Consider the following 113,294-nt stretch of genomic DNA (forward strand, 5'->3'; position numbering starts at 1 on the left):
AAACAGATGTTCCTGGACCTGAAAGAGCTGGGATATGAGGGGTCGTATGACCGCGTAGCTGCCTTCGGAAGGCAGTGGAAAGTGGGTCAGATGGCGAGGGTCAATTCTGCGAGCAAATCAACAGCCTTCGTTCCCACCCCCACTTGATTTCCCAATAACAGAGGACGAGGATGGAAATACCCTTTCTTGCTGGGGCGACCTCTGCTGGGATTGGACAACAATACACGGCTGCAAATTTCGAACACACTTCAACCGGGCGATCTACGGCTCAAGCGGAGGGGTACGTACTCATCCGATCGGAAAGGAAAATGAGTGGGATCTTCGGTTACTCGTAACGGTATTGATTTACGGCCCTAACGGCTACACCAGTATGAGCACGCTGAAAAATGACTTCGGTATATTACGTCGCCTGGTCGTGTTATGTGAAAAGAACACAATTCGCGTTCGAGATTTATCTCGGTTTCCTTTGATCATAAACACCATTCCCACAATTGCCGCCACAGAACTTCAAAGAGAACGCCTCATACTTATTCTAGACAGATTGCTCCAATCCAAAGACCAGCTCGGATTTCACATCCTCGACGGCAGAGGAATCGCCAAACTTGCAGAACTCTTCGCAACTAGCAATTCCAAATCGGAAGATGAAGACAGTGAGCAAGTTGCATACATTCCTCCTCGCATTTATCTGTACACCTTAAATCGTCAACGAGAGTGCATTGACGACTTTCTCGCTAATAAAGGCAAGATCGCAAAGTGCTTCCAATTCTGCCTAGATTCATACATACATAACTACGGCACACTCAAGGATGCAATAGAAAAGCCCAAACGAATTCCCCTGCCATTCTCTTATCCGGGGCAAAGATATTACGAAAGAGCATTACGCACTGGAACATATCAAGGCTCTTTCCGAGAAACTGCACGGAAGTTCGAGATTGAAGAGTTGCTCGAAAAATGGATTTCATCTGATTCTGAGCAAGAGACTCTTACAGTCAATATGTTCAGTAGCTATCTGAGTTTGATAAATTCAGTCTGCTTACCGTACCTTGGAGCCTTCACATTTCAGCGAAAAGAAGAAATAGGCTCCTTGAGAGCTGATTGCCTCATTTGGGAGCAAGACCCTATTGTTGGACCGATCCCACTTATCTGCGGAGAAACCACAAAAACCGATCCAGATAGCGATGCACGCTGGCCGACAAGCCCGCATGTCGTAGTAGCTGTAGAGGCCGCTAAAGCCGTAGCGCACATGCGATTGACATGCGTTTTAGATAAAGCATCAAAATCAGCAAAATCCTACCTAAGCAATCCACATCTGTTCTTCCATCCCACCGAGCCTTGGTCTGCATCCAGGAATAAAGGGAAAATATCTGAAGCCCGGAACACAGTCGAGCCCTATGCTGATGTTGTGAATCAGTATAAAAAATTGTTCGATAGAGAAGTTCTGAGGATCACTGAAGCCGATCTCACTCTCGCAAAAATGTTCACCCCAAACTTACACAAAAAAGGGGCTTTTGCGATCGGCAAGATCTGGCCCCTTAGTTACCATCAGCTTCGACGCACAGGCGGCATCAACATGTTTGCAAGTGGCCTTGTTTCCGATACGTCTGTTCAAGTGATCCTCAAGCATCTCACCATCTTTCAGACCAGATACTACGGCAAGCATTTTTCAAGTGCGCGTATCAATCAATCACGTCAGCAAATGGTGGTCTCAGCTGCGTACCTAGTACTTGCGAAACAAATTCAGGCCTCGGTTGAGGCGCGTTATATTTCCGCATCTGGGGCGGAGACTGAGCAAGACAAGGACGTTCATCTCATTTACAAGAATGACTATAAAAAGCTCGAGGCAGCTGCTCGAAAAGGCGAAGTCGCATTCCGATCTACGACGCTTGGCGGTTGCACCAAGAGATCAGAGTGCGACTATGGTGGGATTGAGTCAATAGCTCGCTGTGTCGGCGGCGATGGAAAAAAGCCATGCGAGTCCGCAAAGTTAGATCAAGCAAAAAGGGCATTTGTAATACCGCTACTTGCTAGCTTTGAAGACCAGGTAAAAGAAGTGGCGCCCGACACCAAGCGTCATAAGGCGCTCCAAATGGAAATCAACGGACTGAGGACATATCTTGAACTCACCGCAATTTGATCACCTGTTTCAGCCTGATCCGGAAGATGGTCCGGCAGCACAGATGTACCTCGAAGCCTTTAGGAGACTTGTGCTTAAAACCCCACTAAATGTGGAGGTTGGAACGCTTGTTTCTCAGAACAACGTTGCAAAAGAGGCCGGGAAAGATCCATCTGCATTGAAATTGTCCAGGTTTCCTAGCGTTATCAAGAAGATCCAAACTTACCTGGAGCTCACAAACGAACTCGATTCAAAGAAGCGAATTCGTAACGCTAAAGTGAAGAAAGGGAAGTTGACGGCAATTGCAAAAATTGCAACTTTGGAGGCGCAGGCAATTGAAACTCAGTCAAAATTATTGAGTGTCGAACGGCGTTTAATCGAAGTCCTACAAGAGAACGCCGAACTACAAGCAAAACTTGACGAGCTATTGCCACCGCCAGCACCATTCCGTTCGCTTTAAAAAACTCCCCATGGACATCCCTCTATTTTTCGAGAGGATTTTGGGAGCAGGACTATGGACATTAGCTAAATGCGCCTTTATCCACTAAAATCAAGCGTTTTAACCGATGTCCATGGCCGGTTACTCGCGGGTGTCTTCTTAACGTCTAACTAATATCTGGCGGGCGGACAGGCTTTCCAGAAAACCGGAAAAGACGACGAAATCCAGGAAGCACAACAAAGCCGCGAATCACGCGGCTTTGTTATTTCTGGATGGTGAGAGAAGTCACACGAACGGGCAGCGCAGCACCTTCCATAAATGAGGTAATTGCCGCCTTATTGGGGTAATGACTACAAAAAATACCCCCATATGCGGTAGCATTACCCCATTATTTCGTACACGGATGCTGCTCAATGCAATCACTCTCGCCAGACTACCTCGCCGGGCTGCGCTTCTCCGATCGCAGAGCGGTTGCGGCGACCCACTGGCGGATGTAGCAAGCGGCTTGTTGCTACATCCCGCTGCGGAGCAAATGGTCGATGAAACTGTCGTTATCCAAGGCCATCCGATCCGGTTTGCTACTGTGGACCTTGCCGCAAAACCTGCCGAGATTCGAGCACAGCTGTTGAAGTACATTGACTTTCCTCTGTGACTCTCTTGACGTCGAATTCTCCAATATATCAACCGTGCTGGTCGCAGTAACAACCTAGCGATAGGTTCTCTGTTCGGTCTTGTGGTTGTGGCTGAGGTCGACGTAGCGTGCCACGCGCAGTTATCGCCTACAGTCACGGCGTCCTTAGCGAGTTCTCGCCGCGGACATCAACCGCAGTAGCCTTGGTGCCCGGTTCTACAACGTGCTGTCAGGTTTCGTGTCAAGTGAGATGGCAGGCTTCCGGCCTTCGACGTAGATGCCATCGCGAAATTTTCGCATCGACAAGCGTGTATGCTTTCTTGCTACAGCGAGGAAGAGCCAAAGTGAGATTGCATATGATGAAAGGACTTCCTTTGGTAGTTTAGAAAGGGCCATCTCTCTTTTTATGGTTACCCCCTCCCCACCCCCAGATAACTCTCCACAATCCGCCCATCCGCCCCCAGCACCGCCGCTGCCCCTTCGCAGGCAATCTCCCCCATCTCCAGCACATAGCCATAATCAGCCACCTGCAAGGCCGCCCGCGCATTCTGTTCCACCAGCAAGGTCGCCACGCCGGTACTGCGCAGTTGGCTGATGATGGCAAGAATCTCGCGCGTCACCAATGGTGCCAGGCCCAGGCTGGGCTCATCCAGCATCAACACCTGCGGCTTGGCCATCAATGCACGGCCTACCGCGAGCATCTGGCGTTCTCCGCCGGAGAGCGTGCCGGCGGCCTGCCTGCGACGTTCCTTCAGGCGCGGGAACAGGGCGTACACGAAATCCTGCTGATCCAGATAGCCCGCTTCACCATGGCGACGACGCTTGTAGGCTCCCAGCAGCAGGTTGTCTTCCACCGTCATGCTGGCAAACAGTTCGCGCTTTTCCGGCACCAGCGAGAGGCCGCGTGCGACGCGCTCTTCGATCTCCATCCGTCCCACATCCTCGCCCTGGAAGACGATCCTGCCACTGGCCGTGGCGCCCGTGGGCAGCGCGCCCATCATGGCGTTGAGCAGAGTGGACTTGCCGGCGCCGTTGGGGCCGATGACGGTGACGATCTGGCCGGCCCGCAGGGACAGCGTGGCATTGGTCAGCGCGGCGACCTTGCCGTAGCGGGCCGAGAGGCCACTGACCTCCAGCAGGACCGGGGCAACGGCAGTGCGTACTTCGGCCTGCTCCTGCAGCGGCAGACTCATGGTGGCGGCGGTCATCATTGGGCTCCTCCGAGATAGGCTTCCAGCACGGCCGGGTGGACCTGTATCTGTACCGGCGTACCCTCGGCGATCTTGGTGCCGAATTCCATGACCACGATGTGGTCGGTCAATTGCATGACGAAGTCCATGTCATGCTCCACCAGCAACACCGCCATGCCTTCACCACGCAGCTTGTCCAGCAGGGCCGCCAGGGCTTGCTTCTCCTTCAGGCGCAGACCGGCGGCGGGTTCGTCCAGCAAGAGCAGCGCGGGGTCGCAGCAGAGTGCACGGGCGATTTCGAGGATGCGCTGCTGGCCCAGCGCCAAGCTGCCGGCAGGCCGGTCCAGCAGGTCGCCCAGGCCGACACGTTGCAGCTGGTGGCGGGCTTCCTGCAGGATGCGTGCTTCCTCGGACGCATTGGCGCGCACCAGGCTGGCAAGGATGCCGCGCTGGGGGGCATGTTCACCACGACGGAAGGCCCCCATGGCAGCGTTCTCCAGCACGCTCATGCCCGGCACCAGGCGCACATGCTGGAAGGTGCGGGCGATGCCGCGGCTGCAGATTTCCCGTGACGACAATCCGGCCAATGATTGGCCACGGTATTCAAGCTTGCCGCTGGTGATCGACAACACGCCGGTCACGAGGTTGAAGGTGGTCGACTTGCCGGCGCCGTTCGGTCCGATCAGGCCGACGATCTCGCCGGCCTTGACCGCGAAGCTGACATCGTTGACCGCCACCAGTCCACCGAACTGCTTGCGGGCGGATTCGACCTGCAGGATGATCTCGCCCCGCTGTGGCTTGGGCAACTGCGCCAGCGGTGCGCCACCGGTCGGCAATCTGCGCGCCCGGCGCTGGCCGAAGCGCGCCTGCAGGCGCGGCCACAGGCCTTCGTTGGCGAACTGCAGGAAGATCACCAGGGCAATGCCGAAGACGATGGCTTCGAAGTTGCCGCCGCTCCCCAAGATGCCAGGCAGCCACTCCTGCAGGAAGTTGCTCAACACCGCCAGCAATCCCGCGCCCAGCAAAGCGCCCCAGACATGGCCGGCACCGCCTACCACCACCATCAAGAGGTAGTCGATGCCGTATTTCAGTCCGAAGGGCGTGGGATTGACCGCCTGTTGCAGATGCGCGTAGAGCCAGCCAGAGATGCCGGCCAGCACGGCGGCATAGACGAAGATGACGATCTTCAGCCGGGCGGTATCCACGCCCATGGCCTCGGGCATGACGTAGCCATATTTGAGCGCCCGCACCGCGCGACCGGCGCGCGAGTCGAGGAAGTTGACGACCGAACCCAGCGCCAGGATCACCACGCCCCAGATCAACAGGTACATCGAGCCACCGTTGCCGAATTCGAAGCTGCCGATGCTGATCGCAGGAATGCCATTGATGCCGTCATGCTTGCCCAGCATCTCCAGATTGCCGAACAGGTAGTACAGCGACAGCCCCCAGGCAATCGTGGACAAGGGAAGATAGTGACCGGAAATGCGCATGGTCAGCGCGCCGATCACCAGTGCCGAGCAGGCAGTCAGGCCGATGCCGGCCAGGAGGCCGACCCAGGGCGAGAGGCCGAATTGCGTGGTGAGATAGGCGGTGGTGTAGGCGCCGATCCCGACGAAGGCGGCCTGCCCGAACGAGATCAGGCCGGCCACGCCGGTCAGCAAGACCAGCCCCAGGGCGACGATGGCGTACAGGCCGACATAGGACAGCAGGGTAACCCAGAACGGCGGCAGGCCCAGCTGCGGCAGGGCCAGCACGATGGCGAAGAACAGCACCGGCCAGGCGGCGCGATGGGTCATGAAGGATGGCATGGATGGCATGGATGGCATGGTGGAGACCTCAGGCTTCTTCGTCGATGTGGTGACTGGTCAGCGACCGCCATAGCAGGATGGGCAGGATGACCGTGAAGACGATCAATTCCTTGAACGAGCTGGCCCAGAACGAGGAAAAGCTCTCCACCAGGCCCACCGAGACCGCACCCAGTGCCGCCAGCGGATAGCTGGCCAGTCCGCCGAAGATGGCGCCGACGAAGCCTTTCAGGGCGATGATGAAACCCGATTCGTAATTGACGATGGTGAAGGGCGCAATCAGGATGCCGCACAGCGCACCGATGCCGGCCGCCATCGCAAAGGACAGCTTGCCGGCCTGGTTGATACCCACGCCCACCAGCCTGGCGCCGAGCCGGTTGACGGCGGTGGCACGCAAGGCCTTGCCGGTGAGCGTACGTTCGAAGAAGAGATAGATCACCGCGATCAGCGCCGCCACCGTCACCAGCACGATCACGCTCTGCCCCGACACGGGACTCTCGCCCAGGTTGAACTGCAGATCGGTGAAGGGCCGGGTGTTGCTGCCTTCCGGCCCGAACATCAACAGCCCCAGCCCGACCATGGCCAGGTGTACACCCAGCGACACGATCAGCAGCACCAGCACGCTGGAATGCGCCAGCGGCTGGTAGGCCACGCGATAGATCATCGGCCCCATCGGCACGACGATGAGCAATGCCAGTACGATCTGCAGCGGCATGGCCAGTGTCTGTAGGGCGACGTAACGGGTGATCCCGACCACCAGCAGCGGCACCAGTACGTGCGTGGCCAGCATCCACGGCCAGCGTCGCCGCAGGCGGGCGCGCGACTGCGGCAGACGCAACGCGCTGCCGGCCTCCACCACCAGCGTCACGCAGCCCAGCGCCAGCAATAGCACGGCGCTGCCGGGAGCCTGGCCGTTCTGGATCGCCGCCAGTGTCAAGGCGCCGAAGGCGACGAATTCGCCCTGCGGCAGGAAGATCACCCGCGTCACCGAAAACACCAGCACCAGCGCCAGCGACAACAGCGCATAGATGGCGCCGGTGGTGATGCCGTCCTGCACCAGCACGGTCAATATGCTTGCATCCATTTGTCTCCTCCTGTTCTACCCGGCCGTCGCAGTTCACGCTGCGGCTGGCCGGGCAGGTCTCCGGCCCCGTCGAGCCGTTTATATTTTTTATATCTTTTATGCAATCACCGATTGCGACGGTGATCGGGGCTGACCGACTATGCGGCCACCCGTCGCTTGGCCACCAGGGTCAGGATGTCATAGGACGCGACCAGCTCGTCATCCTGATTGCTGACCTCCACATCCCAGGCCACCACACCCTGGCCCTGGCCATTGACGTCCTTCTTGTTACGGTCGATCTTGCGCTTGCAGGTCAGGCGGGCGCGCAGGGTACCATGTATGCACAGATGGTAGACACCGGCCTGACCCAGGTTCGCAAAGCCGAGGAGATGTCGCCGGAAGAACTGGCGTTCCAGGCGCGCATCGATGCGGGCATCAAGATCGAGCCCAAGGATTGGATGCCGGAGGCGTATCGCAAGACCCTGGTACGCCAGATCTCGCAGCACGCGCATTCGGAAATCGTCGGCCAGCTGCCCGAGGGCAACTGGGTCACGCGTGCGCCCACGCTGCAACGCAAGGCCATCCTGCTGGCCAAGATCCAGGATGAGGCCGGCCACGGCCTGTACCTGTACAGCGCCGCCGAGACCCTGGGCGTGTCCCGCGAAGACCTGCTGGCCGAGTTGCACGCCGGCCGTGCCAAGTATTCCAGCATCTTCAACTACCCCGCCCTGAACTGGGCCGACATGGGCGCCATCGGCTGGCTGGTGGATGGCTCGGCCATCATCAACCAGATTCCGCTGTGTCGCTGTTCCTTCGGTCCCTATTCGCGGGCCATGGTGCGGGTGTGCAAGGAAGAATCCTTCCACGCCCGCCAGGGCTACGACATCATGTTGGCGCTGTGCCGTGGCACCCCCGAGCAGAAGCAGATGGCGCAGGACGCGCTGAACCGCTGGTGGTGGCCGGCACTGATGATGTTCGGCCCGTCGGACGCGACATCGGTACACAGCGCGCAATCGATGCAGTGGCGCATCAAGCTGTTCTCCAATGATGAACTGCGCCAGCGCATGGTCGACCAGACCATTCCGCAGATCGAGTACCTGGGCCTGACCGTGCCTGATCCTGACCTGAAGTGGAACGAAGAACGTGGTCGCTATGACTTCGGCCAGGTCGACTGGAACGAATTCCACAACGTCGTGCGCGGCAACGGCCCCTGCAACCGCGAGCGCCTGTCCACCCGCAAGCAGGCCTACGAGGACGGCGCATGGTTCCGCGATGCCCTGGTGGCGCACGCCGACAAGCAGGCCACCCGCAAGGCGGCCTGAAGCGACCGTCTCTTCCAGCAATTAGCTGCAATCGCCAACGTTTCATTTCACAACAATGCCAGTGGCCGCCACCTGTGCGGCCCGCCAACAAGGAAATCGATCATGAGCAAGGAATGGCCTCTCTGGGAAGTCTTCATCCGCAGCCAGCACGGTCTGGCGCATAAACACGTCGGCAGCCTGCATGCCCCCGATGGCGAGATGGCCATCAACAATGCCCGCGACGTCTACACCCGCCGCAACGAGGGCGTGGGCATCTGGGTGGTGCGGGCCGCCGATATCGTCTCGTCCAGCCCGGGCGACAAGGCGCCGCTGTTCGAGCCGTCCAACAGCAAGGTCTATCGTCACCCGACCTTCTTCCCCATGCCGGCCGAACTGAAGAACCTGTGAAGCGGAGCCCGACATGACAAGCAAAACCGATTACGTGCGACGCCTGGGGGACAACGTCCTGGTGCTCTCGCAACGCCTGTCCGAATGGTGCGGCAAGGGGCCGGCGCTGGAAGAGGACATGGCCCTGATCAACGTCTCGCTGGACCTGATCGGCCAGGCCCGCCTGTGGCTGGGCTATGCCGGCGAGCTGGAAGGCCAGGGGCGTAGCGAGGACCAGTTGGCCTTCCTGCGCGACGCCCACCAGTTCCACAACCTGCTGCTGGTGGAACTGCCCAATGGCAGCTATGCCGATACGCTGGCGCGCCAGTTCCTGTTCGATGTCTGGCACTACTTCCTGCTGCAGGGCCTGTGCCAGTCCGACGATGCCCGCATCGTCGAGATTGCCCAGAAGTGCTTGAAGGAAGTGACCTATCACGTGCGCCGCAGTACCGACCTGGTGATCCGCCTGGGCGACGGTACCGAAGAAAGTCACCGCCGCATGCAGGCCGCCATCGATGCCCTGTGGATGTACACCGGCGAACTGTTCACGCCCGATGCGCTGGACACGGCCATGCACCAACAGGGCCTGGCGCCTGCGCTGACCGAACTGCAGCAGAAATGGCAACAGCATGTCACCGAGGTGTTGCTGGCGGCCACCCTGACCATCCCGGCGGCCGGGCTGTGGATGCAGAGCGGCGGCAAACAGGGCCGGCATACCGAACACCTGGGCTACCTGCTGGCGGAGATGCAGTTCCTGCAGCGCAGCTATCCCGGGGCGGCGTGGTGAGCGTGAGCCCGGCAACCCCGACCAAGCTGTTGTCCGCCCAGGCGGACAGCGAACTGGCGGCGCTGCAGGCGCGCATCTGGAACTGGCTGGACGAGATCGCCGACCCCGAGATTCCGGCGATCTCGGTGGTTGACCTGGGCATCGTGCGCGCTGTGGAGTTGCAGCACGACCCGGCGCAGCAGATGCACTGCACGGTGGTGATCACGCCGACCTACTCCGGCTGCCCGGCCAGCTTCGTCGAAGTGTTCTGCAAGCTGGGGCTCATTCCCGATACCGGCGGCACCTATTTCCTGCCGCGCCTGGTCGGCACCGCCCGCGCCATGGGCATGGCGCTGCTGGGCCAGAGGATCAGCGCCGAGCAGGCCGAACAATGGGGCCTGATCTGGCAATGCGTGGACGATGCGGAGCTGATGGTGCAGGCCCGCGCCATGGCCCGGCAATTTGCCAGCGCGGCGACCCTGGGCCTGGCCGCGACCAAGGCCACCCTGTACCGTAGCCCGGCGCATACGCTGGAGCAGCAACTGGACCTGGAGCGCGACACCATGCGCACACTCGGCCACACCCGCATCGCCGCGTCGCTGCGTCAACCGGAACGCCTGGTCGGCATGCATTTCTTCAACCCGGTGCAGCAGATGGAGCTGGTGGAGATCATCCGCGGCCTGTCCAGCGACGCCGCCGTGGCGCAGTGCGTGTATGACACTGCCATCGCCTGGGGCAAGGTACCGGTCTTTGCCAGTTCCACCCCGGGGTTCATCGTCAATCGTCTGGCGCGCCCGTATTACGCGGAAGCCTTGCGGGTCCTCAACGAGCGGGGTCCGCAACCGGCCACGATCGACGCCGTGATGCGCGAAGCTGGCGGATTTCGCATGGGGCCGTTCGAGTTGATGGATCTGATCGGCCACGACGTCAACTTCTCGGTCACCCAATCGGTGTTCCAGGCCTACTTCAACGATCCACGTTTCACACCCTCGCTGATCCAGCAGGAACTGGTGCATGCCGGTCACCTGGGTCGCAAGAGCGGGCGTGGCTTCTATCAATACAGCGCGGAGGAAGTGCCGCTACCGATCGAGGACGAACAGCCCTGCGACACGCCGACGGTGGCACTGCAGATCTTCGGTACCCATCCGCTGGTGGAAGTGATCCGGGCGCGCTACAAGAAGGGTCGCGTCGAATACCATCCGCCGCGTGCCGACCACCTGCTCATGAAAGCCGGTCCCGGGCGCCTCTATGTCACCGAAGGGCGGACCGCCACCCAGCAATCCTACGACTACGACATGCCCGACGTGGTGCTGGTGGACCTGGCGCTGAACTATGCCACCACCAGCCGGCTGATGGTGACCAAGGCCGACCAGTGCCACCCACGCGCCTATGAGGCCGTAGCCGGGGTGTTGCAGGCCTGCGGCTTCACGCTCTCGCCGATGGCCGATATTCCCGCAATGATCGTCATGCGCACCGTGTGCATGCTGATCAATGAAGCCGCCGATGCCGTCAACCAGGGCGTGTGCAGCGCCGCCGACGCCGACATGGCCATGAAGAAGGGCGTGAACTATCCGCGTGGCCCGCTGGCCTGGGCCAATGCGATCGGCGTGGATACCGTGGCCAAGGTATTGCGCCAACTCAGTGCCACCTATGGCGAGGACCGTTATCGCGTGTCGCCGCTGCTGCAACGCCTGCAAGCCTCGAAAAGGAAATTCCATGAGTGAGACCGCCTTCTCCACGTCGGCCCCGGCAACCGGACCGGACCCGCAAACCCTGGCCGAGGCTACGGTCCAGGCCATGTACCCACGCGACAACGCCTCCCAGGCGCTGGGCATGAAGATCCTGGACATCGCTCCGGGGCGGGCGCGCATGAGCATGCTGGTGCGCAGTGACATGCTCAACGGCCACGCCACCTGCCATGGCGGCTTCATCTTTGCGCTGGCCGACAGCTGCTTTGCGTTCGCCTGCAACAGCCGTAATCTCAATACGGTAGCGTCGGGGTGCAGCATCGACTACCTGGCACCGGCCCTGCGCAACGACGTGCTGACCGCTGACGCGCAGGAACGCTCGCTGGCGGGGCGCACCGGTGTCTACGACATCACCGTGAGCAACCAGGACGGCAAGTTGATCGCGCTGTTCCGGGGCAAGTCCTATCGCATCAAGGGGGAGGTGATCTCGGGCCTGTATCCCGCGCCCTGACCCCGTACGACCGCACACCACCAGAACCAGAACACCCCGAACAACGACAACCAGACTGGAGACGAGCATGACCACCCGCATTCCCCAACCCGGCGAGCTGGACGCCATCGAGACGGCCAGCCGCGACGAGCTGCAGGCACTGCAACTGCAACGCCTGAAATGGTCGCTCCGACATGCCTACGACAACGTGCCGCATTATCGCCACGCCTTCGACCAGGCCGGCGTGCATCCGGATGAGCTGAAGAACCTGTCCGATCTGGCCCGTTTCCCCTTCACCAGCAAGCAGGACTTGCGCGACCACTATCCCTTCGGCCTGTTCGCCGTGCCGCGCGAGCAGGTGGTGCGGGTGCATGCTTCCAGCGGCACCACTGGCAAGCCCACGGTGGTCGGCTATACGCGCAACGACATCGAGACCTGGGCCACGGTGGTGGCGCGCTCGATCCGGGCGGCCGGCGGGCGGCGCGGCGACATCGTGCAGATTTCCTATGGCTATGGCCTGTTCACGGGCGGCCTGGGCGCTCACTACGGCGCGGAAAAGCTGGGCTGTACCGTCATTCCCATGTCGGGCGGACAGACCGAGAAACAGGTGCAACTGATCCGCGACTTCCAGCCCAGCATCATCATGGTCACGCCCTCCTACATGCTCAATGTGATCGAGGAATTCCAGCGCCAGGGCCTGGACCCGACGACCAGCTCGCTGCGGGTCGGCATCTTCGGCGCCGAACCCTGGACCGATGCCATGCGCGCGGAAATCCAGCAGCGCGCCGGCATCGATGCGGTGGATATCTATGGCCTGTCGGAAGTGATGGGGCCGGGCGTGGCCAGTGAATGCATCGAGAGCAAGGATGGTCCGGTGATCTGGGAAGACCACTTCTATCCGGAAATCATCGATCCCGATACCGGCGAAGTGCTGCCCGATGGCGAGGAGGGCGAACTGGTCTTCTCCTCCCTGTCGAAGGAGGCGCTGCCCATGATCCGCTATCGCACCCGCGACCTGACGCGCCTGCTGCCGCCGACCTCGCGCTCAATGCGCCGCATCGACAAGATCACCGGACGCTCGGATGACATGCTCATCATCCGCGGGGTGAACGTGTTCCCGACCCAGATCGAGGAACTGATCCTGAAGCTGCCACAACTGGCGCCGCAATACCAGTTGCAGATCGAGCGCCACGGCCACATGGACAGCATGTGCGTCTTCGCCGAACTGCGCGAGGATGCCTCCATCGAACATGTAGAGGCACTGGAGAAGGAACTGCAGCACAGCATCAAGACCTATGTGGGCATTTCCACCAAGGTCACCGTGGTGCCGGCGGGGATGATCGAACGCTCCTCGGTGGGCAAGGCCAGGCGCGTGATCGATAACCGCAGGAAGAGCGAGGGCACGCCCGCTTTGGGGGCGGCCGCTTCTTTCCCGGCCGTCCCGGCCTGAGGGCCGCTGCATCACCACACAATAAACAATAACCGAGGAGATACATGGACGCATTCATCTGTGACGCCATCCGCACGCCCTTCGGCCGCTACGGTGGCGCGCTGGGCGCGGTGCGCGCCGACGACCTGGCAGCCGCACCGATACGCAGCCTGATGGCGCGCAATCCCGGCGTGGACTGGAGCCGGGTCGACGACATCCTCTACGGCTGCGCCAACCAGGCCGGCGAGGACAACCGCAACGTGGCGCGCATGGCCGGCTTGCTGGCGGGCCTGCCGCTGGAGGTGCCAGGCACTACCATCAACCGCCTGTGCGGTTCCAGCCTGGATGCGGTGGGCATGGCGGCGCGCGCCATCCGCTGCGGCGAGGTGCAGTTGATGATCGCCGGTGGCGTGGAGAGCATGACGCGTGCGCCCTTCGTGATGGGCAAGGCCGACAGCGCCTTTTCGCGTAGCACGACGGTCTTCGACACCACCATCGGCTGGCGCTTCGTCAATCCGCTGATGCAGGCGCTGCACGGCATCGACTCCATGCCGGAGACCGCCGAGAACGTGGCCGTGGAATTCGGTATCGCCCGCGCCGATCAGGATGCCTTCGCCCTGCGCAGCCAGCAACGCTGGGCAGCGGCGCAGGCGACCGGCTTCTTCGCGGACGAGATCGCGCCGCTGGCGATCCCGCAGAAGAAAGGCGATCCGATCTTGGTGGCCACCGACGAACATCCGCGCCCCGATACCACGCTGGCGACGCTGTCCCGGCTCAAGGGCGTGGTGCGGCCCGATGGCACGGTCACGGCCGGCAATGCATCGGGCGTCAATGACGGTGCCTGCGCGCTGTTGCTGGCCTCGGCCAAGGCAGCCGACCAGTACCGTCTCAGGCCACGCGCCCGCGTGCTGGGCATGGCCAGCGCCGGGGTGGCGCCACGGATCATGGGCTTCGGCCCGGCACCGGCCGTACGCAAGGTACTGGCGCAGGTGGGCCTGACGCTGGCGCAGATGGACGTGATCGAACTCAACGAAGCCTTTGCCGCGCAGGGGCTGGCGGTGATGCGCGCGCTCGGCCTGCCGGACGACGCCGCCCACGTCAATCCGAATGGCGGCGCCATCGCCATCGGCCATCCGCTGGGTGCTTCCGGGGCGCGTCTGGTGACCACGGCCATCAACCAGCTGGAACGCAGCGGCGGCCGCTATGCGCTGTGCACCATGTGCATCGGCGTGGGGCAAGGGATCGCGCTGGTGATCGAGCGGGTGACGTGATGGCGCCGCAGCCGGAGCACGAAGACCTCCTGGTGGCGCGACATGGGCCGCACGTGCTGCATCTGCGCCTGAACCGGCCGGCGCTGCGCAACGCCCTGCGCAACCAGAGCCTGGGGGAAATTGCCGGCGAGCTGACGCGGGCCGAGAGCGACGACAGCGTGCGGGCGGTGGTCATCAGCGGCAACGAACAGGCCTTCGCTGCCGGCGCCGATCTCAACGAGATGATCCAGAAGGACGCCATCGCCACCCAGCTCGATGTACGCGCCCAGTACTGGCGCACCATCGCCCGCTTCCCCAAGCCGCTGCTGGCGGCCGTAAACGGCTATGCGCTGGGGGCCGGCTGCGAACTGCTGATGCATGCCGATATCGCCATCGCCGGTCGCGGCGCCCGCATCGGCCAGCCGGAAATCAATGTCGGTACCCTGCCCGGCGCCGGCGGCACGCAGCGTCTGATCCGCACGGTGGGCAAACCGCTGGCGATGAAGATGGTGCTGTCGGGGGAATTCATCACTGCCGATCAAGCCCTGCGTGCCGGGCTGGTGGCCGAGGTGGTGGATGATACCGATACCCTGGGGCGTACCCTGGCGCTGGCCACCACCATTGCGCAGAAATCGCCGCTGGCGGTGCGCCTGGCCAAGGAGGCCATGCTGCAGTCCTTCGAACTGGGGCTGGAGGCTGGCCTGCTGTTCGAGCGCAAGTCCTTTTCCCTGATGGCCGCCAGTGCCGATCGCCAGGAAGGCATCGCCGCCTTCCAGCAGAAACGCGCAGCGGTGTTCAGCGGCCGCTGATTGCTTGCGCCTGGCAGGTCGCCAGCCCTGCTGCCTGGATGTTTGCAGGCTGGCAACAGGGCTGGCGTGGCGGCAACACTTCACGAGATTGCCATCCGGATCAGGTAAAATGCCCGGCCACGGCAGGCCCTGGCTGCGCACTTGTTGTACTTGTACTTGTACCCGCACGCGCGCCACCCGTCCCGCCCCCGATACCAACCCGCCGGCTCCGCGCCGGCTCTTCGCCAGTGCAGCACCATGAGCAAGCAAGCCCCCAGCGCCCCCGGCCGCAACAAGCGTCGTGGCAAACCCGTCACCGCTGCCACTGCAGCCGGCGCAGCCAATGCCACCGGCCATGCCGACACTGCGCCGCAGGCGCATGAGATCCGTCCCGGCCAATCCATCGAACTGCTCAAGGAACTGCACATCCTGACCCGCGACGGCAAGCTGAACCAGGATAGCCGCCGCAAGCTCAAGCAGGTCTATCACCTCTACCAGTTCATCGAACCGCTGCTGCAGGAAGTGCTGGCCGACCATCCGGACGTGAGTCTGGTGGACCATGGCGCGGGCAAGTCCTACCTCGGCTTCATTCTCTACGACCTGTTCTTCAAGGCGCTGGCGGGTGCGCCGCGCATCTATGGCATCGAGACCCGCGAGGAACTGGTGCGCAAGTCCGAGGAACTGGCAGTGCGCCTGGGTTTTGGCGGCATGTCCTTCCTCAACCTGTCGGTGGCCGATTCGATCAGCTCGCCCGACCTGCCGGAACGCATCGATGTGGTGACCGCCCTGCATGCCTGCGACACCGCCACCGATGACGCCATCCATTTCGCGCTGGCCAAAGAGGCCAGCTTCATCGTCCTGGTGCCGTGCTGCCAGGCCGAGGTGGCCTCGGTCCTGAACCGCAACAAGGGCAAGTCGCTGGCCAATTCGCTGACGGAAATCTGGCGCCATCCGCTGCATACCCGCGAATTCGGCAGCCAGGTCACCAATGTGCTGCGCTGCCTGCAACTGGAAGCGCATGGCTACAAGGTCAGCGTGACCGAACTGGTGGGCTGGGAACATTCGATGAAGAATGAATTGATCGTCGCCCAATACCGCGACCTGCCGCGCCGCCGTCCGGCCGATCGCCTGCAGGAGGTGTTGCGCACGCTGGGCCTGGAAGAGATGGGGACGCGCTTCTTCGCACCGCAGGCGGCCTGAGCGGGCGGCCAGGACAGGAACGGTTCTTGCTGGTAAAAAAATCAGGCGCGGCGGCATCAAGCCGACGCCGATGCTGTCGATATATTGCATGGTAGCAAGGCCGGTCGCCACCAGCGAAACCGGCCGCTGGGAGGCCGGGCGACCGGTCAGGGCAAGGGGCCGGCCGGTGCCGGAAAATGCAGATGAGCACATGAGATCGACCATCGCTATGGAATCGCTGATTGCCGACAACGAACAACTGCGGGCCGAACTGCAGGACCTGCTGCAGCAGGCACACATCAACCAGTCCATCATCGAGCGCCATCAGGCGTTCGACCTCAAGCTGATCGGCGCCAGCGAATTCCGCGAACTGATCGAGGTCATGCTGACGGTCATGCCGGGGGTGTTCAGCCTGGAGACGGTGACCCTGTCGCTGATCGATGGCGACTATGCGATCCAGCGCATCCTGCGCGACCTGCAGATCGGCGTGAACGAATTCCCCAAGCTGCTGTTCCTGACGCGTCCGCTGGCCTTCATCGACGACCAGCATGCCCTGCCCGAGGACAAGCCGCGCCTGGGCGAATACGTGGCGGCGCTGCATGGACCGCTGTTCCCGCACTACCAGCCGGTCAGCGTGGCGGTGCTGCCGCTGGTGCGCCAGCACCGGCTGCTGGGCTATCTGTCGCTGGGCAGTGCCTATGGCGAGCGCTTCACGCGCTCGCTGGCCACCGATTTCATCGAACGGCTGGCCACCATCGCGGCGGTCTGTCTGGAAAACGTCATCAACAATGAACGCCTCAAGCATATCGGCCTGACCGATCCGCTGACCGGGGTGAACAATCGCCGCTACATCGAACAGCGCATGCAGGAAGAAGTGGCGCGCAGCCAGCGCGACCGCTCGGCCCTGTCCTGCCTGTTCATCGACATCGACCACTTCAAGCGGGTCAACGACCAGTTCGGTCACCAGAGCGGCGACGATGTGCTGCGCGAGGTCGCGGCACGGATCAAGAAGGAACTGCGCCTGTCGGACGCGCTGGGGCGTTTCGGCGGTGAGGAATTCGTGGTCTTGCTCACGCATGCCACGCGAGATGACGCGACCCGCATCGCCGAGCGCATCCGTGCCGGTATCTGCAGCCGGGGAATCATGATCGAGGGCTCGCGGGACCCGCTGAGGATCAGCGCCTCCATCGGCGCGGCATCGCTGTCGCCGCCGGACCGCAGCCGGCCGGCGGGCGAGGTCAAGCAGGCCATGCTCAAGGCGGCCGACCAGGCGCTGTACCAGGCCAAGGAAGCCGGCCGCAACCGCGTAATGCTGGCGCCGTCGGACTGATCAGGCCGGCTGCACGGCGGGCCGCCGGTCACGCACGATCCAGGGCGCGGCCAGAATAAGGATGCCGCCCACCACGTCCTGCGCACGCAGGCCGGCCGCGCCCAGCAACCAGGCCGAAGCGCTGGCCACCAGGATCTCGGCCAGCATGATCACGGCCGTGATGTTGGCCGGCAGGCGTGCCACCCCATATTGCAGACACAGGTTCGAGACCAGGAACAGCGCTGCCCACAGCCCCACCACCGGCCATGCCGCCACCGGCACGTGCAGCGGCCAGGCGATCGTGCCGGCCAGGGACAACCCCACACCCAGCAGACCAGCCAATACACCGCTGCCGGCCAGCATGGCGACGGCGCGGGCAGCATCGGAAAATCCCTGCAGGCGGCGCAACAAGACGTTGGTGATGGCAAACAGCAGGCCGGAGAGCACGGCCATCCAGTCCGGCAGGCTCTGCGGCAGCGGCAGCCCCAGGCGCGGCTGATAGAGCACGATGAAGGCGCCGCCCAGGCCCAGCGCGACCCGGGCCAGGGAGCGCGGGGTGATGGCTTCGTGCAGGAACAGGCGCGCCAGGATCACGGTCCAGATCGGCATCAGGTAGAACAGCAGGATCACCCGCACCACGTCGCCATAGGCCACCGCGACGTTGAAGGAACAGTTGGTCAGGCCCGTGGCCAGGCCGACGCACCATAGCGTCGGGTGACGCCACAGCTGCGGCAGCGCGCGCCAGCGCAGCAGCACCAGCAGCAGTGCGCAGGCGCTGAAGATGGCGGCCGTGGTCCACACCGGATGCAGGCCCATGCCCTCCAGCGCGCGCGTGCCGGTCCAGGACAGACCCCAGATGGTGGAATTGAGCAGCAGCGCGGCGACGGCGGATTTTTGCAGTGAGTGCATGTTGTACGGGGAGCAAGCCGGATGGATGAATCTGAGGCTGGCGCGAGTCTGGCATTTTCTGCGCCGTAGCCAATCTACGTATGCCGATAGCCAGTATTAAGCCTGGCTTATGGGTGCTTTGCATGCGCATTCACAAAACCAAAATGCCGTTCAGCGCGACACTGAACGGCATCTCGGCAAGGATGGCGGAGAAAGACTCAGGAAGCCTTGGCCCCGGCCTGCAGGCGCTCGTACTTTTCCATCAACTGCTCGCGGCTTTCGCGCCAGGCCGGGTTGAAGGGGATGCAGGCCACCGGGCAGACCTGCTGGCACTGCGGCTCCTCGAAGTGACCGACGCACTCGGTACACTTGTCCGGATCGATCTCGTAGATCTGCGGCCCCATGTAGATGGCCTCGTTGGGGCATTCCGGTTCGCAGACGTCGCAGTTGATGCAATCGTCGGTAATCATCAGTGCCATTGCCGCACCTCGCTTGCTTGAAACATCATTGCCCTACCTTTACCTCTTGTGGATCGCCTGGCCTTATTGCTTGGCGATCTTTTCCTTGAGCCATTTCTCGACCGAGGGAAAGACGAACTTGGAGACGTCGCCGCCCAGCTGCGCAATCTCGCGCACGATGGTGCCGGAGATGAACTGGTACTGGTCGGAGGGCGTCAGGAACAGCGTCTCGACGTCCGGCAGCAGATAGCGGTTCATGCCCGCCATCTGGAATTCATACTCGAAGTCAGACACCGCGCGCAGGCCGCGCACGATGACGCGGGCATTGTTCTGGCGCACGAAATCCTTGAGCAGGCCGGAGAAACTCTCCACCTGGACATTGGGATAGTGGCCCAGCACTTCATTGGCGATCGACAGGCGCTCTTCGAGCGAAAAGAAGGGTTTCTTGTTTTTGCTGTCGGCTACGCCCACGACCAGCTTGTCGAACAATCCGGAAGCGCGGCGGACCAGGTCCTCATGCCCACGCGTCAACGGATCGAATGTCCCTGGATATACAGCTGTGACCATGGTGTCTCCTCACCGGCTATTCAATCAGAAGGCGCATTATGCCTCAATTCGGGCACTGCTTTTGCGTTGCAATAAATGATAGAACACCATGCCGGCCTTGTCGGCGCGGACCACTTCCCAGTCTTGCATCCACGCCGGGGCGTCATCACCGTCGAGCGGGAATTCGGCCTCGGCATAGACCAGGCCGGAGGGGGTGAGCAAAGTCATGCAGGCGGGCAATACTTTTTCCAGCCAGCCCTGGTGATACGGGGGATCGATGAACACCAGGCTGTAGCCACCGGGCTCGCGCTGGGCCGCATTCTGGGCCGCCGCCAGGGCGTCGCCGCGCACGATGGCGATGGCATCGGCATTGAGCTTGTCGCGATTGGCTTCCAGCTGGCGTACCGCCGGGCTGCTGTTTTCCACCATCACCACGCGACGCGCGCCACGGCTGGCGGCCTCGAAGCCGAGGGCGCCGGAACCGGCGAACAGGTCCAGGCAGGCCACCTGGGCCCAGTCACCATCGATCAGGTGGGCGATCCAGTTGAAGACGGTTTCGCGCACACGATCCGGCGTGGGGCGCAGCCCTTCGGCGTCCAGCACCGGGAGCGGGGTGCGCTTCCACTGGCCGCCGATGATGCGCACCTGATGCGGACCACGATTGACGGGCTTGCGCGGCTTGCCCGGCGCGGCGGACTTGGGGGTACTGCTCTTGCTCATGACTTTCCTTGCAGCTTATTGAGCCTCTATCAGGACTCTATTGGGCGTCGTCACCGACGATGACCGTGGACAACTGCGCCGGCAGCACATGGCGGCCGAAGGCGGCGCGCACGTCCTGCACGCTGACGGCACGGATGCGTTCGATCCAGTGATCCAGGTAATCCAGCGGCAGGCCATAGAAGCCGATCACGGAGAGGTTTTCCAGCAGCTTGGCATTGCTGTCGATGCGCAGCGCGAAACCGCCGGCCAGGTTGTCCTTGGCGGCCTTGATCTCGGCGGCGGTCGGGCCGTCCCGGAGGAATTTGTCGAGCGTGGCGCGGGTCACGCGCAGTGCTTCGGCAGTCTGCTCCTTCTTGGTCTGCAGGCCGATCTGGAACGGGCCGGGCTGGGCCAGTGGCGAGAAGCCGCTGTAGACGCTGTAGCTCAGGCCGCGCTTTTCACGCACCTCGTCGGTCAGGCGCGAGACGAAACCGCCACCACCCAGCACATAGTTGCCCACCGTCAGCGCGAAGAAATCATTGTCGCCACGCTGCAGGGCCGGGGCACCAATGAGGATGTGGGACTGCGAGGCCGGGTGGGCGATACGCGTTTCGCCCCCCTTGGGGGTGGGCACCGGCGGCAGGCCCGGCAGGGGCGCCCCCTGCGGCAACTGGCGGGTGAGCGCGCTGGCAATGGTCCGGGCCTGGGCTTCGGTGATATCGCCGATCAGGGCAATGACGGCGCGGTTGGCCACGTAATGGGTGCGGTGGAAGGCCACCAGGTCGTCACGGGTGATGGCCTGCAGGCTGGCTTCGCCGGCATCGATGGCGTAGGGATGCGTGCCATAGGCCGCTTGCATGAAGGCTTTTTCGGCGATGGCCTCAGGCTTGGTCAGTTCTTCCTTGATATTGGCAATGGCCAGGGCCCTGTCGCGATCCAGGCCGGCCTGCGGGAAGCTGGGGTGGGCCAGCATGCGCGCCAGCAAACCCAGTGCGACGTCGCGCTGCGCCGGGGCCGACAGGGTGCGCAGGCTCACGCCGGCGCGGTCCTGGCCGGCACCGCCCTGCTGCTGGGCGGCGACATCGGCAAAGCCGTCGAGGATTTGCGCTTCGGACAGCGCGGCATTGGCTCCCTCAGCACCCTGCCCGGCGTCCACGCCGCGCGTCAGGCTGGCCACGGTCAGTTCGGCCAGGCCGGCCTTGGTGGCGGGATCACGGCGCTGGCCGGCGTCGAATTGCACGCTCACGTCCAGCATGGGGATGGAATGATTGGCCACGAACAGCACACGGGCACCGTCGGGCTGGGTCCAGGACTGGATGGCCAGGGCCGCCGAGGCGGGTGCGCTGGTCAGCAGGCTCAGCGGAAGGAAGAGAAAAGCTAAGTATTTTTTCATGGAAACCTGGAATCGAAACCTGCGGATCATCCGCGTTGTTCATCGTGCTCATCGGGTTGATGGCCCCTGGCGCCGGCCAGCCATTGCAGGATCGGCTGCCATTGCTCCAGATCGCGCTGCACGCGGGAGGGTGCGATATCCCACAGCGTCAGACCGTGGGCGGCCAGCTGGACGTAGTTCTGGGTGTCGCGCAGATAGCCCAGCACCGGCAGTTTCAGGCCCTCGATGAAGCGCTGCAGCTGCTCGGCCGAGCGGGTGCGGGCATCGACCCGCATGCCGACGATGCCGACCTCGATCTCGCCCTCGCGCACCGCCTTTTCACTGGCCAGCCGGCGCAGGAAGTCCTGGGTGGCGAGGATATCGAAGATCGAGGGCTGCAGCGGCACCAGCACCTTGTCGGCCAGCTTGAGGGCGTCGTTGAGGCGCCAGCCATGCAGCCCGGCCGGGGTATCGAGCACCACGTGGCTGGTTCCCTTGGGGGGCTTGGCGACGTAGTCTTCATTGACTTCCCAGGTGGCGATCGGGCGGGCCTGCTCCGGGCGGATGGCGAGCCAGGCGCGCGAGGACTGCTGGCGGTCGATATCCCCCAGCAGGACACCATGGCCCTGGCTGGCGAAATAACCGGCCAGGTTGGTGGCCAGGGTGGTCTTGCCTACGCCCCCTTTGGGGTTGGCGACGACGATGACGGGCATGTTTTCCTCCGGAAAGGACAGGGAAGACTCTCGGCAACCGCGAACGGTACGCGCTTCAGTGCAACAGACCCGCCGGTGGCGGCGCGGGCTTCTTGCCATCCAGCGGCAGCGGCACCAGCGTGGCCACGGTCAGGGTGTCATCCGTGAAGTATTTGCGGGCCACTTCCTGCACCTGGGCGGCGGTGACGCTGTTGAGGCGATCGATGATGCGGTCGATGTTCTTCTGGCCCAGTCCGACGGTTTCCATCATGCCGATCTCCATTGCCTGGCCGAAGACGGAGTCGCGCTTGTAGACCTGGGAGGCGATCAGCTGGGTCTTCACGCGCTGCAGTTCCTGTTCGGAGACGCCCTCGCTGGCGATGCGGGTGACTTCGGCACGCAGCAGGGTTTCCAGTTGTTCGGTGGTGACACCATTGGCCGGGCTGCCTTCCAGCGTGAACAGCACCGGGCCGCGCGCCACACCGCTGTAGCTGGCGCCGACGGCGGTGGCCTGGTTGCTGGTGCGCACCAGTTGCGCGGTGAGGCGGGCGTTGTCATAACCATCCAGCACTGCCGAGAGTACGTCCAGGGCGTAGGCTTCCTGGTCCTGCTCCACCTGGCGCAGGGCCGGCACCTTCCAGGCCATTACCACATAGGGATTCTCGGCCGGCGCCTTGACGGTGACGCGGCGCATGCCGATCTGCTGGGGTTCGTTCTGCGGCCTGCCGCATGGCAGGGCGTGGGAAGGAATCTTGCCGAAATACTTCTTGGCCAGGGCCAGCACGCGCTGGGCATCGACGTCGCCAGCCACCACCAGGGTGGCATTGTTGGGCGCATACCATTGGCGATACCAGCCGGCGATGTCCTGTACCGTCATGTGCTGCAGGTCGTCCATCCAGCCGACCACCGGGTGGTGGTAGGGGTGGGCGGTCCAGGCGGCCGCGTTGAGGGCTTCATTCAAGAGGCCCATGGGCTGATCATCGGTGCGCCAGCGGCGCTCTTCCATGATGACGCGGATCTCCTTGGCGAATTCGTTGGCATCGAATTGCAGGTTGGCCATGCGGTCGGCTTCCAGAGCCATGACCTTTTCCAGGTGGCTCTTCTCGATCTGCTGGAAGTAGGCCGTATAGTCATTGGCGGTGAAGGCATTCTCCTGCCCGCCCAGTTCGGCCACCAGGCGGCTGAACTCCCCCACCTTGTGGTTGCGGGTGCCCTTGAACATCATGTGTTCCAGCGCGTGGGAGACACCGGTGGTGCCATTGAACTCGTCGACCGCACCGACCTTGTACCAGACCATCTGCACCGCCGTGGGCGCGCGCCGGTCTTCCTTGACCACCACCTTCATGCCATTGCCGAGCACGAACTCGCGCGCCGGTTCGGCCTGTGCCGGGGTCACGCCGCCGGCCACCAGGCTGAAGAGGGCAGTGGCGAGTCGGGCTCTGATCTTCAAATTCATGGGCTGTGCTCTGATAAAATGCAGGATTCATTGACCCTGGCGGCCATGCGCGGGTCTTGTGGAAGGGCAATTGTAACCTGTCCACTGCGGTTGTCAGGACAGCCATGCGCGCCTCCCCTCCCGCCTTCCCGCCCCGGCCGCAGCCCGAATCCAGCCTATCGCCATCCGATGTTCAGTTTCTTCAAGAGAAAACCCAAACCGGAAGCGCAGCCCGCGCTGCCGCCCCAGCCCGAAGCGGCGCCACAGCCTGCTCCCGCACCTGCAGCCCCCGCCTCGACCGCTCCCGCCTCACCTGCAGCACCCATTGCACCCGCGCCGGCCGTGTCCCTGCCCGCAGATGCGCCTGTAGATGCGCCTGCCGCTGTACCTACGCCGCAACCTCTTCCCGAAGCGGTCGCGCCCATCGAGGATGCGGTCGAAGAAGAAGCCGAGATCGTCGCCGCACCCGAGCCGGAGCCGGAGGCCAAGCGTTCCTGGCTGTCGCGCCTGAAGGCGGGACTGTCCAAGACATCCAGCAACCTCACCACCCTGTTCGTGGGGGCGCGCATCGATGACGATCTTTATGAAGAACTGGAGTCGGCACTGCTGGTGTCGGACGCCGGCGTCGAAGCGACCCAGTGGCTGCTGGACGAACTGAAGAAAAAGGTCAAGGCCGAGCGCCTGACCGAAGCCGCCCAGGTGCGCACCGCCCTGCGTACGCTGCTGATCGACCTGCTGCAGCCGCTGCAGCGGCCGCTGGTGCTGGGTCGCGACAAGCCACTGGTGATGATGATCGCCGGCGTCAACGGTGCCGGCAAGACCACCACCATCGGCAAGCTGGCCTTACACCTGCAGGCGCACGGACAGTCGGTGCTGCTGGCCGCCGGCGACACCTTCCGTGCGGCTGCCCGCGAACAGCTGGCGGTCTGGGGCGAGCGCAACAATGTGCAGGTGATCGCGCAGGAATCCGGTGACCCGGCCGCGGTGGCCTATGACTCGGTGCATTCGGCGCAGGCGCGCGGCACGCATGTGGTGATGGTCGATACCGCCGGCCGCCTGCCTACGCAATTGCACCTGATGGATGAACTCAAGAAGATCAAGCGGGTCATTGCCAAGGCGATGAGCTCGGCGCCGCACGAAGTGCTGCTGGTCATCGACGGCAACACCGGCCAGAATGCCCTGGCCCAGGTCAAGGCCTTCGATGATGCGCTGGGGCTGACCGGCCTGGTGGTGACCAAGCTGGACGGCACCGCCAAGGGCGGCATCCTGGCCGCCATCGCCAAGACCCGCCCGGTGCCGCTGTATTTCATCGGCGTGGGCGAAAAGATCGAAGACCTGCAGCCGTTCAACGCCACCGAATTCGTCGATGCCCTCCTGAGCTGAACTGATGATTGAATTTACCCGGGTTTCCAAGCAATACGCGCGCGAGGTCTACGCCCTGCGCGACATCACGCTGTCGGTAAAGAAGGGCGAATTGATCTTCCTGGCCGGCCCGTCGGGCGCCGGCAAATCGACGCTGCTGAAGATGATCGCCGCCATCGAGCGGCCCACGGCGGGCAAGCTGAGCGTCAACGGTACCGACATCGGTGGCATCAAGGCTTCCGGCCTGCCCTACCTGCGCCGCAACCTGGGGCTGATCTTCCAGCAACAGAAACTTCTGCTGGACCGCAACCTGCTGGCCAACGTGATGCTGCCGCTGATTGTCACCGGTTCCTCCCGCCCGGACGCCGAAAAGCGTGCCCGCGCCGCGCTGGACAAGGTGGACCTGCTGGCCAAGGCCATGTGCGAGCCACTGGAACTGTCCGGTGGCGAGCAGCAGCGGGTGGCCATTGCACGGGCCATCGTCAACCGTCCGCAGATCATCCTGGCCGACGAACCGACGGCCAACCTGGACCGCGCCAATGCCAACAAGGTGCTGGCGGCCCTGAAATCCTTCCATGGCGTGGGCGTGACCTGCCTGATTTCCACCCACGACGAACAATTCCTGACCGGGGCGGACCGCATCGTCTACCTGGACCGCGGCCGCATCGTCGATGGCTGGCACAACGGCGTGGCCAATCCGGTGGAGGTATCGCCATGAACTGGTTGAGACAGCATCTCGCCGCCATCGCTGACGCCTTGCGCCACCTGCTGCGCTCGCCGGGCAACTTCCTGCTCAACGTGCTGGTGGTCTCGATTGCGCTGGCGCTGCCCTTTGCCGGGCTGTCGGCGCTGGAAAACGTGCGCCCGATCTCGGACCAGATGTCGGTGGAGCCGGAAATCAGCATCTTCATGAAGCCCGATGCCAGTCGCGACGCCGCACTGGCGGTGGGCAAGACCATCAACCAGGTATTAAAGGACAGCAACACCAACGGCAAAGTCGAGTTCATCCCGCGCGAAAAGGCCTTCGATGCCCTGAAAAGCAAGACCGGCCTGGCCGAGGTGCTCAATACCCTGGGCAGCAATCCGCTGCCGGACAGCTTCGTGGTGCGCCTGCCCGGATTCGAGAACGCCATGAATGCAGGCCGGGTCGATGACATCGCACAGCAGTTGAAGAAGCAGGCGGGCGTGGATACGGTGCAGATCGACTCGGAATGGGTCAAGCGGCTGGCGGCACTGCTGCGCATTCTGCGGCTGGTGTTGTTGTTCCTGGGCATCACGCTGGGTGCGGTGGTGGTGGCGGTGGTATTCAACACGATCCGTCTGCAGGTGATGACGCAGCGCGACGAGATCGAGGTGTCGCGCCTGTTCGGGGCAACCAATTCCTTCATCTACCGGCCCTTCTATTACACTGGCGCACTGCTGGGCGGATGCGCCGGACTGGTGGCGCTGGGGCTGGTGGTGGCGGCACAGCAACCGCTCAATGCGGCCATCCTCGATTTTGCGCACCTGTATGCGTCGGAATTCCAGCTGGCGCTGCCCAGCCCCATGGCCATCGCCCTGCTGCTGGCGGTGAGCGCCTTGCTGGGCTTGTTCGGGGCGATGCTGTCGGTGCACCGGCAACTGGCCCGCAAGACTTGAGCCTGTTCCTGGCGCATCCAGATCGAAGCCCGCAGCAGCGGGCTTCGGCTTTTCTGGCGGCGGAAACGTCGGTGGAACTCCTCGCCCTGCAATAATTCCAATCCCTGTACGTCTTCCTGAGGGTGGTCGCCGCGTTGCCGGCAAGGCGGTGCTGTTGTCTGTGCTCCCTTTTCTGCCCTGGCTTCTGCCTCTTTCCCGCCCCATTGCGCGCTGCAAGAATTGTTACAAGTTTCTGGCCTGCTTTTGACCCGCATCGCAACTTTTGTCGCCCAAAGGCGACTAAGATGAAGGGGAAATAATGCAATGAGGTACTGACCAGCAATAGTTGCCAGCTATTACCGCTTCCCAATCATGCTATTAGCACTCTAGGGTGACGAGTGCTAGAATACCTTATCGAATTGCTCCAGTTTTATGTGGGCATCGCAACAAATCGACAAGATACGCATCCGCTGCGTGTCTGCCACGCCGGCTAACCGGCGTCGGCTTCCAAGCTTACCGCTTCATACTGTTTCCGCTAGGAACAAGGAGAATCCATGAAAACTGCGTCTGCACAAACTGCACTCATGCCTGCCGAGTCCAATGCACTCGCGCTGGGTTTTTCCGGCAGCCTGGGCAATATCGACGCGTATATCTCGGCAGTGAACCGCCTGCCCATGCTGACCCACGAGGAAGAGATCAAGCTGGCCCGCGACCTGCGCGAGAAGAATGACCTGGGTGCGGCCCAGAAGATGGTGTTGTCGCACCTGCGCCTGGTCGTCTCGATCGCCCGTGGTTACCTGGGCTATGGCCTGCCGCACGCGGACTTGATCCAGGAAGGCAACATCGGCCTGATGAAAGCCGTCAAGCGTTTCGACCCGGCGCAGAACGTGCGCCTGGTGTCCTACGCCATGCACTGGATCAAGGCCGAGATCCACGAGTACATCCTGAAGAACTGGCGCCTGGTCAAGGTCGCTACCACCAAGGCCCAGCGCAAGCTGTTCTTCAACCTGCGCAGCCACAAGGAAGGCCTGGACGCGATGACGCCGGCCCAGGTCGAGGCCCTGGCCAAGACCCTGGACGTCAAGCGCGAGGAAGTGATCGAGATGGAAACCCGTCTGTCCGGTCGCGACATCGCCCTGGAATCGCCCACCGATGATGATGATGACAAGTTCGCGCCGATCGCCTACCTGTCCTCGGACAATTCGGAGCCGACCCGCGTGATCGAGGCCAAGCAATACGACCGCCTGCAATCGGAAGGCCTGGAAGCCGCACTGTCCAAGCTGGATGACCGCTCGCGCCGCATCGTCGAGGCCCGCTGGCTGGCCAATGACGATGGTTCGGGTGCCACTCTGCATGAACTGGCGGATGAATTCGGCGTGTCGGCCGAGCGTATTCGCCAGATCGAAGCCGTCGCATTGAAGAAGATGAAGACGGCCCTGCAGGCCTTTTCCTGAGCATCGGGTCCATCCGGTTCACCCAGCAGCAATAAGAAAGGCGCCCTCGGGCGCCTTTCTCTTTTTCCAGACCTTGTTCTCCGCTCTGGCTCAGCTCAGCAGCAGCTTGATGTCGTGCGTCAAGGTTTGCGGGCCCTGGCCGTGCTTGACGAACAGGCGGATATGGCCCTCGGTGTCGAACACATAGCTACCGGCCGTATGGTCCATGGTATAGCTGCCCGGCTGCTTGCCCGGCACCTTCTGATAGAACACCTTGAATTCCTTGGCGACCTTCTCGGTCTGCGGCAGGTCGCCATACAGGCCCAGGAAACGCTTATCGAAGGCCGGTACGTACTGCGACAGCACCTCTTGCGTATCGCGCTCCGGATCGACGGTGACGAAGAGGACCTGCACCTTGTCCGCATCCGGCCCCAGTTCCTTCATGACATCGGCCATCTCGATCATGGTGGTCGGGCAGACGTCCGGGCATTGGGTATAGCCGAAGAACATGACCACCACCTTGCCCTTGAAATCGGCCAGGGTGCGCTGCTTGCCGGTGTGGTCGGTCAGTGCGAAGTCCTTGGCGTAGTCCAGGCCGGTGACATCGGTGTTGTTGAACTTCAGCTCAGGCTTGGACTGGCCGCAGGCTGCCAGCAGCGTCGCGCAACCGGCCAGCAGCAGCGCCGAGAAAAATCTTTTCATGGATTCAGAAACCGCGGAACAGGAAATAGTGATCTACCAGCAGCACCGCGAACAGGATGGACAGGTAGACGATGGAATAGGCAAAGGCCTTGCGTGCGATCAGATCGGTGTAGTGGCGGTAGATCTGCCAGGAATGCCAGAAGAAAATTGCGCCCAGCACGATGGCCGTGCCCAGGTAGATCAGCCCGCTCATGCCGATGGCAAAGGGCAGCATGCTCACCGCCAGCAGGGCGATGGTGTACATCAGGATATGGAACTTGGTCACGTCCATGCCATGCGTGATGGGCAGCATCGGCAAGCCGGACTTGGCGTAGTCGTCACGGCGGTACATGGCCAGCGCCCAGAAGTGCGGAGGGGTCCAGATGAAGATGATCATCACCAGCACCCAGGCCTGCATCGGGACGTCGTTGGCGATTGCAGCCCAGCCCAGCGCCGGTGGCATGGCACCGGCCAGGCCGCCGATCACGATGTTCTGCGGCGTGGCGGGCTTCAAGATGATGGTGTAGATGATGGCGTAGCCGACGAAGGTAGCAAAGGTCAGCCACATGGTCAGCGGATTGACCAGGTTGTACAGCACCCACATGCCCATGCCGCCGATGACACCGGAGAACATGAGGGTCTGCACCACCGTGATCTCGCCGCGCGCCATCGGACGACGCGCGGTGCGGGCCATGCGCGAATCGATCTCGCGCTCGACCAGGCAATTGATGGCGAAGGCGGCGCCAGCCAGCAGCCAGATGCCTACCGTACCGAAGATGACCTTGTGCCAATCCGGCAGGTCGGGGGTGGACAGGAACATGCCGATCACGGCACAGAACACGGCCAGCTGCGTCACGCGCGGCTTGGTCAGTGCCCAGTACTGGGCGATGCGGTTGGGTTGGGCGGTCAGTGTGGTCATGGCGTGACGGGTCGGGCGGATGCTGGTGGAGCAGCGGCGGCCAGGCCGGAGGGTGCGTAACGGACCTTGTAGTTTAACATGACCATGAGGATGACCAGCAGCGCCGCACCGCCGTTATGGACCACGGCAATGGCCAGCGGCCAGTTCAGATAGATGGTTGCCAGACCGGTACAGAGCTGCAAACCCAGTACGATCAGCATCCAGCGGGCGGTCTTGCGCAAGCCCTCGTCACGCAGGGCGCGGTGTGCCAGCCATACAACATACAAGATCACGACAAAGGCAAAACTGCGGTGTACCCAGTGGATCGCGGTCAGCGCTTCAACCGGCAGGTAGTCGCCGGCCGAGGTCATGCCCAGGTGGCGCCACAGGGTGAAGCCGTGCTCGAAGTCCATCTGCGGCACCAGCTGGCCATTGCAAAGCGGGAAATCGGAACAGGCCAGCGCGGCATAGTTGGTGCTGACCCAGCCACCCAGCGCGATCTGCAGGATCAGCAAGGCAGCGCCGACGGTAGCCGGCCCGATCAGCGCCCGCCCCGCCACCGATACCGGCACATGGTTCTCCTGCCGTGCCCCCAGCCAGGCCAGCATGGCCAGCAACGTCAGCCCCAGCAAAAGATGGATGGTGACGATGATGGGTTGCAGCTTCATCGTCACGGTCCAGGCACCGAAGGCCCCCTGCAGGCAGACGAAGCCCAGCAGGGCCGTGGGGAACCAGGGGCGGAATTGCAGCTCGGTCCGGCCCGACCTGATCCAGCGCCACCACGCCGCCACCATCAGCACGATGATCAGGAAGCCCACCGCCATGGCGAAATAGCGGTGTGTCATCTCGATCCAGGCCTTGGCCCAGGTCACCGGGCCAAAGGGCATGGCTTCCTGGGCGGCGTTGATATGTTCATGCGCCAGCAGCGGATTGGCATGGCTGTAGCAGCCCGGCCAGTCGGGGCAACCGAGGCCGGAATCGGTCAGCCGCGTGAAGGCGCCGAACATGATCAGATCGAAGGTGAAGAACAGCGTCACCCACACCAGCTTGCGGTATTTGTTGGCCACGCCCTGTGCGCGCGAGACCAGCGCGAGGGGGATCAGGGCGACCACGAGCCCGGTCAGGCCCAGTTGTATCAGCGTCGTTGCATTCATCTTGATTCAAACTTGCGTCAGCATGCGTGCCAGCCTGGGCATCACCCGATGGCGGAAGCGCGCAGCAGCTTGGAAATGTCCTTCTTCATCTTGCCGGGATCGGGGTCCTTGGGGAAGCGCATCATCAGATTGCCCAGCGGGTCGATCAGGTAGATGTGGTCTTCGACAGAGGTACCGGCATCGACCGGCAACCAGGACTGCAATTTGCCGGCGTCAACCCGAAGGATATCGGTTCCGTCGTATTCGCGCAGAAGCAGGGTCTGGATCGCTGCGCGATCGGTCACCAGCCAGACGCGTTCGACGCGCTCCATCTCCTTGCCCTGCATCAGCCGCAGCTGGCGCATGGTCAGCAGTTTCTGCTGGCAGGGCGCGCCGCATTCGCCGCGATCCACCTGCAGCATCACCCACTTGCCCTTGTAATCCTCCAGCCTGGCGGGGCTGCCATCGATGGCGCTGCTGCCCAGGTCGGGAATCGGATACTGGCGCGGGTCGATCAAGGCGCCATAGTTGTTGCGGCTCTGCGGCTTGATCACGTAGTAGGTGAAATAGGAGGCGATCAACGGCGCAGCGCATACCGCCACGATGGCCAGCATCTTCCAGCGGCCGACGCGACGACGGCGCGCATCATCGGAGGCCACCGGCTTGGCAGGGACTTCAGGCTTTGTCATGACGACCACGTTTGTATCCTGTCACGATGAAAAAAAGAATGGCCATGGCGGCCAGTGCATACCACTGGACCGCATAGCCGCGATGACGGTCAATGCCCAGCGAAGGCGCGGGCCAGTCGCGCACCAGCGTGTCGCCACCCTGCCCGCCCTGCTCTATCACCAGCGACGAAAGCGCCATGCCGCTGGCCTGCGCCAGTGCGGGGATGTCGAGATTCTGCAGGATGGCCTGCGGCCGGGGCGCATCGGCCTGGCCCAGCTGCAGCACGTGGCCGGCGTCATGGCGCAGCACGCCCTCCACTTCCGTCACACCCACTGGTGGTGCCACCTGCGGTACCCGCGTGCGATCGGCGGCATCACGCGGCGCCCAGCCGCGCGCCACGACCACGGCCTGCGGGCTGCCTTCCGGCTTGAATAGCGTGAGCACGTGAAAGCCAACGGCGCCATTGTAGGGACGATTTTCCAGATAGAGCGTCCACTGCCGGATGAACTCGCCACGCAGCTTGATATGGCGGAATTCCATGTCGTTGGCGACCGGGTCCGCGGGCAGGGCCAGCAATGGCGTTTCGCTCGCACGCGCCTGCATGCGCTGCTGCAGGGCGGCTTTCTCCGCCGCCCGCTGACTCTGCCACTGGCCCAGCGCGATACCGGCGGCGGCCACCACCAGCGTGGCGCAGAAGGGGATGAGGCGGAAGCGGAATCTGGTCGGCATCGATGAAGTTTGGCCTTACAATGGCCTCAGAAACGGGATGCAAAACTAGAACTCATTTCATAAATAGGCGCGAGTGCGAGCGAGTCCCGTTTGGGATGAAGTGCAAGGCGCGAATTTGGGTCAAGACTGGGCGTCTTGACCCAAATTCGTAACGCAGCAATTCGCCCAAACGGGCCGCTCCCTCCGGGTTCTGCCCAGAAAGGGCGCTGGCCGCGTTGCGCTCCTTGCGTGTGGCACCACCACACGACGCGTCGCGCGCCTTGCCAGCGCCCTTTCTGGGCAGAACGCATCTCGCGACTATTTGTGAAATGAGTTCTAAGTAAACCAACGCAGCATACCGCAAGCCAGCGGACCGAGACAGGAATTCTACCGCCATGAAAATCATCGTCGCCATCGCCTTCATCCTGATCCTGGCCAGCCTGGCCTCGGCGCTGATCTTCCTCATGCGCGACAAGGGCAAGAGCAATCGCACGGTACGGGCGCTGACCTTGCGTGTGGGTTTTTCGGTGGCGCTGTTCCTGTTCATCCTGCTGAGCTACAAGCTGGGCTGGATACAGCCGACCGGCATCCGCTGAAACTTTCCCTCACATGAAAAGGCCGCACCGAAGTGCGGCCCATGTCTACCTGGACGGCCTGTGCTGCCTGCACTACCTGGAATACGCCAGGCCTACAGCCAGTACACCACCACGTACAGACCCAGCCATACCACGTCCACGAAGTGCCAGTACCAGGCCGCACCCTCGAAGGCGAAATGATGCGTCGGTGTGAAGTGACCGCGCAGCAGGCGATACAGCACCACCGAGAGCATGATCGCGCCCATGGTTACGTGGAAGCCGTGGAAACCGGTCAGCATGAAGAAGGTGGAACCGTAGATGCCGGAGGTCAGCTTCAGGTTCAGTTCGTGATAGGCGTGGATGTATTCATAGGCCTGGAAGCCCATGAATACCGCGCCCAGCAGGATGGTGAGGAACAGCCACACCGCCGTCTGCGTACGATGACCGGCGCGCAGCGCATGGTGCGAAATGGTCAGCGTCACGCCGGAGGTCAGCAGCAGCAAGGTATTGATGGTGGGAATGGGGAACGGTCCCATGGCGGTGAAATTCTCCACCGTGCCCGCAGGGCCAACATTACCCCACTGGCCGGCGAAGTCAGGCCAGATCAGCTTGTGGTCGAGGTCGGCCAGCCAGGGCATGGTGATGCTGCGGGCATAGAACAGTGCCCCGAAGAAGGCGGCGAAGAACATCACCTCCGAGAAGATGAACCAGCTCATGCTCCAGCGATAGGAGAGATCGATGCGCTCGCTGTAGAGACCGGATTCGGATTCGCCGATGGCCTCGCCGAACCAGTAGTACAGCACCACCAACACCATCAGGATGCCGAGGATGTTGACATAGGGCGCCCACGACACCCCGTTGACCCAGGCCGAGGCCCCGATCATGGTGATGAGCATGGAAATGCCGGCCATCAGCGGCCAGCGCGACGGGCCTGGAACGAAATAATGGGGCGCCTTGGCTTGCTGAGAACTCATGTTCTTCTCCCGGTACGAAATCCGATTGCGGTTGTCTGGTCCCGTTGTGCATTCATCCACGGTGAATGCCCTTGCGATCCAGGTTCACTTTTTCCTAATGCTCAAATCCTTCACTGCGCCGGCCGACCCGTCCACTGCTTCAATCTCACCCACCGGCCGCACTGGCCACCACCAGCTTGACGATGGTCACCAGGATAGCGATGAAGATGGCCGCGCCGAGGATGCCGGCGATGATCACGTGCACCGGATTGAGCCTGGCGGCATCCGATTCGTAATCCTTGCGCTTGCGCACGCCGAAGAAGGACCAGAACACCGCCTTCATCGTCGCACCGAACGAAGCCTTGCGTTGTGCAGCCTGTTTCAGCTCGTCGTTCAAACCATCTCCTCGCAGGACCGTCCCTGCTTCAGCCTGCTGTCTTGTCCTTGCCGTTGATCTCGAAGAAGGTATAGGACAGCGTGATCGTGGTCACCTCCTTGGGCAGCTTCGGATCGATGTAAAACACGACCGGCATCTGCTTGGCCTGGTTGGGGCCCAGCGTCTGCTGGGTGAAGCAGAAGCACTCCACCTTCTTGAAGAACGCCGCCGACTGCTGCGGCGCATAGCTGGGGATGGCCTGGGCGTCGACATTGCGCGCCTGGGTATTGACCACCTCGTAGGTGACCTGGGTCATCTCGCCCGGATGCACCTGCATGCTGCTCACCGTCGGACGAAAACGCCACGGCCCCTGGGCATTGCCATCGAACTCCACCGTGATCGTGCGCGTCTTGTCGATCTGCGTATTGGCCGGCGCCTCTACCGTCACGTCTTTTGGGGTGAGGAAATTCACACCGGTCACTTCGCAGATCTTGCGATAGACCGGGATCAGCGCGTAGCCGAAACCGAACATCAGTACCGCCACCACAAGCAGCTTCCTGAACATCGTGCGGTTCAGGCCACGCTCTTCGGCTTGTTGCTCCTGATCCGATGAGCGGGTCATTTGGCGAACCAGATGCGGTTGATGAAAATCCCCACGAAGAAGGCCAGCGCCACCAGCCCCAGCAGCAGGCCGGTGCGCAGGTTGTTGGGCTTCTTGCGTTCGCTCATGGCGGCTCCGTTAGCGTAGGTTGTCTTGTCCACAGGCGCTTACTTCACCACCGGCGGTTCTTCAAAGGTGTGGAAGGGCGCCGGGCTGGGCACGGTCCACTCCAGACCTTCAGCACCATCCCAGGGCTTGGCTTCGGCCTTCTGGCCACCCTTGATGGACGGGATCACCACGCAGAACAGGAAGTACACCTGCGACAGGCCGAAACCGAAGGCGCCGATGGAGGCGACCATGTTGAAGTCGGTAAACTGCGCCGGGTAGTCGGCATAGCGACGCGGCATGCCGGCCAGGCCCAGGAAGTGCATCGGGAAGAAGGTGACGTTGAAGGTGATCAGCGAGGCCCAGAAGTGGAACTTGCCGCGCCATTCGTTGTACATGTAGCCGGTCCACTTCGGCCCCCAGTAGTAGTAGCCGGCGAAGAGCGCAAACAGGGAACCGGCCACCAGCACGTAATGGAAGTGGGCCACCACGTAGTAGGTATCCTGCATCTGGATGTCGATGGGCGTAACCGCCAGGATCAGGCCGGTGAAGCCCCCCATGGTGAAGACGAAGATGAAGCCCACCGAGAACAGCATCGGCGTCTCGAAGGTCATGGAGCCGCGCCACATGGTGGCGATCCAGTTGAAGATCTTCACGCCGGTGGGCACGGCGATCAACATGGTGGCGTACATGAAGAACAGCTGCGCCGTCACCGGCATGCCGGTGGTGAACATGTGGTGCGCCCAGACGATGAAGGACAGGATCGCAATCGAGGCGGTGGCGTACACCATCGAGGCGTAACCGAACAGCGGCTTGCGGGCGAAGGCCGGGATGATCTGCGAGACGATGCCGAAAGCCGGCAGGATCATGATGTAGACCTCCGGGTGGCCGAAGAACCAGAAGATGTGCTGGTACATCACCGGGTCACCGCCGCCGGCGGCATTGAAGAAGGAGGTGCCGAAGTGACGGTCGGTCAGCGTCATGGTGATGGCACCGGCCAGCACCGGCATGACGGCGATGAGCAGGTAGGCGGTGATCAGCCAGGTCCAGCAGAACATGGGCATCTTCATCAGCGTCATGCCGGGCGCGCGCATGTTGAGGATGGTGACGATGATGTTGATGGAGCCCATGATGGAAGAGGCGCCCATGATGTGCATGGCGAAGATGCCCATGTCCATGCCCGGTCCCATCTGGGTCGACAGCGGCGCATAGAGCGTCCAGCCGGCGGCGGTGGCGCCGCCCGGCGCCAGGAAGGAGCCGGCCAGCAGCAGCGCGGCCGGTGGCAGCAGCCAGAAGGAGAAGTTGTTCATCCGCGCAAAGGCCATGTCGGAGGCGCCGATCTGCAGCGGAATCATCCAGTTGGCGAAGCCCACGAAGGCCGGCATGATCGCGCCGAACACCATCACCAGGCCGTGCATGGTGGTCAACTGGTTGAAGAATTCCGGACGGAAGAATTGCAGGCCGGGATGGAACAGCTCGGCCCGGATCAACAGCGCCAGCACCCCGCCCGAGAGCAGCATGGTGAACGAGAACCACAGGTAGAGCGTGCCGATATCCTTGTGGTTGGTGGCAAAGAGCCAGCGACGCCAGCCGTGGGGGTGATCGTGCGAATGATCGTGGTGATCGTCGTGAGCATGCCCATGCCCGTGATCGTGGGAATGGTCGGGGGCGTGGTCGACAGTGGTAGTCATGTCCGGTTCTCCAAACGATTACTTGCGGGCGGCCAGCACTTCGGCCGGCTGCACGATGTTTTCCGCGGCCTTGTTGGACCAGGCGTTGCGCGTGTAGGTGATGACGGCAGCAATCTCGGTGTCATTGAGCGAGCCCTTCCAGGGCGGCATGGCGTTCTTGCCGTTGAGCACCAGGTGAATCTGGTCAGCCCTGGGGCCATTGACCACCGGGCTGCCATCGAGCGCCGGAAAAGCCCCCGGCAAGCCCTTGCCGTTGGCCTGGTGGCAGGTCACGCAGTTGGCGGCATAGACCTTTTCGCCACGCTGCTTCAATTCGTCCACGGTCCAGGTCTTGGTGGGGTCATCGGCCTTGGCAGCCATTTCCTTCTTCTTTTCGTCGACCCATTTCTTGTAGTCGTCATCGCTGACCACGTTGACCACGATGGGCATGAAGGCGTGGTCCTTGCCGCACAGTTCCACGCATTGGCCGCGATAGGTGCCGATCTTCTCGGCGCGGAACCAGGTATCGCGCACGAAGCCGGGGATGGCATCCTGCTTCACGCCGAAGGCGGGGATGGTCCAGGAGTGGATCACGTCGTTGGCAGTGGTGACGATGCGTACCTTCTTGTTGACCGGCACCACCACGGGGTTGTCGACCTCGATGAGGTAGTTGTCGTTCTTCTTCAGCGAGGGATCGGTGATCTGCTCGCGCGGCGTGGCCAGGTTGGAGAGGAAGGAAATGCCTTCCCCTTCGCCCTTGAGGTAGTCGTAGCCCCACTTCCATTGCATGCCGGTGACCTTGATGGTGAGGTCGGCGTTGGAGGTGTCCTTCATGGCGACCACCGTCTTGGTGGCCGGCAGGGCCATGCCGATCACGATCAGGAATGGCACCACGGTCCAGGCGATTTCCACGGTCGTGCTTTCGTGGAAGGTGGAGGCCTTGTGGCCGACCGACTTGCGGTGCTTGATGATGGAATAGAACATCACCCCGAACACTGCCACGAAGATCACCAGGCAGATGATCAGCATCAGGATGTGCAGGTCGTAGATCTGCTCGGCGATCTTGGTCACCGGCGGCTGGAAGTTCATCTGCAGCACGGCCGGTCCCCCCGGACTGTCCACCACTGCCCAGGCCGGCAAGCCGGCCGCCAGCAGCGAGGCACCGAGGGTCAGGGATTGAAGGCGCTTCGCAAGTTTCATGGATTTCCTCAAAAGCCCAAAATTATAAGAATGAGAGTGCAGCCGTCCCGCCGGCCCTGGCGGAGAGTGCGCACTCCAGTTCCTGCGCGAATTCGTATCGCTTCCACTCGCTCATGAACCGTCCCACTTCCACGCGCTGCCCCCGGCTCTCCAGGGCCACCAGTGCCTGGCGTCCTGCTGGAAAAGCGATGCGCATGCCATGCAACTGCAATTTGCTGCGATGCCGGCAACTGCCCTGGATCAGTTCGACCACCAGGTCCTCATCGGCCAGCATCACCACTTCGCGATCCGTGGCATGGCGGGCGTAGACCAGCATGGCCGCGCCCACCGCCAATAATTCAATGACTGAAAAAACCAGGATGGTCCAGGCGCCGTGGAGCGTGAAGCCCAGCGCGACCGTGAGTGAAACCGTACAAAGGATTGCGAAGACCCACGCCAGCTGACGTGGCGCAATCGAACAATTGCGCTTCAATATCCATTCCCGCGTCTCCATAGCACCTCGCCAGCATGATTGGCGGTCGAGCGTGTCTCTGTTTCGATCCGCAGCAGGAAGTCTCACTGGATGGCGAGGCCGGCAGTCAGCAGCTGACCCGACCTGACCGATATAGGCGCTATCCGTGGCTATCCGTTTTGCGGTCTTTATTTATTCTTGCTATTCGTTCGTGCTGGAATTTCTTTGTGTGAATTTTTTTACCCATTTGAGTATAAGGGCTAACCTCGCCATGGATCAAGCACGCACCGCCGCATTGACAACAGCAGCCTTCGCCGCCGCGCCGGCGCGCCAGGACGCCGCGCTCTGAGCGGCCACGGGCCTGGCTTTGCGCGAAACGGGAAGATCTACTGGCGTCAGACCGGGCATCACGATACAGCGATCAGGTGGCTGGCCGGATAGTGCGTAATGACTAAGCGCTATATGAAGCGGCGACTATCTGAAGCGGCGACTATCCGCCGGGGCAACTATCGTGACGGGCGTTCGAAACGAATGATGCTCTCGCCAGCCGCAGTGGTCTTGGGCACCGGGCGGAAGGCGTGGCCATAGACGATCTCGAAGGTCAGCGGGATCTTGCCGTCGGGCTTGCGCATGGCCTCGAAGGTAGCCAGCAGGCGCTGGTACTGGTGGCGGCTCACCATGCTGCGACGCCGCGATTCCAGCGGATTGCCCCCCCAGGCGCGCACGTCTTCCAGCAGGCGCTGGGGTGTTTCATAGGTCACGGTGATGGTCTCCATGTCCATGACGGGCGTGGAGAAGCCGGCATTGACCAGCATGTCGCCGAAGTCGTGCATGTCGACGAAGGGCAAGGTGTGCGGTGCAAGATCGATGCTCTCGAAGGCACTGCGAACCTCGCGCAAGGTGTCGGGACCGAAGCAGGAAAACATCAGCAGCCCCTCCACCCGCAGTACACGGCGCCACTCGGCGAACACCCGGTCGGGCTGGGGGTGCCAGTGCAGGGCCAGGTTGGACCAGACCAGGTCCAGCGCATTGGCGGCCAGCGGCAGGCGGGCGAAATCGGCGCAGGCCAGTACCGGACCGTTGGCACCGGCGCCCGGGCCGGCCCCCAGCCATTTGTTGATGGAACCGAACAGCCGGTCCATGGCCGTCTGCGCGCCACGCTGGTGCTCGGCGGCCCTGGCCAGCATGCCATAGGCACCATCCAGGCCGATCACGCTGGCCTCCGGATAACGCTTTTGCAACACCGGCAGGTCGGCACCTTCGCCACAACCGGCGTCGAGCACTTCGCGGGGTTCTATCTTCACCAGGGCCAGGCGCTCCTGCATGCGCGCCGACACTTCGCGACGCAGGAAATCGGATTCGGCCACCCGTTGCGGCTGGCCGAAACGGCGACGCACCAGAGGCAGATCGATGGGAGCGCTCAGCTTGGCGCTGGCAGTAGGCGGCGGCAGGGACATCGGGAATGAGCGTAGGGAAACAGGTGGGCAGCAGATCCGGGAGGGCTGATGCGATAATGCGCGTAGTTTAGTCGAAATCCATTTTTCCCGGGCGCCGCACGCATGGATCTCAAACCCCCAACTTCCCCTGCCAAACCGGCTCAGGCCAAGCCCGCCGGCGCGTATCGCGCCGTCGGCGGCAAGCCGTCCAAACCGGCCCAGCCAGCCGGCCCCGGCTGGCTGCAGCGCCTGCTGGCGCACATGCCGCAGTTGCTGCCCTCGTCCTGCGCGCTGTGTGGTGCGGCCGGGCGCGAGACGCTGTGCGCGCCCTGTCACAAACGCTTCTATACCCGCCAGCACCGGCGCTGCATCCAGTGCGCCATGCCCATGCCGGTGACTGGCAAGGAACTGCGTTGCGGCGCCTGTCTCAAGGATCGCCCGGCCTTCGATGCCACCATCGTCGCTACCGATTACTTTGCGCCGTCCGACCAACTGGCGCTGGCCCTGAAATTCGGCGGCGACCTGCGCCTGGCGCCCTTGCTGGCCCGCCTGATCTTCGACGCCTCGCGCCGCAACCCGGTGCCCGGCAGCGATGTGCAGCTGGCCATGCCCGCCCTGCTGGCACCGGTGCCGCTGGGACTGGCACGGCTGCAGGAGCGCGGCTTCAACCAGGCGCTGGAGATCGCCAAACCGCTTTCCCGGATGCTGGACATTCCCCTCAATGGCCGCCTGCTGGAGCGCAAGAAGGAGACCCAGGCGCAATCGGCCTTGCCGGTGGGCGCGCGCGCCCGCAACGTGCGCTCGGCCTTCGCCCTGCCCTTCGCGGCGATGGACCAGGTACGCGGCCTGCATGTGGGCATCGTCGACGATGTCATGACCACCGGCGCCACCTTGAATGAAGTGGCGATCGTGCTCAAGCGGCACGGCGCCCGCCGCGTGACCAACCTGGTCTTTGCGCGCACCCTGCCGACCTGAGCAGGGGTCGGCAGTTCTTGTTTCTTATTCCTTATTCCTTATTCCATTTTTCCCGCAGGAGAGTTTTTTGTTCCACGTCGTCCTGGTCGAGCCGGAGATCCCTCCCAATACCGGCAACATCATCCGCCTGTGCGCCAATACCGGCGCACAACTGCATCTGGTCGAGCCGCTCGGCTTTCCGCTGGATGACGCCAAGATGCGGCGCGCCGGGCTGGACTATCACGAATACGCCAACATGCAGGTGCACCCCGACTGGGAGAGCTTCCTGGCGCACCGGCGTGCAGACCCGCAGTTCGACGAGGCCCGCATGTTCGCCATGACCACCCATGGATCGACGCCTTTCGCCGGGCTGGCCTTCCGTCCTGGCGATACCTTCGTCTTCGGCTCCGAAACGCGTGGACTGGCACCCGAGCGGCGCGAATCCTTCCCCACGGCGCAACGCATCCGCCTGCCGATGCGGCCGGGCAATCGCAGCATCAACCTGTCCAATACCGTGGCGGTGGTGGTGTACGAGGCCTGGCGGCAGAACGGCTATGACGGCGGTAGCTGATTGCCGCTCGCGCTCATGAAAAACGGCTCCCAGGGGAGCCGTTCTCGTTTGCAGCGTCAACGACCGGGGATCACCCCAGCAGCAGGGCATCGTCGGACAGTTTCTCCCCGCGCGTCTGCTCGAACATCTTCAGCAGGTCCGGCACGTCCAGCCCGGCGCGTTCCGGCCCGGAGACGTCCAGCACCACGCGGCCCTGGTGCAGCATCACGGTGCGGTCGCCGTAGTCCAGCGCCTGGCGCATGCTGTGGGTCACCATCATGGTGGTCAGCTTGCTCTCGGCGACGATCTTGGCGGTCAGCTCCAGCACGAAGGCGGCGGTCTTGGGGTCCAGCGCGGCGGTATGCTCGTCCAGCAACAGGATGCGCGACGGTTGCAGCGAGGCCATCAGCAGGCTCACCGCCTGGCGCTGGCCACCGGAAAGCAGGCCGATGCGGTCGCTCAGGCGATTCTCCAGACCCAGGTTGAGGATGGCGAGCTTTTCGCGGAACAGCTCGCGCATCTTGCCGCGAATGGCGAAGTTGAAGCCGCGACGACGGCCACGGGCCATGGCCAGGGCCATGTTTTCCTCGATGGTCAGCGCTTCACAGGTACCGGCCATCGGGTCCTGGAAGACGCGCGCCACCAGGCCGGCACGGTCCCATGCCTGCTTGCGGGTGACATCGGTGCTGTCGATCTCGATCTTGCCGGTATCGACCAGCAGGTCACCGGAGATGGCATTGAGGAAAGTCGACTTGCCGGCACCGTTGGAGCCGATCACGGCCACGAACTGGCCGGTCGGGATTTCCAGCGAGAGGCCACGCAGGGCCGGGTTCTCGATGGGGGTACCGGGATTGAAGGTGATCTTGAGATCGGTGGCTTTCAACATCTCAGGCTCCCTTTCTCAGCAGTTTGAGCTTGCGCTTGCCCATGGGCAGCACCAGCGCCAGCATCACCAGCACGGCCGTCACCAGGTTCAGGTCCTGCGCCTGCAGGCCGATGAAGTCGCTGTTGAGTGCCAGGGCGATGAAGAAGCGATACAGGATGGCACCCAGGATCACCGCCAGGGTGGTCCACACCAGGCGACGTGCCGGCAGGATGTTCTCGCCGATGATCACGGCTGCCAGGCCGATGACGATGGTGCCGATGCCCATGGAGATGTCGGAGCCGCCCTGGGTCTGGGCGAACAGTGCGCCGGCCAGGGCCACCAGGGCGTTGGCCAGCGCCATGCCGGCCAGCGTGGCGCGGCCGGTGGCGATACCCTGGGCGCGTGCCATGCGGGCGTTGGCGCCGGTGGCACGCATGGCCAGGCCGATCTCGGAGGAGAAGAACCAGTCCAGCATCAGTTTGGCGATGGCCACCACCACCAGCAGGATCAGGGGACGGGCGACGTAGTCGGGGATCGCCTCCGGCTGCAGGATGGTGAAGATGGTCGGCTCGGAAATGAGCGGAACGTTGGGCTTGCCCATCACGCGCAGGTTGATCGAGTACAGCGCGATCATCATCAGGATGCTGGCCAGCAGGTCCATGATCTTCAGGCGCACGTTCAGCCAGGCGGTGGTGAAGCCAGCCAGGGCGCCGGCCAGCAGCGCCACGAAGGTGGCCAGGAAGGGGTTGAAGCCGGCCGCGATCATGGTGGCCGCCACGGCACCGCCCAGCGGGAAGGAGCCATCGACGGTAAGGTCAGGGAAAACCAGAATGCGGAAGGAAATCAGCACTCCGAGGGCCACCAGGCTGAAGATCAGGCCGATCTCCAGGGCGCCCAAGAGGGTATACAGCGACATAAAAGGACTTTCTTAAAAAACACATTCGGCACGGCGCGATACGCCATGCCGAATGTCTTCTGCGTTACGCCGGCCGCGGCAAGGGTGATGCAGCCGCCGGCGGTGCATGTCCGGACCGTCAGGACAGGCTTAGTTGAGTACCTTGGTGGCCGACTTCAGGAACTCCGGCGACAGGGTCACGCCCTGCTTTTGCGCCGCCGAGGTATTGACGTACAGCTCCAGGTTCTTGACGGGCGAAGAGGCGATATCGCCGGCCTTCTCGCCCTTCAGGATACGTGCCACCACCTTGCCGGTCTGGCGGCCCATATCGTAGAAGTTCACACCCAGCGCCGCCACGGCGCCGCGCTTGACGCTGCCGGTATCGGAGGCGATCAGCGGGATCTTGGCATCGTTGCAGACCTTGGCCAGCGACTCGAAGACCGAGACCACGTTGTTGTCGGTGGTGGTGTACATCACGTCGATCTTGCCGATCAGGCTCTTGGCGGCCGGGGCCACGTCCACCGAGCGCGGTGCAGCGGCTTCCACCAGGGTGAAGCCGGCTTTCTGCAGCTCGCCCTTGAGGTTGTTCAGGGCCGACACGGAATTGGCTTCGCCCGGATTGTAAACCACTCCGACGCGCTTGGCCTCGGGCACCACGCGCTTGATCACCTCGACCTGCTTGACCGGGTCCAGCATGTGCGACAGGCCGGTCACGTTGGTACCGGAGGGCTTCCAGTCCTTGACCAGCTGGGCGGCCATGGGGTCCGCAATGGCCGAATAGACGATGGGGATGTTCTTGGTGGCGGCCACCATCGGTTGTGCCGACGGGGTGCCGATGGCGACGATCACGTCGGGGTTGTCACCGACGAACTTCTTGGCGATCTGGCCAGCGGTGCCGGCATTGGCCTGGGCACTCTGGAAATCCCACTTCAGGTTCTTGCCGGGCTCGAAGCCTTCGGCGATCAGTTCGTCCTTGGTGCCGTCGCGCACGGCGTCCAGCGCCGGGTGTTCGACGAAGGAAGTGATGGCCACCACCTTCTCGGCAGCCAGGGCCGACGCACATACGGCGCTCAGCGCCAGCGCACCGGCGATGGCGCGCAGGGATTGGGACAGGGCAAACATGTTCATCTCCTCATGATGGTGGTCGGTGCCTCGGCATGATTGTGGCCGGGCATCCTGTTCGTTTTGGTCGCAGGCAGCAGGGCGCCTGATGTGCCGATCCCGCCTTGCAGCGGGATCGACAGGTTCACTTTTATTGCTTGATGACGGTCTTGGCCGAATTCACCAGTTCCGGCGCCAGGGTCACACCCTGCTTCTGCGCGGCGGCGGTGTTGACGAACAGCTCCAGCTTGCTGCTGGTGGCCGAGGCGATGTCGCCCGGCTTTTCACCCTTGAGAATGCGGCCGACCACCTTGCCGGTCTGACGACCCAGGTCATAGTAGTTCACGCCCAGGGCAGCGATGGCGCCGCGCTTGACGCTGTCGGTGTCGGAAGCCACCAGCGGGATCTTGGCGTCGTTGCCGACCTTGACCAGCGCTTCATAGGCCGAGACCACGTTGTTGTCGGTGTTGGTATAGATCACGTCGACCTTGCCGATCAGGCTCTTGGCGGCCGAACCGACGTCCACCGAACGCGGTGCAGCGGCTTCCACCAGGGTCATGTTGGACTTGGCCAGCAGCTCCTTGAGGGCCTTGACCACCACGGCGGAGTTGGCTTCGCCCGGGTTGTAGACCATGCCCACGCGCTTGGCATTGGGCACTACGCGCTTGATCAGGTCGATCTGCTTGTCCAGTTCCAGCAGGTCGGACACGCCCGTGACGTTGGTGCCGGAAGCCTTCCAGTCCTTGACCAGCTGAGCCGCGACCGGATCGGTCACGCCGGAATAGACCACCGGGATGCTCTTGGTGGCGGCCACCAGGGCCTGGGCCGACGGGGTGGCGATGGCGACGATGACGTCCGGCTTGTCGCCGACGAACTTGCGGGCGATCTGGGCGGCGGTGCCGGTGTTGCCCTGGGCGCTCTGGTATTCCCATTTCAGGTTCTTGCCGGCTTCGAAGCCTTCTTCCTTCAACTCGTCCTTCACGCCGTCACGCACGGCATCCAGGGCCGGGTGTTCGACGATGGCGGTCACCGCGACCGACTTGTCGGCAGCCATGGCCGGAGCTGCACAGACGGCAGCCAGGGACAGGGCAGCGACCATTGCGCGCAGTGTCAGCTTGTTGTTGTAGGACATGCAGTCTCCCTAAAAAATGTGGATGGATTACCCGAAAACCCGAAAAGACGGTAAGTCTAGCCTAGCGGATGTGAACAATCAATTTGCAACGGGGCATATCACGCCTGCCCGGAGACCGCCGATGGCCCCGCCCGGCGCAGGGTCCGGCCGGCCCGCGCCGCCCACTCGCATTAGATACCGCATAGCCAGAGCACGGCCCGCAACGCGCCGGGACGACCGGCCAACGGTTGCTATAATCCCTGCCCATGTCTTCGCGCCCTTCCCCATTGCCTGCACCCGCTGTGTCGCGCCGCCCCTGGCTAGGCGCATGGGCCTGCCTGTCGCTGGTGCTGGCCATGGTTGCCGCTCCCTGGTGGCAGCAGGTGATGGCGCGCACCGCCCGCGCAGCGCCGGCCATGGCCATCTGCAGCGTGGGCGGCAACACCGGCAACGGGCCGGCCCACCTGGCTGCCAACCATTGCCCGCTGTGCTGCGGCAGCCAGCATGCGGCGACCACGCCGAGCACCGCTTTCCGCGCTGGCGCCCTGCCGGGCATCAGTTACCCGCTGACACGATTCACGTCCACCGGACGTTCGGCCAGCCCGACAGCGATCAGGCCGCAAGCGCGTGCGCCTCCTGCGGCCTGACCGGTTCCCGCTCTGTCACGCTTACCCGGGCGGACCATGCCATCCACCGACGAGGCAGGCCCGTCCGATCAGGATTCAAAAATACTTAAAGGACTCAACAATATGAAGCATTTCTTCCAACGCTGCGCCGGCCTGGCCCTCACCGCTGCCCTGCTGGCCGCCGCTCCGCTGTCGCAGGCCCACAGCTTCAAGCTGGGCCAGCTGGAAATCGGCCATCCCTATGCACGCGCCACGGTACCCGGCCAGCCGGCCGCCGGCGCCTACCTCAGCATCGAGAACAAGGGCAGCGCTGCAGACCGCCTGGTGGGCGTTTCCTCGCCGGCCTCCAAGAGTGGTGAAATCCATACCATGGCCATGGAAGGCAATCTGATGAAGATGCGCGAAGTCGATGGCGGACTGGAAATCAAACCCGGCCAGAAGATCGCCATGCAGCCGGGCAATGGCTACCACATCATGCTGATGGGCCTGTCCAAGCCGCTCCAGGCGGGCGAGAAAATCCCGCTCACCCTGAGCTTCGAGAAGGCGGGCAAGATCGAGGTCATCGTCAATGTCGAGGATCCTGCGGCGGCCGGCGCCAAGGATGACATGAAGGACATGAAGGGTCACATGCACCATTGAGGCAGCCCGGCCCAGCGGGCCATCGTCTGAAACGACAAGGCCGGCAGCGAGCGATGCTCCTGCCGGCCTTGTCGTTTGCGGTCTTCAGTGGCGTATTCAGCCGGCCAGCTTGCGCACCTTGGCCAGCAGCTTGCTGGTGGAACGGTCATGTTCGAAGGCGATCGCCAGCACCTGACCGCCATAGGCTGCCACCGCCTGGCCCTCGGGGATGGCATGCATGTCGTAGTCGCCGCCCTTGACGTAGATATCCGGACGGGCTTCCTGCACCGCTTCGAGCGCCGTGTCTTCATCGAAAGGCACCACCAGGGCCACCGATTCCAGCGCCGCCAGCACCGCCATGCGGTCTTCGCAGCTATTGATGGGACGGTCATCCCCCTTGCCCAGGCGCTTGACCGAGGCATCGGTATTGGCCGCCACCACCAGCGAAGCGCCCTGGGCACGGGCCTGGGCCAGGTAGGTCACATGGCCGCGATGCAGGATGTCGAACACGCCATTGGTCATCACGACCGGCTTGGGCAGTCGGGCCACACGTGCTTTGAGTTCGTCGCGGGTGCAGAGTTTGGATTCGAAGTCGGCCATCGTGGGGGGCTAGGTTGGGCTGTGGAGTTAATCGGAGCGCGAGGCTCGCGTCCCATGAAAAAAGCCGCAACCTCGGTTGCGGCTTGCAATTGTACCGCCTGTGCGTACTGCCTGTGCTACCGCCGCACTCAGGCTGCGGCGGCGCCCGCCGGCAGGATGCGCTGGGTCACTTCCTTGCGGTAGCGGTTCAGCTCCTGGACATTGCTGAAGGTACGTTCGAACAGCAGCGACATGTTGTGCAGGATGCGGTCCACGACCTTCTTTTCCCATTCGCCGTCGAACTTGATCTGGTTGTCCAGCCAGCGTTCCAGCCATTCCGGATCGGGCAGGCGGCTCTGCACGGTATCGTTGGGGAACAGCGCCTGGTTCACGTGCAGGTTGGTCGGGTGCAGCGGCTTCTCGGTGCGACGGGCCGATGCCATCAAGACACCGATCTTGGCGAAGGCCGCACGGGCCTTGTCGCCCACTTCGTTCAGGGCCTTCTTCATGTAGCGCAGATAGGCGCCACCGTGGCGGGCTTCATCCTGGCTGATGATCTTGTAGATCTGCTTGATGACCGGCTCGGTGTGCCAGTCGGCGGCGCAACGGTACCAGTGGTTCAGGCGGATCTCGCCGCAGAAGTGCAGCATCAGGGTTTCCAGCGGCGGGGCCGGATCGAACTCGAAGCGCACGTTGTGCAGTTCCTCTTCGGTTGGACACATATCCGGACGGAAGCGGCGCAGGTATTCCATCAACACCAGCGAGTGCTTCTGTTCCTCGAAGAACCATACCGACATGAATGCCGAAAAATCGCTGTCACCGCGGTTGTCGCGCAGGAACATCTCGGTCGCCGGCAGTGCCGACCATTCCGTGATGGCATTCATGCGGATGGTCTGCGCCTGTTCGTCGGTGAGCAAGGAAGCGTCGAACTTGTCCCAGGGAATATCCTTATCCATATTCCAACGGACCTGCTCTAGCGATTTGAACAATTCTGGGTACAGCATCTGAGTATGGGCCTATATGCGTTAAGTGTTTGATTTTAACAAGATTTTCCCTAACCATACTAAAACGCTCAGGTTTCAGCAATATGACAGCTGGTCGGACGCGTCTGCGCCCGGGACCAGGCTTTGCCATGGTGAGGATCAGGGGGAGGTTGGCTTGCGGGAGGCTGGCTTCTTGTTTTGCCGGGATTGTACAACAGCCGTCCGGGCCGGGGCGCTCGTATTTGCCGCGGTCTTCGGGGCTTTCTTGACCGCTGGCTTCTTCGGCGCCGGCTTGACCGCCTTGCCGGCCTTGGGAGCGCCGGCCGGCTTGGCTTTGGAGGCGGTCTTGGACTTTGGTGACACTGTCTTATTTTCGCTACGCTTGGCCGGCCTGGGCGCCTTGGCGGGCTTCAACAACGGCGCCTGGTCGGCCTGGGCGCCGGCCATCACATTGCCGACGGCATGCTTGAATTGCTCCTGCAACACATTCCACCAGGCGTTGGGATTGGCGATGGCGGACTGGAAATCGGGTGCGGGCGGGATGGAGGGGGCTCCCTCCTGCTCAGGCGCTGCCGCTTCGGGCTGGCTGTCTTGCCCGGCTGCAAGCTCGGGCTCCACTTCTTCCGGGGCCTCCTCGGGCTCCGGCTCGGCGTCAGCAGCAGCGGCACCAGGCCACAGGGGGAAGCCGAAGGGGAACGGCGGTGGCGTGGCCGCCTGCTCATCGGCATCGCTGCCTTCGGCGGCTTCCGGCGTCCCGCGCGAAGCCATGATGGCACTCATGGCCTGCAGCGTCGACAAGGTGGCGCTCTGCACTTCCAGAGTCTGGATGGTGGCCTTGAGCATGTTCAGGTTCAGCTCCAGCCAGGAGGCGACGGTCTTGAGGTCCGAGATCTTCTTGTTGATGTCTTCGACCGACAGCGAGGGCGTGGCCATGGACGGTGCGCCCATGCTGCCCCACATCTTCTTCATGAATTCGATGGTATCGCCTACCGAGCCGGCGCCCGGCATCTTGTCGTGGTTCAGCATTGGTCGCTCCTGTTGTCGTGTTCTAGTCGTCAGCGTGGCGGGCGCTGCATCCGGCATGTGCTCGGCAGTGCAGTCTGCTCGGCCGGGATGAAGCGCTCGGTGCGGAATCCATAGCCGCTACCCTCATTGTCGAAGCGGATGCCGCCGCTGTCGGCGCGCTGCATCTGCATCAGGTACAGCGGCTGGATCAGCTGGTGATCCTCGGCCCGCATCGTGGCCTGATGGAAAGCGTTCTGATAATGCGCGCCTTCCAGGGCATATGCAACCGCCTTGGGATCGGTGCTCCTGGCCTTTTCGATGGCCTTGACCAGCATCTCGATCATGACCTGCATGCGCAGGTAGAGGTAGTCATCCTTGGGCTGGGGATAGCGTTTGCGGAATTCCTGATAGTAGGCATCGCTGGGCGAGCCGGGGTTCCCGCCCGCATTGGGGTGCCACTCCGCCACCGCCCGCACCACGCCCACGCCGGCCTCGCCAATGGCGGCCGGCGCGCCCAGGCTGTTGGCATAGAAGGTATAGAACTTGGCCTTGAAGCCGGCATCGCGGGCGGCCTTCACCAGCAGGGTGAGGTCATTGCCCCAGTTGCCGGTGATGACGGCATCCGCTCCGGCGCTGCGCATCTTGGCGATGTAGGGGGCGAAATCCTTGATCTTGCCGATGGGGTGCAGTTCATCGCCGACGATGGCGATGTCGGGCCGCTTGGCGGCCAATTGCTCACGGGCAGCCTTGGCGACCTGGCGGCCGAAACTGTAGTCCTGGCCGATCAGGTAGACCTTGCGGGTCGCGGGGTCGGCTTTGATGGCCTCGGTCAGGGCCTGCATGCGCATGTCGGCGCTGGCATCGAAGCGGAAGTGCCAGAAGCTGCACTTCTCATTGGTCAGCGTCGGGTCCACCGCCGAATAGTTCAGGAACAGCACACGGCGATCCGGTTCGCGCTGGTTGTGCTTGTTGACCGCGTCGATCAGGGCCGCTGCCACCGCCGAGCTGTTGCCCTCGATCAGGAAGGGGATGCGCTCGTCGGTCAACTGGCGCAGCTGCACCAGCGAGTCTTCCACGCCGAGCTTGTTGTCGAAGGTGGAAAGCTGCAGCAGGTGCTTGCCATCGGGCAGGCTGACGCCACCGCGTGCATTCACGCGCTCGATGGCATAGCTGATGTTGCGCACCACGGCCTCGCCGGCATTGGCGAAGGGGCCGGAAAGACCATCGACCATGCCGATCCGTACCGGTGGCAAGGCCGGCGCAGCCTGTACTGCAGGTGTTGCCAATGACAGTGATAGCGAGGCTGCGGCCAGCGCCGCGAGGGAGAACAGACGGAAGGACAAGGACAGGTTCATCATTCGAAAGAGACGGCGTCAACGGAGCAAAGGCGCAAACGCGCATTGTACGATGTTTGAATAGCCGCTCCCTTGATCTCCGCCCGCACGACGCTGCCGGCATGATCCGATAAACTGGCGCACATGAGCGAAGTTCCCCCCCCACCCCGGCGCTGGCCGCGCCTGCTGCTGTTGATCGCACTGAGCCTGGCACTGCACGCCCTGCTGGTAGACTGGGGGCGGCGCCAGATCATCCTGCCGGGCGCCGCGCAGGAGCAGGCCATGACCGTGGAACTGCGCCCCCTGCCGCCCCCCGAACAAGCGGTGGCGCTGCCGGTTCCCAAACCGGCGCAACCGCGGGTCGCCAAGCCGGCCAGCCATCAAGCCGCCCCGGTGCGCCGCAGCGAACCTTCCATCGAACCGCCTGATGAACCGATACGGGAGACCGTCGAGCCCATCTATACACCCGCCCCGGAGGCGCCGCATTCGACGCCTGCCACCGCGACGGCCACGGCATCGGCCGATGGCACTGGCAAGACCTCGGATGGCAACGGCCAGGGAACGGCGGGCGCCAGCGTCGCGGGCGGGCAAGCCCAAAGCGATGCGGCCGGCAAGTCCTACCAGACCAGTGCACCACCGAGCGTACTGCTGCGCTACGACGCCACCGGCACCAAGGATGGACGGGCCAGCTACGGGCGCGGCAGCATCGCCTGGCGCAATGACAGCCCGCACTACAGCGTGGAGGGCAAGGCCAAGGTCCTAGTGTTCACCGTACTCAACTTCACCAGCCAGGGCGACCTGGATGGAAATGGCCTGTCGCCGGAGCTCTACACCGAACAGACCGGCTTCAAGTCGGCCACCAACACCCACTTCAACCGCGAGCGCAATGTGGTCAGCTTTTCCGCCTCGACCACCACCTATCCACGGCGCGGCGGCGAACAGGATCGCGCCAGCGTAATCTGGCAACTGGCCGCCATCGGTCGTGGCGCCCCCGACCAGTTCCGGGCGGGTGCGGTGATCGACCTGTTCGTGGCGGGCGTACGCGATGGCGAGGTCTGGCGCATGCAGATCCAGGGTGAGGAAGACATCGCGCTACCCATCGGACAACTGCACGCCTGGCACGTGGTCCGCATGCCCAGACCCGGCTCCTATGACGACCGCGTCGATATCTGGCTGGCGCCCCAGCACGAATGGTATCCGGTGCGGGTGCGCTATACCGAGCCGCCTTCCCGGGGAGGGGATTTCATCGACCTGTCGCTCTCGGGCATGGAACCGCTGCCGCAATAAGGCCTGCCGCATTCGCGAAGTCCTGTCAAAATCCGAAACAATTGCGCACAATTGCGTTCCCGGGATGGCCGAACCGTCGGCAACGAGCGCAGTCGTATGAATTCCTGCCGGTCCGAAAGCCATCCGCCGTCTGCCATCCCGATGGCCCGAACCCATCCATAGAGATCCCTACCAAGAGCTCGCCATGAACCGTTTTCCCTTCCGTCTATTATCACTGCCATCACTGTCATCACGATTTTCCGCCCTGACCCTGGCCGGCCTGCTGGCCAGCGCCCCGCTGCTGGCCGCCGACGGCCCGCACCCGGTCGAAAAGCGCCCGTTCAATCTGCCGCCTTCGGCCGAGCTGCACTACGCCATCCAGGCCAAGCAGAGCGGACTCGACCTCAAGGGCGAGGGCCTGGTGAAGTGGACCCAGAGCAAGACCGCCTACAGCGTCACGACCGAGACCCGGGCGATGCTGCTGGGCAAGATCCTGGAAACCAGCAGCGAGGGCGCCATCGATGCCTACGGCCTGGCGCCGGCCCGTTTCGTGGAAAAGCGCCTGCGCCGCGACCCCACCACCACCACCTTCAACCGTGAGCAGAACAAGATCACCTTCACCGAATCCGGCGAGAGTTTCCCGCTGCAGGGCGGCGAACAGGATCGCACCGGCATCACCTGGCAGTTCGTCGCCATCGCGCGCGCCAATGCCGCGAAGATGAAGCCGGGTTCGGAATGGAAGTTCTTCGTGGCCGGTCCGCGTGACGCCGAACAGTGGACCTTCAAGGTGGTCGGCCGCGAAAAGATCAAGACGGCCCAGGGTGAAACCGAAGCATTGCACCTGTTCCGCAACCCGCCGCCGGACGACCAGGCCCAGAAGCTCGATATCTGGCTGGCACCCAAGATGGAGTGGTATCCGGTGCGCCTGAAGTTCACCGATCCCAATGGCGACTATATCGAGCAGGTGCTGGATTCGGTCAGCAAAACCAACTAAGCTGGCTCATCACGCAAGACGCGGGGCCTGGCCGGCAGGGATGCCGCCAGGCCCCGTGCCCATCGCTCCATCCGTTCATCCTCCCATCCAGCAGTGAGCCAGAAAACCATGTCCGACACCTCCTCCATCGCCCCGACCCTGAACACCCAGAGCGCCCTGGTGCTCTTCTCCGGCGGTCAGGATTCCACCACCTGCCTGGCCTGGGCGCTGTCGCGCTACCAGCGTGTGGAAACCATCGGCTTCGACTATGGCCAGCGCCACGCCATCGAACTGGAAGTGCGACCGACCCTGCTGGAGAAGATGAAGGGATTTTCCCCCGACTGGCAGGCGCGGCTGGGCGAGGATCACATGATCGACCTGTCGCTGATCGGCAAGATTTCCGACACCGCCCTCACCCGCGACGTCGAAATCACCATGCAGGACAATGGCCTGCCCAATACCTTCGTGCCCGGCCGCAACCTGCTGTTCATGACGGTGGCCGCCACCCTGGCCTATCGGCGCGGACTCAACGTGCTGGTGGGCGGCATGTGCGAAACCGATTTCTCCGGCTATCCCGATTGCCGCGACGACACCATGAAGGCCCTGCAGGTTGCGCTCAACCTGGGTATGGCCACCCAACTGAAGGTCGAGACGCCGCTGATGTGGATCGACAAGGCCGAGACCTGGGCGCTGGCCGAATCGCTCGGTGGCACCGCGCTGGTCGACCTGATCCGCACCGACACCCACACCTGTTACCTGGGTGAACGCGGCCAGTTGCATGCGTGGGGCCATGGCTGCGGCACCTGCCCGGCGTGCCAGTTGCGGGCACGCGGCTACCAGCAATATGCCCAGCACGCGGCAAGCAAAAAGATCAGCTGATCAGGCACAATAGGCTCACTCCAAAAAGAACGAGCCCCATGCCCAGCCCACGTACCTCCCAGCGCCTGGCCCGCGGCGCTGCTGCCCTGCTGATCCTGCTGGCCGGCGCCGAAATCGGACGTCGCGTCGCCGACCTGCCCAGCCTGCCGGCGCTGGTCGACCTGCAGTTCGACCTGACCCCGCGCAGCCAGAGCTACAAGGTCTTCGACGCCAACCCCATCGCCCGCTCCAGCCATCCGCGAGCGCTGCCCGTGGCGCTGCGTCCGCTGGAGACCAACGTGCCATGGAAAAAGAATGGCCAGCTCAGCATTGCCGACTTCCTCAAGACCACCGCCACCCACGCCTTCGTGGTAGTGCAGGACGGCAGCGTGGTCTATGAACGCTACATCGACGGTTTCGACGCCAATTCCCGCTTCACGTCCTTCTCGGTGGCCAAGTCCTTTGTCTCGGCGCTGACTGGCGTGGCCTTGATGCAAGGCAAGATCAAGTCGCTGGACGAGCCCATCGACCACTACCTCAAGAGCGATGAACTGGCACCCGCCTACGCCGGCATTACCATCGGCCAGTTGCTGGACATGCGTTCCGGCATCGACGTCGACGAGCGCTATGCCGGTTCCCTGACCTCACCGGTGGTGCGCATGTTCGTCAGCACTGACCTGCACAGCTTCCTGGCCCGGCGCCATGGCTTGCGCTTTGCACCCGGCGAGCGGTTCGAATATCGCAGCGTCGATACCCTGGTGCTGTCGCGGGTGCTGGCGCACGCGACCGGGATGCGCCTGTCCGACTTCGCGCAGCAAGCCTTGTGGGAACCGCTGGGCATGGAGCAGGATGCCAGCTGGAGCGTGGACAGCCGCAAGCACGGCGTGGAAAAGGCCTTCTGCTGCCTCAACACCACTGCACGCGAGTTCGCCCGGCTGGGTCTGCTCTATCTGGACCAGGGACGTATCGGCGAGCACCAGGTGATCAGCCCCGCATGGGCGGCCGAACCGCGCCGTCCCGACAATCGCAGCGACATCCTCGAATACCGGGATGGCTGGTGGATTCCGCCCGGCAACGCACAGGACCAGGACTTCTCGGCCATCGGCGTATTCGGACAGTACATCTACGTCAATCCGGCGACGCGCACCGTCATCGTCAAGCTGAGCGACTACGGTGCCGAACAGGACGAAGTATTGACCACGCTGGCCATGCGCAGAATCAGCCATTACCTGGTGGGCCGGGACTGAGCCATCCGCTGCGGGCACCAACAAAAAACCGCCGGTCACGCTCTCGCGACCGGCGGTTTGCATTGAATCAGCAGAAAATCTAAACGATATACATCATTATCCGACCAATTCTTCCACGCAGGCTCAGAACAACTCGTTCTTCATCTGCGTCTTGGCCTTTTCTTCTTCAGGCGTCAGGCCACTGCGGTCACCCATGCCCAGGTCGCGCACCATGGCGCTGGGCGGAAACTCGGCGTAGTAATACTCGCCGCCCGATTCGATCACGCCGTCCGGGACCTTGCGATCCACGTTGGGCACATCCTTGAGCGCCTTGGACATGTAGCTGATCCACACCGGCAGGGCCAGGCCGCCGCCGGTTTCGCGGTCGCCCAGGCTCTTGGGCTGGTCGTAGCCGATCCAGGCAATCGCGGTCAAGCCGGGCTGGTAACCGGCGAACCAGGCATCCATGGAGTCGTTGGTGGTACCGGTCTTGCCGGCCAGGTCGGTACGCTTCAACGACAGCGCCTTGACCGCAGTGCCATGGCGCACCACGTCGCGCAGCATGCTGTCCATGATGAACGCATTGCGGGCATCGATGACACGGTTGGATTCATCCTCGGCCGTAGCCGGCTTGCCCTGCGAGAGCACCTCGCCATTGCTGTCGGTGACCTTGGTGATCAGATAGGGATTGATCTTGTAGCCGCCGTTGGCGAACACCGAATACGCCCCCACCATCTGCAGCGGGGTGACGTTGCCCGCACCCAGCGCCAGCGTCAGGTAGGGCGGATTCTTGTCGGCGTCGAAGCCGAAGCGGGTGATGTATTCCTGCGCATACTTCACACCCACGCGTTCCAGGATGCGGATCGAGACCAGGTTGATCGACTTCTGCAGCGCGCGGCGCATCGAGATCGGGCCCTCGAACTTGCCCCCGTAGTTCTTCGGCTGCCACACCTGGCCACCGGTCTGGGTGAAGGTCAGCGGCGCATCATTGATGATGGTGGCCGGCGACAGCCCCTTTTCCAGCGAGGACGAATAGATGAAGGGCTTGAACGACGAACCCGGCTGGCGCCAGGCCTGCGTAACGTGGTTGAACTTGTTGCGGTTGAAGTCGAAGCCGCCCACCAAAGAGCGGATCGCACCATCCTGCGAGTTCACCGAGACGAAGGCCGATTCCACTTCCGGCATCTGGGTGATGATCCAGGCCTTGCCATCCTGGAAGACGCGGATGATGGCGCCGCGCCGGATCTTCTTCTGCGGCGGCGCCTTGTCCGACAGCAGATTGGCGCCGAAGCCCAGGCCGGCGCCGGAAATGCTGATCTCTTCACCGGTGGAGAGCATGGCCGTGATTTCCTTGGGCTTGGCCTCCAGCACCACGGCGGCGACCATGTCATCGCTGTCGGGGTGATCGGCCAGCTCCACTTCCACGGCATCTTCCACGGCTTCCTTGGTGGCGTTGTCCGGCAGGTCCATATAGCCTTCCGGGCCGCGATAGCCATGCCGGCGCTCGTAGTCGATGATGCCGCGACGCAGGGCGATGTAGGCTGCATCCTGGTCGGTCTTGGTGATGGTGGTGAAGACGTTCAGGCCGCGGATGTAGGTCTCGTCCTTGTATTGCGCGTAGACCAGCTGACGCGCCATTTCGGCCACGTATTCGGCGTGCATGCCGAAGGCCGAGCTGTCGCCCTTGACCCGCAGTTCCTCGTCCTTGGCTTCCTGGTATTGCGCATCGGTGATGTAACCCAGCTGGCGCATGCGCAGCAGGATGTACTGCTGGCGCGCATGGGCGCGCTTGGGATTGACCACCGGGTTGTAGGCCGAGGGCGCCTTGGGCAGGCCGGCCAGCATCGCGGCTTCGGCGATGCTGATGTCCTTCAGTTGCTTGCCGAAATAGATCTGGGCGGCCGAGGCGAAGCCATAGGCGCGCTGGCCCAGATAGATCTGGTTCATGTACACCTCGAGGATCTGGTCCTTGGTGAGGTTGTTCTCGATCTTCCAGGCCAGCGGGATTTCATAGAAGAACTTGCGCGTGGCCTTCTGCAGGAAGGTCGGCTCGTTGCTGGTCAGGAAGAAATTGCGCGCCACCTGCTGGGTGATGGTGGAAGCACCGCCGCCACCGCCGGAGAGGTTGGAGAAGGTGGCCCGGGCAATGCCCTGGTAATCGACGCCGCCGTGCTCGTAGAAGCGGTCATCCTCGATGGCCAGCACGGCCTTCTTCATGATGTCCGGGATGTCCTTGAAGTGCACCAGGTTGCGGCGTTCCTCGCCAAATTCGCCGATCAGCACGCCATCGGCCGAGAAGATGCGCAGCGGGATCTTGGGACGGTAATCGGTCAGCGTATCGAGGTCGGGCAGCTTGGGATAGGTCAGCGCGACGATGAAGGTCACGCCCAGCGCCACCATCACGACCAGACCCAGTACCGTGCCAAACAGGCCCAGGAGGATGCGCAGCGACCAGTGCATGCGCTTGCGCGGGGCCTTTTCTGCGGGTTTATCCGCCGCCGATGCCGGTTGGTGTTGATCGCCGCCGTTGGAAGATGAAGACATTCGAGATAAACGTTAAAGCAGGCCGGAGCCGGATTGGAAGAAACAAGCCCGCATTATAGCGGCTCGCCCGGAAGGGCCGCGCGGCCAGGTGTTGCAAATAGACCAAAGCGCAGGAGCACGGTTCCGGTCAGGATGGACGGAAGTGAAGTAATTGACATCATTTGCTGCAAATTGAGGGGCATTCCTCAATTTTTCGCTATTCCCCCGCCTCTCGGCCGGCCAGACAATTCCCCCTTTCCCCTTGCGAGAGAACCGCGGCATGGCCAGCTCCATCTTTCCTTCCCGCCGGGTGTCGGCACGCCTGTGCGCCGGCCTGGACATCGGTCCCGACCGGGTCCAGCTGGCCCTGCTGCGCCGCTGCGGCCAACGCCCGCAATTGCTGCGACTGGATCAGCGCCGGTCGGCCCGGCCCTTGTGCCGCGACGGACAGGTGGTCGACTTCGATGCACTGGTGCTGATCTGCCGCTCGCTGCTGGACAATCCGGCCTGCCAGGGCGCCATGCTGGCGCTGGCCCTGCCGGCGGCCACCCTGACCGGCCGTCGCCTGGTCCTGCCGGCCGCGTCCAGCGAGGTCCAGCGCCTGGCACAGGTGCGCGCCGAAATGGCCGCCCATGGCGCGTCGGACGAGGCGCAGGTACTGGACTACCGGGTACTCGGTCCGCAACCGGCTTCACCGGCCGACGTCCAGGTGCTGGCACTGGCCGCCTCCACGCTGGCCATCGAAGACCGGCTGGCACTGGCCGAGGCACTGAGCCGGCCCCTGGCGACGCTGGCACCGGAGGACCTGTGCCTGGCGGCCTGGTTGCGCGATGAGCGCCGCGCCGACCAGACTGCGATCCTGCGGCTGGATCGCGGTGGCAACTGGCTGCTGCATGGCACCGCGCCCACCCACTGTCTGTCGCCGCAGGCTGCCGCGCGCGGACCGCTGCCCCTGCTGGCCAGCGTGGCGCCGCTCCTCACCCCCCTGCCGCGCAGATTGCTGCTCAGCGGCGACGCCCCCAACCTCAACGTCACCGCACGCGCCTTCATCAAATATGCCGGCATCGATGCGCAGCTCGCGCCGATCCCCTCGCCGCTGATGCTGTCCTCGGCGATCGCCGCGCAAATCCCGGTCGACTACCAGTTGGCTCTGGCCCTGGCGTGGGAGGGCATGGCATGAAGCCGAGCTTCGATTTCTCGCGCACTCCGCAGCAGCGCCGACGCCAGCGCGAACGGGACTTCTATCGCTGGCTGGGAGCGGCGGCGCTGCTGGGCTGTCTGATCGCCGCGGTACCCGGCCTGCGGGTGTGGTGGCACACCTCATCGCTACACCAGGCCAATGCCCTGCTGACCCAGGAGTTGCAAACGCTGGCAGCCCAGGTGCAACAGACCAGTGCCCTGCGCGCCCGCATCGATGCGCTGAACAAACAGATCAGCGCGCAAGAGCAACTGGCCCGACGGCGCCAGCAGGCCATCCTGCTGCTGCGGGGCGCGGCCCAGGCTGGCAACCCGCAGACCCGTCTGCAGCGCGTCGTGCTGCAGGCCGAACGGGCCGAACTACGCGGCCATGCGACCACTGCGCAGGCGGTGCAGGACTACGCCACCGCCCTCTCCGGCGCCGGCCTGGACGGCGCCACCCTCAATGATCTGCACGCCGAAGAGGGTGGCTACGCCTTCAGCGTGGTCATCCCCTTGGCGCCGTCCGCCGCGAGCGCCATCAAGGAGCCAAAATGAAACCCGCAAGCCTGCGTACCCATCCGGCCCACTGGCCCCTGCCGGCGCGGCTGGCCCTCTACCTGCTGACTACGCTGCTGTGCGCGGCCAGCGGACTGCTGCTGGCGGTCGGGGAACTGGACGAATCGCGCCAGTCCGCCCAGCGGCAACAGCAGGACCTGCGCGTGCAGTTCCAATCCGCCCTGAACCAGGCGGTACAGCGGGATGGCCTGCGGTCGCGCCAGAGCGCACTGGAAATGCAACTGGTCGCGCAACAGGTTCAGCTGTGGCGCCCCGACCAGCAGCAACCCGAACTGTTGCACGCCAAGCTGGCGCGTCGCGCCGACGAGCATGGGCTGGTGCTGACCTCCTTCCAGCCCCAGCCCGGCAAGCTGAGCGCCGCCATCAGCCTGCGCGGCAAGCATGCCGGCCTGTTGCGCTTCGTCGAACAGGTCAGCCGGCCACCGATGCCGGTGCTGTTCGAGAACCTGGAAATCACCAGCGAGCGCAGCCCCCAGGCGGCCCTGCTGATGAAGGCCACGGTCTCCGCGCCCGCTGGCAATGCCACTTCGGCTGCCCTGGAGTCCCCGCCATGAGCGCGCTATCCCTTGCCACGCTGATGCTTGCGCCAGCGTTGCTGGCCGCTGCCGCCTATGCCGCGCTGGTGGCGCTGGAACATCCCGACGAGGCCACGGCGACCCGCCAGTGGATCACCCTCACCCGGGCGCAGGCACTGCACGTGCCGTTCACCCCGCCGTTGGCGTCGCGCCCGCTCTCGGGAGAAACGGAGCGCCCGTCATCCGATTTCCCCGATCCTTTCCAACTCGAAAGCGACGCCCCCACGCCAGCGGCGACGTCACGGCAGGCGCGCAGCAAAGCCGGCCCTGCCCAGGAAAGCGAGGAAGACGAAGACCTTGTTGCCGCTGCCACCCCAACACTCCCATCACCGTCATCCGCTGCAGCCACCCCGGCGCGCCCGGCGCTGCGACTGCTGGGCACGCTACGTCGCAACGAGCACTGGATCGCACTGGTGGAACTGGATGGCGCCACTCGTCGCCTGCAGGTTGGTGACCTACTTCCCGGCACGCTGGGCGAAGTACTGGCGGTGCACGAAGACCAGATCGCCATCCGCCACGCCGGGTCGACCCAGACCATCTCGATGGAAAATTATGCCGCCGGCTCACGTCCAACAGTAAGGCCCTACGCCCGCAGCATGGGCCTGGCACCGCGCAGCAGCGGGCGCCGCCTGATCCGCCCCGGGGGCCGGCGATGAGAGCCCTGCTGCTGTTGTTCGCCAGTCTCCTGTCCCTGTCACCCCGGCCGTGCCTGGCCGAGAACCGCCTGCATGGCATCAGCATCCAGTACCGCCCGCAGGGTGCCACGTTGACCCTGCAACTGGCCCATCCCATGCACCCGGCGCAGGTCGGCACATTCCAGCTACTCGATCCGGCGCAACTGGTACTGGACCTGCCGCAGACCACGCCGGCCGACAAGCTACCCCGCACGCTGGCCGCCAGCGGTGTGCTCAAGCGCGTGCTGGTGGCGGCCGACGACGAGCGGCTGCGGCTGCAGTTACAGCTCAAGCACGCCGTCAGCCATCGACTGCGGATCGAGGATGAACGCCTGCTGGTCGAGCTCGACCAGCGCGCCGGCCCCGAGCCGGGCGCGCTGCAGGCCATCGACTTTCGCCGCGGCGCCGCCGGTGAGGGACAACTGAGGCTGGAACTGGGCGCGGCCGATCAACCGCTTCAGGTCCGTCAACTGGGCCGGCGCCTGGTGGTGGACATCGGCGGCGCCAGCCTGTCACCGGCCCTGCAGCGACCGGTCGAGGTCGGGCGTTTCGCCACACCCGTGACGCATTACCATGCCTATCCTTACGAGGGCGGCACCCGCGTGGCGCTGGAAACGCAGGGCCAATGGCGCTACCAGGCCTACCAGAGCGGCCGCCGGCTGGTGATCGATGTGTTGCCCGTCAGCGGCAGCAGCACCACCCACGCCACCCACGCTGCGTCCGGAACGCAATCCGACAAGCGCCAAGGCGGCGACAGGCTATCGCTCAATTTCCAGAACATCGATATCCGCACCGCCCTGCAGGTCCTGGCCGATTACAGCGACGTCAATCTCGTGGCCAGCGATGCCGTCGCCGGGCAGTTGAGCCTGCGCCTGAGGGATGTCCCATGGGATCAGGCGCTGGAGCTGATCCTGCAGGCCGGCCGGCTGGAGATGCGGCGCACCGGAGAGGTGCTGTGGATCGCCCCGCGCGAGGAAATGCAGGCGCGCGAACGCCAAGAACTGGAGCAGAAAGCCCTGATCGCCGACCTGGAACCGGTCCATGCCGAAAGCTTCCAGCTCAACTACCAGCGCGCCGATACCCTGCGCCGCGCATTGGGCATCGGCGAAGACGGCAACACCCAGGCCGGGCGCCGCAACACCCTGCTGTCCCGTCGCGGCAGCGCCATGATCGACCATCACACCAACCAGTTGCTGGTGACCGATACCCTGGCCGTGCTGGCCAACGTGCGCAAGCTGATCGAGCGCATCGACGTGGCGGCGCGCCAGGTGCTCATCGAGGCCCGCATCGTCGAGGCCGACGACAGCTTCGCCCGCAATCTCGGCGTCAAGCTGGGGCTGGCGGCGACCACCCGGGGCGCGGCGGTGGGCAACGGCTATGCGGCCATCGGCGAGAAAACCGGCCAGACAGCGCCCGCGCCGGGCCTCTACCTGAGCGAACCGGCCCTGAACCTGCGTGCCGAGCCGCTCAGCGGCGCCGCGCCGGGCAGCTTCGGCTTTACCCTCTTCAACGCCGCCGCCCAGCGCTTCCTCAACGTCGAACTCTCGGCGCTGGAAGCCGACGGGCGCGGCAAGATCGTCTCCAGCCCGCGCCTGATCACCGCCGACCAGCAGGCGGCCCTGATCGAACAGGGAGAGGAAATCCCCTACCAGCAGGCCGCCGGCAACGGCACCACCGCCACTGCCTTCAAGAAAGCCAACCTGAAGCTGGAGGTGACGCCCCAGATCACCCCCGACGGCAACGTGATCCTCGATGTCGACCTCAACAAGGACAGCCGGGGCAACGTCACCCCGGGCGGCCTGGCGATCAACACCAAGCACGTCAAGACCAAGGTCCAGGTCGAAGACGGTGGTACGGTGGTCATCGGCGGCATCTATACCCAGACCGACAACGACCATGAAACCCGGGTGCCGTTGCTGGGCGACATTCCCATCCTGGGCGCCCTGTTCCGCAGCAGCAGCCGCGTGCGCGACAAGACCGAACTGCTGATCTTCCTCACGCCCCGTATCGTTGCGCCGCCGCGCCCGTATTGAGCCCGGCAGCCCTCCGGGCGCGCTCCGCAGCCCGATTTTTCCCGGCGGCGGCGCAAAGAACGGTAAAATCGCGTTTCCAGGCCCGTACCGCCGGGCGCAAGCCGGCCAGCGGCCGGCCCGGACACCGCCCACCGGGCGGCGGGTGACCGTGCCGACAGATGCGCGGCGCCATCGACATTGGCCAGTAGCGCAGAGCAGAATTCTTAGATATGACTGGAAGCATCTTCCTTGTCGGCCTGATGGGAGCCGGCAAGACCACCATAGGCCGGGCCCTGGCCAAGAAGCTGAACAAGCGCTTCGTCGATTCGGACCACGAGATCGAGGCGCGCACAGGCGCCACCATCCCGGTGATCTTCGAGATCGAGGGCGAGGAAAGCTTCCGCCGCCGCGAAGCGGAGGTGATCCGCGAACTCTCGGCCCAGCCCGACATCGTGCTGGCAACCGGCGGCGGCGCCGTCCTGCGCGCCGAGAATCGTGAAAACCTCAAGAAGGGCGGCACCGTCATCTACCTGCGGGCCAGCATCAACCAGATTCTCCAGCGTACCGGGCGCGACAAGAACCGCCCGCTGCTGCAGACCGCCGACCCACGCCGCAAGCTGGAAGAGCTTTCGCGCCAGCGTGACCCGCTCTACCGCGAGGTGGCCGACTTCGTGATCGAGACCAACCGGCCCAATGTCCAGTTCCTGGTACAGACCATCATCAGCCATCTGGAACTGTCGCCCAAGGAAGGCACCTGGCTGCCCTCATCGGAGGCGGATGGAGCACAGGCCGATGACACCGTGGTCATCGAACGCAGCAGCGCACTTGTCACCCGTACCGCCGATGGCACCACAGTGTTCGCCACCAGCCATTCCACCCGGATTTTCCATGGCGCCGCCAGCGCCGAACCCAGCCATCGCCGCATGAACCAGAACACTGCCACCGTCACCCCGATCACCCTCAACGTCGACCTGGGCGAACGCAGCTACCCCATCCACATCGGTCGCGGCCTGCTGGACGATGCGTCCCTGCTGCCGCAATACGTCAAGGGCAAGCGCGTAGCCATCGTCACCAACGATACGGTCGCCCCCCTGTACCTGGACAAGGTCGCCAACGCCCTGCGCGCCGCCGGCAAACAGGTCAGCGAAATCGTGCTGCCTGATGGCGAGGAAGAAAAGAACTGGGCCAGCCTGATGAAGATCTTCGATCGCCTGCTGGCCGACAAGTGTGATCGCAAGACCACCCTGGTCGCCCTGGGCGGCGGCGTGATCGGCGACCTGACCGGCTTTGCCGCTGCGTCCTACATGCGCGGCGTGCCCTTCGTGCAGGTGCCGACTACCCTGCTGTCGCAGGTCGATTCCTCGGTGGGCGGCAAGACCGGCATCAACCATCCGCTGGGCAAGAACATGATCGGCGCCTTCTACCAGCCGCAGGCCGTCATCGCCGACACCGCCACCCTGCACACCCTGCCCGCGCGCGAACTGGCCGCCGGCATCGCCGAAGTCATCAAGCATGGCGCCATCATCGACGCGCCCTTCTTCGACTGGATCGAAACCAATATCGCGCAACTGGTCTCCAAGGACGATGCCGCCCTGGCCTATGCCGTCCAGCGCTCCTGCGAAATCAAGGCCGAGGTGGTGCGCCAGGACGAACGCGAAGGTGGCCTGCGCGCCATCCTCAACTTCGGCCACACCTTCGGCCACGCCATCGAAAACGGCCTCGGCTATGGCCAATGGCTGCACGGCGAAGCCGTCGGTTGCGGCATGGTCATGGCGGCCGATCTGTCGCAGCGCCTGGGCTATATCGATGCCGGCACGCGGGACCGCATCCAGGCGGTCACCGCCGCAGCCGGCCTGCCGACGGTGGCCCCCAGCCTCGGTACCGAACGCTGGCTGGAACTGATGGAAGTGGACAAGAAAAACGAAGGCGGCCAGATCAAGTTCATCCTGATCAAACCGCTGGGCAGCCCCCTGATCACCAACGTGCCGCAGGAATTGCTCTTGCAAACCCTGGCGGCCTGCACCGGAGAGTAAGCATGCACGCTGAAGCGCCCCCCCGTCTGGCCCCCTATGCCGCCCACTCGGCAAGCTCGCGGGGCCGGCGCTTCAGTGAAACCCCGCCCGGCTCGCGCAGCGAATTCCAGCGCGACCGTGATCGCATCGTCCACTCCACCGCCTTCCGCCGTCTCGAATACAAGACCCAGGTCTTCGTCAATCACGAAGGCGACCTGTTCCGCACCCGCCTGACCCACAGTATCGAGGTCGCGCAGATCGCCCGCTCCTGCGCCCGCAACCTGCAGCTCAACGAAGACCTGGTCGAAGCCATCTCCCTGGCCCACGACCTGGGCCACACCCCGTTCGGCCACGCCGGCCAGGATGAGCTGAACCACTGCATGAAGCACCATGGCGGCTTCGAACATAACCTGCAGAGCCTGCGCGTGGTCGATGAGCTGGAACAGCACTATGGCGCCTTCGATGGCCTGAACCTCAGCTTCGAAACCCGCGAAGGCATCCTCAAGCACTGTTCCCTGCACAATGCACGACAACTGGGCGACATCGGCGTACGCTTCCTGGAAAAGAAACAGCCCTCGCTGGAAGCGCAGCTGGCCAACCTGGCCGACGAGATCGCCTACAACAACCACGACATCGACGACGGCCTGCGTTCGGGCCTGCTGACGATGGAACTGATGAGCGAAGTGGATTTCTTCGCCCGCCATCTGCGCGAGGTCGAACAGACCTATCCCGGCATCACCGGTCGCCGCATGATCCATGAAACGGTCCGCCGCATGATCAACGCGCTCATCGTCGACCTCATCCAGACCGCCAGCACGCGCATCGCCGAAATCGCACCACGCGATATCGAGGATGTCCGCAACGCCCCGCCTCTGATCGCCTTCTCCGATGCCATGGCCGGCGAAGCGGCCGTGCTGAAGAAATTCCTGCGCGAAAAGCTCTACCGTCACTATCAGGTCAACCGCATGACCGCCAAGGCGCGTCGCATCATTGCCGAGATGTTTGCCGCCTTCATGGGCCAGCCCAGCCTGCTGCCGCCGGACTACCAGGTCAAGGGAGTTCATGATGAAGCCCAGCAACTGGACAAGCAGGCAAGAAAAGTCGCCGACTACATCGCCGGCATGACCGACCGTTACGCCATCCGCGAACATCGTCGCCTGTTCGTGATGGAATGAGCAGGTCAGGCTTTCCAACTCATCCACACCGTCATCCTCACTGAACGCAGCGTTTCGATACGTTGCGTTTTCCCTCAGCTCTTCCGTGGTGGGCAGGTCATTGTGATTTCATTGCATCACTGCAAATGAAATCCGGCTGCCGCCGCCGGCCCGACATTTCGTTACATTTTTCCTGAAAAATTTTTTACCAGGAGTGGCACCGTATCGACCCGCATCGGCTCGCTGCAAAACCTTTCCAGCAAAGGCTTTCCGTCATATCCGACAACTTCACCGGAGTAAGTCGTGCTGCCAGGGCAAGGAAACTGACACCTGTTAATTTTTGTCAATATCAAGTCCGTCACGACCGGGCCGTTATGCAGGAATGGAGTGGTGCGTCATCCGGCGCGCCGTCATTTCCAGTGGATCCGTCTTCCCCCTTGATGCCCGGATCCCCCTTTTTACAGGAGACCGTCATGGCCATCGGCAACACCACCGGCCTGGACAGCAAATCGCTGCTGCCCAGCACCACTTCCCCCACCGCCACCAACGGCGACAGCACCGCCTTGTCTGCCAATGCATCCGGTACCTCCGGCACCAGCAACGACAAGATCGCCGAAGCCAGAAAGGCAAACCTGCTGACCGAAGCGGGCGCCAAGGCACAGTTCAATCTGTCCATCGTCCAGTCCTCGCTGGAGGTTTCCTTGCAGAGCGGCAACGATCCGCTGTCGCTGGTCTACAAGACCGCCATCGAGAACATCAACGACATCCTGCGTCCGCAGCTGGGCGACCAGGCCGTGCAGAATGCGGCATCCCAGGACAATTCGCCTGAAGGTACCGCCGGGCGTATCGTCTCCTTCATCACCAACATGTTCGAGCTCTACAAGCAGAACAATCCCAACAAGGATGATGCGACCAACATCGACGACTACATGAACCTGATCTTCAAGGGCGTCGACCAGGGCTTCAAGGAGGCCCGCGGCATCCTGGAGAGCCTGAGCGTCCTGCAGGGCGACATCGCCAGCAACATCGACAAGACCTATGACCTCGTGCAGAAGTCGCTGAATGACTTCATCAACAAGGTCAAGGGTGGCAAGCAGGATGGTGGGGATAGTGAAGGTAGCACTGACAACGGTGATGGCCAGGGCGGCACCGTGGTTGCCAGCGAGACCACGGTCAGTATCTCGGTGTCGGTGAGCCAGACACGGATCAGCACGACTGCGTAGGACTTGCGCCTGTTGATGCAGGCCGCTACGCGAACGAAAAAAGAGGCTGTCCCCGCAAGGGAACAGCCTCTTTTCATTGCATCACCGTCACGTCGCCGCGCTGCTACTGCGGCGATGTACCGCAGGGTCAGCCGCGCAGCTTGGCAAACGCCGCCGCCATGGCATTGTTGCTCGGTGCCTGCTCGCGACCACGCTGGTTCTGGTTCTGGTGCTGCGACAGGCGGCGTGAATCGGTGCGGTCACCGCGCTGCTCGTTGCGCGCACCCGGGGCCGGGGCAGTGTCGTTCAGGCGCATGGTCAGGGCGATGCGCTTGCGCTTCTCGTCCACTTCCAGCACCTTGACCTTGACCACCTGGCCGGCCTTGACCACGGTGTGCGGGTCCTTGACGTAGGTGTTGGACAGTGCCGAGATGTGGACCAGACCATCCTGATGCACGCCGATATCGACGAAGGCACCGAAGGCCGCCACGTTGGTGACCACGCCTTCCAGGATCATGTCCGGACGCAGGTCCTTGATCTCTTCCACGCCTTCCTTGAAGGTGGCGGTGGTGAATTCCGGACGCGGGTCGCGGCCGGGCTTGTCCAGTTCCTTGAGGATGTCGGTGACGGTGGGCACGCCGAACTTCTCGTCGGCATACTTGGCCGGCGTCAGGCCCTTCAGCAGCGAGCTCTGGCCCAGCACGCTCTTCACATCCTTCTTGATGTCGGCCAGGATCTTTTCCACCAGCGGATAGGATTCCGGGTGGACCGCGGACGCATCCAGCGGGTTCACGCCATTCATCACGCGCAGGAAGCCGGCCGCCTGCTCAAAGGTCTTGTCGCCCAGGCGCGGCACTTCGCGCAAGGCAGCACGCGAGCTGAACATACCCTTCATATCGCGATACGACACGATGCTCTGTGCCACGCTGGCGTTCAGGCCCGACACGCGAGCCAGCAGCGGTGCGGAAGCGGTGTTCACATCCACCCCCACGGCGTTCACGCAATCCTCCACCACGGCATCCAGCGAACGCGCCAGTTGCGACTGGCTCACGTCGTGCTGGTACTGGCCCACGCCGATGGACTTGGGATCGATCTTGACCAGCTCGGCCAGCGGGTCCTGCAGACGACGCGCAATCGAGACCGCACCACGCAGCGACACATCCAGCTCCGGCAATTCCTTGGAGGCGAATTCCGAGGCGGAATACACCGAGGCGCCCGCTTCGGACACCACGATCTTGGTCAGCTTCAGTTCGGGACGCAGCTTGATCAGGTCCTGCGCCAGCTTGTCGGTTTCACGCGAAGCGGTACCGTTGCCGATCGAGATCAGCGAGACATTGTGCTTCTCGGCCAGCTGCGAGAGCGAATGCAGCGAGCCATTCCAGTCATTGCGCGGCTGGTGTGGGTAGATGGTATCGGTGGCGACCACCTTGCCGGTGGCATCCACGATGGCGACCTTGACACCGGTGCGCAGTCCCGGGTCCAGACCCATGGTGGCACGCGGACCGGCGGGCGCGGCCAGCAGCAGGTCCTTCAGGTTGCGGGCGAAGACGTTGATGGCCTCGGCCTCGGCCTTCTCGCGCAGGTTGGTCATGAGCTCCGTTTCCAGATGCATGAAGACCTTCACGCGCCACGCCCAGCGCACGGTGTCGGACAACCACTTGTCGGCGGCGCGACCCTTGTTGGACACACCGAAGCGCGAGGCGATACGACCTTCGCAGGGATTATGGGGCGCATCCCACTTCGGCTTTTCTTCTTCGCTATCCAGACGCAGCACCACGTTGAGCATCTCTTCGCGGCGGCCGCGGAACAGCGCCAGCGCACGGTGCGAAGGGATGGTGGAATAGGTCTCGGAGTAATCGAAGTAGTCGGCGAATTTTTCGCCGGCATCCTGCTTGCCATCGATCACCTTGGATTCGACCACGCCGTGCTCGGTGATGTACTCACGCAGGCTCTGCAGCAGCTCGGCGTCTTCCGAGAAACGTTCCATCAGAATCTGGCGCGCGCCATCGAGCGCGGCCTTGGTATCCGGTACGCCCGGATTGTCACCGTTGTCGGTGGTGAAGGCGGCCTTGAGAAACTTGCCGGCTTCTTCTTCCGGATTCAGGCTCGGGTCGTTCAGCAGCGCATCGGCCAGTTCGGTCAGGCCAGCTTCGGCGGCGATCTGGGCCTTGGTGCGGCGCTTGGGCTTGTAGGGCAGGTAGAGGTCTTCCAGGCGGGTCTTGTCTTCCGCGTGGGTGATGGCGTCCAGCAGCACGGGCGTCATCTTGCCCTGCTCTTCGATGGACGCGATGATCGCGGCGCGGCGGCTTTCCAGCTCGCGCAGGTAACGCAGGCGTTCTTCCAGCAGGCGCAGCTGGATGTCATCCAGGCCGCCGGTGACTTCCTTGCGGTAGCGGGCGATGAAGGGGACGGTGGCACCTTCGTCCAGCAAGGCGATGGCGGCAGCGACCTGAACCGGCTTGGCGGCGAGTTCAAGGGCGAGTCGTTGTTCGATAGAAGGCAGCATGGTGAAACCCAGTCAACGGTTAAGCAGTTAAGCAATTAAGCAGTTATGCGGTGAAGAAAAAACCAGCGTTGGATGATACGCAATTCAGCCACCCGCGCCAATCTTGACATTGCCTGATTGCACGGGAAAGCAGGCGGCGCGAGCGCATCCGGGGCGCAGGGGATTGGACGGCGGCGGCCAAAGCCGGGATAATCGGCGCTTCCGCCTTGTGCAGCCCCTCATTTCTTGCAACATGTCCATCCGTCTCATCGTCGGTCTCGGCAACCCCGGCCCGGAATACGAACAAACCCGCCACAACGCCGGCTTCTGGCTGGTCGACAATCTCGCCGGCCCGGTGCGCCTGAGCCGCGAGCAGCGCTTCAACGCCCTGGCCGGCAAGACCAGCATCGCCGGCAATGAGGTGTGGTTGCTGGAACCGCAGACCTACATGAACCGCTCCGGCCAATCGGTCGGCGCACTGGCGCGTTTCTACAAGATCAATCCGGACGAGGTGCTGGTGGTGCATGACGAACTGGACTTGCCACCGGGCGCGGCCAAGATCAAGAAAGGCGGTTCCTCAGGCGGCCACAATGGCCTGAAGGACATCACCGCTGCACTCGGTACCCAGGACTACTGGCGCCTGCGCCTGGGCATCGGACATCCGCGCACGCTGGGCCTGCAACAGCCGGTCGCCGACTTCGTGCTGCACCGGCCGCGCAAGGAAGAACAGGCGCTCATCAACGACGCCCTGGACAAGAGCCTCAACGTCATCCCCCTGCTGGTGCAGGGCAAGTTCGAAGCCGCCATGATGGAACTGCATACGGGGAAATGAGCCTGTTGCGCTGAACCGCCACGCAACAGGAGCGCCCCGACCCACGAGGCGCTCCCTGTGCGTCATGGACTTATTTCAGGGAAGACAGTTTCTGTTCCAGACCCTTGGCATCAACGGCGCCAGGAATGCGCGAACCGTCGGTGAAGAAGATGGTGGGCGTGCCGGTGACCTTGAGCTTCTTGCCCAGTGCCAGCACCTCCTCATGCGGGGCATTGCAGGAGGCCGCCGCTGCAGGTGCTTCCTTGCCGCTGACCATCCACTCGTTCCAGGCCTTGCTCGGATTGGGCGCGCACCAGATGTTGCGCGACTTCACGATGGAATCCGGCGAGAGGATGTTGTACTGGAAGGTGTAGTAGGTGATGTTGTCCACTTCCTGCAGGGACTTGTGCAGGCGCTTGCAGTAGATGCAGTTCGGATCTTCAAAGATGGCGATGACGCGCTTGCCATTGCCCTTGACGGTCTTGATCGCCTTGTCCAGCGGCAGACCCGAGAACGGCACCTGGTTCAGCGAATCGATCTTTTCCTTGGTGTAGTCGCGGTAACTCTGTGCATCCACCACGCGGCCGATGAACAGATACTGGGCCTTGGCATCGGTGTAGATCACGTCGCCATCGATCTGGATTTCATAGAGACCAGAATACGGCGTCTTGGTCACCGCATCGACCTTGGCATCCTTGCCCAGGCGTGGCTCAATGAGCTTCTTGATGGTCGCCTCGGTGCTGTCGGCCGCCTCGGCCTGCGCATGGGCGCTCACGCCGACGACGGTGGAAACCAGCAGCAATGCCGCCATGCTCAGATGGCGCAATTGGCTCGCGCTGGCGGTCAGAAATTTTTTCATACTTGTCCTGATTCAAATCAAACGCACACCCAATCTTTGACGCATCGGCCGCAAAGCCTTGCGGGGATTGGGGTTGCAGATGTCTCTCAAAAAAATCGCGGGGAAGTTTTTCCGGCAAAGGCAGGCGCAAAGGGCCCTGCTGTTTCGCCAAAGGCCACTACCTTACCTGAAATCGCCGCGCTTCACTGTCCCAACGCATGGGCGATCAGCCGGCGCTTGAGCAGCGGCAGGCGGTTCACCAGGCTCATGCCGATATTGCGCACCAGGCGCACCGGCTCGGCCTCGGTGGAGAAGAGCCGATGCAGACCATCGGTGGCGATCTGCATCAGCAATACTTCTTCCTTGCGGGCGCGGGCATAGCGACGCAGCACGCGGTCATCGCCGCAATCGTACTGGGGCTCGCGCTTGAGCAGGATATCGATCAGCGCGGCGACATCGCCGAAGCCCAGGTTCATGCCATGCCCGGCCATCGGATGGACCACGTGGGCGGCATCGCCGATCAGCGCCACACGCGGCGCGATCATCGCATGCGGCTTGATCAGGCGCAGCGGGAAGGCCTTCGCCACTTCGGGCTGCAGCGGCGTGAGCGCGCCCAGCACCGGTGCGGCCCACTGCGCCAGACGTCCGGCCAGCGTCGACAGCGGCAGGCGCAGCAGTTGCTCGGCCAGCGCTTGCGGCGCAGACCACACCAGCGAGACGCGATTGCCCGGCAGCGGCAGCAGCGCGATCACGCCCTCGGTCGGACTGAACCATTGATAGGCCACGCCGCGATGCGGCAGCTCGCAGGTGAAATTGGTGACGATGGCGTTCTGGCCATAGGAGCGGTAATCCAGCCCGATATCGCACTGCCCGCGCACCCAGGAGTTGGCGCCATCGGCCCCTACCACCAGCGAAGCGGACAGCGACTGGCCGGACTCCAGCGTCAGCGTGGCAGTCTCGCCGCTGACCGCCAGTGCCGTGGCGCGGCCCTTCAGCACGCGCACATTGGGCGCAAAGCGCAGTGCGGCGTCCAGCGCCTGGTCGAGATTACGGTCTTCGATGATCCAGGCCAGCGCATCGGTACGGGCGGCGTAGGCATCGAAACTGAGCAGGCCGGGCTGCGCCTTTTCCGGCAGGCCATCGCCGTGGACGGTCATGTTATCGACCGGTGCGATGCGTGCGGCATCCATGGCATCCCAGACGCGGACCGAGGACAGCAGCCGATGCGCGGTATGGTTCAGCGCATAGACCCGCACGTCCCAGCTGGCCGGGTCGGGCGCAGCGGGCTTGGGGGGCGGCGCCAGCAGGGTCACCTTGAAGCCGGCCTGCGCCAGCCCCAGCGCCGCCGTCTTGCCGACCGCGCCGTCGCCGACGATGCAGATATCAGTGCCAGCCGCGGCCGGCGAGGAAGATTGGGGATGTGAATTGGTATTCATGCCGGCGATTATAAACGGGGTGGCGGAAACTATTTTTCAAAAAGGACTTGCATATTTCCCCAGAGCCGCTATACTTCTCCGTCTTGGCCTGGTAGCTCAGTTGGTAGAGCAGAGGATTGAAAATCCTTGTGTCGGTGGTTCGATTCCGCCCCGGGCCACCAAGAATGTTCCAAGAAAAAACGCCAGCCCTTACCGGTTGGCGTTTTTCATTTCCGGGACTGAAAATCTTTGGCTCCGGTCTATTCCCTGCCTCAAAAGTTCTCCCCCCTATTTGAGTGAATCAATGCCACCAATAACGTGGCAATTTGAAACGTTACGTTTTGTATCGCACAATCCTAACGCCCTGACCTTTAGGAGGCTCGCAATGCATCCTCGCTTTGAACAATTTCGTCATACCGAATTGGGCAAACGTCTTGAATATCTACTCAGTGGCCAGGAGAAATACATTGAATACCGCTTGTGTACTAGGCTTGGCATCCCACCTGTTGCCGCCATTGTCCATGATCTCTTGAAACTGCTGCCCGAAATTTCAAGCAATGACACTGCCAAACAATTCTGCGGAGCAGTGGTGGCAGAGATCATGCGCGAGCATGGGCACACGGATCTAGGCAAACGCGGAAGAGTGTCGGGCGGACTTTTCCAGACCGGCACCCTATGGAGTATCTAAGTCCCGAAGGGCCGTATGTTCAAACCTCACCCTCCTCGGCGGGCCGCCAATGCGGCCCCCTCGCGACCAAAGGCGGCCACCTTATGCGATTTTTTTTAAATGACCGCTTCAATCTCTTTTTTCAGGCGCAAATTGAGAGAAATTCCACCATTTGATAGGACAAACTCTTTTTCGATCAAAGCATTTAGCGAGGATTCAAACGTAAGAACCTGCTGGCAAAAATGATTTTTCAACGTGTCTCGTGAAACAACTTTGCCGCCCCAGAATCTTCGACGCGTTAGCGTAAGCAAGATTTGGCGAGCACCAATATCTAAATCAATTTTTCTTCGGAAGCCTTCAATTGAGGCATCTAGCGTCTCCAGGATTTTGTCATAGGACTCAATTCCGAAATAGTGGCTGTGTGTTTGCCTTACTGTTGCCACCTCTGAAGATCCAATTAGCACCACCTCAAAGCCGGATTCAGCTGGAAAATTCTTCTCATTTGCTACATACGCCGCGATTGCTTCATTTGGACTTCTTCCCACGATTTCCCAACTTACGAACGATCCGCTATTCCAATCAAAAACAATAATCCAGTTATTAAGACCAGATCCACCGCGAGCCTCCTTCTCTGTCAGAGTTTTGATAATTCCCTCATTAACAAAGCTGTGCAAAACACCTGCATTCTGGGCTGAGGACTTGATAATTTCCTCGCAATCAATCCGGAGTTGATCGATAGTCAGTCGATGTTCTGCCGAAGGTTGGCGTCCAGCTTCAAGCTCGTAAAATGCGTCTGAAAGCTCGCTAAAGTAACGAAGAATCTTAGGATCTCCATCGCCCTCTTTCAAATGGTGGCCATAAATCACCGAAGTTCGCTCAATGCTTTCCGACCAATAGTGTTGAACTCGACTACGAACCTGAATTTCAAGTGCCATTTGTTCGCGCGTGACAAGCAAATGCAACGCCCGATAGCCGGTGGTGTCTCGCCCCTTCTCACGGTAGTCGGTGATTCTCTTTAGCTCAAGATTGGGGTCTTGCTCAACGCGCTCTTCAAGATACTTCAGCAGCTTATCTACATCCGAATTTTGAGGAACAATAATACGTGCCCCCCCGATGTCTTGAAGCTGACTAAGACGCACACTTAATCGCTTTAATTTCCGAACTATTTGAGGCTTCCGCTTAAGACGCTGGGCTATGTAATACGATCCGCCATATTCGGTAAGCCATCTTTGCAATTCCAATGTCGTTTCAGACAATGGTTGCAAGTGACTCTTGCGATACTCGTCAAAGACATCTTCGAGCTCAATATATTCTTCGTCAGTACGATATTGAGCACGTGCTAGAGCGCTCCCAGCTCGATCTATAGTCGACTTTGAAACCATCTCCCTCTCCCCTTTTTATCAATCCCTAAGTTCGTTCCTAAAAAAGAGCTCACAAAAATATTATTAATAAGATTTACAACTAACTCTGTATCAGGCGGTGCTTGATGGCCGATGGGATTGCGTTCGCCTCCAATCACCTGGAACGTCATGAGCCTCAGTTCTTCCCAACTCCACCAATAAACCTCACCTCCACCCGCCGATTCCGCTCATCACTGGCAGCCAGCCCCGGCAAAGGCTGCGAATCCCCATACCCCGCCACAATCACCCTGCGTGCGGCTTCCGGTGCGCTACGCCCGATCAGCAGCAGTCGCGCTTCGCGCGCACGGGCGGCGGAGAGGGTGATGTTGTCGTCATAGACGGTGCAGTAGGCGCGGACATCCGTCACCGGTGCCTTGACCGGCTTGTCGTCGGTGTGGCCTTCCACATAGATGCGGCCTGCCGGGTTCTGCTTCAGGTAATCGGCGATGCGTTGCTCCACCTGTGCAAAGGCGGCCCGGGCCTCTGGTTCCACGCAGGCGCTGCCGCGGCGGAAGGCGCCTTCCTTCAGGGTGATCGTGCCTGCCTCGGTATCGATGGCAACCAATCGGGAAGCGCCCTGCTGCGCAAATACGTTCTGCACCTGTCGCAATACGCCGGTCACGCCTTGCTCCCGCTGATCCTGTTCCCGCTGTTCCTGCGCCGCCGTGGGCGTGTCGGCACGCGAGGCAGCCGGCGTCGTTGTCGGCTGCGCCGGCGCTGGTGCCGTCGAGGGTGTGGGCTGGAGTGGGGTCGGCGCTGGCGTAGTTGCTGGCGGCGACGCCGGCGTCGGCGTCGGCACCATGGCCAAGGCAGGCGGCACGCTCTGCACTGTACGTTGCTGCGCGAGGGCGGCCTGTGCGGCCTCGGTCCCGCCTGCGCGATGCACGGCCAGCAGCAGCACCAGCACCGCCGCCAGGGCCGCCATCAGGCCGGTGGCGACCACCCATTCGTTGTCTGCCTGTTTCATCGCTGCCTCAGGTCAGGAAGATCGTGCAGTCTGCCGCTGCAGGGCGTCCATCAACTCGGCATGGCGCAGGTGGGCGCGCTGCGCTTCGGCCTGTTGTGCCGCCAGCAGCGCGTTGCCGCTGTGGGTGATGGCGTCGATCAGGCGCTGCCGGTCTTGCGCCTCCAGTTGTACGCGGGCGTGTGCCTGTTCGGTATCGAGCCGCCTGAGGGTGCTTACGCTCCAGGCCAGGCGCGCCTGTTCGCGCGCGCTGAGGGTGATGCAGATCTTCAGGATCAGGTAGGCCAGGATGCCCCAGGTGGCCATCCTGAACTTGGCACCCAGCGCATCGATGACGGCCGCCAGTGCGCCCGGCGCCTGTTGCGGGCCGAGTACTGCAGCCGTCTCGCCCAAGGCCAGGCCCAGGCCGATGAAGCTGCCAAGCAGGCCCAGCATCAACACCATGCCAGGCGCGACCTGCGCCCAGCGTTCCGAAGCGGTCGCTACGGCCTGGCTCAATTCTTCCGGGGTGGTAGGTGCAGGCAGGGCGTGGCGCTCGCCGGTGAGCGTGCCCAGGCGAGCCTCCCATTGCGCCGGACGGGCGCTGCGCGCCAGCAGCAGCGGCAGACCGATCACCAGCGCCAGCAATAGCAGCGCCACCACGACCTGCAGGCCGCCATCGACCGCGCCATTCCATTGCGGCATCAGAAAATCCAGCACGGACTTATTCATCGCCGGCCCCCGTCTGCATCGTCAATCCCCTCATCCCTTCCCCCTGTCGCTTTCGTCTCATTACCACCTGTAAAGATTGAAGATTAGCAGAAAGACCACACCCAGTGACCAAATGCCTCCTTCAGCAGACTGCTGTAATGAGCCGGTCACAAGTCGTCAGCAGAATTTCAGGTCTTTACAATCTGCTATCAACTCTTTGCACATGGCGCGCTCCTCCTTCCCTCTTCGTCTGCTTCCATTGGTGCTTGCCCTGCAGGCGATCTACGCTCCCGCCCACGCGGCCAACTACACGGTCGGCAACGGCACTACCGACACCACGGCCAAGACGCTGACCAAGAACGGCAGCGACACCATCACCGTCGATGCCGGCGGTACACTGGCATCGGGCAGCGCGGCTAGCATCAAGACCTCGCAGGACAACGACAACCTCTCCACCGTCACCATCAACAACGCTGGCACGATCAGCCAGACCAGCGGCCTGTCGGCCATCAGCATCAACAACAAGAAGGTCAACCTGATCCTCAACAATGCGCTGGGCGGGGTGATCACGAGTTCGTCGAGCGCGTCCAAGACGCCGACCATCCTGATCGGCAAGGGCAGCGATAGCTTCTCCATCGTCAACCTCGGCACCATCTCGCAGACCGGGCCGACGCCGACCAATGCGGACAATGGCAAGAACTACGCCATCAATGCCAACGGTGACTACTCCACGACCGGCAACACCATCGTCAACGGCTCGGCCACCAACAGCAGTGCCACCATCAGTTCGTCGAGCTCGACCGCGATCAAGATGGGCTCCAACATCCTGCTGACCAACTATGGGCGCATCTTCACCACCAGCCCGGTCAACACGTCCTGCCCGGATTACCTCAGCGCCTGCGCCAGCGGTTCGCCGCCGAAGGCGGCCGATGGTATCTCCATCGATGACGGCATCAAGAATGCCGTCGTGGTCAACTACGGCAGCATCACCGGCGCGCGCCATGGCATCGATGGTGGCGATCCGGTCGCCGCCACGCCGGACAGCAACCTGGCCAATGCCATCCTGCTCACCCCGCACCTGACCACCACCGGCATCAGCTTCGATGCCACCTATGCCGACGGAAGCACGCGCAGCAATGTCACCATCAGCAACAACGTGGTGATCAACCAGGCCGGCGGCGTCATCACCGGCAACAACGGCTCGGGCGTCGGTTTCGACAGTCACGGCGTGGTCTTCAACTACGGCACCATCGTCGGCAACTATGCCGGCAGCGGGCGCGTGTATGACGTGCTGGGCAACGGTGCCACCACCAGCAATGGCGATGGGGACGGTGTGGACATCGACGGCACCGCCTATATCGAGAACTGGGGCAGCATTCGCGGCACTGGCGCCGGTGGTCTGGATTCCACCGGCCAGCCCAATGGCGCCGATGGCGTGGCCGCTGGCGGCGGCACGGTGATCAACCATGCGGGCGCGGTAATCTATGGCGATGCACACGGCATCCTGATCGACGACGGCAATGACTGGTCCAAGGACGCCAGCAATCCGCTCATCACCTACAACAACGGCAACACCACCGGACGCGGCACCAGCAGCGTCAATGGCAGCAAGGCCTACATCGTCAACGACGGCAGCATCATCGGCAACAAGGGTGTGGCCGTCGGCCTGGTGGGCAACTACGACGACACCCTGATCAACAATGCCAGCGGCGTCATCACCGGTGGCGCCCAGGCCACGCTGACCGGCCAGGGTGGCAGCACCACACCGGGCGCGGCGGTGCAGATGGGCGATGGCAACGACACCCTGATCAACTACGGCCGCATCGAAGGCAAGAACGGCATGGCCATCGACATGGGCGATGGCGACGACTCGCTGCAATTGCTGGGCGGCACCGTGATCGGCACCATCAACGGCGGCGCCGGTACCGACACCCTCACCACCGGCGGCACCCAGACCTTCGCAGCGGGGGTGCTGTCGGGCTTCGAGAACTTCGTCGTGCGCGATGGCGTCACGCGTTTCAACTACGACCTGGGCACGGTCAGTAACATGACCGTCAACCAGGGTGCCGTGCTGCAGGTCAATGGCGCCTTCGGCACCAGCGGCAACCTGGCCGTCAATGGCGTGTTCCAGGCGGCCGATGGGACGGCGGTGCGCAAGATCAATGTCGGCGGCAATTTCTCGCTGGGCAGCGGCGCGACCCTGCAGGTCGGCGTGGCCGGTCCGCAGGCCGACCAGATCGTCACCGCCGGTCGCGCCACGCTGGCCAATGGCGCCACCGTGCAGCCGGTGGTCAAGATCTATGTCCCCAACAGCGCACGCTGGACCATCCTGTCGGCGGCCGGTGGTGTGTCGGCCGATGTGTCGCAACTCCAGGTGGCCAACACCGCGACGCTGAACTACAGCCTGCAGCTCAGTGGCAATGAGCTGATCCTCAGCGCACAGCGCACCAGCAGCGTCAGCGATGTCACCGGCAGTCCGCTGGGCCGGGCCCTGGATGCACTGGGCAACAACAGCAACAACGCACAGGTGCAATCGCTGCTGGCCTCGCTGGATGCGCTGCCCACTGCAAGCGCCTATCGCAGCGCCGTGCGGCAACTGCAGCCCGAGACCAACCGCGCCAGCCAGCAGGCGGCGCAGGTGGCCATGGGCAGCGTGTTCTCGGCGGTGTCCGGGCGCATCGATAGCGCCCGCAATGACAGCCAGGTTGCCAGCACCTCCGGCATGGATGGCAAGCGCGGCAGCGGCATCTCCACCGGTGAGGCGGCCGCCCGCAGCCGCGTCTGGCTGCAAGGCCTGGGCGCCTGGGGCAGGCAGGATGCGCGTGCCGGCGCCGATGGCTACAACATCAATGCCTATGGCATGGCGGCCGGTCTTGAAACCGATCTGTCCGCACGCGAAGTGGCCGGCCTCACGCTGGGCTACACCCGCGCCGGTACCCGTGGCAACGACAACGCCAGCGGCAATGATGTCGATGTCGATGCGGTGAACCTGGGCGGCTACCTCGGCCTGGACATGGGCGGCTGGACCCTGGACGGCTCGCTCATGGTGGGCGGCAATCACTACAGCAGCAAGCGCGCCATCAGCTTCCTCGGACAGAATGTCACGGGCAGCTACAACGGCTGGCAGCTCGGCGCACGGGTCGAAGCCGGCCTGCCCTTCGCGATCAGCCAGGCCTGGTCAGGCCGCTGGCTGGCCGGCCTGCGCCTGTCGCACCTGGGCAACCAGGGCTATACCGAAAACGGCAATGCCGCCGTGGCCCAGAACGTGGGCGCGACCAATGCCAACTCCGTACAGCCGACCTTGGGGGTGGAGTTGAATCGTCTCAGCGACAACGGCGACCGTCTGCAACTGCGCGCACGCTATCTGCGCGAGCTGGCCGGCAATCCGGATGTCACTGCCAGCTTCGTGGCCGGCGGCCCCAGCTTCACCACCGCCAGCGCTGCGCCCAATCGCGATGCGGTGCAACTGGGGGTGAGCTACCGCTTCAATGCCGCCCAGGGCAGCTACGGCACGCTGGGCTATGACGCCGAAATCCGCGATCGTGCACTGGTGCATCAATTGACGGCACGGGTGGGCTGGCTGTTCTGATCCGGCGTATTTCAGCACCGGCCCGCAGCGTCAGCTTGCGGGCCGTTTTTACTCGGGGGACAATGCGCGCCATGCGCTTACCCTTCCTACCTCATCTGCCCTATCGAAATCTCCTCGCCGGCCTGGCCATCCTGCTGGCCGGCTGTGCCGGCGATCCCCTGCAACATGCTGATGGGCTGGCCTCCGGCGCCGCCTTTCAGCGCGAAGAGATCGACACCGGCCGCTTCGTGCTCACCACCTACGTGAAGGCGCGGCCCGCGCCGACCGTGCTGCGCGTCTATATCGAGGGGGATGGCCGCGCCTGGCTTAGCCGCACCCAGGTCTCGCCCGACCCGACCCCGCATGAGGCGATGGGCCTGCGACTGGCCGCCAGCGACGCCCACGCCGATGCCACTGCCGCCCTGCTCTACCTGGCACGCCCCTGCCAGTTCACGCCGATGGCCCGCAACCCGGCCTGCCGGCCCGCCTACTGGAGCGATCTGCGCTATGCCCCCGAAGTGATCGACGCCATGGACAATGCCCTGAGCCAGTATGTGGCGCGTCTGAAACCGGCGCGGCTGGAACTGGTCGGCTATTCCGGTGGCGGCGCGGTTGCGGTGCTGCTGGCAGCGCGGCGCCAGGATGTCAGTTCCATCCGCACCATCGCCGGCAATCTGGATCACGTGGCCGTGAACCGCTGGCATCAGGTCTCGCAGATGCCGGGCTCGCTCAATCCCATCGACGTGGCGCACCAGGTGGCGCCTATCCCGCAACGGCACTTCAGCGGCGCCGATGATCGCGTCGTCCCGACCGCCATTGCCCGTGACTTCGTGACACAGGCCGGTTCTTGCGCTGCCCTGCAGGTGGTGCCGGGCATGGCCCACGAGGGCGACTGGCCAGCCATCTGGCCGGCACTGCTACGCACGCCCTTGCCCTGCACTTCGCCCCCTGCCGGTGGCAAAGTCCAATAAAAAAGGGTAGCCAGATGGCTACCCTTTTCCGATTTCCTGGTGCAGGAATCCGGTCGCCGGATTACGGCTTCCCGATTCCGTCACGGCACGGTTGACACATCACAACGCCATGTCAGCGGCGGCATTGGCCTTGGGCTTTTCCATGCTGCCCTTGGCGCCATCCTTGCCACCGGCCTTGGGGGCGATCACCGGCGGCGGTGCCAGTTGCAGCACGTCGCTGGTATAGGCCCATTCCTTGGCGACCTGGTCGGGATGGTCATTGAGCCTGGTCCCATAGCTGGGCACGATCTGGCGTACCTTCTGCTGCCACTCGGGTGTGGCCAGCTTGTCCTTGAAGACCTTCTGCAACACGGTCAGCATGATCGGCGCGGCGGTCGAGGCGCCGGGCGATGCGCCCAGCAGGCCGGCCATGCTACCGTCGGCCGAGGCCACGATCTCGGTACCCAGTCTCAACACGCCGCCCTTGCTGTCGTCGCGCTTGATGATCTGCACCCGCTGGCCGGCTTGCCACAGGCGCCAGTCTTCCTTCTTTGCATTGGGGAAGTATTCCTTCAGGGCCGCGAAACGCTGGTCGTCGGACTGCATCAACTGGCCGGCCAGGTATTCCACCAGGGGATACTCATCGATACCGACGCGGGCCATCGGCCACACATTGTGGGTGGTGGTGGTAGAGAACAGATCCCACAGCGAACCCTGCTTGAGGAACTTGGTCGAGAACGTGGCAAAGGGCCCGAACAGGATCACGCGCTTGCCATCCAGCACGCGGGTATCCAGGTGCGGCACCGACATCGGCGGCGCACCCACGGAAGCCTTGCCATAGGCCTTGGCCAGGTGACGCTCGGCGATGGCGGGATTGTCGGTGATCAGGAACGAACCACCGACCGGGAAGCCGGCGTAGTCACGCGCTTCCGGGATGCCGGACTTTTGCAGCAGCTTCAGCGCACCGCCGCCGGCGCCGATGAAGACGAACTTGGCATCGGTCTCGGTGGTGCTGCCATCCTTGAGGTTCTTGTAGCCGATGCGCCAGGTCCCGTCGGCGTTGCGGGTGATCTCGCGCACTTCGCTGGAGAGCTTCAGGGCGAAGTTGGGACGGCTCTGCAGATAGGCGGCGAACTGGCGGGTGATCTCGCCGAAGTTGACGTCGGTGCCCAATGGCGTCCAGGTCGCGGCCATCTTCTGCGCAGGATCGCGACCTTCCATCATCAGCGGCACCCACTTGGCGATCTGCGCGTGGTCTTCCGAATATTGCATGCCGGCAAACAGCGGGCTGGCCTGCAGCGCCTCATAGCGCTTCTTGAGAAAGGTCACGTTCTCATCGCCCCAGATGAAACTCATGTGCGGGGTCGAATTGATGAAGGAGCGCGGGTTCTTCAACACGCCGTTCTTGACCTGCCAGGACCAGAACTGGCGCGAGATCTGGAAGGCTTCGTTGATCTCGATGGCCTTGGCGATCTGGATCTTGCCGTCCTTGTCTTCAGGCGTGTAGTTCAGTTCGGCCAGGGCCGAGTGGCCGGTGCCGGCGTTGTTCCAGCCGTTGGAGCTTTCCTCGGCCACGCCATCCAGGCGCTCGACCATTTCCATGGACCAGCCCGGTTCCAGCTCATTGAGCCAGACCGCCAGGGTGGTGCTCATGATGCCGCCGCCGATCAGCAGCACGTCGACCTTCTTGACGTCGGCCGCCTGCGAGGCTGGTACGGTGACCAGCGCAACTACGAATCCCAGCAGGGCCAGGAAGGATTTTTTCAACATTGTCTAATCCGTTTGTGATGGAGAGAGGGCTGCCTCCCTGCGCCAGGCGCGGGAGTCGGACAACCGGTGCGGGACGCTTCCTGCACACCTGCCGTGGAGGGCAGGTGCGACACGCGACGCCACGTGCGATGCGCGCCATTGCAAGGCGGCGCACCGACGACCGGGCGTGGCCGCGCGGGGCCACGGCGCACGTCACGGGTCGCTGCCCGGGGCGTGCCTGCCGGATTCAACTGCCTGTCCGATACCTGTCTCCGGCATTTGGGGAATGCCTGTACAAATCGTCTCCGTCAGAGCGGACCGGGATCGGGTCATGTCGAGGGAGCGCAGGGTAGCACGGCGACGGTACCGACGGCGATTGCGGATATCCCTCATTACCGCGCCGGCACAAGCCTGTTCTCGCTCAGGAAATCCCCGATACCGGCGGCACGATGGCTGGCTGACAATGGGAACTGCAAAAACAGTCACCATCCCTCACAGGGATCACCAGAACAGCCAGGGGCCCGTATGCAGACCGTCATCAACAAACCGGAAAATTTCGCGTCCTACGTCTATCACGACCGGGCCTTCGACTGCGAAACCGCCAAGATCCTGCCGGGCGAGTACTACTACACCGGCGCCGACATGATGATCGTCACCGTACTGGGCTCGTGCGTATCAGCCTGCCTGCGCGATCGCGTCAGCGGCGTGGGCGGGATGAACCACTTCATGCTGCCTGATGGCGGTGGCGAGGCCGACAGCCCGATCTCGGCCTCGATGCGCTACGGCACCTATGCCATGGAAGTATTGATCAACGACGTCCTCAAGGCCGGCGCCCGGCGCGAGAACCTGGAATGCAAGGTCTTTGGTGGCGGTGCGGTGCTGCGCGGGATGAACGCGATGAATGTCGGCGAACGCAATGCCGCCTTCGTCAGGAGCTTCCTCTCGGCTGAAAAGATCCGCGTGGTGGCCGAAGACCTCAACGACATCTGGCCGCGCAAGGTCCACTTCTTCCCCCGCAGCGGCAAAGTGCTGGTCAAGAAGATCAAGGAAGCCGGTGCCGACCTGGCCAACCGCGAACGCGAATATGCCTCCAAGCTGCAAGCCAAGCCGGTGGGTGGGGAAATCGATCTGTTCTAAGCGCTGGTGCTGAACCTGCCTTCATGGCTAATTTCGAATATCAGTCCCAGGCCGATCCGGAGCGTGGTCACCGTATGCCCCACTTCGCTCTCACCTGAATCTGCGCCCTCAACAAAAAATGCCGCCCGGCACAACACCGGGCGGCATTCTGTTGCATCGACGCCCAACTTGCGGGCGCCTGGGCACTTACTTCTTCAGCGTCGTCAGTCCCTGTTCGGCCAGGGCCTTGAGCCAGCCCAGGCCGGCCGAGGTGGCGCCGGCCGGGTTGTATTCGCAACCGATCCAGCCCTGGTAACCCAGCGAATCGATCAGCTTGAGCAGGTAGGGATAGTTCAGCTCGCCCACGTCCGGCTCGTGACGTTCCGGCACACCGGCGATCTGGATGTGGCCGATGCCGGGCATGTCGCGCTTGAGCTTCACGGCGACGTCGCCCTCGACGATCTGGCAGTGGTAGCAGTCGAACTGCACCTTCAGATTGGGCGCGCCCACTTCGGCGCAGATGGCTTGCGCATCATCCTGGCGGTTCAGGAAGAAGCCGGGAATGTTGCGGGTGTTGATTGGCTCGATGACCACGGTCAGGCCGGCGGACTCGGCCTGGTGTGCGGCATAGGACAGGTTGTCCAGATACACGGCGCGATGCTGTGCGCGATCCTGATCAGGCTTGATCAGGCCGGCCATTACGTGCAGGGTCTGGTTGCCGATCACGGCGGCGTATTCCAGCGCGGTCTCAATGCTGCGCTTGAATTCGTCCTGGCGTCCCGGCAACGAGGCAATGCCACGCTCGCCGGCAGCCCAGTCGCCCGGGGGCGCATTGAACAGCGCCTGGGCCAGGCCATTGGCCTCCAGGCGCGACTTGATCTCTTGCGGCTGATAGTCGTACGGGAACAGGAACTCGACGCCGGAGAAGCCATCCTTGGCGGCGGCGGCGAAGCGGTCCAGGAAATCGTGTTCCACGTACATCATGCTCAGGTTGGCGGCAAAACGCAGCATCGGGTTCTCCTTGATAACGATGGGGGCCAGTGTAGCGCGAACGCGGATCGCCGCGCAGACACCGACGGTGCAGAAAACGTCAAAGCCCGCAGGCACAGGCATGCGGGCTTTGAGCGGGACATCACATTACTTGTTGACCATGCTGGGCTTGGTGACCAGGGTGGCAATCGACCCCACCACCAGCATGATGGCCAGCATGTACATGCCGGTTGCATTGCTGTGGGTCAGGTCCTTGAAGTAACCGATCAGGTAGGGGCTGACGAAACCGGCCAGGTTGCCCACCGAGTTGATGGCGGCGATACCGACGGCCGCAGCAGCGCCCGACAGGAAGGACGTCGGCAGCGACCAGAACAGCGGTGCGCAGGTCAGCACGCCAGCGGCAGCCAGCGACAGTGCGGCGATCGACACGGCGGTGTTGTCGGCGAACAGGGCGGCGCCCACGAAGCCCACGCCACCCATCAGGGCCGGGATCACCAGGTGCCAGCGACGCTCGCGCATGCGGTCGGCGCTTCGGCCGATCAGGTTCATGGCGATGATGGCGCAGCCGAAGGGAATCGCCGACAGCAGGCCGATTTCCAGGTTGCCCTTCACGCCGGTGGCCTTGACCAGGGTCGGCATCCACAGCGTCAGGCCGTACTGGCCCATCACGAAGGAGAAGTAGATCAGGCACATCAGCCAGACACGTGCATCCTTGACGATGGCGCCAAAGCCGTGCTTGCTCTCCTTGCCCTTGGCGTCGCCGTCGATGTCGGCCTGCAGGCTGGCTTTTTCTTCATCGGAGAGCCACTTGGCGCTCTTGACGTCGTTGTCCAGATACAGAACCGTGGCCACGCCGATCAGCACGGCGGGAATGGCTTCGATCAGGAACATCCACTGCCAGCCTTCCAGACCGCCGTTGTTGTGGAAGGCATCCATGATCCAGCCCGACAGCGGGTTGCCCAGGATACCGGCCACGGGAATACCGGACATGAACACTGCGATCACCTTGGCACGACGGTGCGAGGGGAACCAGTAGGTCAGGTACAGGATGATGCCGGGATAGAAACCGGCCTCGGCCAGACCCAGCAGGAAGCGCAGGACGTAGAACTGGGTGGCGTTCTCCACGAACATGAAGGCCGCCGAGAGGATGCCCCAGGTGATCATGATGCGGGCGATCCAGATGCGCGCGCCGACCTTGTGCATCAGGATGTTGCTGGGCACTTCGAAGAGGAAGTAGCCGATGAAGAACAGACCTGCGCCCAGACCGAAGACGGTCTCGGAAAAGCCCAGGTCCTGCGACATCTGCAACTTGGCGAAGCCGACGTTGACGCGATCCAGGTAGGCGATCACGTAGCACAGCATCAGGAAGGGCATGATGCGCCAGAAGACTTTCTTGTACAGACCGTCCTTGGTCTTGTCGTTGACGTCGAGGCCGACGCCGGAGGTGCTTGCGGTGGTCATGGTGTTACATCTCCCTAAGAGTGTCGCGGCTGCAGCTGCGGCCGCTGGTTGCTTGGTGCCCGTGGTCTGACGGGCAATTTATGGATTCAATCGGAGCACTAGCCTCCCCTTCCGAAAGAGGCTGGCACCCGGCATTGATGGACCGGTCTTGCGCCGGCTTCTTGTCCCATGCCTGCACCTATCTCCTGACGATGGGCGCAGGCAGGGCATGGCGGCCATCCGATGGCTGCCATGATTGCGTTGTTGCTGTTGGGTGGCGCGAGCTTCCTTGGGCTGGCCCGAACTTGCACAAACTTGTCCGGACTTGCCTGAAATCGCCTGGCCTACCAGCGCGCCTTGAAGGTAGCGCGCAGATCCTGCAGCGCGGGCTCTTCCAGCGGCGTGGCGCGGCCACCGGCGAGGTGCCACAGCTTGGCGGTTTCTTCCAGTTCCTCCAGGGCGAAGGCGGCCTTGGACACCGAACTCTCCCAGACCACCGGGCCGAGGCGTTCCAGCAGTACGCCGCGCACGCTGGTGGCGATCCTGGCGACCTGCTCGGCCACTTCCGGTGCACCCGGGCGGGCGTAGCGGATCAGCGGGATGTGGCCCACCTTCATCACGTAGTACGGCGTGATCGGCGGCAGCACGTCCTGTTCGCTGTACACGCCGTTGATGGTCAGCGCGACCAGATGCGTGGAGTGCGTGTGCACCACGGCATGCATCTCGGGATTGTTGTCGTAGACGGCACGATGCAGCACCAGCGTCTTGGAGGGCTTGTCGCCCGAGACCCATTCGCCGGCCGCATTCACCTTGGCAATGGCGGCCGGATCGAGATAGCCCAGGCAGGCGTCGGTGGGCGTGATCAGCCAGCCGTCATCGAGGCGGGCACTGATGTTGCCGGCCGAGCCCACGGTGTAGCCGCGCTGGTACAGCGAAGCACCGATGCGGCAGATCTCTTCGCGCAGTTGGCTTTCCTGGCTCATGCGGTTTTCCCGTCGAGGTAACGCAGTGCTTTTTCGAAGAAATCGACGCTGCCGAAATTACCCGACTTCAAGGCCAGCGCCACCGGTTGCTCATCCAGCGTGGCCGTGGCCGGCACGCCCGGATCGATCTGCGGGCCGATGCGCAGCGCCCGCACGTCCAGCGCCTGCACCACCGCACCCGAGGTCTCGCCACCGGCCACCACGAACTGGCGCACGCCGCGCTGCTTCAGGCTGGCGGCGATGCTGGCCAGCGCCTGCTCGACCAGATGGCCGGCCTTGGCCACGCCGAGTTCCTTCTGCACTGCCTTGACTTCGTCCGGAGTGGCGGTGGCATAGATCAGCACCGGTTCGTTCTTGATGCGCTCGTCGGCAAACGCCAGGGCCTGGGCGACCACGTCTTCGCCACGGGCCAGTGCCAGCGGGTCGATGCGGAAGGCGGGACGCTTGGCCTTCCATTCGGCCACCTGGGCATTGGTCGCCTTGGAGGCGGAGCCGGCCAGCACCACCGCCAGGCCATCGACCTTGGGCAGCTGCGCGGCTTCACCGGCAGCAGTGAGCAGACCGGCGCGACGGAAGTTCTCGGGCAGGCCCAGGGCCACGCCGGAGCCGCCGGTGATCAGTTTCAGTTCGGCACAGGCTTCGCCCAGGGTGAACAGGTCCTTGTCGGAGACGGCATCGGCGATGGCCATCTTCACGCCCTCGGTGCGCAGCGCGGTGAAGCGCTCCTGGATGGCCGCCGCGCCACGAGCCACAGTGTCGTAACGCACCAGGCCGACCTTGGACTCGGTCTGGCGCTGCAGCACGCGCACCAGATTGGCATCGGTCATGGGCGTGAGCGGATGGTTTTCCATGCCCGATTCATTCAACAGCGCATCGGCCACGAACAGGTAGCCGCGATAGAGGGTGCGGCCGTTTTCGGGGAAGGCCGGGCAGGCGATGGTGAAGTCCACGCCCAGTTCCTTCATCAGCGCGTCGGTGACCGGACCGATGTTGCCTTCGTCGGTGGAGTCGAAGGTAGAGCAGTACTTGAAGAAGAACTGCGTGCAGCCCTGTTGCTGCAACCAGCGCAGCGCGGCCAGCGATTGCTCGATGGCCTCGGCGGCCGGCACGGTGCGCGACTTCAGCGCGATCACCAGCGCGTCGGCAGCCACGCCGGGCATTTCGCTGGGCACGCCGATGGTCTGCACGGTGCGCATGCCGCCGCGTACCAGCATATTGGCCAGGTCGGTGGCGCCGGTGAAATCATCGGCGATGCAGCCCAGCAAGGGTCGGGATTGGGACATGGAAGCTCCTCGATTCTGTGACAGTGACGACGACTTACTGATGATTACTTGGCCTTGGCCGGCGGCAGGTCGATGCCCGGGAAGATCTTGATGACGGCCGAGTCATCCTCGCCGCCATGACCGGCGGTGGAGGCCATCATGAACATCTGGTGGGCAGCGGCCGACAGCGGCAGCGGGAATTTGCTACGGCGGGCGGTATCGAGCACCAAGCCCAGGTCCTTGACGAAGATGTCCACGGCCGACAGCGGGGTGTAGTCGCCATTGAGGATGTGCGGCACGCGGTTCTCGAACATCCAGGAATTGCCGGCGCTATGGGTGATGACGTCGTAGAGCGCATCCGGATTGACGCCTTCGCGCAGGCCCAGGGCCATGGCTTCGGCAGAAGCGGCGATGTGCACGCCGGCCAGCAGCTGGTTGATGATCTTGACCTTGGAGCCGATGCCGTGGGTATCGCCCAGGCGGTAGACCTTGCCCGCCATGCCGGCCAGCACGTCTTCGATCTTGGCATAGACCTCGGCGGGGCCGGAGGTCATCATGGTCATTTCGCCCGAGGCGGCACGCGCGGCGCCACCGGAGACCGGCGCATCCAGCAGCAGCAGGTCCTTGGTGGCCAGGCGCTGGCCCAGTTCGATGGCGAAGTCCGGTGCCACGGTGGCACTGGAGATGACCACGCTGCCCGGCTTCATCTGCGCCACGGCACCGTTCTCGCCGAAGAGCACGGTCTCGGTCTGGGCGGCATTGACCACCAGGGTGATGACCACATCCACCGACTTGGCCAGCTCGGCCGGATTGGCGCAGGCCACGCCACCGGCGGCGGCGAACTTGTCCAGGACTTCCTTGCGCACGTCACAGGCATGCACGTTGAAGCCGGCACGCAACAGCGAACTGGCCACGCCATAACCCATGGCACCCAAACCGATCACACCTACATTCCTGGACATAATTGTCTCCACGTTGATGGCGCCGCTGCCGATGGAATAGGGCAGGACTGTTGCGCCGGGTTGATGATGCGACGCCGGCTCATGCCGGCGTCCGTATTTTCAAATCACTCTCTATCGATCCGTCTGGCTGCCTGAAGGCATCCTGCTCGTTCATTGCCTCGCCCCTTGAGCGGGGGATCAGGCCTGCCCCTGGCTCAGGCGGCGTGCCGCATTGAACATGTGGGTCTGTGCAGCATTGCGGGCGGCCATTTCATCACCAGCACGGATGGCCTCGACGATGGCCTCATGTTCTTCGCGCACCTGGCGCGAGAAATCCTCATAGCGTGCTTCGTTGCCACGGGTGATGGCGGTGGCGGCTTCCAGGTACTGCGACAGGAATTCCAGCGTCTTGATGAAGTAGGGATTGCGCGTGGCCTGGGCCAGTGCACGATGGAAGGCCACATCGGCTGCCACGCCGTCACCGCCGCCGGCGACGTCAACGCCAATCTGCGCCAGTGCATCGTCGATGGCGCGCAGGTCCTCGGCGCTGCGGCGCTTGGCCGCCTGCGCCGCCACTTCGGCCTCGATGGCGCGGCGCAGCTCGACGATCTGCAACACCGCGTCGGGCGAACTGACCTCGGTGTAATCGATGCGCAAGGGCTTGATGCCAGCCTGCTCGGTGACGAACACCCCACTTCCCTGACGCGGTTCGACCACGCCTTCATGCTTGAGCCGCGCAATGGCCTCGCGCACCACCGTGCGACTGACCCCGAACTGCTGGGCCAGCACCGCTTCGGTGGGAAGCTTGCTGCCACGCTGGAAGGCGCCGGCATCGATGTTCTCCAGCAATTGCCGGGCTACCGTGTCGCTCAAGGCCTGAGCAGGGATTTTCTGAAACATGCTGTCTCGCGGTCGTTTTATCGTCAGGTTATCCGGTCATCATACAAATTTATTTTGAGGCCGGCAATCCGATTTTTTCTCTTTACGCGGAGTAACACCCCCTTTTTGCAGAAATTTGACGAAGATAGGAGAAATTACCCTGTTATATCCGGCAGTTCGCTCCAGACATCAAGAATGTGAATATCTCAGCCCATGCTGCGTCGCCGGGCGGCTGGCTCTACAATCGACGCTTTCCTGCTACGGATTCGCCGCATGCCCTACGATCTTTCGGACAAGCTCGTCATCGGAATTTCCTCCCGCGCCCTGTTCGACCTGGAGGTGGAAAACGCCATCTATGACGAACAAGGGGTAGACACCTACGCCGACTACCAGCGTGCCCACGAGAATGATCCTTTGCAACCGGGCACGGCCTTCCCGCTGGTCAAGGCGCTGCTGCGACTCAATGAACTGATTCCGGAACGACGCCTGGTAGAGGTGGTGGTGATCTCGCGCAACACGCCCGATACCGGCCTGCGCGCATTCAATGCGATTGCCGCCCACAAGCTCGACATCAGCCGCGCCGCCTTCACCGGCGGCGGCCCGACCGCGCCTTATCTGCAGGCGTTCAAGATCGACCTGTTCCTGTCCCGCGATACCGGAGATGTGCAGGAAGCCATCGATGCCGGCGTGGCGGCCGCGCAGCTGTATGCGGCGCCACTGGACTACAGCGCACCGGACAACCAGATCCGCATCGCCTTCGATGGCGACGCCGTGCTGTTTTCAGCGGAGTCCGAACGCATCTTTGCCGAGAAGGGACTGGAGGCCTTTGCCCGCCACGAGCAGCGGCATCGCAAGAAGGCCATGAAGGAAGGCCCCTTCGCCAAGCTGCTGCTGGCCCTGTCGGCGATCCAGAAGCAGTTTCCGCCCAAGCAGTGTCCGGTGCGCATCGCCATCGTCACCGCCCGCAACAGCCCGGCGCACCAGCGCGTGATCCACACCCTGCGTACATGGAACGTGACGGTGGATGAGGCTTTCTTCCTCGGCGGACTGGGCAAGGCCGAGGTGTTGCAGGCCTTTGGCGCGCACATGTTCTTCGACGATCAGGAAGGGCATGTGCAGAAGGCGGCGGTGGTGGTGCCGTCGGGTCGCGTGCCGTACAAGGGCGGGACGCTGGAAGGGGCGCGAGTGGCGCGCCCTCGGGCGCCCAAGCCCTGAGCCGGACGCACGGTGGTATCAGCTTGATCGGCCTAGCGCCATCTGCGACAGCAGTGCAGATGGCGGTTGTGTCCTACAGGAAGAGTTTTCAACCCTGGTGCAGTGCCAGAGGATGCTCAAGCAGCGGCCGCTGATCGGGAGCATCCTCGATGGTCGTTACTAGCACTGCGTCGGGAGCCACCTTGAAGATCGATACCGAGCGTTTCAATCCGGTGGCCTGCTCGGCCAGCGATTGTGCCGCCGCCGTCACTTCCTCGACCAGTGCCGCGTTTTGTTGCGTCACTTCGTCCAACTGGCTAATCGCCTGGTTGATCTGTTCGATGCCACGGCTCTGCTCCACCGAAGCGGAGCTGATCTCGGTCACCAGGTCCGAGGTGCGCTGAATGGCCGTATTGACTTCTTGCATGGCCTTCCCGACGGCACTGGCCTGGGTCGACCCCGCATTAACGATGGAGAGAGAATCCTCGATCAGTTTCTTGATTTCCTTGGCCGCCGATGCCGTGCGCTGGGCCAAGTTGCGGACTTCGACCGCCACCACCGCGAAGCCACGACCTTGCTCGCCGGCGCGGGCTGCTTCCACTGCAGCATTCAAGGCAAGGATGTTGGTCTGGAAGGCGACTCCTTCGATCATATTGGTGATCTCGGATATCTGTGCGGAGCTATGCGTGATCTTGCTCATGGTCTGGATCATTGCATCCACTGTCTCGCCCCCCTGGGCGACCGCCGTGCGTGCACCGGTCGCCAACACACTGGCCTGCCGCGCTGCATTGGCATTCTGCTGAACCGTTGAGGTCAGCTGGTTCATGCTGGCCGCGGTCTCTTCGATGGAGGCGGCCTGCTCTTCCGTACGGGATGAAAGATCAAGATTGCCCGAAGCGATTTGATCCGATGCGCTGGCAATGGCATCGGTACGCAGGCGGACATCGGAGACGACTGTAATCAGACCACTGTTCATTTTCTTCAGAGCCTGCATCAGTTGGCCCGTTTCATCACGTGTCGTGACTTCAATCACTGCCGTCAGGTCACACTCCGCCACGGTAGTGGCAGTACCAATAGCCCTGGCCAGCGGACGCACAATGATGCGGGCGAGGATCACTGCCAGTGCCAGGCTCAGCGAGACGCCGGCCGTCAACAAGGCCAGCACGCGAACCCTTGCGCCCTCGGAAATCCGGTCGCCGTTAGCGCTGGCAGTTTGCGCACCCTTGGCATTCAGATCAACCAGTTTCTGCAAGATATCGCCCGCAAGGTCATAGACTCGCTGGGACGACCCGAGGAGCAGCGCCTGTGCTTCCGCATTATGGTTTTCGCGCGACAAGGCGATGGCCTTTTTGCTTTCGATTTGATACTGATCCCAGCTCAGTTTGAATTGGTCGTAGAGCGCCTGCTCCTCCGGGGAGGAGATCAGCTTGACGTATTCGCTCCGGTTCTTTTCAAACTTCGACATCACTTCGCTCATGATCTTCTCCTGCTTGTCCATTTCCGGTTCTGTGACCGACAAGACGTGCAGCAGCTCGGCAATACGCAAATCGGAGGCATTGGTATTCATGTCCGAAGTGAGGCGCACACTCGGCAGCCAATTGCTATCTATCTCCGTCGATATCTGATTGACGGCGTCGAGTTGAATCAACGCATACCCACCCACCATGACCGTCAACAGGATGCTCATCGAAAACGAAATGACGAGCTTGAACGAGATATTCAGATTACGAAACCATTGCATGATAGGAGCGCCACGATTGAGATTGCTGGGTTAATGGGTGAAGGCCAATAGAAGGCGCAACATGACCTGGCAGGAAACCTTGAGGTGCGGCAAATTCTCAGCGCCGACTACTAAGGACTGTCTTCAAAGCGAAGAAAGGGACAGTAAAGTTGTTATTTGACTCAACCACGGGCATGACTCAGAACGAGTATTTCCACTTATTGATGGAATTATGAACGACATTTCATTAAAAATATGAAAAATATACAAAAAATGCAAATAATAAAATTCTCATGCATCAGGTGGTGGTGATCTCGCGCAACACGCCCGATACCGGCCTGCGCGCATTCAATGCGATTGCCGCCCACAAGCTCGACATCAGCCGCGCCGCCTTCACCGGCGGCGGCCCGACCGCGCCTTATCTGCAGGCGTTCAAGATCGACCTGTTCCTGTCCCGCGATACCGGAGATGTGCAGGAAGCCATCGATGCCGGCGTGGCGGCCGCGCAGCTGTATGCGGCGCCACTGGACTACAGCGCACCGGACAACCAGATCCGCATCGCCTTCGATGGCGACGCCGTGCTGTTTTCAGCGGAGTCCGAACGCATCTTTGCCGAGAAGGGACTGGAGGCCTTTGCCCGCCACGAGCAGCGGCATCGCAAGAAGGCCATGAAGGAAGGCCCCTTTGCCAAGCTGCTGCTGGCCCTGTCGGCGATCCAGAAACAGTTTCCGCCCAAGCAGTGTCCGGTGCGCATCGCCATCGTCACCGCCCGCAACAGCCCGGCGCACCAGCGCGTGATCCACACCCTGCGTACCTGGAACGTGACGGTGGATGAGGCTTTCTTCCTCGACGGACTGGGCAAGGCCGAGGTATTGCAGGCCTTTGGCGCGCACATGTTCTTCGATGACCAGGAAGGGCATGTGCAAAAGGCGGCGGTGGTGGTGCCGTCAGGACGCGTGCCTTACAAGGGCGGGACGCTGGAGGGGGTGCGAGTGGCGCGAGGACGGGGCACCAAGGGCTGAGGTGAGACTTGATGCGGGCGGAGACAAACCCTTCTGCCGCATTCACCCGGTCACACATCGCCGGGCCATGGCAACCTGTGCGACACGGCATGGCTTTTTCAACGTCCCTAGGGCCTCATCTCGCGCACTATCCTTTCGGCATCACGGCCGGGAGGACTGCCGAACTCACGTGCGTATTCCCGGCTGAACTGGGTCGCACTCTCGTAGCCGACTTCATGGGCGGCGGCGCTGACGTTATAGCGTGCGGCCACCAGCAGGGTACGGGCCTGCAACAGACGGATCTGCTTCTGGTATTGCAGCGGGCTCATCGCGGTAACCGCCTTGAAATGGCGATGGAAGGCAGACAGGCTCATGGCCACGCCACCGGCCAGCTCGTCGATGCGCAGGGGTTGCGCATAGTCGCGGCGTATTCTCTGGATTGCTGCATTGACCCGTGCCAGCGCGCTGTCGGGCAGGGCGATGTCGCGCAGCATCCCGCCCATCGGGCCTTGCAGGACACGATAGAGAATTTCGCGTTCATACACGGGGGCCAGCGCGGCAATGTCGGCAGGATGTCCCATGAGGTGCAACATCCTGATCCAGGCGTCGAGCAGTTCCGGCGTCACCGATGCCACCGAAAAACCGGCTGAGTTTTTTGGTCGCCCGATATGGTCCGGCAGGTCGCCCAGCAACTTGACGATGATGCCGGGGTCCAGCGTCAGGCTCACCGCAAGATAGGGATTCCCCTGTGCATCCGGATGGACAGACCCGGCCGCTGGCAGGTCTACCGACATCACGAAATAGGTCGCGGGATCGTAATGCAGGGTGCTGCCACCGACGGTCATGGATTTGCTGCCGCGCAGGATCAGGTTGACCATGGGATCGTAGACGGCGGCCAGCTGGTGCTGGGGAATCTCCCCCTGCACCATGGCCACACGCGCAATGCCGGTCTCGGTGCGCCGGTTCTCGGCCCCTGCGGCGAGCTGGCGTAGTTCGTTCAATTGATCTTCCATCTGCACATTAGAACCGGGATGACGGCACGCCGGCAATGGAAAAGCAGAAATAGGCAGGCTTGAGGCAGGAACCGGCAAGGCGAGTCTCCGCCTGAGTGGCTAAGCTGGAGGCTCCCGACAAACCTTGGTTCACGAAAGAAACCACGCCATGCTGGATCACCTATTTCTGTCGGTCAGCGACCTTGAACGCTCGATCTCCTTCTACACGGCGACCCTGGCGCCACTGGGCATCACTGCACGCCATGACTATGACGGCAAGGATGGTCCGCCAGGACACCCTGACCTGAAAGGCTTCGGCGCCCATGGGCGCATGTTCTTCTGGTTACGCGAGGGCAAGGTAGAAGGACAGGCCGCCCACGTCGGCTTTGTCGCCAATAGCTGTGATGAAGTACAGGCAGCCTATGCGGCGGCAATGGCCGCCGGTGCTACCGACAATGGCGCGCCGGCAACACGCACCTATTACGATCCACGCTACTACGCTGCCAATGTGCTGGACCCGGATGGCTACAGCCTGGAGTTCGTCTACAAGAGCTGGCAACACCCGGAGGCATGATGGCGCAGGCAATCGAGATCACGCGCTTTCACCTCGCAGCTGGCGTGACGATGAAGCAATTCATCGCGGCCAATGCCGATGTCGACGAATGGCTCAGGCAACAGCCGGGATTCATCCTGCGGCGCATCTGTGTGCAGGACGACGGGATGGTCGTCGACATGCTCCTGTGGACCTCTGTCGCTAACGGCCAGCGGGCGGCCCGGGGCATCGTCACCGAGCTGGCCGGTTCACCCGTGCATGCCGCCATCGACCATGCCACTGTAGACTGGTCAGTCAGGTCTTGTCAGCATGCCGTCGATGCCGTGGACTAGCGTCAAGGAGAGGCGATCACCCGGCCCGGCTTGCCGGCCAGCCATCCCAGCATCCCCATGAGTACCGCACCGGCCGCGCACAAGGCCAGCACCACGGTCCACTGACCGCTGGCATCGTGCAGACGACCCATGAGAATAGGGCCGGCGGCGGCCAGCAGGTAACCCACGCTTTGCGCCATCGCCGACAGGGCGGCGGCCTGGGATGGCGTCGAGACGCGCGTGCCGACGAAGGCCAGGCCCAGGATCAGCACCGCACCGGTGCCGAAGCCAAACAGCGGCACCCAGACAATCGAGGCCTGCGGCCAGGCAATCAGGCCGACCAGGCTCAGCGCGGTGGCGGCCGACATGCCCACCGCGACCGGACGATGGTCGCGGATGCGTCCACCCAGCGGTATCAGCAGCAAACCCGGCAAGGCCGAGGCCAGTTGCATCAGACCATGCAGGTTGCCGGCCTCGACCGCGCTATGACCATTGGCCGCGAGTATCGAAGGCAGCCAGGCGGTGACCACGTAATACACCAGCGAATTGGTACCGAGGAAAAAGGTCACCTGCCAGGCCAGCGGCTGGCGCCACATGGACGCAGCGCGGGCCGGCATCGCAGCGGGGCGGGTGGCGCGGCGCAACTGGGGCAGCCAGACCAGGATCGCCACCAGCGGCAGCACGATGAAGGTCGCCAGCGCCCATGACCAGCCCAGGGTGCCGGCCAGCGGCACCGCACACACCGAGCCCAGCGCCGAGGCGCCGCCCATGGTCAGGGCATAGATCGCGGTCATGCGCGTGAGCTGGTCGGGGAAGTCACGCTTGAGCAGGCTGGGCAGGAGGACATTGCCGCCGGCGATGCCACAGCCGATGATGCAGGTCCCCACCAACAGCGCGGCCATCGACCCGGTCGAGCGCAACACGATGCCGGCAGCGATCAGCAGCAAGGCCAGCAACAGGGCGCGTTCCAGCCCCAGGCTTCGGGCCAGCCGCGCGGCCGGTGGCGAAATGAGCGCAAAGCACAGCAGGGGCAAGGTCAGCATCAGTCCGGCCGCCCCTGCCGAGAGCGCAAAGGTCTGCTGCAACAGTTCCATGACCGGCCCGACGGCCGTGACCGGGGCGCGCAGGTTGGCGGCGATCAGCAGGATGCCGGCCACCAGCCACAGGCGAGCAGCGCGGCGGACAGCCGGCGGCGCGGCGGCTGGGGAGGAAGAATCGGTGTCGGTAGCGTGCATGGCGGCGAGCGGGAAGGTGACGCGGAAAGATGAAGCGCCAAGCTTAGCCAATCGCGGTGTGGATGTATTTGGCTACAATGCCAGGATATTGCTAAAAACGGTCAACCCACCTGCCCTGCCGCCGTATGACCTCTCGTATGCCCACGCTCTACGCCAGCCTCGTCGAACACGATCCGGACCGCCTGGCCGCTGCCGTGACGGCGTTGCGCGTGCATACCAACGAGAGTGAGCGGGAAACGCCCTTCCACAGCCATCGCAAGGGCCAGTTGGTGGTGGCGCTGCACGGCGCGGTCACCTGCGAGACGGCGCAGGGGATGTGGATCGTGCCACCGCAATCGGCGGTCTGGATTCCGGCCGGGGTGCCGCACAGCAACCGGGTCACGCTGGATGGTCAATTGTGCTTCCTGTTCATCGACCCCGAGGCGGCGCGCATGCCCGCCGCCTGCTGCACACTGGCACTGACGCCCCTGCTGGTGCAGATGATCTGCCACCTGGCCGAGCAGGCGCAGGATTATGCCCCCCATGAACGCACCGCGCGCCTGGCGGCGGTGCTGGTGGAAGAACTGGAGCACAGCCAGCGCCAGGCCCTGCCCGCGTACCTGCCGCCGCATCTGCCCATGCCCCAGCATTCGCGCCTGCGCGAGATCGCCCGACGCCTGGCCGAACAGCCGGCCGACCGCAGTACCGTGGCCGAGTGGGGCCAGCGCCACGCCATGAGCGAACGCAGCTTTGCGCGCTTCGTCCAGGCCGAGACCGGTATGAGCTTTGGCCGCTGGCGGCGCCAGATCCACCTGATGGTGGCGCTGCAGCGCCTGGCTTCGGGCAGTTCGGTGCAACGCGTCTCGCAGGATCTGGGCTATGACTCGGTGAGCGCCTTCATCACCATGTTCAAGAAGACCCTGGGCAAGCCGCCGGCGCGCTACATGGCGCAGCGCCAGGCGCATGTGCCGCCGCCGTCGCCCCCGCTGCCGACGGCCCCCTACTTCCAACCGAAACGGACCCCCTCATGGAAACCGAACTGAAACTGCTGCTCGCCCCGGAACATACCAAGGCCTTCATCCGCCATCCGCTGATCAAGCGCCATGCCCTGGCCGCACCGCGCATCAAGGACCAGACCGGTACCTACTTCGATACCCCCGACCTGCTGCTGCGTGGTCACGATGCCGGCTTGCGGGTGCGCCGCACCGGCAGTGAATTCATCCAGACCCTCAAGGCCGGTGGCGGTGTGTCCGGCGGGCTGCATCAGCGCAACGAGTGGGAGTCGCAGGTGGCAGCGGAGATGCCCGACCTGTCCGTACTGCGTGCACTGGTCGCCCACGATGACGAGCGGGTCGCCAAGGTCCTGTCCAAGCAGGTCGCAACGCGTATCACGCCCATCTTCAGCACCCGCATCCAGCGCATGGTGTGGGACCTGCGACTGAAAGACGGCACCGAAGTGGAATGCGTACTGGACCAGGGGACGGTGGAACACGGCACGCTGCAGTCGCCGGTGTGCGAGATCGAACTGGAGCTCAAGAGCGGTGACGTCAACGCCCTGTTCGACTTCGCGCTGCAATTGCTGCGGGACCTGCCCTTGCGCATCGGCATCCAGAGCAAGGCGCAGCGCGGCTATACGCTGTTCCATCAGGCGCGGCGCGGCGATGCGGCGCCAGTCTCTTCCGCCAGTCGCGCGACGGCGCTGCAACTGGCGCGCAAGATGCCGGTGGAACAGGCCTTCCTCGCAGTGGTGGGCAATTGCGTGGCGCAGATCCAGGCCAACGACATTGCCGACCAGGACAGCGGCGACATCGAACGACTGCACCAGATGCGCGTAGGCCTGCGGCGCCTGCGTTCAGCCTTCAGCCTGTTCAGCGAAGTGATCGCCCTGCCCGCCGCACTGGAGCAGGAATTCGCCTGGATCGCCGAAGCCATCGGCCATGCCCGCGACTGGGACGTGCTGGCCACGCAGACCCTGTCCACCCTGCCGGGCCTGGCCGCAGACAGCAACGCGGGGATTGATCTTGAGGCGGTACGCCACGCCGCCCTGATGCAGGCGCGCAAGCAACATGCGCAGGCGGTCGAGACCGTGGCCTCGCCGCGCTACACCGCACTGGTGCTGCAATTCAGTCGCTGGCTGCTGCAGGCCGGCTGGCGCACGACCGCCACGGGAGATACCCGGCAAGCCCTGGAGCAGCCCGTGGCACGCTTTTCCCGACAGCATCTGCGCCAGGATGAAAAGCGCCTGAACAAGCGCGGCGCGCACCTGGAAGAAAGTGACCGCGCCCGCCACCGCACCCGCATCGCCGCCAAGAAGATGCGCTATGACATCGAATTCTTCCTGGCCCTGTATGGCGAGAAGGAGAGTCGCCCCTATCTCAAGGCGCTGGCACGCCTGCAGGATCAGCTCGGCCTGCAGAACGACCTGGTCATGGCCGACACCCTCTTGCAGCAACTGCAGCGCAAACAGGCCCGGCTGGCGCCCAGCGTTGCCTGGGTCCGCGGCTTCCTGAGCGGACATGCTGGGGATGGTCATGCGCGGACACGGCGCCTTTGGAAGAAATGGCAGGCGCAGGACTTGCCGAAGTGAAACGCGCGCCGTCTTTGATCGCGTAGCCATAGCCGACATGCATCGTCGCCATCCACCAACGATGGCATGGCGACAATGCAATGCACAAAACCGGGGCAGCATCGACTACCCCGGCACACCTTTTCCTGCACCAAAAAGCAGCGGCGCATGCATAAACACGCTTCACTCCCCGTGATACCGCACTGCAACACCCTTCACCCTCGCTGTCCCCCTCCTGCACCACGCTCCGCGAAAACCCTTGCCACACAAGGATCTCACCGCCAATAATCGTCGCCGGGTGTTGTATGCCAATCTTGTATATCAGCGTGGCACACAACTTGCTGATGAGGGGACATGGGCACCAATCCTTCCGTCAAGTCGTCGTCGCAGATTGCGATCCGCATCACCGAGGCCATCCTCGCCAAGCAATTGGCGCCGGGTACGCGGCTGGGCGAGCAGCAACTGGCCGACCTGTTCGGCGTTTCGCGTACCCAGGTACGCGAGGCACTGACGCGGCTCATGGCACGCGGCATCGTCACGGTCAGTGCGCGGCGCGGCTGGTTCGTCATCGAACCCACGCCGGAGCAGGCGCGCGAGGCCTTCGAGGCGCGCCGCGTGATCGAGCTGGGTCTGCTGCGACAGGCGCGGGTACGTCCGGTCAGCGGCGCGGCAATCCGGCAACTGCGCGAGCACATCGCTCGCGAAGAAGCCGCCATTGCCGGCGCCGACGTCGGGGCGCGCAGCTATCTGCTGGGCGACTTCCACGTCTGCCTGTGCGAATGCCTGGGCAACTCGCTGCTGTCGGAAACGCTGCGCGACCTGACCGCCCGCACCACGCTGACGGCCATGCTGCACCAGTCGTCGGAGCAGGCGGAGGATTCGTGTTCGGAACATGTCCTGATCGTCGAGGCGCTGGAACGCGGCGAAATGGAACAGGCTGAGCACCTGATGCACGTCCACTTGCAACACGTGGAATCAGGTCTCAACCAGGTGCGCAGCAGCGATCCGCTGGAACCGCTGCGGCAGGCTCTGGCATCGGTCTCGCGGCAGGGGACCGCCCCGGAGACCGGCGCCTCCAGCCCGCCAGGCAAACGGCCGCAGTAAGCGCCAGCACCGTGCGCAGGGCCACTCATCAACGTCGTCAACCCTAGGGAAACTGCTATGAAACTGACCAAACTCCTGCTCGGCCTGATGGCCGGCGCCATGATGTTCTCCGCTTCGGCTGCCCGTGCCGACGCCCTGGACGATATCCAGAAAAACGGCACGCTGCGCGTGGCCGTGCCGGCTGACTTCCCGCCGTTCGGCTCGGTCGACTCCGACCTCAAGCCGCTGGGACTGGACATCGACGTGGCCACTCTGATCGCCAAGAAGCTGGGCGTGAAGGTGGAGCTGATCCCGGTCTCCAGCGCCAACCGTATCCCCTACCTGACCACCAAGAAGGTCGACCTGGTCATCTCCAGCATGGGCAAGAACGCAGAGCGTGAGAAAGTGATCGATTTCTCGACCGCCTATGCCCCCTTCTTCAACGGCGTGTTCGGCCCGTCCGACCTGTCGGTGAAGGGCGCCGCCGACCTGGCCGGCAAGACCATTGCGGTCACCCGTGGTTCGGTGGAAGACCTGGAACTGACCAAGATCGTCCCGCCCACTGCGACAGTGAAGCGCTACGAAGACAATAACAGCACCATCAGTTCCTTCCTCTCCGGTCAGGTGCAACTGGTGGCCACCGGCAACGTGGTGGCTGCGGCCATCATCGCCAAGAACCCGCCCAAGAAGCCCGAAACCAAGTTCCTGATCAAGGATTCGCCTTGCTTCATCGGTCTGAACAAGGGTGAAAAGAAGCTGCAGGACAAGGTCGATGCGATCCTGGCCGAATCCAAGAAGGATGGCAGCCTCAACGCCATCTCGCAGAAGTGGCTGGGCCTGCCGCTGCCGGCTGGCCTGTAAATTGCAATAGCCCCCGCAGTACCCTGCATCGCCGGTCCGATTCCGCCCGGAACCGGCGATGCAGGCAGCACAAGACATACGCATCCAGAGCAAGAGCACCATCGCAGGGCAGGCGGACAACCCGGCAGCACGCAGCACCATAAAGGCAGGGCAGACACGACATCATGGCTTATCAATTCGATTTCCTTTCCACCCTCGACTACACCGACATCATCGTCAAGGGTGTGGTGACCACCATCGAGCTCATTGCCATCGGCGGCGTGCTCGGCGTGGCCGTGGGCATCTTCGGCGCCTGGGCGCGCACGCAGGGACCGGGCTGGCTCAAGCCCATCGTCAGCGCCTATGTGGAGATGATCCGCAACACGCCCTTCCTGGTGCAATTGTTCTTCATCTTCTTCGGCCTGCCTTCGCTGAACGTGCACATCAGTGAAATCAGCGCTGCCATCCTGGCCATGGTGATCAACCTGGGCGCGTACAGCACCGAAATCATCCGCGCCGGCGTGCAGGCAATCCCGCGCGGCCAGATCGAGGCGGCGCAATCGCTGTCGATGTCGCGCATGCAGATCTTCCGCCACATCATCCTGCGCCCGGCGCTGCAGAAGATCTGGCCGGCGCTGTCCTCGCAGGTGGTGATCGTGATGCTGGGCTCGGCCGTGTGCTCGCAGATCGCGGTGGAAGAACTGTCCTTCGCCGCCAACTATATCCAGGGCCGCAACTTCCGCGCCTTCGAGGCCTACATCGTGGCCACCGCCATCTACCTGGTCCTGTCGGTCCTGTTGCGTCAGCTGCTGCGCCTGATCGGTCAAACCTTCATCACCGCCCGGAGGACCGCATGATCTCGTTCACCACCTGGGACATCGTCCGCAACCTGATGCTGGCATGGCGCTGGACCATCCTGCTGTCGCTGGTCACCTTCATGCTCGGCGGCACGCTGGGCCTGATCATCCTGTTCATGCGCACCTCCCGCCAGAACTGGCTGCGCCAGGTCGCACGGCTGTACATCGAACTGTTCCAGGGCACGCCGCTGCTGATGCAGTTGTTCCTGGTCTTCTTCGGCATCGCGCTGTTCGGCATCGAAGTGCCGGCCTGGTTGGCGGCAGGACTGGCGTTGATGTGCTGGAGCGCGTCGTATCTCGCCGAAATCTGGCGCGGCTGCGTGGAAGCCGTACCCAAGGGGCAGTGGGAAGCCTCCTCGGTGCTGGCCATGGGCTACTTCCAGCAGATGCGCCACATCGTGCTGCCGCAGGCCTTCCGCATCGCCATCGCCCCCACCGTCGGCTTCGGCGTACAGATCATCAAGTCCACCGCGGTGACGTCCATCATCGGCTTCATCGAACTGTCCAAGGCCGGCACCGTCATCACCAACGCCACCTTCCGCCCCTTCACGGTGTTTGCCATCGTGGGCGCCTTCTACTTCGTGCTTTGCTGGCCGCTGTCCAAGTACAGCCAGTCTTTAGAAAGGAAATACAATGCCGCTCATCGCCATTGACAACGTCAAGAAACGCTTCGGCGACAACGAGGTCCTCAAGGGCATCAGCCTGGACGTCGAGCCCGGCGAAGTGATCGCCATCATCGGCAAGAGCGGCTCGGGCAAGTCCACCCTCCTGCGCTGCATCAACGGCCTGGAGAGCATCGACGAAGGCAACATCAGCGTGGCCGGCGCCAAGCTGGGTGCCAGCGAACTGGAACTGCGCAACCTGCGTCTGAAGGTCGGCATGATCTTCCAGCAGTTCAACCTGTTCCCGCACCTGTCGGTGGGCCGCAACGTGATGATCGCGCCGATGATCGTCAAGGGTACGTCCGAAGCCGAGGCCATGGTCACGGCCAAGGCCAACCTGGAAAAGGTCGGCCTGGGTCACAAGTTCGACGCCTTTCCCGACCAGCTCTCGGGCGGCCAGCAGCAGCGCGTGGCGATTGCGCGCGCGCTGTCGATGAGCCCGCAGGCCCTGCTATGCGACGAAATCACCTCGGCACTGGACCCGGAACTGGTCAATGAAGTGCTGGCCGTCATGCGCGGTCTGGCCAAGGAAGGCATGACCCTGCTGATGGTGACCCACGAAATGCGCTTCGCCCGCGAGGTCTGCAATCGCCTGGTCTTCATGCACCAGGGCAAGGTCCATGAGATCGGACCGCCGGAAGAACTGTTCGGCAATCCGAAGACCCCGGAACTGCAGCAGTTCATCGGCATGACGCAGGGCGCCTGAGCGACTGCACTGCATCGATTGCCGGATAGAAGACACCCCAGGTACGGAAGATTTTCCGGACCTGGGGTGTTTTTATTTGATGCCAATGAAAGCGCTCAAGCCGAGCCGAGACGCGTGATCAGCGTTCGATCTCACACACCTTGCGATCATTCTCATAGAACACCACCGGTCCGGTGGTGAAGCGTTCCTTGGGAATGGCCACCATCAGGTAATCCTTGATGCGGTAGGAAGCGCCCGAGGCCGGGGCGCGATAGAGGTAGTTCAGGCGCAGCCGGCCATCGCGCAGGCGCACCGACAGCGGCGTGAAGACATGCGGACGTTCGGCCGCATCCGGGGCGCTCATGGTGCGGGCCACCAGCAGGTATTGCTTGCGTTCGAAGTGATCGGCCGAGGGGCCGGTGGGGCGCTTGTCACCGTTGGTCGGGGCCGGCTGCATCCAGCGGTCCCATTCGCTGCGGCTGCGGATCAGGGCGCAGAAGACCGGCTGGCGCTGGTCGTCCCAGTTCTGCAAGAAGCCCTGGTAGGAACCGCTGAGGATGGTCTTGTAGGGGACCACGGTGGGGTCCTCCTCTTCGGTCCACGGCATCATGGAACAGCCGGCCATGGTGGCCAGCATGGTTCCGGTCAACATCCACTGCACGGTACCCCTGATCGTGTTGCGCATTCGTTTCCCCCAAGAAGCTTAGCATTTAATCATGTCTTGCCCGTCGCTGGCGATATTTCCTTGCATCCCCGTCACAGTCCCGCCGGGCGGGATGGCTGGTACGCTGCCATTAAGAGCCCGGCCCACGAGGATGGTTCAGCGTCGCCTACGCAGATGAAGCCCGGATGGAGCTGGAATGGAGCCCGGTATGGGATTTGCGCGATAATGCGGGGTCCGGAAGGCGGCCACACTGGCGCGAACCCCGCTGGCTTGAACTGGCCCGGGGCCAGCCTGTGCCCGCCTCCGCTGTTTCCGCCATTTATGAAGGGTCGTTTCCATGAGCTCAGCAGTCATTTCCTCCACCGCCACCGGCGCCGCCCTCGATGGCTTCATCGCCGGCATGCCGAAAACCGAATTGCACCTGCACATCGAAGGCACGCTGGAACCCGAGCTGATGTTCGCCCTGGCCCAGCGCAACCAGGTCGATCTGCCCTACGCCTCAGTGGAAGCGCTGCGCGCCGCCTACAACTTCAGTGACCTGCAGTCCTTCCTCGATCTCTACTATGCCGGCGCCAACGTGCTGCGCACCGAGCAGGACTTCTACGACATGACGGCCGCCTACATCGCCCGCGCACAGGCCGACCAGGTGCGTCACGCCGAGATCTTCTTCGATCCGCAGACCCACACCGAACGCGGGATTCCGATCACCACCGTGTTTGCCGGCATTGCCGGTGCACTGCGCGATGCGCGTCGCCGCGATGGTTTCGGCAGCGTGATGATCATGTCCTTCCTGCGCCACCTGTCGGAGGAAGATGCCTTTGCCACCCTGGAAGCCGCCCTGCCGCTGCGCGAACAATATGCCGACCTGTGGCTGGGCATCGGCCTGGACTCCTCCGAGCGCGGCAACCCGCCGGAGAAATTCGAACGTGTCTATGGGCGTTGCCGCGAACTGGGCTTCCGCCTGGTGGCCCATGCCGGCGAAGAAGGCCCGGCCGCCTACGTCATCGGCGCGCTGGACGTGCTGCACGTGGAGCGCATCGACCACGGCGTACGTAGCGAGGAAGACCCGGCCCTGATGCAGCGCCTGGCGCAGCAGCGCACGCCGCTGACCGTGTGCCCGCTGTCCAACCTGAAGCTGTGCGTGGTCAAGGACATGGCCGAGCACAACCTGGCGCGCCTGCTCGACGCCGGACTGGCGGTGACGGTCAACTCCGACGACCCGGCCTACTTCGGCGGCTACATGAACGCCAACTACCACGCCGTGGCGCGTTCGCTCGAGCTGTCGCGCCAACAGGTGCTGCAACTGGCACGCAATGGCATCGATGCCTGCTTCCTGTCCGACGAGGACAAGGGCATCCTGCACCAGGAACTGGAACAGTACGCCGCCGCCCACTGATCGCAGCCCGCTTTCTGCCTCCCACGCCCGGCCCTGGCCGGGCGTTTTCTTTGGGCGCTGCGCTGGCAAGCACGCTTCTTGCATACGTGTGGCATTGAATTGGCAACCGTCCCGTCCGTGAATGGCGGCAACTGGACTACGCCATCGAGCAGGATTTTTGCCGGAAATTCCGAGATGAATTGCCGACAATCCGGGGAACGAAGATCATGCCCTGCAACATGCCGGCAACCACTGGCCCTCATGGCAGCAAAGGCCGACCGGCGCTGCATTGCAGCATCGAAACACCGAGGATGACTGAACCAAAGGGGGACACATCCCTTTCTTTTTGGTGCAGAATAAGCCCCATTTTGTTGCATATCTGTTCCGAGATTGTTGACGATCCTTGCACTTTCTCGTCATCCGGCAAAGACCTTCCAGACCAGAATGACCAGCCAGAGCACGATCATCATGAACAAAGCCAACAAGACCGCCCGCCCCCCTGCCCCTGCCACACGTGCCAGTGCCAGTTCCGGTACCAGCGCCCGCGAGCGCGAACACACCGGGGCGGTCGAGGAAAGGATGTACCAGGACATCTACGACGCCATCATGGAACACCGCCTGCCGCCGCGGACCAAGCTGACCGAGCAGACGCTGTGCCAGATCTACGACACGGCGCGCCACACGGTGCGCAAGGTGCTCTCGCGACTGGCCTCGGAGGGCATGGTGGACCTGGAGGCCAATCGCGGCGCCTTCATCGCCAGTCCCTCGCACGCCGAGGTACGCGACATGTTCGAGCTGCGCAACATCCTCGAACATGCGGTGCTGGAGAAGGTCGGACAGGCTGCCGGAACGCGCCAGATCGCCGGCCTGCGGCGCATGGTGGAAGAAGAGCGGGATTGCTATCTCAACGGCGACCGGCCGCGCTGGATCAGGCTGTCGGCCCAGTTCCACCTGGCGCTGGCCGAACTGACGGGCAACGCGCTGCTGGTGGAGACGCTGCGCAAGCTGGTCTCGCGCACTACGCTGATGATTGCCAAGACGGAGGCACCGGGCCACAACGCCTGTTCCTTCGATGAACACGAGACCGTGCTGGAAGCGCTGGAACAGGGCGACGTTGCCGCAGCCCAGTCGCATATGGCACATCACTTGCATTTGTGCGAGGACCGGGTACGGCCGGATGCGGATGACCAGTTCGATCTGCGTGCCGTGCTCGGCAAGGGACTGTGACCGCAGGCCGGCGCGCACACTGACTTCGACATCCTCCACAGTGAGGAAGAAGTCAGGAATTAGGAAAAGGAAGTGAGCAACACAAGGGCCACGTCGCGCGGCTCGTCGCAGTACCGACCGTGTGACCACCACCATGCCGCCAAGAGCATGCAGGAAGTCCGTCGAACTGCCCGGCCCGTGCCGGGCCAGGTTCGCCACACCCAACCTTTCTCTCTGATGGAGACCGGCCCATGACTACCGACTCATCCCCCGCCCAGCGCCACAACCTCGCCCACGCCGACGATGCCAGGCTGACCAATGAAGACCTTGCCCCGCTGAAAAAGCAGACCTGGGGTTCCTACAATATCTTTGCCTTCTGGATGTCCGACGTACACAGCGTGGGCGGCTACGTCTTCGCCGGCAGCCTGTTCGCACTGGGCCTGACCAGCTGGCAGGTGCTGATCTCGCTGCTGATCGGCATCAGCATCGTCTACCTGCTGTGCAACCTGGTGGCACGTCCCAGCCAGGCGCATGGCGTGCCCTATCCGGTCATGAGCCGACTGTCCTTCGGGGTGCTGGGGGCCAACGTGCCGGCCATGATCCGCGGTCTCATCGCGGTGGCCTGGTATGGCATCCAGACCTACCTGGCTTCGGCCGCCTTCGTGGTGGTGGTGCTGAAGTTCTTCCCGGAATTGAAACCCTATGCCGATGTCCACGTGCATTCCTTCGCCGGGCTCTCCGTACTGGGGTGGGGCGGCTTCCTGCTGCTGTGGGTATTGCAGGCGCTGGTGTTCTGGAACGGCATGGAGACCATCAAGAAATTCATCGACTTCGCCGGTCCGGCCGTCTACGTGGTCATGTTCATCCTGGCTGGCTGGATGATCTACAAGGCCGGCTGGCAGAACATCGGCCTGAACCTGGGCGAGATCAAGTACAGCGGCTGGGCGGCGGTATCGGTGATGATCACCGCCATTTCGCTGGTGGTGTCCTACTTCTCCGGGCCGATGCTCAATTTCGGCGACTTCTCGCGCTACTGCCACACCTTCGCCGATGTGAAGCGCGGCAATTTCTGGGGGCTGCCGGTCAACTTCCTGGCCTTCTCGATCGTCACGGTGGTGACCACTTCGGCCACCATCGCGGTGTTCGGCGAACTGATCACCGATCCGGTGGAAACCGTTTCCCGCATCGACAGCACCACCGCTGCCGTGATCGGCGCGCTGACCTTCCTCATCGCCACCATCGGCATCAACATCGTGGCCAACTTCGTCTCGGCCGCGTTCGACTTCTCCAACCTTTCCCCCAGCCGCATCAGCTGGCGCGCCGGCGGCATGATGGCGGCGACGGCCTCGATCTTCATCACGCCCTGGAACCTGTTCGGCAACCCGGAGGTGATCCACTACACGCTGGACGTGCTGGGCGGATTCATCGGCCCCTTGTACGGCATCCTGCTCAGCGACTACTACCTGGTCAAGCGGCGGGAGGTCAAGGTCGAGGATCTCTACACCATGCGCCCCGAGGGCCGTTACTGGTACACCAACGGCGTCAACCGCGATGCAGTCAAGGCGCTGGTGCTGGCCGCGGCCATCTGCGTGGCCTGCGTGATGCTGCCGCAACTGCGTGCGGCGGCCGACTTCTCGTGGTTCATCGGCGCCGGCCTGGGCGCGATCTTCTACCTGAAACTGGCACGCAGGCGCTGAGTACCACCGCCACGTCATCAAGGAACTGCCATGCGCATCAAGCTGATCAATCCCAACACCACCCTCTCGATGACCGAGGCCATGACCCTCTGCGCCCGCGCCGTGGCGGCGCCCGGCACCGAGGTCACGGGCGTGAGTCCTGAGATGGGGCCGGCCTCCATCGAGAGCCACTACGATGAAGCGCTGGCCGTCCCCGGCCTGCTGCAGGAGATCGAGCGTGGCGAGCGTGCCGGTTACGACGCCTACGTGATCGCCTGCTTTGGCGACCCTGGCCTGTCGGCAGCACGCGAGCTGGCGCGGGGACCGGTGATCGGGATTGCCGAAGCAGCCATGCACATGGCCAGCCTGATCGCCCCCTCCTTTTCGGTGGTGACCACGCTGGCGCGCACCAGCGGCATGGCCTGGCACCTGGCCGAACGCTACGGGATGCAGCGTTTCTGTCGCAACGTGCGGGCCTGCGAGATTGCCGTGCTCGAACTGGAAAACCCCGCCTCCGACGCCCGCGCGCGCATTACCGACGAATGCCGGCGCGCGCTGGACGAGGATGGTGCGGAGGCCATCGTACTGGGCTGCGCAGGCATGGCGGAGCTGTGCGCGGCGATTGGACGCGACATTGGCGCGCCGGTGATCGACGGCGTGACCGCGGCGGTCAAGCTGGCCGAATCGCTGGTGGCGCTGGGCCTGGGCACGGCCAAGCGCGGCGAGCTGGCAGCGCCTTTGCCAAAGGCTTACCATGGCTTGCTGCGGGAGTTTGCGCGCACCTGATTCCGGAGGCGGCGCCCAGTCGGACGCTGCGTTTTTCTTTTTTTGACAGCCTATTGAAGACCTTATGTCACAGCAACAGACTTATCCACGCGACCTCGCCGGCTACGGTCGCAACCCGCCGCACGCACGCTGGCCCGGCCAGGCGCGGGTGGCGCTGCAGTTCGTGCTCAATTACGAAGAAGGCGGCGAGAACTGCGTGCTGCATGGCGATCCGGCATCGGAGCAGTTTCTTTCCGAAATCATCGGTGCGGCCGCCTATCCGGCGCGCCACATGTCGATGGAGTCGATCTACGAATACGGCTCACGGGCGGGCGTCTGGCGCATCCTGCGCGAGTTCGAGAAGCGTGGCCTGCCGATGACCATCTTCGGCGTGGCCATGGCCCTGCAGCGCGCTCCCGAGGTGACCCAGGCCTTCCTCGACCTGGGCCATGAAATCGCCTGCCATGGTCTGCGCTGGATTCATTACCAGAACATGGACATCGAGACCGAACGCGCCCACATGCGCGAGGCGGTACAGATTTTCCGCGAACTCACCGGCACCGCGCCACAAGGCTGGTACACCGGGCGCGACTCGCCCAATACGCGGCAACTGGTGGTGGAGCATGGCGGTTTCGCCTATGACTCGGATTACTACGGCGATGACCTGCCGTTCTGGACCGAGGTACAGACCGCCAGCGGCGAACAGCGTCCGCACCTGGTCGTCCCCTATACGCTGGACTCCAACGACATGCGCTTTGCCACGCCGCAGGGCTTCAATACCAGCGAGCAGTTCTACCAGTATCTGAAGGATAGTTTCGACGTGTTGTATGAAGAGGGAGAAGACGCGCCGAAGATGCTCTCCATCGGCATGCACTGCCGCCTGCTGGGGCGGCCCGGGCGCTTCCGCGCCCTGCAGCGATTCCTGGATTACGTGCAGTCACATGACAAGGTCTGGATCTGCCGGCGCATCGATATCGCCGAGCACTGGCAGAAGACACATCCGTTCGCGCAGCGCTGAAGACCGGGGCGCCGGGTTGCCGGGTTGCCGGAAGCCCTGCATGGAATCGGGATCAGGACCGATGCCGCCAGCTTCTGCTGGCGGCATTTTTTCAGCCGGCCGACAAGGTCAGGAAAGACCGCGCCAGGCCAGGCCGGGCCAGGCCATTCACCTGACGGCAGCCCCGCTCTCGAACCACTTGCCGATCACCGCCCGTTCGTCATCGGTGATGTGGGTCATGTTCCCCAGTGGCATGGATTTCTGTACCACGGCCTGTTGATAGATCTGCTGCGCATGCTGGGCGATGTTGTCGGGCGAATCCAGCAACACGCCCTTGCCCGGCACCGGCATCAGGGTCGGCTTGGCTGCGTGGCACTGGATGCAGCGCGCCTGTATCACCTGCTGCACCTGGGCGAACCCGACAGCCGATGGCGCGGCCGCTGCACTACCGGACTCAGCAGGAGTGGCCGCGGCGGGAGCCGGGGCAGCCGGCGTGGCCTGCATCGCCGGGCTCATCCAGAGGATCACCGCCAGCAGCAGCACCACCGCAACCCCGGGGTACCACCAGTTGGTGACACCCTTGTGGCGCAACACGAAGAACTGCCGGATCAGCGCGCCGGCGGCCATGATGAACAGCAGCACCAGCCAGTTATGCGGCGCGCTGTAGGTCATGCTGTAGTGATTGGACAGCATCGCGAACAGCACCGGCAGGGTGAAGTAGGTGTTGTGCACGCTACGCTGCTTGCCACGCTTGCCGTGGATGGGGTCGGGAGCCTGCCCGGCCCGCATCGATGCCACCATCTTGCGCTGCCCGGGAATGATCCACATCAGCACGTTGGCGCTCATGATGGTGGCCAGCGAGGCGCCGCTGATGAGAAAGGCCGCGCGACCCGAGAACAGATGGCAGGCCGCCCACACCGAGACGATCACCTGCAGTCCCACCAGCAGGTTGACCAGCCGGTCCGCACCGGGGCGGTCACCGATGGTGCTGCAGATGGCGTCGTAGATCAACCAGTTGAAGAGCAGGAAGGCGATGGCGGTACCACCAGCCATCGAGGCCGACATGTCGAACACATTGCGGTCCACCAGGAACACGTTGGCATTGAACAGGTACAGCAGTGAGAACAGGGCAAAGCCCGACAACCAAGTACTGTAGGACTCCCAATAGAACCAGTGCAGGTGCTCGGGCAAGGCCTTGGGCGCCAGCAGGTATTTCTGCGGATTGTAGAAGCCGCCGCCGTGGACCGCCCACAGCTCGCCACCGACGCCTTTTTCCTTCAGCTCGGGATCGCTGGGCGCCACCAGGCTGTTATCCAGCCAGACGAAATAGAAGGACGAACCGATCCAGGCAATGGCCGTGATCACGTGCAGCCAGCGCAGCAGCAGGTTCAGCCAGTCGAGTAGATATGCTTCCATGATGTTCCGCTCTCAAGTACCGCCGATCATTCCCCATCACGACCAGGGGTGATCCATTTCCGGGATTGCCGTCCCGCCGTTCCGGGCGCGCCATCCATGCACCCGGGGACCGACAGTGTAGCCAATTCCGGCCCGCGCCACGCAGGGCGGCGCGCCAACAAAAAATGCCGGATCGAATGATCCGGCATCGCCATGATGCTGCCAACCGCGGCAGCGACCGGACCGCTTAGAAGTGGTACTCGGCGCGCACCATCGGGGTCTTGGCCAGCGAGCCCGGGACATTGCTCGGGTTGCCGAACTTGTTACGCCAGTACTGGTATTCCAGGCCGACGCGCAACTTGTTTTTACCCATGCCCATCGAGGTACCCAGGTCGTACATGACCTGGCCATCGAAGTTGACTTCGGGACCGGTGGAGCCACCGAATTCGTTCTTGCCCTTGGCCGCGATGTAGTTCATGTAGCCTTCGAAGGCCCAGCCGGAAGCGCCCAGAGGGATACCCCAGGCCAGGTTCAGCATCGGGTGCGTGTCATACTCATAGCGACTCGCCACGCCAACGGGCTTGTTGCTTTCGAAGAGCGCCAGCACACTCACATTCAGGAAGCCAGGCACATCCATCATCAGGGTCGGACCAATCACCCACATGCGCTTCTTGGACCCGTAGCCCTTGTCGTTCTTGGTGTTCCAGTCAAAACCCAAGGTCAGGCCAACCCCACGCGCCGGGCCAAAGGACAGGTCCTTGCCGCTGATCTTGCCGATATCCAGCGTGTTGCGATAGACGACGTAGAATTCCCGGGCATTGTCATCCTTGTTATCCGACAGCAGCATGTCAATGTTGAGGAAATTGGTGCCGTACTTGTAGCCGCTTGCATGCTGGAAGTTGACGATGTTCTTGCTGATATCCTGCGAATTGTAGGGCTCGGCAAAACGGGTACCGTAACGGTAGCCGATTGAGTTGTCCGCCCAGTCCAGTGCATGAGCTGACATGCTGCATGCCGCCGAGGCGACTACCGCCGCCATCATCCAGTACTTCCCCTTGATACCCGTCTTCATAGTTTCTCCCTGTGTTGCTTGTCTAAAAAATGACTGTTGACCCGGAGCCCGGTTCGATCCTGCGGCGTACTGCACTCTCCCCGCCACAGCATCGAGATCCGCCCCCTTAAGTGCTTGCACTCGTCAAATAAGGCCTGGCAAATTGCTGACAGCACTGCCGACACCCGCACCGACGGCAGCGATTACGCAAAGCTCGTGCCAGCCCTTCCGAAGGCTCCGCTTGACTTGCCTGCCACGGCAAAAACACGAGTCGCTTTCCCCCGAAAGGACAGGCATCGGCCCGCGCAGGGGCGCAATCCTAGCCGAGTCCGAGCCGAATCCCAAGGGCCTGCGAGCGATACCGCATGGCTGCCAAATCGATTGTCAACAATCATCCGGGCCTTCCCGCAGCCGACAAGAAACAGGCAAAGGCGCTACTGATAGGCCTTCCAGCGCCGTCGTCGCATTTTTTTTAGTGCATTTTTATCTATGAAGGTGCAAGCAAGCACCAAATTGTTGCAAATGGATTTTTTGATTGTCGACAAAAAATCTGGCTGCTGTTGATCATCCCGGACCAGGTTGCGAACCGGCATCCGCTTGACAGCGCGAGCCGCACGGAGCGCGAGCGTGATCGCCGGGGTCGGCCGGCGCTTGGCACATTAAATGCTTTTAGCCGGTGGGAATCTGCCATTCAAACGAACC

At 63.0% G+C, this 113,294-nt stretch carries 105 protein-coding genes, 1 tRNA gene and 2 pseudogenes; 56 read left to right on the forward strand and 52 right to left on the reverse strand.

Annotated elements, in window-relative coordinates; translation table 11 throughout:
• Nucleotides 1–370 precede the first annotated feature (370 nt).
• Nucleotides 371–2,134, forward strand: coding sequence for a hypothetical protein (locus I5R65_RS14820; protein WP_231395185.1), 1,764 nt, complete (start codon nt 371–373; stop codon nt 2,132–2,134).
• Complete coding sequence (locus tag I5R65_RS14825; protein WP_180671300.1) at nt 2,115–2,573, forward strand: hypothetical protein; 459 nt, start codon at nt 2,115–2,117, stop codon at nt 2,571–2,573. Before I5R65_RS14820 ends, I5R65_RS14825 begins: the two co-directional genes overlap by 20 nt.
• Nucleotides 2,574–3,593: 1,020 nt before the next feature.
• On the opposite strand, the gene I5R65_RS14830 is transcribed toward I5R65_RS14825, so the two are convergent.
• From I5R65_RS14830 to I5R65_RS24480, 4 genes and pseudogenes are all read right to left on the reverse strand, one after another.
• Nucleotides 3,594–4,391 (reverse strand): ABC transporter ATP-binding protein, encoded by a 798-nt coding sequence (locus I5R65_RS14830; protein ID WP_196872189.1) that lies wholly within the window; start codon nt 4,389–4,391, stop codon nt 3,594–3,596.
• The gene (locus I5R65_RS14835) at nt 4,391–6,181 is read right to left on the reverse strand and encodes an ATP-binding cassette domain-containing protein (RefSeq protein ID WP_180668628.1); all 1,791 of its coding nucleotides are present in this window, start codon (nt 6,179–6,181) and stop codon (nt 4,391–4,393) included. Before I5R65_RS14835 ends, I5R65_RS14830 begins: the two co-directional genes overlap by 1 nt.
• A 28-nt stretch (nt 6,182–6,209) precedes the next feature.
• Nucleotides 6,210–7,262, reverse strand: a complete 1,053-nt coding sequence (locus tag I5R65_RS14840; RefSeq protein ID WP_180668395.1) for a branched-chain amino acid ABC transporter permease — start codon at nt 7,260–7,262, stop codon at nt 6,210–6,212.
• Nucleotides 7,263–7,399: 137 nt separating this feature from the next.
• A pseudogene (locus I5R65_RS24480) lies at nt 7,400–7,582 on the reverse strand (hypothetical protein); the annotation flags it as partial.
• Between I5R65_RS24480 and paaA the strand changes: the two are divergent.
• The 10 genes from paaA (at nt 7,577) to I5R65_RS14900 (ending at nt 17,849) form a co-directional block, all read left to right on the forward strand.
• The gene (gene paaA, locus I5R65_RS14845; protein ID WP_180668396.1) at nt 7,577–8,563 is read left to right on the forward strand and encodes a 1,2-phenylacetyl-CoA epoxidase subunit PaaA; all 987 of its coding nucleotides are present in this window, start codon (nt 7,577–7,579) and stop codon (nt 8,561–8,563) included. The pseudogene I5R65_RS24480 and the gene paaA overlap by 6 nt on opposite strands.
• A 102-nt stretch (nt 8,564–8,665) precedes the next feature.
• Nucleotides 8,666–8,950, forward strand: a complete 285-nt coding sequence (gene paaB / locus I5R65_RS14850) for a 1,2-phenylacetyl-CoA epoxidase subunit PaaB (RefSeq protein ID WP_006461548.1) — start codon at nt 8,666–8,668, stop codon at nt 8,948–8,950.
• A 13-nt stretch (nt 8,951–8,963) separates the two neighbouring features.
• Nucleotides 8,964–9,716, forward strand: a complete 753-nt coding sequence (gene paaC, locus I5R65_RS14855) for a 1,2-phenylacetyl-CoA epoxidase subunit PaaC (RefSeq protein ID WP_180668397.1) — start codon at nt 8,964–8,966, stop codon at nt 9,714–9,716.
• 2 nt (nt 9,717–9,718) lie between these two features.
• The gene (locus I5R65_RS14870) at nt 9,719–11,419 is read left to right on the forward strand and encodes a 3-hydroxyacyl-CoA dehydrogenase family protein (RefSeq protein WP_370460943.1); all 1,701 of its coding nucleotides are present in this window, start codon (nt 9,719–9,721) and stop codon (nt 11,417–11,419) included.
• Nucleotides 11,412–11,894, forward strand: a complete 483-nt coding sequence (gene paaI, locus I5R65_RS14875; protein ID WP_180668398.1) for a hydroxyphenylacetyl-CoA thioesterase PaaI — start codon at nt 11,412–11,414, stop codon at nt 11,892–11,894. Before I5R65_RS14870 ends, paaI begins: the two co-directional genes overlap by 8 nt.
• A 67-nt stretch (nt 11,895–11,961) precedes the next feature.
• Nucleotides 11,962–13,323 carry a phenylacetate--CoA ligase PaaK gene (gene paaK / locus I5R65_RS14880; RefSeq protein WP_180668399.1) on the forward strand — a complete coding sequence of 454 codons (1,362 nt, stop codon included), beginning with the start codon at nt 11,962–11,964 and terminating at the stop codon, nt 13,321–13,323.
• Nucleotides 13,324–13,367: 44 nt separating this feature from the next.
• Nucleotides 13,368–14,573, forward strand: coding sequence for a 3-oxoadipyl-CoA thiolase (pcaF, locus tag I5R65_RS14885; RefSeq protein ID WP_180668400.1), 1,206 nt, complete (start codon nt 13,368–13,370; stop codon nt 14,571–14,573).
• Nucleotides 14,573–15,361, forward strand: coding sequence for an enoyl-CoA hydratase-related protein (locus I5R65_RS14890; RefSeq protein WP_180668401.1), 789 nt, complete (start codon nt 14,573–14,575; stop codon nt 15,359–15,361). The genes pcaF and I5R65_RS14890 overlap by 1 nt, the downstream gene beginning before the upstream one ends.
• 237 nt (nt 15,362–15,598) lie before the next feature.
• Nucleotides 15,599–16,540 carry an SAM-dependent methyltransferase gene (locus I5R65_RS14895; protein WP_180668402.1) on the forward strand — a complete coding sequence of 314 codons (942 nt, stop codon included), beginning with the start codon at nt 15,599–15,601 and terminating at the stop codon, nt 16,538–16,540.
• 190 nt (nt 16,541–16,730) lie between these two features.
• The gene (locus I5R65_RS14900; protein ID WP_180668403.1) at nt 16,731–17,849 is read left to right on the forward strand and encodes a sensor domain-containing diguanylate cyclase; all 1,119 of its coding nucleotides are present in this window, start codon (nt 16,731–16,733) and stop codon (nt 17,847–17,849) included.
• Here I5R65_RS14900 and I5R65_RS14905 read toward each other — a convergent pair whose 3' ends face one another.
• The 7 genes from I5R65_RS14905 to I5R65_RS14935 all read right to left on the reverse strand — a co-directional run bounded on the left by I5R65_RS14905 (nt 17,850) and on the right by I5R65_RS14935 (nt 23,939).
• A complete protein-coding gene (locus I5R65_RS14905; protein WP_180668404.1) occupies nt 17,850–18,737 on the reverse strand; it encodes a DMT family transporter in 888 nt (295 codons plus the stop codon).
• A 197-nt stretch (nt 18,738–18,934) separates the two neighbouring features.
• A complete protein-coding gene (locus I5R65_RS14910) occupies nt 18,935–19,195 on the reverse strand; it encodes a YfhL family 4Fe-4S dicluster ferredoxin (RefSeq protein WP_102663732.1) in 261 nt (86 codons plus the stop codon).
• Nucleotides 19,196–19,258: 63 nt separating this feature from the next.
• Complete coding sequence (gene coaD / locus I5R65_RS14915) at nt 19,259–19,741, reverse strand: pantetheine-phosphate adenylyltransferase (RefSeq protein ID WP_006461533.1); 483 nt, start codon at nt 19,739–19,741, stop codon at nt 19,259–19,261.
• Nucleotides 19,742–19,777: 36 nt separating this feature from the next.
• Nucleotides 19,778–20,440 (reverse strand): 16S rRNA (guanine(966)-N(2))-methyltransferase RsmD, encoded by a 663-nt coding sequence (gene rsmD, locus I5R65_RS14920; protein WP_180668405.1) that lies wholly within the window; start codon nt 20,438–20,440, stop codon nt 19,778–19,780.
• A gap of 37 nt (nt 20,441–20,477) precedes the next feature.
• Nucleotides 20,478–21,812 carry a pitrilysin family protein gene (locus I5R65_RS14925; RefSeq protein ID WP_180668406.1) on the reverse strand — a complete coding sequence of 445 codons (1,335 nt, stop codon included), beginning with the start codon at nt 21,810–21,812 and terminating at the stop codon, nt 20,478–20,480.
• 26 nt (nt 21,813–21,838) lie between these two features.
• Nucleotides 21,839–22,504: a ParA family protein gene (locus I5R65_RS14930; RefSeq protein WP_180668407.1), complete on the reverse strand. Its 666-nt coding sequence runs from the start codon at nt 22,502–22,504 to the stop codon at nt 21,839–21,841.
• A 55-nt stretch (nt 22,505–22,559) separates the two neighbouring features.
• Nucleotides 22,560–23,939, reverse strand: coding sequence for a pitrilysin family protein (locus I5R65_RS14935; protein WP_180668408.1), 1,380 nt, complete (start codon nt 23,937–23,939; stop codon nt 22,560–22,562).
• A gap of 168 nt (nt 23,940–24,107) precedes the next feature.
• Between I5R65_RS14935 and ftsY the strand changes: the two genes are divergently transcribed.
• The 4 genes from ftsY to rpoH all read left to right on the forward strand — a co-directional run bounded on the left by ftsY (nt 24,108) and on the right by rpoH (nt 28,351).
• On the forward strand, nt 24,108–25,301 hold the full coding sequence (ftsY, locus tag I5R65_RS14940; RefSeq protein WP_180668409.1) for a signal recognition particle-docking protein FtsY: 1,194 nt from the start codon (nt 24,108–24,110) through the stop codon (nt 25,299–25,301).
• 4 nt (nt 25,302–25,305) lie between these two features.
• Entirely contained in the window at nt 25,306–25,998 is a 693-nt protein-coding gene (locus I5R65_RS14945) for a cell division ATP-binding protein FtsE (protein ID WP_180668410.1), read from the forward strand.
• Nucleotides 25,995–26,918: a permease-like cell division protein FtsX gene (gene ftsX, locus I5R65_RS14950; protein ID WP_180668411.1), complete on the forward strand. Its 924-nt coding sequence runs from the start codon at nt 25,995–25,997 to the stop codon at nt 26,916–26,918. The genes I5R65_RS14945 and ftsX overlap by 4 nt, the downstream gene beginning before the upstream one ends.
• Before the next feature lie 533 nt (nt 26,919–27,451).
• Nucleotides 27,452–28,351 carry an RNA polymerase sigma factor RpoH gene (gene rpoH, locus I5R65_RS14955; protein WP_180668412.1) on the forward strand — a complete coding sequence of 300 codons (900 nt, stop codon included), beginning with the start codon at nt 27,452–27,454 and terminating at the stop codon, nt 28,349–28,351.
• A 90-nt stretch (nt 28,352–28,441) separates the two neighbouring features.
• Here the strand turns inward: rpoH and I5R65_RS14960 are convergent, their stop codons facing one another.
• From I5R65_RS14960 to I5R65_RS14980, 5 genes are read right to left on the reverse strand one after another with little or no spacing between them, the layout of a single operon-like run.
• Nucleotides 28,442–29,032, reverse strand: a complete 591-nt coding sequence (locus tag I5R65_RS14960) for an SCO family protein (RefSeq protein WP_180668413.1) — start codon at nt 29,030–29,032, stop codon at nt 28,442–28,444.
• A gap of 4 nt (nt 29,033–29,036) precedes the next feature.
• Nucleotides 29,037–29,930, reverse strand: coding sequence for a heme o synthase (gene cyoE, locus I5R65_RS14965; RefSeq protein ID WP_180668414.1), 894 nt, complete (start codon nt 29,928–29,930; stop codon nt 29,037–29,039).
• A complete protein-coding gene (locus tag I5R65_RS14970) occupies nt 29,927–31,063 on the reverse strand; it encodes a heme A synthase (protein WP_180668415.1) in 1,137 nt (378 codons plus the stop codon). Before I5R65_RS14970 ends, cyoE begins: the two co-directional genes overlap by 4 nt.
• A 41-nt stretch (nt 31,064–31,104) precedes the next feature.
• Complete coding sequence (locus tag I5R65_RS14975; protein WP_180668416.1) at nt 31,105–31,731, reverse strand: cytochrome C oxidase subunit I; 627 nt, start codon at nt 31,729–31,731, stop codon at nt 31,105–31,107.
• Nucleotides 31,718–32,440 (reverse strand): SURF1 family protein, encoded by a 723-nt coding sequence (locus I5R65_RS14980; protein WP_180668417.1) that lies wholly within the window; start codon nt 32,438–32,440, stop codon nt 31,718–31,720. Before I5R65_RS14980 ends, I5R65_RS14975 begins: the two co-directional genes overlap by 14 nt.
• A gap of 374 nt (nt 32,441–32,814) precedes the next feature.
• On the opposite strand from I5R65_RS14980, the gene I5R65_RS14985 reads away from it, so the two are divergent.
• The gene (locus I5R65_RS14985; protein WP_180668418.1) at nt 32,815–33,015 is read left to right on the forward strand and encodes a twin transmembrane helix small protein; all 201 of its coding nucleotides are present in this window, start codon (nt 32,815–32,817) and stop codon (nt 33,013–33,015) included.
• A 92-nt stretch (nt 33,016–33,107) separates the two neighbouring features.
• Here I5R65_RS14985 and I5R65_RS14990 read toward each other — a convergent pair whose 3' ends face one another.
• The 7 genes from I5R65_RS14990 to I5R65_RS15015 form a co-directional block, all read right to left on the reverse strand.
• Entirely contained in the window at nt 33,108–33,968 is an 861-nt protein-coding gene (locus I5R65_RS14990; RefSeq protein ID WP_180668419.1) for a cytochrome c oxidase subunit 3, read from the reverse strand.
• 145 nt (nt 33,969–34,113) lie between these two features.
• Nucleotides 34,114–34,344 (reverse strand): DUF2970 domain-containing protein, encoded by a 231-nt coding sequence (locus I5R65_RS14995; RefSeq protein WP_180668420.1) that lies wholly within the window; start codon nt 34,342–34,344, stop codon nt 34,114–34,116.
• A 28-nt stretch (nt 34,345–34,372) separates the two neighbouring features.
• A complete protein-coding gene (locus tag I5R65_RS15000; protein WP_180668421.1) occupies nt 34,373–34,945 on the reverse strand; it encodes a cytochrome c oxidase assembly protein in 573 nt (190 codons plus the stop codon).
• Entirely contained in the window at nt 34,942–35,052 is a 111-nt protein-coding gene (locus I5R65_RS24290; protein ID WP_006461515.1) for a cytochrome oxidase small assembly protein, read from the reverse strand. Before I5R65_RS24290 ends, I5R65_RS15000 begins: the two co-directional genes overlap by 4 nt.
• 39 nt (nt 35,053–35,091) lie before the next feature.
• Nucleotides 35,092–36,720: a cytochrome c oxidase subunit I gene (gene ctaD, locus I5R65_RS15005; RefSeq protein WP_180668422.1), complete on the reverse strand. Its 1,629-nt coding sequence runs from the start codon at nt 36,718–36,720 to the stop codon at nt 35,092–35,094.
• 18 nt (nt 36,721–36,738) lie between these two features.
• The gene (coxB, locus tag I5R65_RS15010) at nt 36,739–37,899 is read right to left on the reverse strand and encodes a cytochrome c oxidase subunit II (RefSeq protein WP_180668423.1); all 1,161 of its coding nucleotides are present in this window, start codon (nt 37,897–37,899) and stop codon (nt 36,739–36,741) included.
• A gap of 22 nt (nt 37,900–37,921) precedes the next feature.
• Nucleotides 37,922–38,392, reverse strand: coding sequence for a DUF2244 domain-containing protein (locus tag I5R65_RS15015; protein ID WP_180668424.1), 471 nt, complete (start codon nt 38,390–38,392; stop codon nt 37,922–37,924).
• A 124-nt stretch (nt 38,393–38,516) separates the two neighbouring features.
• Here I5R65_RS15015 and I5R65_RS15020 point away from each other — a divergent pair, with 124 nt between their 5' ends.
• A complete protein-coding gene (locus tag I5R65_RS15020; RefSeq protein WP_180668425.1) occupies nt 38,517–38,699 on the forward strand; it encodes a hypothetical protein in 183 nt (60 codons plus the stop codon).
• 157 nt (nt 38,700–38,856) lie between these two features.
• On the opposite strand, the gene I5R65_RS15025 is transcribed toward I5R65_RS15020, so the two are convergent.
• Nucleotides 38,857–39,807 carry a methyltransferase domain-containing protein gene (locus I5R65_RS15025; RefSeq protein ID WP_180668426.1) on the reverse strand — a complete coding sequence of 317 codons (951 nt, stop codon included), beginning with the start codon at nt 39,805–39,807 and terminating at the stop codon, nt 38,857–38,859.
• Between the two features lie 102 nt (nt 39,808–39,909).
• On the opposite strand from I5R65_RS15025, the gene I5R65_RS15030 reads away from it, so the two are divergent.
• Both I5R65_RS15030 and I5R65_RS15035 read left to right on the forward strand, forming a co-directional pair.
• Nucleotides 39,910–40,761, forward strand: coding sequence for a ComF family protein (locus I5R65_RS15030; protein WP_180668427.1), 852 nt, complete (start codon nt 39,910–39,912; stop codon nt 40,759–40,761).
• A 67-nt stretch (nt 40,762–40,828) separates the two neighbouring features.
• The gene (locus I5R65_RS15035; RefSeq protein WP_180668428.1) at nt 40,829–41,311 is read left to right on the forward strand and encodes a tRNA (cytidine(34)-2'-O)-methyltransferase; all 483 of its coding nucleotides are present in this window, start codon (nt 40,829–40,831) and stop codon (nt 41,309–41,311) included.
• Nucleotides 41,312–41,381: 70 nt separating this feature from the next.
• Here I5R65_RS15035 and I5R65_RS15040 read toward each other — a convergent pair whose 3' ends face one another.
• From I5R65_RS15040 to I5R65_RS15055, 4 genes are all read right to left on the reverse strand, one after another.
• Complete coding sequence (locus tag I5R65_RS15040; RefSeq protein WP_180668429.1) at nt 41,382–42,176, reverse strand: ABC transporter ATP-binding protein; 795 nt, start codon at nt 42,174–42,176, stop codon at nt 41,382–41,384.
• Between the two features lies 1 nt (nt 42,177).
• Nucleotides 42,178–43,071, reverse strand: a complete 894-nt coding sequence (locus I5R65_RS15045) for an ABC transporter permease (RefSeq protein ID WP_006461507.1) — start codon at nt 43,069–43,071, stop codon at nt 42,178–42,180.
• Between the two features lie 129 nt (nt 43,072–43,200).
• Nucleotides 43,201–44,172, reverse strand: coding sequence for an ABC transporter substrate-binding protein (locus I5R65_RS15050; RefSeq protein WP_180668430.1), 972 nt, complete (start codon nt 44,170–44,172; stop codon nt 43,201–43,203).
• Between the two features lie 130 nt (nt 44,173–44,302).
• Nucleotides 44,303–45,283, reverse strand: coding sequence for an ABC transporter substrate-binding protein (locus I5R65_RS15055; protein ID WP_180668431.1), 981 nt, complete (start codon nt 45,281–45,283; stop codon nt 44,303–44,305).
• 281 nt (nt 45,284–45,564) lie between these two features.
• Here I5R65_RS15055 and I5R65_RS15060 point away from each other — a divergent pair, with 281 nt between their 5' ends.
• Nucleotides 45,565–45,909, forward strand: coding sequence for a DUF2946 family protein (locus I5R65_RS15060; RefSeq protein WP_370460945.1), 345 nt, complete (start codon nt 45,565–45,567; stop codon nt 45,907–45,909).
• Nucleotides 45,910–46,011: 102 nt separating this feature from the next.
• Nucleotides 46,012–46,527, forward strand: coding sequence for a copper chaperone PCu(A)C (locus I5R65_RS15065; RefSeq protein ID WP_180668433.1), 516 nt, complete (start codon nt 46,012–46,014; stop codon nt 46,525–46,527).
• Nucleotides 46,528–46,623: 96 nt separating this feature from the next.
• Here the strand turns inward: I5R65_RS15065 and rfaE2 are convergent, their stop codons facing one another.
• The 4 genes from rfaE2 to I5R65_RS15085 all read right to left on the reverse strand — a co-directional run bounded on the left by rfaE2 (nt 46,624) and on the right by I5R65_RS15085 (nt 50,428).
• Complete coding sequence (gene rfaE2 / locus I5R65_RS15070) at nt 46,624–47,106, reverse strand: D-glycero-beta-D-manno-heptose 1-phosphate adenylyltransferase (RefSeq protein WP_180668434.1); 483 nt, start codon at nt 47,104–47,106, stop codon at nt 46,624–46,626.
• Nucleotides 47,107–47,234: 128 nt separating this feature from the next.
• Nucleotides 47,235–48,089 (reverse strand): diiron oxygenase, encoded by an 855-nt coding sequence (locus tag I5R65_RS15075; protein WP_006461501.1) that lies wholly within the window; start codon nt 48,087–48,089, stop codon nt 47,235–47,237.
• 138 nt (nt 48,090–48,227) lie between these two features.
• Nucleotides 48,228–49,094, reverse strand: coding sequence for a PhaM family polyhydroxyalkanoate granule multifunctional regulatory protein (locus I5R65_RS15080; protein WP_180668435.1), 867 nt, complete (start codon nt 49,092–49,094; stop codon nt 48,228–48,230).
• 29 nt (nt 49,095–49,123) lie between these two features.
• Entirely contained in the window at nt 49,124–50,428 is a 1,305-nt protein-coding gene (locus tag I5R65_RS15085) for a branched-chain amino acid ABC transporter substrate-binding protein (protein ID WP_180668630.1), read from the reverse strand.
• A 123-nt stretch (nt 50,429–50,551) separates the two neighbouring features.
• On the opposite strand from I5R65_RS15085, the gene I5R65_RS15090 reads away from it, so the two are divergent.
• The 4 genes from I5R65_RS15090 to I5R65_RS15105 all read left to right on the forward strand — a co-directional run bounded on the left by I5R65_RS15090 (nt 50,552) and on the right by I5R65_RS15105 (nt 54,751).
• Nucleotides 50,552–51,694, forward strand: a complete 1,143-nt coding sequence (locus I5R65_RS15090) for a DUF3108 domain-containing protein (RefSeq protein ID WP_180668436.1) — start codon at nt 50,552–50,554, stop codon at nt 51,692–51,694.
• Nucleotides 51,695–51,878: 184 nt separating this feature from the next.
• Complete coding sequence (locus I5R65_RS15095) at nt 51,879–52,667, forward strand: DUF3108 domain-containing protein (RefSeq protein ID WP_180668437.1); 789 nt, start codon at nt 51,879–51,881, stop codon at nt 52,665–52,667.
• A 108-nt stretch (nt 52,668–52,775) separates the two neighbouring features.
• Nucleotides 52,776–53,525: a 7-cyano-7-deazaguanine synthase QueC gene (queC, locus tag I5R65_RS15100; RefSeq protein ID WP_180668438.1), complete on the forward strand. Its 750-nt coding sequence runs from the start codon at nt 52,776–52,778 to the stop codon at nt 53,523–53,525.
• Nucleotides 53,526–53,563: 38 nt separating this feature from the next.
• The gene (locus tag I5R65_RS15105; RefSeq protein ID WP_180668439.1) at nt 53,564–54,751 is read left to right on the forward strand and encodes a serine hydrolase; all 1,188 of its coding nucleotides are present in this window, start codon (nt 53,564–53,566) and stop codon (nt 54,749–54,751) included.
• Between the two features lie 123 nt (nt 54,752–54,874).
• Here the strand turns inward: I5R65_RS15105 and I5R65_RS15110 are convergent, their stop codons facing one another.
• A complete protein-coding gene (locus tag I5R65_RS15110; RefSeq protein ID WP_180668440.1) occupies nt 54,875–57,190 on the reverse strand; it encodes a penicillin-binding protein 1A in 2,316 nt (771 codons plus the stop codon).
• A 343-nt stretch (nt 57,191–57,533) separates the two neighbouring features.
• Here I5R65_RS15110 and pilM point away from each other — a divergent pair, with 343 nt between their 5' ends.
• The 8 genes from pilM to I5R65_RS15150 all read left to right on the forward strand — a co-directional run bounded on the left by pilM (nt 57,534) and on the right by I5R65_RS15150 (nt 66,658).
• The gene (gene pilM / locus I5R65_RS15115; protein WP_180668441.1) at nt 57,534–58,433 is read left to right on the forward strand and encodes a pilus assembly protein PilM; all 900 of its coding nucleotides are present in this window, start codon (nt 57,534–57,536) and stop codon (nt 58,431–58,433) included.
• Nucleotides 58,430–58,987: a PilN domain-containing protein gene (locus I5R65_RS15120; protein WP_180668442.1), complete on the forward strand. Its 558-nt coding sequence runs from the start codon at nt 58,430–58,432 to the stop codon at nt 58,985–58,987. The genes pilM and I5R65_RS15120 overlap by 4 nt, the downstream gene beginning before the upstream one ends.
• Nucleotides 58,984–59,562 (forward strand): type 4a pilus biogenesis protein PilO, encoded by a 579-nt coding sequence (pilO, locus tag I5R65_RS15125; RefSeq protein WP_180668443.1) that lies wholly within the window; start codon nt 58,984–58,986, stop codon nt 59,560–59,562. Before I5R65_RS15120 ends, pilO begins: the two co-directional genes overlap by 4 nt.
• On the forward strand, nt 59,559–60,239 hold the full coding sequence (locus tag I5R65_RS15130; protein ID WP_180668444.1) for a hypothetical protein: 681 nt from the start codon (nt 59,559–59,561) through the stop codon (nt 60,237–60,239). Before pilO ends, I5R65_RS15130 begins: the two co-directional genes overlap by 4 nt.
• Complete coding sequence (locus I5R65_RS15135; RefSeq protein ID WP_180668445.1) at nt 60,236–62,290, forward strand: type IV pilus secretin PilQ; 2,055 nt, start codon at nt 60,236–60,238, stop codon at nt 62,288–62,290. Before I5R65_RS15130 ends, I5R65_RS15135 begins: the two co-directional genes overlap by 4 nt.
• 209 nt (nt 62,291–62,499) lie before the next feature.
• On the forward strand, nt 62,500–64,302 hold the full coding sequence (gene aroKB, locus I5R65_RS15140; RefSeq protein ID WP_180668446.1) for a bifunctional shikimate kinase/3-dehydroquinate synthase AroKB: 1,803 nt from the start codon (nt 62,500–62,502) through the stop codon (nt 64,300–64,302).
• Between the two features lie 2 nt (nt 64,303–64,304).
• Nucleotides 64,305–65,456 (forward strand): deoxyguanosinetriphosphate triphosphohydrolase, encoded by a 1,152-nt coding sequence (locus I5R65_RS15145; protein WP_180668447.1) that lies wholly within the window; start codon nt 64,305–64,307, stop codon nt 65,454–65,456.
• A 452-nt stretch (nt 65,457–65,908) separates the two neighbouring features.
• Nucleotides 65,909–66,658, forward strand: coding sequence for a DUF5610 domain-containing protein (locus I5R65_RS15150; protein ID WP_180668448.1), 750 nt, complete (start codon nt 65,909–65,911; stop codon nt 66,656–66,658).
• A gap of 127 nt (nt 66,659–66,785) precedes the next feature.
• Here the strand turns inward: I5R65_RS15150 and I5R65_RS15155 are convergent, their stop codons facing one another.
• Nucleotides 66,786–69,143 carry a Tex family protein gene (locus tag I5R65_RS15155; RefSeq protein ID WP_180668449.1) on the reverse strand — a complete coding sequence of 786 codons (2,358 nt, stop codon included), beginning with the start codon at nt 69,141–69,143 and terminating at the stop codon, nt 66,786–66,788.
• 232 nt (nt 69,144–69,375) lie between these two features.
• On the opposite strand from I5R65_RS15155, the gene pth reads away from it, so the two are divergent.
• Nucleotides 69,376–69,954, forward strand: a complete 579-nt coding sequence (gene pth / locus I5R65_RS15160) for an aminoacyl-tRNA hydrolase (protein ID WP_006461482.1) — start codon at nt 69,376–69,378, stop codon at nt 69,952–69,954.
• A 70-nt stretch (nt 69,955–70,024) separates the two neighbouring features.
• Here the strand turns inward: pth and I5R65_RS15165 are convergent, their stop codons facing one another.
• On the reverse strand, nt 70,025–70,792 hold the full coding sequence (locus I5R65_RS15165; protein WP_180668450.1) for a DsbC family protein: 768 nt from the start codon (nt 70,790–70,792) through the stop codon (nt 70,025–70,027).
• 182 nt (nt 70,793–70,974) lie between these two features.
• The gene (locus I5R65_RS15170) at nt 70,975–72,207 is read right to left on the reverse strand and encodes a UbiH/UbiF family hydroxylase (RefSeq protein WP_180668451.1); all 1,233 of its coding nucleotides are present in this window, start codon (nt 72,205–72,207) and stop codon (nt 70,975–70,977) included.
• 85 nt (nt 72,208–72,292) lie between these two features.
• Here I5R65_RS15170 and I5R65_RS15175 point away from each other — a divergent pair.
• Together I5R65_RS15175 and I5R65_RS15180 are read left to right on the forward strand one after the other, a co-directional pair.
• A tRNA-Phe gene (locus I5R65_RS15175) sits at nt 72,293–72,368 on the forward strand.
• Nucleotides 72,369–72,571: 203 nt separating this feature from the next.
• Nucleotides 72,572–72,874: a hypothetical protein gene (locus I5R65_RS15180; RefSeq protein ID WP_180668452.1), complete on the forward strand. Its 303-nt coding sequence runs from the start codon at nt 72,572–72,574 to the stop codon at nt 72,872–72,874.
• A gap of 95 nt (nt 72,875–72,969) precedes the next feature.
• On the opposite strand, the gene I5R65_RS15185 is transcribed toward I5R65_RS15180, so the two are convergent.
• The 3 genes from I5R65_RS15185 to I5R65_RS15195 form a co-directional block, all read right to left on the reverse strand.
• Entirely contained in the window at nt 72,970–74,235 is a 1,266-nt protein-coding gene (locus I5R65_RS15185; RefSeq protein WP_180668453.1) for a RelA/SpoT domain-containing protein, read from the reverse strand.
• A gap of 154 nt (nt 74,236–74,389) precedes the next feature.
• Entirely contained in the window at nt 74,390–75,220 is an 831-nt protein-coding gene (locus I5R65_RS15190; protein WP_180668454.1) for an OmpA family protein, read from the reverse strand.
• A gap of 12 nt (nt 75,221–75,232) precedes the next feature.
• Nucleotides 75,233–75,928, reverse strand: coding sequence for a hypothetical protein (locus I5R65_RS15195; protein ID WP_180668455.1), 696 nt, complete (start codon nt 75,926–75,928; stop codon nt 75,233–75,235).
• 202 nt (nt 75,929–76,130) lie between these two features.
• On the opposite strand from I5R65_RS15195, the gene I5R65_RS15200 reads away from it, so the two are divergent.
• A complete protein-coding gene (locus I5R65_RS15200) occupies nt 76,131–79,496 on the forward strand; it encodes an autotransporter outer membrane beta-barrel domain-containing protein (RefSeq protein ID WP_180668456.1) in 3,366 nt (1,121 codons plus the stop codon).
• Between the two features lie 71 nt (nt 79,497–79,567).
• Complete coding sequence (locus I5R65_RS15205; RefSeq protein WP_180668457.1) at nt 79,568–80,446, forward strand: alpha/beta hydrolase; 879 nt, start codon at nt 79,568–79,570, stop codon at nt 80,444–80,446.
• A gap of 99 nt (nt 80,447–80,545) precedes the next feature.
• Here the strand turns inward: I5R65_RS15205 and mqo are convergent, their stop codons facing one another.
• Nucleotides 80,546–82,195 (reverse strand): malate dehydrogenase (quinone), encoded by a 1,650-nt coding sequence (mqo, locus tag I5R65_RS15210; protein WP_180668458.1) that lies wholly within the window; start codon nt 82,193–82,195, stop codon nt 80,546–80,548.
• Nucleotides 82,196–82,699: 504 nt separating this feature from the next.
• Between mqo and cheD the strand changes: the two genes are divergently transcribed.
• Entirely contained in the window at nt 82,700–83,311 is a 612-nt protein-coding gene (gene cheD / locus I5R65_RS15215; protein WP_180668459.1) for a chemoreceptor glutamine deamidase CheD, read from the forward strand.
• Between the two features lie 186 nt (nt 83,312–83,497).
• On the opposite strand, the gene otnI is transcribed toward cheD, so the two are convergent.
• The 6 genes from otnI to I5R65_RS15245 all read right to left on the reverse strand — a co-directional run bounded on the left by otnI (nt 83,498) and on the right by I5R65_RS15245 (nt 89,806).
• Complete coding sequence (gene otnI / locus I5R65_RS15220; RefSeq protein ID WP_180668460.1) at nt 83,498–84,301, reverse strand: 2-oxo-tetronate isomerase; 804 nt, start codon at nt 84,299–84,301, stop codon at nt 83,498–83,500.
• Nucleotides 84,302–84,427: 126 nt separating this feature from the next.
• Nucleotides 84,428–85,741, reverse strand: coding sequence for an MFS transporter (locus I5R65_RS15225; protein WP_180668461.1), 1,314 nt, complete (start codon nt 85,739–85,741; stop codon nt 84,428–84,430).
• 323 nt (nt 85,742–86,064) lie between these two features.
• Nucleotides 86,065–86,703: an aldolase gene (locus tag I5R65_RS15230; protein ID WP_180668462.1), complete on the reverse strand. Its 639-nt coding sequence runs from the start codon at nt 86,701–86,703 to the stop codon at nt 86,065–86,067.
• The gene (otnK, locus tag I5R65_RS15235; protein WP_180668463.1) at nt 86,700–87,986 is read right to left on the reverse strand and encodes a 3-oxo-tetronate kinase; all 1,287 of its coding nucleotides are present in this window, start codon (nt 87,984–87,986) and stop codon (nt 86,700–86,702) included. Before otnK ends, I5R65_RS15230 begins: the two co-directional genes overlap by 4 nt.
• Before the next feature lie 44 nt (nt 87,987–88,030).
• Nucleotides 88,031–88,927 carry an L-threonate dehydrogenase gene (ltnD, locus tag I5R65_RS15240; protein ID WP_180668464.1) on the reverse strand — a complete coding sequence of 299 codons (897 nt, stop codon included), beginning with the start codon at nt 88,925–88,927 and terminating at the stop codon, nt 88,031–88,033.
• 177 nt (nt 88,928–89,104) lie between these two features.
• Nucleotides 89,105–89,806 (reverse strand): FadR/GntR family transcriptional regulator, encoded by a 702-nt coding sequence (locus I5R65_RS15245; RefSeq protein WP_180668465.1) that lies wholly within the window; start codon nt 89,804–89,806, stop codon nt 89,105–89,107.
• Between the two features lie 252 nt (nt 89,807–90,058).
• Here I5R65_RS15245 and I5R65_RS15250 point away from each other — a divergent pair, with 252 nt between their 5' ends.
• Complete coding sequence (locus I5R65_RS15250; protein WP_180668466.1) at nt 90,059–91,000, forward strand: 5'-nucleotidase; 942 nt, start codon at nt 90,059–90,061, stop codon at nt 90,998–91,000.
• Between the two features lie 88 nt (nt 91,001–91,088).
• Here I5R65_RS15250 and I5R65_RS15255 read toward each other — a convergent pair whose 3' ends face one another.
• Nucleotides 91,089–92,720, reverse strand: a complete 1,632-nt coding sequence (locus I5R65_RS15255; RefSeq protein ID WP_180668467.1) for a methyl-accepting chemotaxis protein — start codon at nt 92,718–92,720, stop codon at nt 91,089–91,091.
• Nucleotides 92,721–92,998: 278 nt separating this feature from the next.
• Between I5R65_RS15255 and I5R65_RS15260 the strand changes: the two are divergent.
• A pseudogene (locus I5R65_RS15260) lies at nt 92,999–93,721 on the forward strand (5'-nucleotidase); the annotation flags it as partial.
• Between the two features lie 107 nt (nt 93,722–93,828).
• On the opposite strand, the gene I5R65_RS15265 reads toward I5R65_RS15260, so the two are convergent.
• Nucleotides 93,829–94,701, reverse strand: a complete 873-nt coding sequence (locus I5R65_RS15265; RefSeq protein WP_196872190.1) for an AraC family transcriptional regulator — start codon at nt 94,699–94,701, stop codon at nt 93,829–93,831.
• A gap of 160 nt (nt 94,702–94,861) precedes the next feature.
• Between I5R65_RS15265 and I5R65_RS15270 the strand changes: the two genes are divergently transcribed.
• Together I5R65_RS15270 and I5R65_RS15275 are read left to right on the forward strand one after the other, a co-directional pair.
• Entirely contained in the window at nt 94,862–95,266 is a 405-nt protein-coding gene (locus I5R65_RS15270) for a VOC family protein (RefSeq protein ID WP_180668469.1), read from the forward strand.
• The gene (locus I5R65_RS15275) at nt 95,266–95,577 is read left to right on the forward strand and encodes a hypothetical protein (RefSeq protein ID WP_231395186.1); all 312 of its coding nucleotides are present in this window, start codon (nt 95,266–95,268) and stop codon (nt 95,575–95,577) included. The genes I5R65_RS15270 and I5R65_RS15275 overlap by 1 nt, the downstream gene beginning before the upstream one ends.
• Nucleotides 95,578–95,579: 2 nt before the next feature.
• Here the strand turns inward: I5R65_RS15275 and I5R65_RS15280 are convergent, their stop codons facing one another.
• Nucleotides 95,580–96,791 (reverse strand): MFS transporter, encoded by a 1,212-nt coding sequence (locus I5R65_RS15280; protein ID WP_231395187.1) that lies wholly within the window; start codon nt 96,789–96,791, stop codon nt 95,580–95,582.
• A 137-nt stretch (nt 96,792–96,928) separates the two neighbouring features.
• Here I5R65_RS15280 and I5R65_RS15285 point away from each other — a divergent pair, with 137 nt between their 5' ends.
• From I5R65_RS15285 to I5R65_RS15315, 7 genes are all read left to right on the forward strand, one after another.
• A complete protein-coding gene (locus I5R65_RS15285; protein ID WP_180668471.1) occupies nt 96,929–97,813 on the forward strand; it encodes a helix-turn-helix domain-containing protein in 885 nt (294 codons plus the stop codon).
• Complete coding sequence (locus tag I5R65_RS15290; RefSeq protein ID WP_180668472.1) at nt 97,798–99,357, forward strand: CYTH and CHAD domain-containing protein; 1,560 nt, start codon at nt 97,798–97,800, stop codon at nt 99,355–99,357. Before I5R65_RS15285 ends, I5R65_RS15290 begins: the two co-directional genes overlap by 16 nt.
• Nucleotides 99,358–99,690: 333 nt before the next feature.
• On the forward strand, nt 99,691–100,440 hold the full coding sequence (locus I5R65_RS15295; protein ID WP_180668473.1) for a GntR family transcriptional regulator: 750 nt from the start codon (nt 99,691–99,693) through the stop codon (nt 100,438–100,440).
• A 57-nt stretch (nt 100,441–100,497) separates the two neighbouring features.
• Nucleotides 100,498–101,280: a transporter substrate-binding domain-containing protein gene (locus tag I5R65_RS15300; RefSeq protein ID WP_180668474.1), complete on the forward strand. Its 783-nt coding sequence runs from the start codon at nt 100,498–100,500 to the stop codon at nt 101,278–101,280.
• A 164-nt stretch (nt 101,281–101,444) separates the two neighbouring features.
• On the forward strand, nt 101,445–102,116 hold the full coding sequence (locus I5R65_RS15305; protein WP_180668475.1) for an amino acid ABC transporter permease: 672 nt from the start codon (nt 101,445–101,447) through the stop codon (nt 102,114–102,116).
• Nucleotides 102,113–102,769 carry an amino acid ABC transporter permease gene (locus I5R65_RS15310; protein WP_180668476.1) on the forward strand — a complete coding sequence of 219 codons (657 nt, stop codon included), beginning with the start codon at nt 102,113–102,115 and terminating at the stop codon, nt 102,767–102,769. The genes I5R65_RS15305 and I5R65_RS15310 overlap by 4 nt, the downstream gene beginning before the upstream one ends.
• The gene (locus I5R65_RS15315; RefSeq protein ID WP_180668477.1) at nt 102,750–103,484 is read left to right on the forward strand and encodes an amino acid ABC transporter ATP-binding protein; all 735 of its coding nucleotides are present in this window, start codon (nt 102,750–102,752) and stop codon (nt 103,482–103,484) included. The genes I5R65_RS15310 and I5R65_RS15315 overlap by 20 nt, the downstream gene beginning before the upstream one ends.
• Nucleotides 103,485–103,602: 118 nt before the next feature.
• On the opposite strand, the gene I5R65_RS15320 is transcribed toward I5R65_RS15315, so the two are convergent.
• The gene (locus I5R65_RS15320) at nt 103,603–104,148 is read right to left on the reverse strand and encodes a hypothetical protein (RefSeq protein WP_180668478.1); all 546 of its coding nucleotides are present in this window, start codon (nt 104,146–104,148) and stop codon (nt 103,603–103,605) included.
• 316 nt (nt 104,149–104,464) lie between these two features.
• On the opposite strand from I5R65_RS15320, the gene I5R65_RS15325 reads away from it, so the two are divergent.
• From I5R65_RS15325 to puuE, 5 genes are all read left to right on the forward strand, one after another.
• A complete protein-coding gene (locus tag I5R65_RS15325) occupies nt 104,465–105,523 on the forward strand; it encodes an adenosine deaminase (protein ID WP_180668479.1) in 1,059 nt (352 codons plus the stop codon).
• A gap of 447 nt (nt 105,524–105,970) precedes the next feature.
• The gene (locus I5R65_RS15330; protein ID WP_180668480.1) at nt 105,971–106,729 is read left to right on the forward strand and encodes a GntR family transcriptional regulator; all 759 of its coding nucleotides are present in this window, start codon (nt 105,971–105,973) and stop codon (nt 106,727–106,729) included.
• 230 nt (nt 106,730–106,959) lie between these two features.
• Nucleotides 106,960–108,405 carry an NCS1 family nucleobase:cation symporter-1 gene (locus I5R65_RS15335; protein ID WP_180668481.1) on the forward strand — a complete coding sequence of 482 codons (1,446 nt, stop codon included), beginning with the start codon at nt 106,960–106,962 and terminating at the stop codon, nt 108,403–108,405.
• A gap of 30 nt (nt 108,406–108,435) precedes the next feature.
• Nucleotides 108,436–109,170: an aspartate/glutamate racemase family protein gene (locus I5R65_RS15340; RefSeq protein WP_180668482.1), complete on the forward strand. Its 735-nt coding sequence runs from the start codon at nt 108,436–108,438 to the stop codon at nt 109,168–109,170.
• 64 nt (nt 109,171–109,234) lie between these two features.
• On the forward strand, nt 109,235–110,167 hold the full coding sequence (gene puuE, locus I5R65_RS15345; protein WP_180668483.1) for an allantoinase PuuE: 933 nt from the start codon (nt 109,235–109,237) through the stop codon (nt 110,165–110,167).
• A 147-nt stretch (nt 110,168–110,314) separates the two neighbouring features.
• Here the strand turns inward: puuE and I5R65_RS15350 are convergent, their stop codons facing one another.
• Nucleotides 110,315–111,562, reverse strand: a complete 1,248-nt coding sequence (locus I5R65_RS15350; RefSeq protein WP_180668484.1) for a urate hydroxylase PuuD — start codon at nt 111,560–111,562, stop codon at nt 110,315–110,317.
• Nucleotides 111,563–111,788: 226 nt separating this feature from the next.
• Nucleotides 111,789–112,613 carry an outer envelope protein gene (locus I5R65_RS15355; RefSeq protein ID WP_077236172.1) on the reverse strand — a complete coding sequence of 275 codons (825 nt, stop codon included), beginning with the start codon at nt 112,611–112,613 and terminating at the stop codon, nt 111,789–111,791.
• Nucleotides 112,614–113,294 lie beyond the last annotated feature (681 nt).

It is taken from the genome of Herbaspirillum sp. AP02, from assembly GCF_015767275.1.
GTDB lineage: Bacteria > Pseudomonadota > Gammaproteobacteria > Burkholderiales > Burkholderiaceae_D > Herbaspirillum.

What these genes read in the sequence shown, in the direction of transcription:
- I5R65_RS14820 (WP_231395185.1), top strand. Translation starts at nt 371, where the DNA reads ATGAGCACGCTGAAAAATGACTTCGGTATATTACGTCGCCTGGTCGTG.
- I5R65_RS14830 (WP_196872189.1), bottom strand. Translation starts at nt 4,391, where the DNA reads ATGACCGCCGCCACCATGAGTCTGCCGCTGCAGGAGCAGGCCGAAGTA.
- I5R65_RS14835 (WP_180668628.1), bottom strand. Translation starts at nt 6,181, where the DNA reads ATGCCATCCTTCATGACCCATCGCGCCGCCTGGCCGGTGCTGTTCTTC.
- I5R65_RS14840 (WP_180668395.1), bottom strand. Translation starts at nt 7,262, where the DNA reads ATGGATGCAAGCATATTGACCGTGCTGGTGCAGGACGGCATCACCACC.
- paaA (WP_180668396.1), top strand. Translation starts at nt 7,577, where the DNA reads ATGTATGCACAGATGGTAGACACCGGCCTGACCCAGGTTCGCAAAGCC.
- paaB (WP_006461548.1), top strand. Translation starts at nt 8,666, where the DNA reads ATGAGCAAGGAATGGCCTCTCTGGGAAGTCTTCATCCGCAGCCAGCAC.
- paaC (WP_180668397.1), top strand. Translation starts at nt 8,964, where the DNA reads ATGACAAGCAAAACCGATTACGTGCGACGCCTGGGGGACAACGTCCTG.
- paaI (WP_180668398.1), top strand. Translation starts at nt 11,412, where the DNA reads ATGAGTGAGACCGCCTTCTCCACGTCGGCCCCGGCAACCGGACCGGAC.
- paaK (WP_180668399.1), top strand. Translation starts at nt 11,962, where the DNA reads ATGACCACCCGCATTCCCCAACCCGGCGAGCTGGACGCCATCGAGACG.
- pcaF (WP_180668400.1), top strand. Translation starts at nt 13,368, where the DNA reads ATGGACGCATTCATCTGTGACGCCATCCGCACGCCCTTCGGCCGCTAC.
- I5R65_RS14890 (WP_180668401.1), top strand. Translation starts at nt 14,573, where the DNA reads ATGGCGCCGCAGCCGGAGCACGAAGACCTCCTGGTGGCGCGACATGGG.
- I5R65_RS14895 (WP_180668402.1), top strand. Translation starts at nt 15,599, where the DNA reads ATGAGCAAGCAAGCCCCCAGCGCCCCCGGCCGCAACAAGCGTCGTGGC.
- I5R65_RS14900 (WP_180668403.1), top strand. Translation starts at nt 16,731, where the DNA reads ATGAGATCGACCATCGCTATGGAATCGCTGATTGCCGACAACGAACAA.
- I5R65_RS14905 (WP_180668404.1), bottom strand. Translation starts at nt 18,737, where the DNA reads ATGCACTCACTGCAAAAATCCGCCGTCGCCGCGCTGCTGCTCAATTCC.
- I5R65_RS14910 (WP_102663732.1), bottom strand. Translation starts at nt 19,195, where the DNA reads ATGGCACTGATGATTACCGACGATTGCATCAACTGCGACGTCTGCGAA.
- coaD (WP_006461533.1), bottom strand. Translation starts at nt 19,741, where the DNA reads ATGGTCACAGCTGTATATCCAGGGACATTCGATCCGTTGACGCGTGGG.
- rsmD (WP_180668405.1), bottom strand. Translation starts at nt 20,440, where the DNA reads ATGAGCAAGAGCAGTACCCCCAAGTCCGCCGCGCCGGGCAAGCCGCGC.
- I5R65_RS14925 (WP_180668406.1), bottom strand. Translation starts at nt 21,812, where the DNA reads ATGAAAAAATACTTAGCTTTTCTCTTCCTTCCGCTGAGCCTGCTGACC.
- I5R65_RS14930 (WP_180668407.1), bottom strand. Translation starts at nt 22,504, where the DNA reads ATGCCCGTCATCGTCGTCGCCAACCCCAAAGGGGGCGTAGGCAAGACC.
- I5R65_RS14935 (WP_180668408.1), bottom strand. Translation starts at nt 23,939, where the DNA reads ATGAATTTGAAGATCAGAGCCCGACTCGCCACTGCCCTCTTCAGCCTG.
- ftsY (WP_180668409.1), top strand. Translation starts at nt 24,108, where the DNA reads ATGTTCAGTTTCTTCAAGAGAAAACCCAAACCGGAAGCGCAGCCCGCG.
- I5R65_RS14945 (WP_180668410.1), top strand. Translation starts at nt 25,306, where the DNA reads ATGATTGAATTTACCCGGGTTTCCAAGCAATACGCGCGCGAGGTCTAC.
- ftsX (WP_180668411.1), top strand. Translation starts at nt 25,995, where the DNA reads ATGAACTGGTTGAGACAGCATCTCGCCGCCATCGCTGACGCCTTGCGC.
- rpoH (WP_180668412.1), top strand. Translation starts at nt 27,452, where the DNA reads ATGAAAACTGCGTCTGCACAAACTGCACTCATGCCTGCCGAGTCCAAT.
- I5R65_RS14960 (WP_180668413.1), bottom strand. Translation starts at nt 29,032, where the DNA reads ATGAAAAGATTTTTCTCGGCGCTGCTGCTGGCCGGTTGCGCGACGCTG.
- cyoE (WP_180668414.1), bottom strand. Translation starts at nt 29,930, where the DNA reads ATGACCACACTGACCGCCCAACCCAACCGCATCGCCCAGTACTGGGCA.
- I5R65_RS14970 (WP_180668415.1), bottom strand. Translation starts at nt 31,063, where the DNA reads ATGAATGCAACGACGCTGATACAACTGGGCCTGACCGGGCTCGTGGTC.
- I5R65_RS14975 (WP_180668416.1), bottom strand. Translation starts at nt 31,731, where the DNA reads ATGACAAAGCCTGAAGTCCCTGCCAAGCCGGTGGCCTCCGATGATGCG.
- I5R65_RS14980 (WP_180668417.1), bottom strand. Translation starts at nt 32,440, where the DNA reads ATGCCGACCAGATTCCGCTTCCGCCTCATCCCCTTCTGCGCCACGCTG.
- I5R65_RS14985 (WP_180668418.1), top strand. Translation starts at nt 32,815, where the DNA reads ATGAAAATCATCGTCGCCATCGCCTTCATCCTGATCCTGGCCAGCCTG.
- I5R65_RS14990 (WP_180668419.1), bottom strand. Translation starts at nt 33,968, where the DNA reads ATGAGTTCTCAGCAAGCCAAGGCGCCCCATTATTTCGTTCCAGGCCCG.
- I5R65_RS15000 (WP_180668421.1), bottom strand. Translation starts at nt 34,945, where the DNA reads ATGACCCGCTCATCGGATCAGGAGCAACAAGCCGAAGAGCGTGGCCTG.
- I5R65_RS24290 (WP_006461515.1), bottom strand. Translation starts at nt 35,052, where the DNA reads ATGAGCGAACGCAAGAAGCCCAACAACCTGCGCACCGGCCTGCTGCTG.
- ctaD (WP_180668422.1), bottom strand. Translation starts at nt 36,720, where the DNA reads ATGACTACCACTGTCGACCACGCCCCCGACCATTCCCACGATCACGGG.
- coxB (WP_180668423.1), bottom strand. Translation starts at nt 37,899, where the DNA reads ATGAAACTTGCGAAGCGCCTTCAATCCCTGACCCTCGGTGCCTCGCTG.
- I5R65_RS15015 (WP_180668424.1), bottom strand. Translation starts at nt 38,392, where the DNA reads ATGGAGACGCGGGAATGGATATTGAAGCGCAATTGTTCGATTGCGCCA.
- I5R65_RS15025 (WP_180668426.1), bottom strand. Translation starts at nt 39,807, where the DNA reads ATGTCCCTGCCGCCGCCTACTGCCAGCGCCAAGCTGAGCGCTCCCATC.
- I5R65_RS15030 (WP_180668427.1), top strand. Translation starts at nt 39,910, where the DNA reads ATGGATCTCAAACCCCCAACTTCCCCTGCCAAACCGGCTCAGGCCAAG.
- I5R65_RS15040 (WP_180668429.1), bottom strand. Translation starts at nt 42,176, where the DNA reads ATGTTGAAAGCCACCGATCTCAAGATCACCTTCAATCCCGGTACCCCC.
- I5R65_RS15045 (WP_006461507.1), bottom strand. Translation starts at nt 43,071, where the DNA reads ATGTCGCTGTATACCCTCTTGGGCGCCCTGGAGATCGGCCTGATCTTC.
- I5R65_RS15050 (WP_180668430.1), bottom strand. Translation starts at nt 44,172, where the DNA reads ATGTTTGCCCTGTCCCAATCCCTGCGCGCCATCGCCGGTGCGCTGGCG.
- I5R65_RS15055 (WP_180668431.1), bottom strand. Translation starts at nt 45,283, where the DNA reads ATGTCCTACAACAACAAGCTGACACTGCGCGCAATGGTCGCTGCCCTG.
- I5R65_RS15065 (WP_180668433.1), top strand. Translation starts at nt 46,012, where the DNA reads ATGAAGCATTTCTTCCAACGCTGCGCCGGCCTGGCCCTCACCGCTGCC.
- rfaE2 (WP_180668434.1), bottom strand. Translation starts at nt 47,106, where the DNA reads ATGGCCGACTTCGAATCCAAACTCTGCACCCGCGACGAACTCAAAGCA.
- I5R65_RS15075 (WP_006461501.1), bottom strand. Translation starts at nt 48,089, where the DNA reads ATGCTGTACCCAGAATTGTTCAAATCGCTAGAGCAGGTCCGTTGGAAT.
- I5R65_RS15080 (WP_180668435.1), bottom strand. Translation starts at nt 49,094, where the DNA reads ATGCTGAACCACGACAAGATGCCGGGCGCCGGCTCGGTAGGCGATACC.
- I5R65_RS15085 (WP_180668630.1), bottom strand. Translation starts at nt 50,428, where the DNA reads ATGAACCTGTCCTTGTCCTTCCGTCTGTTCTCCCTCGCGGCGCTGGCC.
- I5R65_RS15090 (WP_180668436.1), top strand. Translation starts at nt 50,552, where the DNA reads ATGAGCGAAGTTCCCCCCCCACCCCGGCGCTGGCCGCGCCTGCTGCTG.
- I5R65_RS15095 (WP_180668437.1), top strand. Translation starts at nt 51,879, where the DNA reads ATGAACCGTTTTCCCTTCCGTCTATTATCACTGCCATCACTGTCATCA.
- queC (WP_180668438.1), top strand. Translation starts at nt 52,776, where the DNA reads ATGTCCGACACCTCCTCCATCGCCCCGACCCTGAACACCCAGAGCGCC.
- I5R65_RS15105 (WP_180668439.1), top strand. Translation starts at nt 53,564, where the DNA reads ATGCCCAGCCCACGTACCTCCCAGCGCCTGGCCCGCGGCGCTGCTGCC.
- I5R65_RS15110 (WP_180668440.1), bottom strand. Translation starts at nt 57,190, where the DNA reads ATGCACTGGTCGCTGCGCATCCTCCTGGGCCTGTTTGGCACGGTACTG.
- pilM (WP_180668441.1), top strand. Translation starts at nt 57,534, where the DNA reads ATGGCCAGCTCCATCTTTCCTTCCCGCCGGGTGTCGGCACGCCTGTGC.
- I5R65_RS15120 (WP_180668442.1), top strand. Translation starts at nt 58,430, where the DNA reads ATGAAGCCGAGCTTCGATTTCTCGCGCACTCCGCAGCAGCGCCGACGC.
- pilO (WP_180668443.1), top strand. Translation starts at nt 58,984, where the DNA reads ATGAAACCCGCAAGCCTGCGTACCCATCCGGCCCACTGGCCCCTGCCG.
- I5R65_RS15130 (WP_180668444.1), top strand. Translation starts at nt 59,559, where the DNA reads ATGAGCGCGCTATCCCTTGCCACGCTGATGCTTGCGCCAGCGTTGCTG.
- I5R65_RS15135 (WP_180668445.1), top strand. Translation starts at nt 60,236, where the DNA reads ATGAGAGCCCTGCTGCTGTTGTTCGCCAGTCTCCTGTCCCTGTCACCC.
- aroKB (WP_180668446.1), top strand. Translation starts at nt 62,500, where the DNA reads ATGACTGGAAGCATCTTCCTTGTCGGCCTGATGGGAGCCGGCAAGACC.
- I5R65_RS15145 (WP_180668447.1), top strand. Translation starts at nt 64,305, where the DNA reads ATGCACGCTGAAGCGCCCCCCCGTCTGGCCCCCTATGCCGCCCACTCG.
- I5R65_RS15150 (WP_180668448.1), top strand. Translation starts at nt 65,909, where the DNA reads ATGGCCATCGGCAACACCACCGGCCTGGACAGCAAATCGCTGCTGCCC.
- I5R65_RS15155 (WP_180668449.1), bottom strand. Translation starts at nt 69,143, where the DNA reads ATGCTGCCTTCTATCGAACAACGACTCGCCCTTGAACTCGCCGCCAAG.
- pth (WP_006461482.1), top strand. Translation starts at nt 69,376, where the DNA reads ATGTCCATCCGTCTCATCGTCGGTCTCGGCAACCCCGGCCCGGAATAC.
- I5R65_RS15165 (WP_180668450.1), bottom strand. Translation starts at nt 70,792, where the DNA reads ATGAAAAAATTTCTGACCGCCAGCGCGAGCCAATTGCGCCATCTGAGC.
- I5R65_RS15170 (WP_180668451.1), bottom strand. Translation starts at nt 72,207, where the DNA reads ATGAATACCAATTCACATCCCCAATCTTCCTCGCCGGCCGCGGCTGGC.
- I5R65_RS15180 (WP_180668452.1), top strand. Translation starts at nt 72,572, where the DNA reads ATGCATCCTCGCTTTGAACAATTTCGTCATACCGAATTGGGCAAACGT.
- I5R65_RS15185 (WP_180668453.1), bottom strand. Translation starts at nt 74,235, where the DNA reads ATGGTTTCAAAGTCGACTATAGATCGAGCTGGGAGCGCTCTAGCACGT.
- I5R65_RS15190 (WP_180668454.1), bottom strand. Translation starts at nt 75,220, where the DNA reads ATGAAACAGGCAGACAACGAATGGGTGGTCGCCACCGGCCTGATGGCG.
- I5R65_RS15195 (WP_180668455.1), bottom strand. Translation starts at nt 75,928, where the DNA reads ATGAATAAGTCCGTGCTGGATTTTCTGATGCCGCAATGGAATGGCGCG.
- I5R65_RS15200 (WP_180668456.1), top strand. Translation starts at nt 76,131, where the DNA reads ATGGCGCGCTCCTCCTTCCCTCTTCGTCTGCTTCCATTGGTGCTTGCC.
- I5R65_RS15205 (WP_180668457.1), top strand. Translation starts at nt 79,568, where the DNA reads ATGCGCTTACCCTTCCTACCTCATCTGCCCTATCGAAATCTCCTCGCC.
- mqo (WP_180668458.1), bottom strand. Translation starts at nt 82,195, where the DNA reads ATGTTGAAAAAATCCTTCCTGGCCCTGCTGGGATTCGTAGTTGCGCTG.
- cheD (WP_180668459.1), top strand. Translation starts at nt 82,700, where the DNA reads ATGCAGACCGTCATCAACAAACCGGAAAATTTCGCGTCCTACGTCTAT.
- otnI (WP_180668460.1), bottom strand. Translation starts at nt 84,301, where the DNA reads ATGCTGCGTTTTGCCGCCAACCTGAGCATGATGTACGTGGAACACGAT.
- I5R65_RS15225 (WP_180668461.1), bottom strand. Translation starts at nt 85,741, where the DNA reads ATGACCACCGCAAGCACCTCCGGCGTCGGCCTCGACGTCAACGACAAG.
- I5R65_RS15230 (WP_180668462.1), bottom strand. Translation starts at nt 86,703, where the DNA reads ATGAGCCAGGAAAGCCAACTGCGCGAAGAGATCTGCCGCATCGGTGCT.
- otnK (WP_180668463.1), bottom strand. Translation starts at nt 87,986, where the DNA reads ATGTCCCAATCCCGACCCTTGCTGGGCTGCATCGCCGATGATTTCACC.
- ltnD (WP_180668464.1), bottom strand. Translation starts at nt 88,927, where the DNA reads ATGTCCAGGAATGTAGGTGTGATCGGTTTGGGTGCCATGGGTTATGGC.
- I5R65_RS15245 (WP_180668465.1), bottom strand. Translation starts at nt 89,806, where the DNA reads ATGTTTCAGAAAATCCCTGCTCAGGCCTTGAGCGACACGGTAGCCCGG.
- I5R65_RS15250 (WP_180668466.1), top strand. Translation starts at nt 90,059, where the DNA reads ATGCCCTACGATCTTTCGGACAAGCTCGTCATCGGAATTTCCTCCCGC.
- I5R65_RS15255 (WP_180668467.1), bottom strand. Translation starts at nt 92,720, where the DNA reads ATGCAATGGTTTCGTAATCTGAATATCTCGTTCAAGCTCGTCATTTCG.
- I5R65_RS15270 (WP_180668469.1), top strand. Translation starts at nt 94,862, where the DNA reads ATGCTGGATCACCTATTTCTGTCGGTCAGCGACCTTGAACGCTCGATC.
- I5R65_RS15275 (WP_231395186.1), top strand. Translation starts at nt 95,266, where the DNA reads ATGGCGCAGGCAATCGAGATCACGCGCTTTCACCTCGCAGCTGGCGTG.
- I5R65_RS15280 (WP_231395187.1), bottom strand. Translation starts at nt 96,791, where the DNA reads ATGCACGCTACCGACACCGATTCTTCCTCCCCAGCCGCCGCGCCGCCG.
- I5R65_RS15285 (WP_180668471.1), top strand. Translation starts at nt 96,929, where the DNA reads ATGCCCACGCTCTACGCCAGCCTCGTCGAACACGATCCGGACCGCCTG.
- I5R65_RS15290 (WP_180668472.1), top strand. Translation starts at nt 97,798, where the DNA reads ATGGAAACCGAACTGAAACTGCTGCTCGCCCCGGAACATACCAAGGCC.
- I5R65_RS15295 (WP_180668473.1), top strand. Translation starts at nt 99,691, where the DNA reads ATGGGCACCAATCCTTCCGTCAAGTCGTCGTCGCAGATTGCGATCCGC.
- I5R65_RS15300 (WP_180668474.1), top strand. Translation starts at nt 100,498, where the DNA reads ATGAAACTGACCAAACTCCTGCTCGGCCTGATGGCCGGCGCCATGATG.
- I5R65_RS15305 (WP_180668475.1), top strand. Translation starts at nt 101,445, where the DNA reads ATGGCTTATCAATTCGATTTCCTTTCCACCCTCGACTACACCGACATC.
- I5R65_RS15310 (WP_180668476.1), top strand. Translation starts at nt 102,113, where the DNA reads ATGATCTCGTTCACCACCTGGGACATCGTCCGCAACCTGATGCTGGCA.
- I5R65_RS15315 (WP_180668477.1), top strand. Translation starts at nt 102,750, where the DNA reads ATGCCGCTCATCGCCATTGACAACGTCAAGAAACGCTTCGGCGACAAC.
- I5R65_RS15320 (WP_180668478.1), bottom strand. Translation starts at nt 104,148, where the DNA reads ATGCGCAACACGATCAGGGGTACCGTGCAGTGGATGTTGACCGGAACC.
- I5R65_RS15325 (WP_180668479.1), top strand. Translation starts at nt 104,465, where the DNA reads ATGAGCTCAGCAGTCATTTCCTCCACCGCCACCGGCGCCGCCCTCGAT.
- I5R65_RS15330 (WP_180668480.1), top strand. Translation starts at nt 105,971, where the DNA reads ATGAACAAAGCCAACAAGACCGCCCGCCCCCCTGCCCCTGCCACACGT.
- I5R65_RS15335 (WP_180668481.1), top strand. Translation starts at nt 106,960, where the DNA reads ATGACTACCGACTCATCCCCCGCCCAGCGCCACAACCTCGCCCACGCC.
- I5R65_RS15340 (WP_180668482.1), top strand. Translation starts at nt 108,436, where the DNA reads ATGCGCATCAAGCTGATCAATCCCAACACCACCCTCTCGATGACCGAG.
- puuE (WP_180668483.1), top strand. Translation starts at nt 109,235, where the DNA reads ATGTCACAGCAACAGACTTATCCACGCGACCTCGCCGGCTACGGTCGC.
- I5R65_RS15350 (WP_180668484.1), bottom strand. Translation starts at nt 111,562, where the DNA reads ATGGAAGCATATCTACTCGACTGGCTGAACCTGCTGCTGCGCTGGCTG.
- I5R65_RS15355 (WP_077236172.1), bottom strand. Translation starts at nt 112,613, where the DNA reads ATGAAGACGGGTATCAAGGGGAAGTACTGGATGATGGCGGCGGTAGTC.